The sequence below is a fragment of the Oceanobacillus sp. M60 genome (assembly GCF_053839645.1).
On sequence record NZ_JBSSNH010000006.1, the window covers coordinates 115,343 to 230,685 of the forward strand.

Annotated in this window: 111 protein-coding genes, 1 tRNA gene, 1 pseudogene and 1 riboswitch (2 of these 114 running past the window's edge); of the genes and pseudogenes, 68 read left to right on the forward strand and 45 right to left on the reverse strand. The window is 39.0% G+C overall.

Annotated features, from left to right (window positions below; translation table 11 throughout):
- Together mgtE and ACW0TQ_RS15490 are read left to right on the forward strand one after the other, a co-directional pair.
- A protein-coding gene (gene mgtE, locus ACW0TQ_RS15485; protein ID WP_341173114.1) for a magnesium transporter crosses the window boundary here: on the forward strand, positions 1–797 show its 3' portion. The gene continues 583 nt to the left of window position 1, outside the view; the window shows 797 of its 1,380 coding nt (coding positions 584–1,380); the start codon falls outside the window, past its left edge; it ends in the stop codon at positions 795–797.
- 137 nt (positions 798–934) lie between these two features.
- Positions 935–1,381, forward strand: a complete 447-nt coding sequence (locus ACW0TQ_RS15490; protein WP_042535421.1) for a CotO family spore coat protein — start codon at positions 935–937, stop codon at positions 1,379–1,381.
- A gap of 58 nt (positions 1,382–1,439) precedes the next feature.
- On the opposite strand, the gene ACW0TQ_RS15495 is transcribed toward ACW0TQ_RS15490, so the two are convergent.
- Positions 1,440–1,910 carry a CotY/CotZ family spore coat protein gene (locus tag ACW0TQ_RS15495; protein WP_042535419.1) on the reverse strand — a complete coding sequence of 157 codons (471 nt, stop codon included), beginning with the start codon at positions 1,908–1,910 and terminating at the stop codon, positions 1,440–1,442.
- A gap of 220 nt (positions 1,911–2,130) precedes the next feature.
- Here ACW0TQ_RS15495 and ACW0TQ_RS15500 point away from each other — a divergent pair, with 220 nt between their 5' ends.
- On the forward strand, positions 2,131–2,379 hold the full coding sequence (locus ACW0TQ_RS15500; protein WP_042535417.1) for a hypothetical protein: 249 nt from the start codon (positions 2,131–2,133) through the stop codon (positions 2,377–2,379).
- Positions 2,380–2,437: 58 nt separating this feature from the next.
- On the opposite strand, the gene ACW0TQ_RS15505 is transcribed toward ACW0TQ_RS15500, so the two are convergent.
- From ACW0TQ_RS15505 to ACW0TQ_RS15535, 7 genes are all read right to left on the reverse strand, one after another.
- Complete coding sequence (locus ACW0TQ_RS15505; RefSeq protein ID WP_042535414.1) at positions 2,438–3,151, reverse strand: YetF domain-containing protein; 714 nt, start codon at positions 3,149–3,151, stop codon at positions 2,438–2,440.
- A 111-nt stretch (positions 3,152–3,262) separates the two neighbouring features.
- On the reverse strand, positions 3,263–3,688 hold the full coding sequence (locus tag ACW0TQ_RS15510; protein ID WP_042535412.1) for a GNAT family N-acetyltransferase: 426 nt from the start codon (positions 3,686–3,688) through the stop codon (positions 3,263–3,265).
- Between the two features lie 6 nt (positions 3,689–3,694).
- Positions 3,695–4,207 carry a YjcG family protein gene (locus tag ACW0TQ_RS15515; RefSeq protein ID WP_042535410.1) on the reverse strand — a complete coding sequence of 171 codons (513 nt, stop codon included), beginning with the start codon at positions 4,205–4,207 and terminating at the stop codon, positions 3,695–3,697.
- 89 nt (positions 4,208–4,296) lie between these two features.
- Entirely contained in the window at positions 4,297–5,022 is a 726-nt protein-coding gene (locus ACW0TQ_RS15520) for an alpha/beta hydrolase (RefSeq protein WP_455725809.1), read from the reverse strand.
- A gap of 185 nt (positions 5,023–5,207) precedes the next feature.
- The gene (locus ACW0TQ_RS15525; RefSeq protein WP_455725810.1) at positions 5,208–7,013 is read right to left on the reverse strand and encodes an ABC transporter ATP-binding protein; all 1,806 of its coding nucleotides are present in this window, start codon (positions 7,011–7,013) and stop codon (positions 5,208–5,210) included.
- The gene (locus tag ACW0TQ_RS15530) at positions 7,003–8,730 is read right to left on the reverse strand and encodes an ABC transporter ATP-binding protein (RefSeq protein WP_455725811.1); all 1,728 of its coding nucleotides are present in this window, start codon (positions 8,728–8,730) and stop codon (positions 7,003–7,005) included. Before ACW0TQ_RS15530 ends, ACW0TQ_RS15525 begins: the two co-directional genes overlap by 11 nt.
- Positions 8,731–9,434: 704 nt before the next feature.
- A tRNA-Val gene (locus tag ACW0TQ_RS15535) sits at positions 9,435–9,507 on the reverse strand.
- 299 nt (positions 9,508–9,806) lie between these two features.
- On the opposite strand from ACW0TQ_RS15535, the gene ACW0TQ_RS15540 reads away from it, so the two are divergent.
- Positions 9,807–11,042: a dicarboxylate/amino acid:cation symporter gene (locus ACW0TQ_RS15540; protein WP_193063234.1), complete on the forward strand. Its 1,236-nt coding sequence runs from the start codon at positions 9,807–9,809 to the stop codon at positions 11,040–11,042.
- Between the two features lie 139 nt (positions 11,043–11,181).
- A complete protein-coding gene (locus ACW0TQ_RS15545; protein ID WP_042535399.1) occupies positions 11,182–11,382 on the forward strand; it encodes a CsbD family protein in 201 nt (66 codons plus the stop codon).
- Positions 11,383–11,922: 540 nt separating this feature from the next.
- Here ACW0TQ_RS15545 and ACW0TQ_RS15550 read toward each other — a convergent pair.
- The 3 genes from ACW0TQ_RS15550 to ACW0TQ_RS15560 all read right to left on the reverse strand — a co-directional run bounded on the left by ACW0TQ_RS15550 (position 11,923) and on the right by ACW0TQ_RS15560 (position 13,870).
- A complete protein-coding gene (locus ACW0TQ_RS15550) occupies positions 11,923–12,114 on the reverse strand; it encodes a hypothetical protein (protein WP_042535397.1) in 192 nt (63 codons plus the stop codon).
- Between the two features lie 280 nt (positions 12,115–12,394).
- Positions 12,395–12,997, reverse strand: a complete 603-nt coding sequence (gene rpsD / locus ACW0TQ_RS15555) for a 30S ribosomal protein S4 (RefSeq protein WP_042535395.1) — start codon at positions 12,995–12,997, stop codon at positions 12,395–12,397.
- A gap of 393 nt (positions 12,998–13,390) precedes the next feature.
- The gene (locus ACW0TQ_RS15560) at positions 13,391–13,870 is read right to left on the reverse strand and encodes a GAF domain-containing protein (RefSeq protein ID WP_193063236.1); all 480 of its coding nucleotides are present in this window, start codon (positions 13,868–13,870) and stop codon (positions 13,391–13,393) included.
- Positions 13,871–14,000: 130 nt separating this feature from the next.
- Here ACW0TQ_RS15560 and refZ point away from each other — a divergent pair, with 130 nt between their 5' ends.
- The 5 genes from refZ (at position 14,001) to ACW0TQ_RS15585 (ending at position 20,043) form a co-directional block, all read left to right on the forward strand.
- Entirely contained in the window at positions 14,001–14,624 is a 624-nt protein-coding gene (gene refZ, locus ACW0TQ_RS15565; protein WP_042535390.1) for a forespore capture DNA-binding protein RefZ, read from the forward strand.
- A gap of 173 nt (positions 14,625–14,797) precedes the next feature.
- Positions 14,798–16,492, forward strand: coding sequence for a septation ring formation regulator EzrA (ezrA, locus tag ACW0TQ_RS15570; RefSeq protein ID WP_042535388.1), 1,695 nt, complete (start codon positions 14,798–14,800; stop codon positions 16,490–16,492).
- Positions 16,493–16,649: 157 nt separating this feature from the next.
- Entirely contained in the window at positions 16,650–17,792 is a 1,143-nt protein-coding gene (locus ACW0TQ_RS15575; protein ID WP_042535386.1) for a cysteine desulfurase family protein, read from the forward strand.
- 5 nt (positions 17,793–17,797) lie between these two features.
- Positions 17,798–19,000 carry a tRNA uracil 4-sulfurtransferase ThiI gene (gene thiI / locus ACW0TQ_RS15580; RefSeq protein WP_042535385.1) on the forward strand — a complete coding sequence of 401 codons (1,203 nt, stop codon included), beginning with the start codon at positions 17,798–17,800 and terminating at the stop codon, positions 18,998–19,000.
- Positions 19,001–19,845: 845 nt separating this feature from the next.
- Positions 19,846–20,043 (forward strand): alpha/beta-type small acid-soluble spore protein, encoded by a 198-nt coding sequence (locus ACW0TQ_RS15585; protein ID WP_040979745.1) that lies wholly within the window; start codon positions 19,846–19,848, stop codon positions 20,041–20,043.
- A 161-nt stretch (positions 20,044–20,204) separates the two neighbouring features.
- On the opposite strand, the gene ACW0TQ_RS15590 is transcribed toward ACW0TQ_RS15585, so the two are convergent.
- Positions 20,205–21,002 (reverse strand): NAD kinase, encoded by a 798-nt coding sequence (locus ACW0TQ_RS15590; protein ID WP_042535382.1) that lies wholly within the window; start codon positions 21,000–21,002, stop codon positions 20,205–20,207.
- 271 nt (positions 21,003–21,273) lie between these two features.
- On the opposite strand from ACW0TQ_RS15590, the gene ACW0TQ_RS15595 reads away from it, so the two are divergent.
- The 3 genes from ACW0TQ_RS15595 (at position 21,274) to tpx (ending at position 22,939) form a co-directional block, all read left to right on the forward strand.
- Positions 21,274–21,834, forward strand: a complete 561-nt coding sequence (locus ACW0TQ_RS15595; protein WP_042535380.1) for a DUF2953 domain-containing protein — start codon at positions 21,274–21,276, stop codon at positions 21,832–21,834.
- Complete coding sequence (ytfJ, locus tag ACW0TQ_RS15600) at positions 21,831–22,346, forward strand: GerW family sporulation protein (RefSeq protein ID WP_042535378.1); 516 nt, start codon at positions 21,831–21,833, stop codon at positions 22,344–22,346. Before ACW0TQ_RS15595 ends, ytfJ begins: the two co-directional genes overlap by 4 nt.
- Before the next feature lie 92 nt (positions 22,347–22,438).
- Complete coding sequence (gene tpx / locus ACW0TQ_RS15605; protein ID WP_042535376.1) at positions 22,439–22,939, forward strand: thiol peroxidase; 501 nt, start codon at positions 22,439–22,441, stop codon at positions 22,937–22,939.
- Positions 22,940–22,984: 45 nt separating this feature from the next.
- Here tpx and ade read toward each other — a convergent pair whose 3' ends face one another.
- A complete protein-coding gene (gene ade / locus ACW0TQ_RS15610; protein WP_289584940.1) occupies positions 22,985–24,760 on the reverse strand; it encodes an adenine deaminase in 1,776 nt (591 codons plus the stop codon).
- 21 nt (positions 24,761–24,781) lie between these two features.
- Positions 24,782–26,098, reverse strand: coding sequence for an NCS2 family permease (locus ACW0TQ_RS15615; protein ID WP_193063239.1), 1,317 nt, complete (start codon positions 26,096–26,098; stop codon positions 24,782–24,784).
- Between the two features lie 155 nt (positions 26,099–26,253).
- Positions 26,254–26,357: riboswitch (purine riboswitch) on the reverse strand.
- A 182-nt stretch (positions 26,358–26,539) separates the two neighbouring features.
- Here ACW0TQ_RS15615 and ACW0TQ_RS15620 point away from each other — a divergent pair.
- Both ACW0TQ_RS15620 and ACW0TQ_RS15625 read left to right on the forward strand, forming a co-directional pair.
- Positions 26,540–27,532: a class I SAM-dependent methyltransferase gene (locus ACW0TQ_RS15620; RefSeq protein ID WP_193063241.1), complete on the forward strand. Its 993-nt coding sequence runs from the start codon at positions 26,540–26,542 to the stop codon at positions 27,530–27,532.
- Between the two features lie 21 nt (positions 27,533–27,553).
- Positions 27,554–28,738 carry an acetate kinase gene (locus ACW0TQ_RS15625; protein ID WP_042535370.1) on the forward strand — a complete coding sequence of 395 codons (1,185 nt, stop codon included), beginning with the start codon at positions 27,554–27,556 and terminating at the stop codon, positions 28,736–28,738.
- Positions 28,739–28,839: 101 nt separating this feature from the next.
- Here the strand turns inward: ACW0TQ_RS15625 and ACW0TQ_RS15630 are convergent, their stop codons facing one another.
- Entirely contained in the window at positions 28,840–29,271 is a 432-nt protein-coding gene (locus ACW0TQ_RS15630) for a universal stress protein (RefSeq protein WP_042535369.1), read from the reverse strand.
- A 211-nt stretch (positions 29,272–29,482) separates the two neighbouring features.
- On the reverse strand, positions 29,483–30,580 hold the full coding sequence (locus ACW0TQ_RS15635) for a M24 family metallopeptidase (protein WP_193063243.1): 1,098 nt from the start codon (positions 30,578–30,580) through the stop codon (positions 29,483–29,485).
- A gap of 186 nt (positions 30,581–30,766) precedes the next feature.
- Between ACW0TQ_RS15635 and ACW0TQ_RS15640 the strand changes: the two genes are divergently transcribed.
- The 4 genes from ACW0TQ_RS15640 (at position 30,767) to ACW0TQ_RS15655 (ending at position 33,944) form a co-directional block, all read left to right on the forward strand.
- Entirely contained in the window at positions 30,767–31,435 is a 669-nt protein-coding gene (locus tag ACW0TQ_RS15640; protein WP_042535367.1) for a PspA/IM30 family protein, read from the forward strand.
- Positions 31,436–31,527: 92 nt separating this feature from the next.
- Positions 31,528–32,214: a metal-dependent hydrolase gene (locus tag ACW0TQ_RS15645; protein WP_042535366.1), complete on the forward strand. Its 687-nt coding sequence runs from the start codon at positions 31,528–31,530 to the stop codon at positions 32,212–32,214.
- A 122-nt stretch (positions 32,215–32,336) separates the two neighbouring features.
- Positions 32,337–32,564: a hypothetical protein gene (locus ACW0TQ_RS15650; protein ID WP_042535365.1), complete on the forward strand. Its 228-nt coding sequence runs from the start codon at positions 32,337–32,339 to the stop codon at positions 32,562–32,564.
- A gap of 72 nt (positions 32,565–32,636) precedes the next feature.
- Entirely contained in the window at positions 32,637–33,944 is a 1,308-nt protein-coding gene (locus ACW0TQ_RS15655; RefSeq protein ID WP_042535362.1) for a DRTGG domain-containing protein, read from the forward strand.
- A 132-nt stretch (positions 33,945–34,076) separates the two neighbouring features.
- Here ACW0TQ_RS15655 and ACW0TQ_RS15660 read toward each other — a convergent pair whose 3' ends face one another.
- Positions 34,077–34,370 (reverse strand): YtpI family protein, encoded by a 294-nt coding sequence (locus tag ACW0TQ_RS15660; RefSeq protein ID WP_042535359.1) that lies wholly within the window; start codon positions 34,368–34,370, stop codon positions 34,077–34,079.
- A gap of 116 nt (positions 34,371–34,486) precedes the next feature.
- On the opposite strand from ACW0TQ_RS15660, the gene ACW0TQ_RS15665 reads away from it, so the two are divergent.
- Complete coding sequence (locus ACW0TQ_RS15665; RefSeq protein WP_193063247.1) at positions 34,487–35,431, forward strand: DHH family phosphoesterase; 945 nt, start codon at positions 34,487–34,489, stop codon at positions 35,429–35,431.
- 134 nt (positions 35,432–35,565) lie between these two features.
- Here ACW0TQ_RS15665 and ytrI read toward each other — a convergent pair whose 3' ends face one another.
- Together ytrI and ytrH are read right to left on the reverse strand one after the other, a co-directional pair.
- Entirely contained in the window at positions 35,566–36,069 is a 504-nt protein-coding gene (gene ytrI, locus ACW0TQ_RS15670; protein ID WP_042535356.1) for a sporulation membrane protein YtrI, read from the reverse strand.
- Positions 36,069–36,401, reverse strand: a complete 333-nt coding sequence (ytrH, locus tag ACW0TQ_RS15675; RefSeq protein WP_042535354.1) for a sporulation membrane protein YtrH — start codon at positions 36,399–36,401, stop codon at positions 36,069–36,071. The genes ytrI and ytrH overlap by 1 nt, the downstream gene beginning before the upstream one ends.
- 235 nt (positions 36,402–36,636) lie before the next feature.
- On the opposite strand from ytrH, the gene dnaE reads away from it, so the two are divergent.
- The 7 genes from dnaE (at position 36,637) to ACW0TQ_RS15710 (ending at position 47,548) form a co-directional block, all read left to right on the forward strand.
- Positions 36,637–39,954 carry a DNA polymerase III subunit alpha gene (dnaE, locus tag ACW0TQ_RS15680; RefSeq protein ID WP_455725812.1) on the forward strand — a complete coding sequence of 1,106 codons (3,318 nt, stop codon included), beginning with the start codon at positions 36,637–36,639 and terminating at the stop codon, positions 39,952–39,954.
- A 293-nt stretch (positions 39,955–40,247) separates the two neighbouring features.
- The gene (gene ystJ, locus ACW0TQ_RS15685) at positions 40,248–41,486 is read left to right on the forward strand and encodes an NADP-dependent malic enzyme (RefSeq protein ID WP_368900615.1); all 1,239 of its coding nucleotides are present in this window, start codon (positions 40,248–40,250) and stop codon (positions 41,484–41,486) included.
- A gap of 659 nt (positions 41,487–42,145) precedes the next feature.
- Complete coding sequence (gene accD / locus ACW0TQ_RS15690; protein ID WP_042535348.1) at positions 42,146–43,000, forward strand: acetyl-CoA carboxylase, carboxyltransferase subunit beta; 855 nt, start codon at positions 42,146–42,148, stop codon at positions 42,998–43,000.
- Positions 43,001–43,006: 6 nt separating this feature from the next.
- Positions 43,007–43,960 (forward strand): acetyl-CoA carboxylase carboxyl transferase subunit alpha, encoded by a 954-nt coding sequence (accA, locus tag ACW0TQ_RS15695; RefSeq protein WP_341173110.1) that lies wholly within the window; start codon positions 43,007–43,009, stop codon positions 43,958–43,960.
- A 342-nt stretch (positions 43,961–44,302) separates the two neighbouring features.
- Entirely contained in the window at positions 44,303–45,262 is a 960-nt protein-coding gene (pfkA, locus tag ACW0TQ_RS15700) for a 6-phosphofructokinase (RefSeq protein ID WP_042535344.1), read from the forward strand.
- A gap of 36 nt (positions 45,263–45,298) precedes the next feature.
- Positions 45,299–47,059, forward strand: a complete 1,761-nt coding sequence (gene pyk, locus ACW0TQ_RS15705) for a pyruvate kinase (RefSeq protein WP_193063252.1) — start codon at positions 45,299–45,301, stop codon at positions 47,057–47,059.
- A gap of 93 nt (positions 47,060–47,152) precedes the next feature.
- Complete coding sequence (locus ACW0TQ_RS15710; RefSeq protein WP_042535342.1) at positions 47,153–47,548, forward strand: FxsA family protein; 396 nt, start codon at positions 47,153–47,155, stop codon at positions 47,546–47,548.
- 86 nt (positions 47,549–47,634) lie between these two features.
- On the opposite strand, the gene ytvI is transcribed toward ACW0TQ_RS15710, so the two are convergent.
- On the reverse strand, positions 47,635–48,744 hold the full coding sequence (ytvI, locus tag ACW0TQ_RS15715) for a sporulation integral membrane protein YtvI (protein ID WP_193063254.1): 1,110 nt from the start codon (positions 48,742–48,744) through the stop codon (positions 47,635–47,637).
- 493 nt (positions 48,745–49,237) lie between these two features.
- Here ytvI and citZ point away from each other — a divergent pair, with 493 nt between their 5' ends.
- From citZ to ACW0TQ_RS15755, 8 genes are all read left to right on the forward strand, one after another.
- Positions 49,238–50,359 (forward strand): citrate synthase, encoded by a 1,122-nt coding sequence (gene citZ, locus ACW0TQ_RS15720; protein ID WP_042535340.1) that lies wholly within the window; start codon positions 49,238–49,240, stop codon positions 50,357–50,359.
- Positions 50,360–50,413: 54 nt separating this feature from the next.
- Positions 50,414–51,688 carry an NADP-dependent isocitrate dehydrogenase gene (icd, locus tag ACW0TQ_RS15725; protein WP_042535339.1) on the forward strand — a complete coding sequence of 425 codons (1,275 nt, stop codon included), beginning with the start codon at positions 50,414–50,416 and terminating at the stop codon, positions 51,686–51,688.
- Between the two features lie 152 nt (positions 51,689–51,840).
- The gene (gene mdh / locus ACW0TQ_RS15730) at positions 51,841–52,779 is read left to right on the forward strand and encodes a malate dehydrogenase (protein ID WP_212928482.1); all 939 of its coding nucleotides are present in this window, start codon (positions 51,841–51,843) and stop codon (positions 52,777–52,779) included.
- Positions 52,780–53,245: 466 nt separating this feature from the next.
- On the forward strand, positions 53,246–54,658 hold the full coding sequence (locus tag ACW0TQ_RS15735; RefSeq protein ID WP_042535334.1) for a hypothetical protein: 1,413 nt from the start codon (positions 53,246–53,248) through the stop codon (positions 54,656–54,658).
- Between the two features lie 210 nt (positions 54,659–54,868).
- Complete coding sequence (locus tag ACW0TQ_RS15740) at positions 54,869–56,602, forward strand: carbon starvation CstA family protein (RefSeq protein WP_193063258.1); 1,734 nt, start codon at positions 54,869–54,871, stop codon at positions 56,600–56,602.
- A gap of 80 nt (positions 56,603–56,682) precedes the next feature.
- On the forward strand, positions 56,683–56,943 hold the full coding sequence (locus ACW0TQ_RS15745) for a cory-CC-star protein (protein ID WP_042535332.1): 261 nt from the start codon (positions 56,683–56,685) through the stop codon (positions 56,941–56,943).
- Positions 56,944–56,991: 48 nt separating this feature from the next.
- A complete protein-coding gene (locus ACW0TQ_RS15750; protein WP_042535330.1) occupies positions 56,992–57,948 on the forward strand; it encodes an ArsA family ATPase in 957 nt (318 codons plus the stop codon).
- A complete protein-coding gene (locus tag ACW0TQ_RS15755) occupies positions 57,929–58,909 on the forward strand; it encodes a quinone oxidoreductase family protein (protein ID WP_042535328.1) in 981 nt (326 codons plus the stop codon). Before ACW0TQ_RS15750 ends, ACW0TQ_RS15755 begins: the two co-directional genes overlap by 20 nt.
- Positions 58,910–59,064: 155 nt before the next feature.
- Here the strand turns inward: ACW0TQ_RS15755 and ACW0TQ_RS15760 are convergent, their stop codons facing one another.
- The 8 genes from ACW0TQ_RS15760 to nfsA form a co-directional block, all read right to left on the reverse strand.
- Positions 59,065–59,925, reverse strand: a complete 861-nt coding sequence (locus ACW0TQ_RS15760) for a DUF421 domain-containing protein (RefSeq protein WP_042535326.1) — start codon at positions 59,923–59,925, stop codon at positions 59,065–59,067.
- Positions 59,926–59,937: 12 nt separating this feature from the next.
- Complete coding sequence (locus tag ACW0TQ_RS15765; protein ID WP_042535324.1) at positions 59,938–60,141, reverse strand: DUF1657 domain-containing protein; 204 nt, start codon at positions 60,139–60,141, stop codon at positions 59,938–59,940.
- Positions 60,142–60,152: 11 nt separating this feature from the next.
- Entirely contained in the window at positions 60,153–60,503 is a 351-nt protein-coding gene (gene spoVAE / locus ACW0TQ_RS15770; RefSeq protein WP_042535322.1) for a stage V sporulation protein AE, read from the reverse strand.
- Entirely contained in the window at positions 60,500–61,516 is a 1,017-nt protein-coding gene (gene spoVAD / locus ACW0TQ_RS15775; RefSeq protein ID WP_042535321.1) for a stage V sporulation protein AD, read from the reverse strand. Before spoVAD ends, spoVAE begins: the two co-directional genes overlap by 4 nt.
- A complete protein-coding gene (gene spoVAC, locus ACW0TQ_RS15780) occupies positions 61,516–61,995 on the reverse strand; it encodes a stage V sporulation protein AC (RefSeq protein WP_042535319.1) in 480 nt (159 codons plus the stop codon). Before spoVAC ends, spoVAD begins: the two co-directional genes overlap by 1 nt.
- A 60-nt stretch (positions 61,996–62,055) precedes the next feature.
- The gene (locus tag ACW0TQ_RS15785; RefSeq protein ID WP_455725813.1) at positions 62,056–62,502 is read right to left on the reverse strand and encodes a YhcN/YlaJ family sporulation lipoprotein; all 447 of its coding nucleotides are present in this window, start codon (positions 62,500–62,502) and stop codon (positions 62,056–62,058) included.
- A gap of 86 nt (positions 62,503–62,588) precedes the next feature.
- Complete coding sequence (locus ACW0TQ_RS15790) at positions 62,589–62,792, reverse strand: DUF1657 domain-containing protein (RefSeq protein WP_042535315.1); 204 nt, start codon at positions 62,790–62,792, stop codon at positions 62,589–62,591.
- 267 nt (positions 62,793–63,059) lie between these two features.
- Positions 63,060–63,794 carry an oxygen-insensitive NADPH nitroreductase gene (nfsA, locus tag ACW0TQ_RS15795; RefSeq protein WP_455725814.1) on the reverse strand — a complete coding sequence of 245 codons (735 nt, stop codon included), beginning with the start codon at positions 63,792–63,794 and terminating at the stop codon, positions 63,060–63,062.
- Positions 63,795–64,037: 243 nt separating this feature from the next.
- Here nfsA and ACW0TQ_RS15800 point away from each other — a divergent pair, with 243 nt between their 5' ends.
- Both ACW0TQ_RS15800 and ACW0TQ_RS15805 read left to right on the forward strand, forming a co-directional pair.
- Positions 64,038–64,445: a YwpF-like family protein gene (locus ACW0TQ_RS15800; RefSeq protein ID WP_246528977.1), complete on the forward strand. Its 408-nt coding sequence runs from the start codon at positions 64,038–64,040 to the stop codon at positions 64,443–64,445.
- A gap of 187 nt (positions 64,446–64,632) precedes the next feature.
- A complete protein-coding gene (locus ACW0TQ_RS15805) occupies positions 64,633–65,997 on the forward strand; it encodes a TrkH family potassium uptake protein (RefSeq protein WP_341173106.1) in 1,365 nt (454 codons plus the stop codon).
- Between the two features lie 72 nt (positions 65,998–66,069).
- Here the strand turns inward: ACW0TQ_RS15805 and ACW0TQ_RS15810 are convergent, their stop codons facing one another.
- From ACW0TQ_RS15810 to ACW0TQ_RS15820, 3 genes are all read right to left on the reverse strand, one after another.
- Complete coding sequence (locus ACW0TQ_RS15810) at positions 66,070–66,192, reverse strand: YjcZ family sporulation protein (protein ID WP_193063269.1); 123 nt, start codon at positions 66,190–66,192, stop codon at positions 66,070–66,072.
- A 444-nt stretch (positions 66,193–66,636) separates the two neighbouring features.
- Positions 66,637–67,098, reverse strand: coding sequence for a signal peptidase I (gene lepB, locus ACW0TQ_RS15815; protein WP_084613052.1), 462 nt, complete (start codon positions 67,096–67,098; stop codon positions 66,637–66,639).
- Between the two features lie 181 nt (positions 67,099–67,279).
- A complete protein-coding gene (locus tag ACW0TQ_RS15820; RefSeq protein WP_341173489.1) occupies positions 67,280–68,437 on the reverse strand; it encodes an aminotransferase A in 1,158 nt (385 codons plus the stop codon).
- Positions 68,438–68,553: 116 nt separating this feature from the next.
- On the opposite strand from ACW0TQ_RS15820, the gene ACW0TQ_RS15825 reads away from it, so the two are divergent.
- Together ACW0TQ_RS15825 and ACW0TQ_RS15830 are read left to right on the forward strand one after the other, a co-directional pair.
- A complete protein-coding gene (locus tag ACW0TQ_RS15825) occupies positions 68,554–68,718 on the forward strand; it encodes an FbpB family small basic protein (RefSeq protein ID WP_455725815.1) in 165 nt (54 codons plus the stop codon).
- 181 nt (positions 68,719–68,899) lie between these two features.
- Entirely contained in the window at positions 68,900–69,223 is a 324-nt protein-coding gene (locus tag ACW0TQ_RS15830; RefSeq protein WP_042535301.1) for a hypothetical protein, read from the forward strand.
- Positions 69,224–69,308: 85 nt separating this feature from the next.
- On the opposite strand, the gene ACW0TQ_RS15835 is transcribed toward ACW0TQ_RS15830, so the two are convergent.
- The 3 genes from ACW0TQ_RS15835 to ACW0TQ_RS15845 all read right to left on the reverse strand — a co-directional run bounded on the left by ACW0TQ_RS15835 (position 69,309) and on the right by ACW0TQ_RS15845 (position 71,803).
- A complete protein-coding gene (locus ACW0TQ_RS15835) occupies positions 69,309–69,779 on the reverse strand; it encodes a YkyB family protein (protein ID WP_042535299.1) in 471 nt (156 codons plus the stop codon).
- Between the two features lie 345 nt (positions 69,780–70,124).
- Positions 70,125–70,697, reverse strand: a complete 573-nt coding sequence (locus ACW0TQ_RS15840; protein WP_455725816.1) for an SCO family protein — start codon at positions 70,695–70,697, stop codon at positions 70,125–70,127.
- 257 nt (positions 70,698–70,954) lie between these two features.
- Positions 70,955–71,803 carry a metallophosphoesterase gene (locus ACW0TQ_RS15845; RefSeq protein WP_341173104.1) on the reverse strand — a complete coding sequence of 283 codons (849 nt, stop codon included), beginning with the start codon at positions 71,801–71,803 and terminating at the stop codon, positions 70,955–70,957.
- Between the two features lie 503 nt (positions 71,804–72,306).
- Between ACW0TQ_RS15845 and cbpB the strand changes: the two genes are divergently transcribed.
- From cbpB to ACW0TQ_RS15880, 7 genes are all read left to right on the forward strand, one after another.
- Complete coding sequence (gene cbpB / locus ACW0TQ_RS15850) at positions 72,307–72,756, forward strand: cyclic-di-AMP-binding protein CbpB (RefSeq protein ID WP_042535293.1); 450 nt, start codon at positions 72,307–72,309, stop codon at positions 72,754–72,756.
- Positions 72,757–73,076: 320 nt separating this feature from the next.
- Positions 73,077–73,784, forward strand: coding sequence for a 2,3,4,5-tetrahydropyridine-2,6-dicarboxylate N-acetyltransferase (dapD, locus tag ACW0TQ_RS15855; RefSeq protein WP_175297074.1), 708 nt, complete (start codon positions 73,077–73,079; stop codon positions 73,782–73,784).
- A 16-nt stretch (positions 73,785–73,800) separates the two neighbouring features.
- Positions 73,801–74,925 carry an N-acetyldiaminopimelate deacetylase gene (locus ACW0TQ_RS15860; protein WP_042535291.1) on the forward strand — a complete coding sequence of 375 codons (1,125 nt, stop codon included), beginning with the start codon at positions 73,801–73,803 and terminating at the stop codon, positions 74,923–74,925.
- A gap of 143 nt (positions 74,926–75,068) precedes the next feature.
- On the forward strand, positions 75,069–75,509 hold the full coding sequence (locus ACW0TQ_RS15865) for a TlpA family protein disulfide reductase (protein ID WP_193063271.1): 441 nt from the start codon (positions 75,069–75,071) through the stop codon (positions 75,507–75,509).
- A 221-nt stretch (positions 75,510–75,730) separates the two neighbouring features.
- A complete protein-coding gene (locus ACW0TQ_RS15870; RefSeq protein WP_455725817.1) occupies positions 75,731–77,479 on the forward strand; it encodes an ABC transporter ATP-binding protein in 1,749 nt (582 codons plus the stop codon).
- A gap of 114 nt (positions 77,480–77,593) precedes the next feature.
- Entirely contained in the window at positions 77,594–79,324 is a 1,731-nt protein-coding gene (locus tag ACW0TQ_RS15875; protein WP_374705732.1) for an ABC transporter ATP-binding protein, read from the forward strand.
- Between the two features lie 139 nt (positions 79,325–79,463).
- Positions 79,464–80,126 (forward strand): potassium channel family protein, encoded by a 663-nt coding sequence (locus ACW0TQ_RS15880; RefSeq protein WP_193063275.1) that lies wholly within the window; start codon positions 79,464–79,466, stop codon positions 80,124–80,126.
- 76 nt (positions 80,127–80,202) lie between these two features.
- Here ACW0TQ_RS15880 and ACW0TQ_RS15885 read toward each other — a convergent pair whose 3' ends face one another.
- The 4 genes from ACW0TQ_RS15885 to def all read right to left on the reverse strand — a co-directional run bounded on the left by ACW0TQ_RS15885 (position 80,203) and on the right by def (position 83,805).
- Complete coding sequence (locus ACW0TQ_RS15885; protein WP_193063277.1) at positions 80,203–80,826, reverse strand: methyltransferase; 624 nt, start codon at positions 80,824–80,826, stop codon at positions 80,203–80,205.
- Between the two features lie 96 nt (positions 80,827–80,922).
- Complete coding sequence (rnjA, locus tag ACW0TQ_RS15890) at positions 80,923–82,590, reverse strand: ribonuclease J1 (protein ID WP_193063279.1); 1,668 nt, start codon at positions 82,588–82,590, stop codon at positions 80,923–80,925.
- A gap of 2 nt (positions 82,591–82,592) precedes the next feature.
- Positions 82,593–82,802, reverse strand: coding sequence for a DNA-dependent RNA polymerase subunit epsilon (locus ACW0TQ_RS15895; protein ID WP_042535278.1), 210 nt, complete (start codon positions 82,800–82,802; stop codon positions 82,593–82,595).
- 451 nt (positions 82,803–83,253) lie between these two features.
- Positions 83,254–83,805 (reverse strand): peptide deformylase, encoded by a 552-nt coding sequence (gene def, locus ACW0TQ_RS15900; protein ID WP_455725818.1) that lies wholly within the window; start codon positions 83,803–83,805, stop codon positions 83,254–83,256.
- 379 nt (positions 83,806–84,184) lie between these two features.
- Here def and ACW0TQ_RS15905 point away from each other — a divergent pair, with 379 nt between their 5' ends.
- From ACW0TQ_RS15905 to lpdA, 5 genes are all read left to right on the forward strand, one after another.
- The gene (locus tag ACW0TQ_RS15905; RefSeq protein WP_193063282.1) at positions 84,185–84,868 is read left to right on the forward strand and encodes a YkyA family protein; all 684 of its coding nucleotides are present in this window, start codon (positions 84,185–84,187) and stop codon (positions 84,866–84,868) included.
- Between the two features lie 851 nt (positions 84,869–85,719).
- Entirely contained in the window at positions 85,720–86,802 is a 1,083-nt protein-coding gene (gene pdhA, locus ACW0TQ_RS15910; protein ID WP_193063284.1) for a pyruvate dehydrogenase (acetyl-transferring) E1 component subunit alpha, read from the forward strand.
- Between the two features lie 3 nt (positions 86,803–86,805).
- Complete coding sequence (locus ACW0TQ_RS15915) at positions 86,806–87,783, forward strand: alpha-ketoacid dehydrogenase subunit beta (protein WP_455725819.1); 978 nt, start codon at positions 86,806–86,808, stop codon at positions 87,781–87,783.
- Positions 87,784–87,804: 21 nt separating this feature from the next.
- Positions 87,805–89,076, forward strand: a complete 1,272-nt coding sequence (locus tag ACW0TQ_RS15920) for a dihydrolipoamide acetyltransferase family protein (protein ID WP_455725820.1) — start codon at positions 87,805–87,807, stop codon at positions 89,074–89,076.
- 3 nt (positions 89,077–89,079) lie between these two features.
- The gene (gene lpdA, locus ACW0TQ_RS15925) at positions 89,080–90,486 is read left to right on the forward strand and encodes a dihydrolipoyl dehydrogenase (RefSeq protein WP_042535266.1); all 1,407 of its coding nucleotides are present in this window, start codon (positions 89,080–89,082) and stop codon (positions 90,484–90,486) included.
- A 343-nt stretch (positions 90,487–90,829) separates the two neighbouring features.
- On the opposite strand, the gene ACW0TQ_RS15930 is transcribed toward lpdA, so the two are convergent.
- Together ACW0TQ_RS15930 and ACW0TQ_RS15935 are read right to left on the reverse strand one after the other, a co-directional pair.
- Positions 90,830–91,210: a hypothetical protein gene (locus ACW0TQ_RS15930; protein WP_256704885.1), complete on the reverse strand. Its 381-nt coding sequence runs from the start codon at positions 91,208–91,210 to the stop codon at positions 90,830–90,832.
- Positions 91,211–91,492: 282 nt separating this feature from the next.
- Positions 91,493–93,127 (reverse strand): BCCT family transporter, encoded by a 1,635-nt coding sequence (locus ACW0TQ_RS15935; protein WP_374705733.1) that lies wholly within the window; start codon positions 93,125–93,127, stop codon positions 91,493–91,495.
- A gap of 763 nt (positions 93,128–93,890) precedes the next feature.
- Between ACW0TQ_RS15935 and ACW0TQ_RS15940 the strand changes: the two genes are divergently transcribed.
- The 3 genes from ACW0TQ_RS15940 to ACW0TQ_RS15950 are packed head-to-tail and all read left to right on the forward strand — an operon-like array spanning position 93,891 to position 96,036.
- Positions 93,891–94,781 carry a polysaccharide deacetylase family protein gene (locus tag ACW0TQ_RS15940; RefSeq protein WP_042535260.1) on the forward strand — a complete coding sequence of 297 codons (891 nt, stop codon included), beginning with the start codon at positions 93,891–93,893 and terminating at the stop codon, positions 94,779–94,781.
- A 20-nt stretch (positions 94,782–94,801) separates the two neighbouring features.
- Complete coding sequence (locus ACW0TQ_RS15945; RefSeq protein WP_042535258.1) at positions 94,802–95,764, forward strand: NAD(P)H-dependent flavin oxidoreductase; 963 nt, start codon at positions 94,802–94,804, stop codon at positions 95,762–95,764.
- Between the two features lie 2 nt (positions 95,765–95,766).
- Positions 95,767–96,036 carry a UPF0223 family protein gene (locus ACW0TQ_RS15950; protein ID WP_042535256.1) on the forward strand — a complete coding sequence of 90 codons (270 nt, stop codon included), beginning with the start codon at positions 95,767–95,769 and terminating at the stop codon, positions 96,034–96,036.
- Positions 96,037–96,076: 40 nt separating this feature from the next.
- On the opposite strand, the gene ACW0TQ_RS15955 is transcribed toward ACW0TQ_RS15950, so the two are convergent.
- The gene (locus ACW0TQ_RS15955) at positions 96,077–96,700 is read right to left on the reverse strand and encodes a YktB family protein (protein WP_455725821.1); all 624 of its coding nucleotides are present in this window, start codon (positions 96,698–96,700) and stop codon (positions 96,077–96,079) included.
- Between the two features lie 586 nt (positions 96,701–97,286).
- Between ACW0TQ_RS15955 and ACW0TQ_RS15960 the strand changes: the two genes are divergently transcribed.
- The 3 genes and pseudogenes from ACW0TQ_RS15960 (at position 97,287) to ACW0TQ_RS15970 (ending at position 99,930) form a co-directional block, all read left to right on the forward strand.
- The gene (locus tag ACW0TQ_RS15960) at positions 97,287–97,475 is read left to right on the forward strand and encodes a hypothetical protein (RefSeq protein WP_256704879.1); all 189 of its coding nucleotides are present in this window, start codon (positions 97,287–97,289) and stop codon (positions 97,473–97,475) included.
- A 232-nt stretch (positions 97,476–97,707) separates the two neighbouring features.
- Positions 97,708–98,906: pseudogene (gene tnpB / locus ACW0TQ_RS15965) on the forward strand (IS200/IS605 family element RNA-guided endonuclease TnpB).
- A gap of 217 nt (positions 98,907–99,123) precedes the next feature.
- Positions 99,124–99,930: an inositol monophosphatase family protein gene (locus ACW0TQ_RS15970; protein ID WP_289584879.1), complete on the forward strand. Its 807-nt coding sequence runs from the start codon at positions 99,124–99,126 to the stop codon at positions 99,928–99,930.
- Here ACW0TQ_RS15970 and ACW0TQ_RS15975 read toward each other — a convergent pair whose 3' ends face one another.
- Positions 99,931–100,104: a DUF5325 family protein gene (locus tag ACW0TQ_RS15975; RefSeq protein ID WP_175297073.1), complete on the reverse strand. Its 174-nt coding sequence runs from the start codon at positions 100,102–100,104 to the stop codon at positions 99,931–99,933.
- A 172-nt stretch (positions 100,105–100,276) separates the two neighbouring features.
- On the opposite strand from ACW0TQ_RS15975, the gene ACW0TQ_RS15980 reads away from it, so the two are divergent.
- Positions 100,277–100,585 (forward strand): YlaH-like family protein, encoded by a 309-nt coding sequence (locus tag ACW0TQ_RS15980; protein WP_042535249.1) that lies wholly within the window; start codon positions 100,277–100,279, stop codon positions 100,583–100,585.
- A 130-nt stretch (positions 100,586–100,715) separates the two neighbouring features.
- On the opposite strand, the gene ACW0TQ_RS15985 is transcribed toward ACW0TQ_RS15980, so the two are convergent.
- Complete coding sequence (locus tag ACW0TQ_RS15985; protein ID WP_042535247.1) at positions 100,716–100,919, reverse strand: YlaI family protein; 204 nt, start codon at positions 100,917–100,919, stop codon at positions 100,716–100,718.
- A gap of 400 nt (positions 100,920–101,319) precedes the next feature.
- Here ACW0TQ_RS15985 and ACW0TQ_RS15990 point away from each other — a divergent pair, with 400 nt between their 5' ends.
- A complete protein-coding gene (locus ACW0TQ_RS15990) occupies positions 101,320–101,601 on the forward strand; it encodes a hypothetical protein (RefSeq protein ID WP_256704877.1) in 282 nt (93 codons plus the stop codon).
- Positions 101,602–101,655: 54 nt separating this feature from the next.
- Here the strand turns inward: ACW0TQ_RS15990 and ACW0TQ_RS15995 are convergent, their stop codons facing one another.
- Positions 101,656–102,102, reverse strand: a complete 447-nt coding sequence (locus ACW0TQ_RS15995) for a hypothetical protein (protein WP_455725822.1) — start codon at positions 102,100–102,102, stop codon at positions 101,656–101,658.
- A gap of 290 nt (positions 102,103–102,392) precedes the next feature.
- Here ACW0TQ_RS15995 and ACW0TQ_RS16000 point away from each other — a divergent pair, with 290 nt between their 5' ends.
- The 3 genes from ACW0TQ_RS16000 to pyc all read left to right on the forward strand — a co-directional run bounded on the left by ACW0TQ_RS16000 (position 102,393) and on the right by pyc (position 107,994).
- Entirely contained in the window at positions 102,393–102,674 is a 282-nt protein-coding gene (locus tag ACW0TQ_RS16000; protein WP_042535242.1) for an Fpa/YlaN family protein, read from the forward strand.
- A gap of 698 nt (positions 102,675–103,372) precedes the next feature.
- The gene (gene ftsW / locus ACW0TQ_RS16005) at positions 103,373–104,557 is read left to right on the forward strand and encodes a putative lipid II flippase FtsW (protein ID WP_256704875.1); all 1,185 of its coding nucleotides are present in this window, start codon (positions 103,373–103,375) and stop codon (positions 104,555–104,557) included.
- Positions 104,554–107,994, forward strand: a complete 3,441-nt coding sequence (gene pyc, locus ACW0TQ_RS16010; protein WP_455725823.1) for a pyruvate carboxylase — start codon at positions 104,554–104,556, stop codon at positions 107,992–107,994. The genes ftsW and pyc overlap by 4 nt, the downstream gene beginning before the upstream one ends.
- A gap of 224 nt (positions 107,995–108,218) precedes the next feature.
- Here the strand turns inward: pyc and ACW0TQ_RS16015 are convergent, their stop codons facing one another.
- Positions 108,219–109,133: a COX15/CtaA family protein gene (locus tag ACW0TQ_RS16015; RefSeq protein WP_368900628.1), complete on the reverse strand. Its 915-nt coding sequence runs from the start codon at positions 109,131–109,133 to the stop codon at positions 108,219–108,221.
- A gap of 602 nt (positions 109,134–109,735) precedes the next feature.
- On the opposite strand from ACW0TQ_RS16015, the gene cyoE reads away from it, so the two are divergent.
- From cyoE to ctaG, 6 genes are all read left to right on the forward strand, one after another.
- A complete protein-coding gene (gene cyoE, locus ACW0TQ_RS16020) occupies positions 109,736–110,680 on the forward strand; it encodes a heme o synthase (protein ID WP_455725824.1) in 945 nt (314 codons plus the stop codon).
- Between the two features lie 65 nt (positions 110,681–110,745).
- Positions 110,746–111,828 (forward strand): cytochrome c oxidase subunit II, encoded by a 1,083-nt coding sequence (gene coxB, locus ACW0TQ_RS16025; protein ID WP_042535233.1) that lies wholly within the window; start codon positions 110,746–110,748, stop codon positions 111,826–111,828.
- A 42-nt stretch (positions 111,829–111,870) separates the two neighbouring features.
- Positions 111,871–113,718 carry a cytochrome c oxidase subunit I gene (gene ctaD / locus ACW0TQ_RS16030; protein WP_419880317.1) on the forward strand — a complete coding sequence of 616 codons (1,848 nt, stop codon included), beginning with the start codon at positions 111,871–111,873 and terminating at the stop codon, positions 113,716–113,718.
- A gap of 1 nt (position 113,719) precedes the next feature.
- Entirely contained in the window at positions 113,720–114,343 is a 624-nt protein-coding gene (locus tag ACW0TQ_RS16035; RefSeq protein WP_042535231.1) for a cytochrome (ubi)quinol oxidase subunit III, read from the forward strand.
- Positions 114,344–114,346: 3 nt separating this feature from the next.
- Complete coding sequence (gene ctaF, locus ACW0TQ_RS16040; RefSeq protein ID WP_042535229.1) at positions 114,347–114,667, forward strand: cytochrome c oxidase subunit IVB; 321 nt, start codon at positions 114,347–114,349, stop codon at positions 114,665–114,667.
- Between the two features lie 207 nt (positions 114,668–114,874).
- A protein-coding gene (gene ctaG / locus ACW0TQ_RS16045) for a cytochrome c oxidase assembly factor CtaG (RefSeq protein ID WP_455725825.1) crosses the window boundary here: on the forward strand, positions 114,875–115,343 show its 5' portion. The gene runs 437 nt beyond the window's last position; the window shows 469 of its 906 coding nt (coding positions 1–469); it begins with the start codon at positions 114,875–114,877; the stop codon falls past the right edge of the window.

Consider the following 115,343-nt stretch of genomic DNA (forward strand, 5'->3'; position numbering starts at 1 on the left):
TAAGAGATTTAATTATTGCGGACCATGATACATTGATTAAAGAAGTCATGAGTACCAAAGTTGTCGCTGTATCCGTTGCAAAGGATCAGGAAGATGTTGCACAGATGTTCAGGGATTATGATTTTCTTGCACTTCCGGTAGTTGACTTTCAAGATCATCTTCTAGGTATTATCACAGTCGATGATATTTTAGACGTTATGGAAGAAGAGGCCAGTGAGGACTACTCCAAATTAGCCGCAATGTCCAACACGGATATTAAGGACGATACAGCAATTCGTTCAGCAAGAAAAAGACTTCCTTGGCTGGTTATCCTGTTATTTTTAGGTATGTTAACTGCTACATTGATTGCCAGCTTTGAAGAAACCCTGGAGCAAGTAGCGATTTTAGCTGCTTTTATCCCTTTAATTGGAGGGACAGCAGGTAATTCTGGGACACAGGCTCTTGCTGTATCTGTACGAGGAATGGCAACAGGAGAATTTGAGAATACTGGAAAATGGAAGCTTTTGGGCAGAGAAGCATTAACAGGACTCATCAATGGGGTCTTCTGTGGAATAATCCTTGCAGCAATTATTTTTATATGGCAGGGAAGTATTTATTTAGGCATACTTTTAGGATTATCTATTATGGGTTCCCTTCTTGTAGCAACATTAGCAGGGGCTCTTATCCCGATGCTGATGAATCGCTTGAATATTGACCCAGCAGTAGCATCAGGACCATTTATTACAACGATTAATGACCTTATTTCTACATTGATTTATTTTGGAATGGCCACTGCATTTATGAGTTATTTAATTTGATTATATGACTGAAAAAGGATTGTCTCACAAATTAGAGGCAATCCTTTTTCATATGTAGAGACATGGCGCTTTTGACACAAAACAAAATCTAGGTTCATACACTATACAAGATAAGCCGAGAAGGGGTGTAATGACCAATGACAGAAAAAAATAAAGCGCAAGCTCCTTTACTTTACATCAGCCAGCCTCAACTGAAAGCATCTCAAGCTCCGATGCAGGAAAATTATGTTGGCGACTATAGAAGACAGAAGAAACTCCATTCAAACGAAGTCCCGACTTTGAATAAAACACAGCCAAAAGATAAAAAAAGACCATCAGCCGAGAGCTCCCGGTCAGAAGAACAGCAATCGAGCAAGAAAAAGTTTATGGAAATGACGATTCCGGAAAAAATTAATTATTTAACCAATCGTTCTGAATTTGCTCCGTCGATAAGGTGTGAAATAATGACAGCTTCTAATAAAAAATACCGGGGCATTATTCGTGAAACAGAAAAAGATACTGTTTTTTTACAGTTAAATAACCGAAAAAACAGGGTGGAAATTGCAATTAAGGATATTGAAAGCATTCAGTTATTAGGGTTTTAAAAAACACCGTCCAGGAATATATTACCTGGATGGTGTCTTTTTGGTTCTTGCTGCTATTTTAGTGAAATGCTCTAATTGCTGGTAAGCAAGTAACATGGCAGAAACAATCTAAATCTACTGTGATACAAATACCTGTTGCTTCCAGGTCTTCGGTGTTTTGGTCAGTAGGATCCTTCATATGATCAAAACCGCAGCTTTCTCCATCACTGAGTAATAACTCAAGAATAGCACAATTGTTTTTATCTACTTTTTTCACCCTGAAAATAAAGCTTGATAAAATAGGATTCATCTTGTTGTGATGGTTTTTCGTGGTGCCAAACCCTTTAAAAGGTTTGCAATCCTTGCAGTATAGAATAACAGGTACGGTGTCTAAATCATTCGTTACTTCATTTGTACATAAAAGATCGTTGATTGATTGTTCACAGCTCGTATCACAGCAATTTTCTACAATGTCATTTTGAGCATCAACAATGTCTTTTAAAATATCTGCTACACAACTTCCGGTATCGTAATTTTTTCCACAACCCATGAGAAATTGCTCCTTTCACAATTTGAATTTTCTTTCCTTATAGGATATGTGTCTTCCTTGTGTTGGTGTGGGCGAGTGTGGTTATGATGAATGGCTATTGCAATAAAAATAAAATTCTGACTATACAAAAATTAAGAAACTGTATATAATATAGAAAAAAGCGGTTTCAAATTTTTGAGGAAGGGTATATAAAGGTGACTATACAAAGGAGGTGCGGGGGATGGGATATATTCTTCCGGTGCAGACTTCACAGTATGCTGATTATCATCAAAGAGTACAGCCGACCCAGAAAAAAGCGGACCAAGTAGAAAGTGCTTTTAAGGTTCAATTGGATAGAAAGCATCAGGAACTAAGCGCGACATATGAGCGCTATTACCGCAATCGGCCTGAACCTCAAAAACCAATCGACCTGCCGCTGGATTCTTCCCTCATCACGGGGAGAGGAAGGCATATCAATAAATATGTATAATAAAAGCATTCCTGTTTCCAACAGGAATGCTTCCTTATGATTAAGCAGAAGATCAGCCTCAATCATAATCTGTATATTTTTTATGATTACGATTAAAAAAGGGTACAATGTATAGAGGACTCCCTTTTATATACTCTGCATAAAAAATTTCTGAAACATCTTTATACCCCTGTTCATGGATAGACTCCTCCAGCCAGGATAATGGAAGATTTTTCTCCTCCATATTATCTTGAATGATTTCCCCGTCATTAATGAGCGTGATAGGCAAGGTAACATCCTGGGGAGATAATTTTAGATCCTTGCGTGTAGGCGTTTGATAATCCGTTTTTTTCAGAACAGAAACCGTTCCATTTGCTTCTAATACTGCAAATTCTACCTCACTGATAGAGAACACATCTTTTTCTCTTAAAAGGTGCTGCAGCTGATTAATATCCAGCTTGGTTTTTTTCATCATATCCCGGACAAGTTTGCCGCGATGGATTATAATGGTTGGACTTCCTTCAAGCAGATGTCTGGTCCGCTTATACTTTTGTGATACGATTTCGATAATATACATGAGAATAGCATATAGAGCTACGACGAATGCTATTTCCGGTATGCCGGCGTTTGGGTCAAATAAAGCATTCCCGACTAATTCTCCCAAGAGCAATGCGGAAATAAAATCAAATGGGGTAATCTGAGAAATCTGTGTTTTGCCTAATAATTTTGTGATTAAAAATAATGCGAAAAAACCAAAGATAACTTCTGTAAACATACTCATATAACTAGACATATCATACGCTCCTTTAATGTACACAGTATTTTATAGTGTGTACAAAAGCAGAGAAAAAATGTATTAAAAAAGACCCTTATCTGCCAGAGATAAGAGCCTCTATTTAAACCTTTATAATTTTTTTATCATGGTGACATGAGGAATGCCTGCATCCATAAATTCTCCAGATGTCACTTCATAGCCAAGCTTTTGGTAAAAATTTTGTGCATGTGTCTGTGCGTTTAATTTGGCTTTATGAAAATCCTGTTGTATTATTTCTTGTTCCATTTTTTGCATTATTTTTTTGCCGATAGACTTTCCGCGTTGTGATTTGAGCACGCAGATGCGCTCTAATTTACCATAACCGTCTTCCGTGAATCGAAGGCGGGCGGCAGCAACTGGAGTTTCTTCATCATAGGCGATAAAATGCGTTGCTGTTTTATCGAATTCATCTATCTCTTCTTCAGAAGGCACGTTTTGTTCATCTACAAATACCTCATTTCGAATGTGATACACATCTTGTAATTCTTCTGGTGTCCTTGCAGTTTTTACGAGCATGCGTGTTTATTCCTTTCCTAATAAAAATGTTTCATATACCGTCCAAGAACCGTTATCTAATTCGTATAACAGCTGGAATCGGTCAATATAATCCTTGATTGCAAAACCTTCCATTTTTAATCTTCCTACAATATCTGAGAATTCATCATGCTCCAAATCCTGGGCAATTGTAATATGCGGTACAAAAGAATGTTTTTGGTTATTCTCAAGAATTCCTTGCTGCAGGTGTTCATTGAGCGTTTGTAACTGTTCGATTGGTTCAACTTTTAAATAAATGGTATTTGTTATCGGTTCAAAGGTACTTACCTTATTGATATGAATATAAAAAGGGTCTACGCTGCCCGCAATTTTATGGAGCTCCTGAACCACGTCATCAATCTGCTCCGGATCTGTTTCAAACGGGTACTTTAATGTAATATGCGGAGGGATTAAAGCGTACCTTGGGTCGTAACGCTTTCTTAATGCATTGGCTTGATCCTGTACGTTTTTTGAAGGGAAAATAGCAATTCCATATTTCATTCAAACAACCTCCTAGTATAGAAATTATTATCAGCTATAAATAATCTGTATTTACATAAGTATAGCAAAAGAAATGGAAAATAGAAATTTTAATCAAATAAAGTTGTGAGCAGACGGCGCATATCATTTTGCCAATACTTCCACGTATGAATACCGTCCTCTAATTCATGATAGGTATACGCTGCTTCTGCTTTTGCCAATGCCTGATTTAATTGACGGTTAGGCTCTACAAAATCAGCTGTGTTTCCGTCACTCATTTTCACTGCTGTTTCCTTTGTACCGATGGTGTGATAAATATCCAGTGTGGACAAGGGCTTTGCCTGCTCCACATATGCTAACACCTTATCGTCAACATAAGGAGACTGGAGTCCTGCTTTATCAAATAGATCCGGATATTTCATTGCGGTCATCAATGCGAGCGTTCCTGCCAGAGAATCGCCAATAATCGAACGGGATTTCCCCAGATGATTTGCCGGAATCAGTTCATCTAAATACGGCACAACTTCCTGGATGAGAAAATCTGTGTATGCTTCATTCTGCTCGCCAGACGGGTGATATTTTTCTCTGCGGTCATATTTATCTTTGTAATGGATTCCCACAAAAATCACATTATGCATTTCTTTTTCCTCATGAAGCTTGTCGCTTAACGTAGCGATTCGTCCCATTTGAAAGTAATCCTTTCCATCCTGCATGATGCAGATTTCATATTTATACGCTGTAGAAAAGACTTCAGGATGATAAATCTGTAATGTCATCGTTTCTCCTAAAAAGGAGCTGTTTATTTCTTTTTCAATCATTTTTCCTTTCCTGCGCAAGCTTCCCACCTCCATTTTTTATAATGAATAATATGTTTTATCGTATAGAAATAGTTTATCATTGTGTGATGTTGCTGTCACTTGAACGTCCTTTTGAAGCTTATTTTTATCGAAGTGTAACAGCCTGTTTCAGTCAACTGATATTTAGAAGGAAAGGAAAAAATTCGACTGAATAAAGTCTCCTTTTATTGATAAAGATGATAATATTTCCCTTTCCGTTTCATAAGCTCCTCGTGGCTGCCCTGCTCCATGATATTTCCATCTTCCAGCATAATAATTTTATCTGCCTCCCGAATCGTATTGAGTCTATGGGCGACAACAAAACTTGTGCAATCCTTCATCAGGCGTTTTAATGCTTCTTGAATGTGCAGCTCTGTTACGGTGTCAATATTACTGGTCGCCTCATCAAGGATTAAAATTTTCGGATTTGCTAATAATGCGCGGGCGATGGTCAACAGCTGTTTTTGTCCCTGACTAATGCCGCTTCCGTCCTGATTCAACACGGTGTCGTATCTATCCTGCAAAGACATGATAAAGTCATGAGCATTCGCATTCTTCGCAGCCTGTTCTACTTCTTTATCCGTCGCATCTAAGTTGCCGTAACGGATGTTTTCCCGAATCGTTCCGTGAAATAAGAATGTATCCTGTAAAACAAAAGCCATATGCTTTCGCAGGCTGGTCCGTTTTATTTTTTTAATATCGACACCATCCAATGTAATCTGTCCGCTATCATAATTATAAAAACGGGAAATCAGATTAATAATGGTAGTCTTTCCGGCGCCGGTATGACCTACAAATGCAATCGTTTCTCCAGGCTTTGCTTCCAAGCTGATATCATTTAGAATGTCGGCAGATTCGTAACCGAAGCCAACATGATCAAAAACAAGATGCCCTTTTGTATCTGGAAGCTCTATTGCGTCCTCCTCATCAACTTCCTCTTGCGTTTCATCCATTACCTGAAATACTCTTTCTGCACCTGCGATAGCGGATAGAAGCAGGTTAAATTGGTTTGATAATTCATTTAAAGGTCTGGTGAATTGTCGGGCATATTCAGTAAAGATAACAATCGTTCCGACAGTAACCAGTGCTCCGTCTGACGTGATAACCAGCACACCGCCGACAAAGGCGATTATCGCAAAGCTTAAAAAGTTCAAGGTATTCATGATCTTCGGGATGAACCCAGAGATGGTCAAAGCCCAAAAGCCTGTATTCTGCAAGGATTTATTTCTTTGCTCAAACTGATTCTTTACATAGTCTTCCTGTGAATACGTCTTCACAACATGCTGACCGGAAACAATTTCTTCTACATAGCCATTTACATTTCCCAGATCCCGCTGCTGTAATTTATACAGCGGTCCGGTTCTTCTGGTGATCCAGCGCATCGCAAAAAACATGACTGGAATAATAGACATCGTAACAACTGTCAGGATAGGGCTGAGGTAAAGCATAATACTGACAGTACCGATTAAAGTAAGCACACTGGCGAAAATTTGAATCACAGATTGGTTCAGGGTGTTATTGATATTATCGATATCATTGGTTAGCCGGCTCATCAACTCCCCATGCTGCCGCTGGTCAAAGTAGGAAATAGGGAGGCGGTGAAATTGTTCAAATAAATTTTTTCTCAGGGTATATACGGTTTGTTGTGCAATGTCTACCATCCAATAGTTTTGAAGAAAGAGCGATAAGGAATGAATCATGTAGACGATAACCAATCCTAAAAGCAGCATACCAAGTCCGTTTAGCTGCCCGACTGCAATAAAATGGTCAATGGACATTCCGACTAGAAAGGGACCCAATAGAGCAAATAATGAACTGATAACGACCATGAAAATGACAAGAAATAGTTTCCCTTTTTCCATTTTTAAATAGTTCCAGATCCGTTTTAAGGCAGCTCCCATGTTTTCTGCTTTTTTTGAATCACCTGTATTCACAGTTGATACATCAATTCGTTTATATTGAAAAGCAGCTTTTAAAGAATTATTTCGCATGGAGAACCTCCTTTTCCTGCTGTGATTCTGCGACAGCCCGGTATAATTCAGAGCGGTCGAGCAGCTCATTATGCGTACCGATATCCAGAATTTTTCCTTGGTCTAGCAGAAGTATCCGGTCGGACGTTTTAGCAGTAGTTATTTTTTGTGTAATTAGAAGAACTGTACACGGATAATGATCCAATGCTTGCAGAAAACGTGCTTCAGTAGCTAAATCAAGTGCACTTGTACTGTCATCGAGCATTAACATCTCCGGCTTGCGAATAAGGGCGCGGGCAATAGAGATGCGCTGTTTTTGTCCGCCGGAGAGATTTACTCCTTTCTGACCGACTCTGGTTTCATATTGATGTTCCAGCTGCTGAATCGTATCATGGATTTGTGCATCCTTCGCTGCTTGAATCACTTCATCCATTGTTGCATCTTTTTTTCCAAAAGCGATATTATCAAAAATAGAGCCGGTAAATAAAAGCGGTGTCTGCGGAACGTAACCAATACCATCCCGTAAAGCCTTGAAGGAATAGTCCGTTAAAAGTATATCATCTACGTAAATATTTCCTTTAGAAGGCTCGTAAAGGTGGGGTATCAACTGGAATAAAGAAGTCTTCCCGGACCCTGTTGCTCCGATAATCGCCAGTCGTTCACCAGCATTTACGGAGAATGAAATATCTGATAGTGTTTCCTTAAATGCGTCCGGATAACGGAAAGAGACATTCTCAAATACGAGGCGGCCTTTCGACAAAGAAAAAACCGCCTGTTTTAACTCCTCTTGTTCTCCATCTTCCTCTGTGAGCACCTCGCTGATTCGCTCGGCAGACGCCTTTGTTCTGGAAAGTATCATGATAATAAAAGAAAACATAGAAATGGCCATCGCTACACGAAGCGCATAATTGATCATCGTAACAACTTCACCAATATTTGCCTGCCCGTTAACAGTTTGGATGCTTCCGAACCAGATAATAAAAATTAAACTTAAATTCATAACAAACAATAAAACGGGACCGGATGATTCCACAATTCGAAAGGTTTTTCGGGTCGTCACAGCAAGTGTCCGGTTGGCGTCATCAAATCGGTTTTCTTCTGTGCTGCGGCGGGTAAAGGCTTTGATGAGTCTCATACCGGCAAGGTTTTCCTGCATGACACGATTGACATCGTCTACATTGCTCTGTACCTGTTTAAATAATTTGCTTGAAATTTTTAATATCCATAAAAGAAATAAAATGAGAAGCGGCACAGTGACTAAAAAAATCAATGCCAGCTGCGCATTGACTACAAAAGCCATGATAACACCGCCAAGGACAGTCAATGGTGCTTTTGCCATAATACGAAGCACCATGAAAACGGTATTCTGAATCTGGCGGATATCATTTGTAAACCGCGTAACCAGAGAAGATGTAGGGTATTTATTTAATTTTGCATAGGTGAAGCTCTGAATTTTGGAAAATAGTTCCTCCCGCAAATCATAAGCATAGGAAAAGCTGACATGAGAGGACAGAAAAGAATTTAGAACGCCTGCAAGAAAGGATAAAAGAGCCAGGCCAATCATAATCGAACCCCAAAATGCAATATTTTGGATATCCTGATTTACTACCCCTTGATTAATCATCAGTCCCAAGAAGAGGGGAAGCAACAGCTCTACTGTAAGCTCGATAAGCATTAATGAGAATGCAATTATTGAAGGAAATGTATAAGGTCTTAAATAGGAAAACACCTTTCGCAAATCAACCACCCGCCAACTAAAAGAGTAAAAGTATTCAGAAATTAAAATGGAAATAAATTGTTTACTATATTATAGAATGAATGGTGATAAATAAGCCAGTATTTGGTTCGGTTTACGAAGTGATGATGGGGGGGAGTTATAACCCTGTAAAATCTACAATAATAACTATATAAATTGAAATTAATAGCTACCGCTACAACGGGTTTCATGGGGTGAGTAATCGCAACCCTAGAAAAACACTCCGCTTTCCGTGGGCCCCGAGCTCATCTCCTTTAAAGAAGACTTGCTGATTGGCAAGCCGTCAGGCGCAGACAGAAGCAAAGTCGCACTTATGCCCCGCAGAAAAAAAGAAGTTCGCTTTTTTTCTGCGGGGTCTTCCCTCCGCGCTTTCCCACGACGGACAGGACGTCCTAGTGTCGGTCGTTGGTCACAGGACGTGACCGTTCTTAGCTGACCAGGAGTCTCTGTGTTTTTCTTCTGGGACTGCGGTTACTCGCCCCACCGAAAACCATTGCGATTACTCGCCCCATCAAAAACCGTCGCTAGTTACTGTTTTCAATCATTATTTCGTCGTTTTTATAAGAAAAATAAAGTGTAATTTCTTACTTCAATTTATATAGATAGTATGTAAAAAGGAAAACGAGCATGAGTAAAAATAAAAATAGCAACTCCTAAATAGTTAGAAGTCGCTATTTATTAATGAATGATTCCGATTGGACTCGAACCAACGACTTCCACCCTGTCAAGGTGGCGCTCTCCCAGCTGAGCTACGGAATCGTATGTAAGTACAAATTATATTATACAGCCAAATGAAGCAGAAGACAAGCTAATAAATATTTATTTCGTTCTAATTGAATCGCATCGAAAAATGAGTTTTTGATGACTGCTTTATTTTAATAGACTATTCTCTATGCTTTTGTCCGCCTGTTAAAGTGGAATAAATGAGGGACAATACATCTTAGGAATAGATAAATTTAAAATCATAAGAATATTTAATAACTTTCCTTCAATTCTTCCTTCCTGTAAAATGAAATAGATTACATTATATTTAATTTGAAAGAGAGAGGAAATATAAAATGCTAGAAAAATTAAAAGCCTATCGATTTCCACTTATTCTTTTAGCTTCTATTATTATTGGAGCGATAATTGGATTGATTTTTGGAGATGATGCAACTGTTATCAAACCTTTTGGGGATTTATTTATTAATTTATTATTTATGATTGTTATCCCGCTTGTATTTTTCTCTATTTCGTCAGCGATTGCCGGCATGGATAGCATGAAGCGGCTTGGGAAAATCATGGGGTCGATGATTACCGTATTTGTCGTAACCGGGGTGATTGCTTCTGTAGTGATGCTTATTGCTACTGTTATATTCCAGCCGGGCTCAGGTGTCGATATCCCTTTAAGCACTCCTGAAAATATAGAAGAACAGAGTTTAGGGGATCAATTAGTCAATACATTTACAGTACCTGATTTTGTTGATTTATTTTCAAGAGATAATATGATGGCCCTTATTGTGATGTCCATCCTGGTCGGTGTTGCAACTGGATTGGCAGGAGAGAAGGGGAGACCGTTTGGAAGATTGCTAACGAGTGCTTCCGATGTGTTTATGAAGTTAATTAAACTCATTATGTATTATGCTCCGATTGGGCTCGGCGCGTACTTTGCATCCTTAGTAGGGGAATTTGGTACAGCGTTGATTGGTGATTATGCCAGGGCAGTGATTGTCTATTACCCTGTGGCTGTATTGTATTTTGCGATTGGTTTTACATTATATGCCTTCCTTGCTGGCGGAAAAAAAGGAGTCAGCCGCTTTTGGAAAAATATACTTGGACCGGCTGCAACCTCACTGGGGACTGGAAGCAGTGTTGCAACAATCCCGGTTAACCTGCAGGCGGCAGAACGGATTGGTGTTCCGAAAGATATTCGTGAGACCATTATGCCGCTTGGAGCCACCATTCATATGGATGGTTCCTGTTTATCTGCTATGTTAAAAATCGCCTTTATCTTTGGGGTATTTAATCAGGATTTCACTGGAATCGATACATTTTTAACTGCCATTGGTATTTGTTTATTATCTGGTATCGTGATGAGTGGAATTCCGGGAGGCGGCTTTACAGGGGAGTTAATGATTATCACATTGTATGGCTTTCCGATTGAGGCCCTGCCAATCATCACAGCTATCGGAGTGGTTGTTGACCCGCCGGCTACAATGGTGAATTCTACTGGTGATACGGTGTCGAGTATGGTTGTGGCAAGACATATCGAAGGGAAAGACTGGATGGAGAAAGCAGATGCCGCCAGGACTTAATTTATAAAATGCAAAGGTGCTGTGTCCCGGTAAGTTTGGGGCACAGCACCTTTTTTAAATTATTTAGTTTAGAAATATATTATTCGTGGAACACAAATAATATAAATAAATTGTTAGATTTCGTAGGAGGTATATTAACATGAGTGATGGTTTTAAAGATAAAATTAAAGGTGCAGGAGATAAAATAAAAGGTGAAGCAAAAGAAGCGTACGGCAAAGCAACAGATAACCCGAAAAAGCAAGCGGAAGGAAAAGCTGATAAAGCAAAGGGTGCCGCAAAAGATAAAAAAGGCGAAATAAAAGATGAGCTGAACAGTTCGAATGAAAATGATACAAAATAAAAGGCTGTTTTAACGGCAATAACATTTTGAAAATCGTTAGGTCGGCTTTTGCCTAAATATAAAAACCCCAGATACCTTGATAAGTAAGGAATCTGGGGTTTTTTGAACAGGCTTCACGCTATTAATGAGAGTAGAAATGAATGGAATATAACAGCCTTGATATAGCAAGGTTTGAATGGTCATTTTGTAAAGAGTAAGAAAGTATATAAAAAATGCTGAATATAGCCGCTCCAACGGAAAAAGCAACAGGTAGACCTGAGCAGGAAGCGGTTTTCTTACCGTGCGGCTGAACGTTGCCCGCGGAAAGCGACTTCCCGTAGCGGACATCCGGACATCGCTTCGGCGAGGACACCTGTGATTTAAAGACCAAGCGGTGTTCTTGGTTTTTCTAAAACCCGCCGAAAAAGCAGGCGAAACTGCATTCATGGATACTCCAAACTGATTAACCTGAACCAGATTGTGGTTCTTAAGATTAATAAAATAATTTTCATTTTATAAAAATAGCCCTTCACAGAGCGTGAGAGGCCTTATCAATTAAATTTACTGTTTTTCCATGTTATTAAACTCTGAAGTGTCGCGAATTGACCAACTAATTATTCCTGGTCCAGCCACAGGCTCAGAATAGATGATTTTCTTTCTGGAAATATTTTTAAAATATTCATTAGCTTCTTTTTGAGAATTAGCGACTACTGTATGTTGCGCCCCGTTCGTATAAATATCAAATGCTTCCATTTTAAAATCCCTCCAAGTTATTAAACGTATTATTCTTTCTCATGTTTAAAAACCAGTATTGCCAATCTATCTATATATTAAACAATCAATAAGGATTTTTTAAATAAAAAAGCCCTCATATTGAAAGGTTAAGCTTCCTGCTCACGCATTTTTTCTAACTAAAAAGCCACCGAAAATACAGTTCTTCAACCTATTGCAAAATGTATAAAAAAAAGCCTTGAAACATTGATTTAACAACATTTCCAAGGCTTTTCTTGTATTTAAATTCAGTTCAACCCGATTAACGAGAGTAGAATTCAACAATAAGCTGTTCGTTAATCTCAGCTGGAAGTTCAGAACGCTCAGGGAAACGAGCATACGTACCTTCTTTTTTCTCCGCATCAAAAGTAGTATATTCTGGTACGAAGTTGTTCACTTCAATCGCTTCTGTAACGATATCTAGTTTTTGAGATTTTTCACGAAGAGCAATTGCTTGACCTGGTTTTACAGAGTAAGATGGGATATCTACGCGAACGCCATCTACTGTAACGTGACCATGGTTAACCAATTGGCGAGCTTGTTTACGTGTGCGAGCAAGACCTAAACGGTAAACAAGGTTATCAAGACGAGATTCAAGAAGAATCATGAAGTTTTCACCATGGATACCTTTCATGTTACCAGCTTTATTGAACAGGTTACGGAATTGACGTTCGTTCAATCCGTACATGAAGCGTAGTTTTTGCTTCTCTTGCATTTGCAAGCCGTATTCAGATAGTTTTCTGCGTGAGTTCGGTCCATGTTGACCAGGAGCGTAAGGGCGTTTATCTAATTCCTTACCAGTTCCAGTTAATGAAATGCCAAGACGACGTGATTTCTTCCATACTGATCCAGTATAACGTGACATAGGACATTTCCTCCTTTATGTTTTATTTGCATAAAATAAAACGCGCGTGATCGTTCCGTTGTTCATTATGTTTTCATGTACCATCGCTCCAGCAGCAGAGAGTTACACGATACACCTTTATAAGCTGAAACTTACAAAGGAACAAAATGAGTGCAAGCGTCGACTCACTTAGGCCACTTTATTATTTTACACAAATTATAGTATATAATTTACATATACGCTTGTCAACATAAAATTAACATAGAGTTAAATAAATCAGGCTAAATTAGAGTGAAATTAACAAAATGTTAAGTTAGAATATTTTTTTCTCTAAGAGCAAAAATGATTTATTATGCATTCGAATCCGTTATAATGAATATATCTACAGTTACCATTTATAGTGAAAAAGGACGTTTATAAATGTTTCTCAAGCTGTGCAACAAATTTTTCTAAATTATCTTGATCGATTGCATCGAATCTGTCATAAATCGGACTGTCGATATCCAAAACACCGATAATTTCCTTATTGCGGGAAATAGGAATAACAATTTCGGACTTTGAAGCTCCGTCACAGGCGATATGACCAGGAAATTGATGGACATCTGCTATACGCTGTGTTTTATTTTTAGAAACCGCAGTACCGCAAACTCCTTTTCCAAAAGGGATACGAATGCAGGCAGGAAGTCCTTGAAAGGGGCCGAGCACTAATTCTTCGTTTTCGGTTAAGTAGAATCCAACCCAGTTAACTTCATCTAAAAATTGGTTGAGCAGAGAGGAAGCATTTGCTAATAGCGCGGTTTGATTTGATTCTCCTGTGGATAGTGCGTCCAGTTGTTTAATAAGAAGCTCATAGTCTTTTGTTTTTTCTCCAGAATAATCAAGTTGTTGAAACATGATGTATTACCTCCTAAAAGTTTATAGTAAAAGCGTGACAAATAATGACATATTGAAATTTATTGTCGATAATCGATTAAAGGATTTATCCCTTTCTTTGTCGTATGAATAGAGTAAGGAGTTGAAAAGAATGAAAAATAATATAACGAAGCAAAAAGTAGTTGATGCTGCTTCCTCCCTATTCTTTCAAAAAGGATTCCATGGCACTTCTGTGCGCGATATTGCAGAGCGGGCCTCTGTGAATGTTTCCTTGATCAGCTATTATTTTAAAGGGAAGCAGGGCCTTTTAGAATATGCTGTAACAAACTATTATGAAGCATATTTAGAAAAAATAGAAGAATCACTGGAAAAAACAGAAGCTGATGCTGCAATCTATCGATTAAATGAATTAATTTTTACAATTATACATTATAAGCAAATGCATCATCAATTAACATGTTTTATTCAGCGCGAATTATCTCTTGATTCCGTGTTTGTCAGAGAAATGACCGTCACCTATCTGGCGAAAGAAAACTATTATTTAAAAGCGCTGTTTCAGGAAACAATTGGTAAAAGCGTCGGACAGGAAGAGAAGCACTATTTATTTATGCAGCTGAAGGGGATGCTGATTACCCCTTATATTTTGCATTCAGATTGGAAGGACCAAATTGTAGGGGAATTTGCTCATGAACAATTTGTTAAAAAGTATACGAAAAGTATACAAAAATGGATACAGTTTAATACGGACGTGAGGATAGGAGGGGAGATTCAATAATAAAAAATATGTCTTTTTCTCCGTATTACAATAAAAAGTTGTTGAATCGATAAGAAAAATGTATTTTCTTTAGCCAAAAGGGCGGAATACATGATATTATAAAGGATATATTATTGTGATTTTTATAATTGTTGATATATTTATATAGAGGTTTATTGGTTGGGAGGCAAAGTATGGCTGTCGTAGTAGGGATTATTTTAGCGATTATTGTATGTTTAACCGTTGCTTTAATTGTAAGAAAACGAGTTTACGATCATGTGGACCATATAGAAAAATGGAAATTAGATATCACGGATAGAGATGTAGCAAAACAGATTGGGCAGATTAAAGCATTGAATCTTTCTGGAGAGACCTTAGAGAAATTTGAAGCCTGGAAAGAAGAATGGGAAAAAATCGTAACAAAATCCTTGCCTGACGTAGAAAAATATCTTGTGAATGCAGAGGAAGCAGCTGACCGTTTTCTTGTGCCGAAAGCAAACAAGATTTTAAAAGAGGCGGAAAGTCATCTGGGGAAAACAGAAGAAGAAATAAAAGAAATTATTGCAGAGTTAGAGGAATTACTTCGTGCAGAGGCAAATGGACGTGAAAGTGCGGAGGAATTAAAGCCTAGAATCAAAGGATTAAGAAGCATGCTTTCCCAATCCAGATACCAGTATGGCAAGGCTGAAAAGGAATTTGATAAAGAAATTGATGCATTGGAACTGATGCTGGAGCAGTACGATGAATTTGTGAATGATGGTGATTATTTAAAAGCAGATGAAAGCATTCAAGAGCTAAAGGAAAGTACTCAAACGGTAGAGAATAAATTAGAATTATTCCCTGATTTGCTCAAACAAGTAAAGCAGGATATGCCGTCACAATTAACAAATCTTTCCGCCGGTATGAAAGAGATGAAGGAAAATGGATACCGGATTAAACACTTAGGTTTTGAAAAAGAAATTATTACATATCAGGAACAATTGAGAAATCTGGAATCTCAGCTGGAAACAGCAGATATAACAGAAGTTGAAGAGCAGCTTCAGCAAATGGAGACCCGTATTTCAGAAATGTACGAAGCGCTGGAAGGGGAAGCAATTGCTAAAAATTATATAGAGAAGAAAGCTCCGGAGTATGAAGATTCAGTAAAACAAATAAGTGCTACGTATGAAGCAGCAACACTGGAAATTGAAGAAATCCAAAAAGCTTACCACGTAGAAGACGATGATATGGAACGTTTCCAAACCATGGGTAAAGCGATCAAGGCTTTGAAAAATCATGTAGAAACAATAGAGCAGAGTATAGATGATGACAAACAATCTCATTCTGAATTGAAAAAAGGAATTGAAGAAGGCTTTAAGAAGATTGAAGAGCTGGAAGAGGAACATGAATCGTTTAAAAAGTCTATCGCAAATTTACGGAAAGATGAACTGGAAGCAAGAGACAAGCTGGAAGAAATGCACGGCCAGCTTGCAGAGTTGAATCGAAAGCTGAAAAAGAGTAATATACCAGGAGTGCCAAGTTATATTTGGACGCGTTTTGAAACAGCATTGCAAAAAAACAATAAAGTAATGGAAGCATTAGAAACCTACCCTCTGGATATGAGCAGCGTACAGCACGCATTGACGGAAGCAAAAAGCTCGATTGATCAAGCTTATGAACAGGTGGATATGATGTTGGATCAGGCTTACTTGACGGAGCAGGTGATTCAATATGCAAACCGCTACAGAAGCCAAAATTCAGAGCTGGATCATAAGCTGAAGGAAGCTGAAAGGCTATTCCGTAATTTTGAATATGAGCTTTCTTTAGAGCATGCCGCCAATGCAGTAGAAGAGGTAGAACCCGGTGCTTTAAAGAAAATAGAAACGTATCAAGAGGAAAGAAACAATTAAAATAACTTTTAACAAATGGTAAGTTCCTTAGATTTTTCCGCTACGATAACATAAGAAATATAAGATGAAGGCTGTCGCTAAGAATGAAATACTTATTGCTTAGGTCAGCCTTACATTTTTGTTTATGCAAAAAGATTTAATGTAAGAAGGTGCAAATATGATATATTTTGATAATAGTGCGACGACGAAGCCGCATTCAGAAGTCGTAGATAGTTTTACAAAAGTGTCCGCTAACTACTTTGCCAACCCCTCATCCATACATCCTTTAGGGGGACAAGTTGAAAAGCTGCTGGAGGCAGCCAGACAGCAGGCAGCGGATTTAATTGATGTGCCGAGAGAAACGATCATCTTTACCTCTGGAGGGACAGAAGGAAATAATACTGCCATCAAAGGAGTTGCCCTGGAGCATCAATCACGCGGCAAACATATTATTACCACTGGAGCAGAGCATCCATCGATTCATGATACTTGCGGGAGTCTGGAAAAACTGGGCTTTGAAATTACCTATTTACCTGTGACAGAAAATGGAACTGTTTCTGCAGCAGATGTAGAAAAAGCCATTAGAAAAGATACCATCCTTGTTACTATGATGCAGGTGAATAATGAAATTGGTTCGATTCAACCGGTTGAAGAAATTGGGACTGTTTTGAAAAAATATCCGAAAGTATTATTTCATGTGGATGCCGTACAAGGTTTAGGGAAGGTTCCTTTGAAACTTACGGGTTCTGGCATTGATATATGTACCTTTTCCGGTCATAAAATTCATGGTCTAAAAGGAACCGGACTTCTGTATGTCAATCATACAGCGAAATTATATCCGCTTTTGCATGGCGGAAGTCAAGAATCGGGTATTCGTTCAGGAACAGAGAATGTAGCAGGCGCTGTTTCCTTTGTAAAAGCATTGCGGTTAATCAAAGAAAAGGAAAGCAGTCAAAAGGATAATGTTTTAAAAAGGCTGCATGATAAGCTTATAAATGAACTTCATCAGATGGAGGATGTAGAAATTAACAGTCCGGAAGATGGTGCGAATCATATTGTTCATTTTTCCGTTCCTGGAATCAAGCCGGAGGTTATTATCCACAGTTTAAGCCAGAAAGAAATATATATTTCAACAAAATCTGCTTGTTCCTCCAGGGATTTAACAGAAAGCCATGTGCTCGTTGCCTGCGGAAAACCAAATGAAGTTGCTTCTTCCGGCTTACGGGTAAGCTTTTCTTATGAGAATACGGAAGCAGAAGCGGCAATTTTTGTAGAGGAATTAAAAAAAGCAATTCAACAATTTAAAGAGGTATTGAGGTAGATAATATGCAATATGATCATATATTAATTCGTTATGGAGAGTTAGCATTAAAAGGAAAAAATGCCAAGCAGTTTATATTAAAGCTTCATGATAATATACACCAGAAGGTAAAAGAGTTTGATGGTGTGAAAGTAATGCGGACACAAGGGAGAATGTTTGTCCTGCTAAATGGCAATCCGCCGGAGCCAATCATTGAAAAACTACAAAACGTTTTTGGCATTCATAGCTTAAGTCTGGCAATTCGTGTAGAAAACGATGTAGAAGAGATAAAAGAAGCGGCTCTCTATGCATTAAAGCGGGAGCCGAATGCGAAAACATTTAAAATGAGCGTTCGCCGAACAAAAAAAGATTTCCCAAAGCATTCGGGAGAAATGAATCATATCCTGGGCAGTCATTTATTAACGAATACGGAGGATATTACCGTAGATGTACATGACCCTGATTTGGAAATTAAAGTAGAGATACGTAAGGAAGCAACCTATATTACGAGCGGAACCATCAAGTGCCGGGGCGGATTGCCAGTCGGAACTTCAGGAAAGTCGCTGCTGCTGCTTTCAGGAGGAATTGACAGCCCGGTGGCCGGATTGTTAGCAATGAAAAGAGGCGTACATTTAGAAGCAATTCATTTTCATTCTCCGCCATTCACCAGTGAACGCGCGAAGCAGAAGGTGCTGGATTTAGCGAAGCAGTTGACGACATATGGGAAATCAATCAAAGTGCATATTGTTCCATTTACCAAATTACAGCAGGAAATTTTTAGAGAGATGCCGAATGATTATGCGATGACTATTATGCGCCGTGTGATGTTTCGTGTCAGTGAGGAGCTTTGCAAGCGCGAAGGAATCTTATCCTTGACTACAGGAGAGAATCTTGGGCAGGTGGCAAGTCAAACCATGGACAGCATGCACACCATTAATGAAGTGACCAATTACCCTATTATCCGCCCATTGATTGCGATGGATAAAGATGAGGTTATTCGAATTGCGCAGGATATCGGCACATATGAAACATCGATATTACCGTATGAAGATTGCTGTACAATCTTTGTGCCGAAATCTCCAAAAACAAAGCCGAAGCGGGATAAAGTGAATTTCTATGAATCGAAATACGATTTTACTCCGTCCATTGAAGAAGCGATAGAGGGAATAGAAACCATAAAAGTAACCGAGAAGACCTTGTTTAATGAGGATTTTACAGACCTTTTCTAAGTAATATCTCAACTTTCGCACCTAAGAATAAGCAAATATATCTTGCTATTCCAGGAGGAACATGTTCTCCATTACCATGCTTGCATTTTAGTGAAATATCCGGCCAACCACTCCGCTTTCCGACGTACAAATGTTTTCGATGGGACGAGTAATCGCAGTCCCAGGACGTGCAAGTGCAGGCGTTGTGACAGGAGTCACGGGCTTAGCCTGCAAACCACTTAGGAGTCTGCGTGGTTGGCCTGTGCTCTGATAGGATTCTGCAGTGAATGAAAGAAATAACATCTCAATGAGTTGGATGAAATAGCAGCTTTCGTCTGAACAACCCAATCATAACAGCATGGATATGAAATAAAGAGGATAGCTTCGATGTACAGAAAGGAATCTTGGTCGAACATTTTACCATACAGCATGAAAAATATGTTCTATCTGATTAAACATCTATTTGGTGAGGTGTTTTCCATGTATAGAATATCCTACTAGCGGAGGAAAAACACCGAGACTCCTATGGGAAAGCGCAATGGTCTTCTGCGGGGCGAGTAATCGCAGTCCCAGTGGGAAGACCCCGCAGAAAAAAGCGAACTTCTTTTTTTGAGGAGGCTGAGCGCAAGCCCATGGAAAGCGTAGTGTTTTTCCGCAGCGGTGCTTTACACTTCACCTTCTATTCTTTGTCAAGGAAGTTATCCAAGGAACAATCAACTCCTGTTTCTATAGAGATAAAGTTACTTTTTAATGTGCGAAAGTTGAGTAATATAAAAAGGACATGCACAAGAAAAAATTACCATAAAAACAAATGCATGTTTCTCCCCTGCTTGGTGCAATCTATAGTTACCAAGGAGGTGAACAACATGGCAAACAATAACTCAAATCAATTAGTTGTTCCAGGAGTGCAACAAGCACTTGATCAAATGAAATACGAAATTGCTCAGGAATTTGGTGTTCAACTTGGTCCTGACTCAACTTCTCGTGCTAACGGATCTGTTGGTGGAGAAATTACGAAAAGATTAGTAACAATGGCTGAGCAACAATTTGGTGGAACTAAATAAATAACATGATTGGCTGGCTGCCTCCGCTGATGCGGGGGCAGCCTTTATATTTGGATCTGATAAAAAAACTGCCGCAGCTTATTAGTGCAGTGCGCGGCAGGTTTTGAATTATTTTATTAAGGAGAATTTCCCCTGGAACTGCAGCTGAGTGAAGTTACGTTTTATAAAAAAGTACGTTGTATACGATTCCAGAAAGTGTTGTTTGACATTCTGACGGTTTTTATAACGGTGTTGTCCATTTCGATGTCTACATGACGAATGCGCTGTACAGGCCATGCTTCATTATCGAGACTGATAATTGGATAATCATTGCCGTCTTGAATGACTTCCAGCTGCAGTCTTCTATTCTGATTTAATATAAAAGAGGATCCTAATGTACGATAATTATTATTATTTAAAGAGGCGACTTCAGAAACTTGAAAGCTTGACAGTAACGGGTCGATAACTGCCCCGTGAGCTGATTTGGAGTAGCCTGTACTACCTGTAGGAGTAGATACTACCATGCCGTCACCCCGGAATGTTTCAAAATGTTCATCGTCTATTTTAACATCGATAACAATCGTTTTAATAATACTGGAGCGCAGAGATACTTCATTTAAGCAATAAAAAGCTTTTTCTCCATTCACACTCACTTTAATTGTTGGAAAACGGCGGACTTCTATTTTATTATTTGTGACCGCATCAATCATTTCTTCAAATCTGGTTATACTAAAATCACAGTATAATCCAATTTGATCCCCATCCGCGATACCTGTATAGATGCAATCCTGGCGGAAACCGGTGCGGCGAACTGCCTGCAAAAAGGTGCCATCTCCGCCAATACTGACAATAATAGACGCATCTTTAGATTCGTTCACGACATTCAAACCATTTTGTTCCGCCAGCGATTTCAGGTGATTTGTTTTTTCGCCTTCCTGTCGAGGGTGGTAATAAAAGAAAATGTTATTTCGATTCTGCATATAATAACCTCCAAACAAAATATAGTGGCACTGTACGCTTCTGTCAGTCTGCTCTATCCATGATATAGAGCCGTCATGTTGTCAGACAGGAACGGATGAGCTGCTTTTTATTTCAAAAGGAAGTGCAAGAGCACCATCCTCCTTTAGAAATAAGCATTTTCTATCTTTATCATAACATTTTCTAGCTGGTATTTCTCTTTAGAATATGAACAGATAGTGAATGGTATAGGAAAGGGAACCAATTGAAAATACACATTCAGGAGCGCTGATTATGGATAGTTTATACATTATTTTAATTCTTATCGCAGGAATAGTTTTTTTCATCGCTTTTTTCCTGCAAAGTAAATGGATTATTAAAATTAAATATCAATTTCCGGAAATGCGTGATGCACAGATTTCTGTCTATCTTTATAAATGGTGTGTGATCAGGCAGAAGAATTTACGTATATCAAACCAGGCAGAGATGGAAAAAGGATTTATCCATTTTTATAAGCTGTTGCGGGAGAAAAAGCTTCATGTTTTAAAAGAAATACGATTACAAGCTTTATTAAAGGAATTGCAGGTGCTTGAATTTAAATGGCAGACCAAAGGAGGAACAGGGAATGCCTTTACTACTTCTATCACCAGCGGGACAATGTGGGCTGTAAAAGGGTGGCTGGTCGGTTACCTTTCACAGCACCTTCAGCTTTGCGGGAAACCGCAAATTAATGTTCAGCCGGATTTTCAAAGTGCCCGTCTTGAGACTGCTTTTTCGTGTATGATTTCCTTCCGCTTAGGAAAAACTATTCTAGGAATCATGCGTGTATTGAAAATAAAGGAGGTAAGAAAATGACAGAACATCCAATAGAAGGTTTGATGTCTAGCGCAATGAAAAATATACAAAAGATGGTTGAGGTAAATACAATTGTAGGAGAGCCTTTAAAAGCACCCGATGGGACTGTGATTATTCCTGTTTCCAAGGTTGGTTTTGGTTTTGCGGCGGGCGGAAGCGAATTTATGCCGTCAGAATTAAAGGCAGATGATGTGGAAGAGCACGAAATTCCATTTGGCGGCGGAAGCGGGGGAGGAGTATCGATTACACCGGTTGCTTTTCTCGTATTAAAAGAAGGAAAGATGGATTTGGTTCATATGGATCAGCATACACATCTGTATGAAAAATTAATTGATTTACTGCCAGAGCTGCTGCAGCGATCAAATATGCTGAAAAAAGAAAAAAGTGGCGAAAAGAAAGTAGAGCAGCATCATCATAAAAAAGATGAAAAAGAACGGGTAAAAACTTCAGAGAAGGAGCCTGAAAAGGAAAAGGGAGAATTAGAATCGATTCTTACCCGTTTTGAAATATAGATTGTCTACAATAGCTATAATTGGACAGTTTGTATAACAAGCCCCATAATAGGAATTGAATGATAATAGTAAAGATGGGGAGGAGAAATATCATGCCAAAACAAACTACATTTAAACAAGAACCCGTTACATTATTAGGAGAAGAACAAAAAGCAGGGAACAATGCTCCTGACTTTACGGTACTTGCAAATGATTTATCTGAGAAAACATTAGCTGATTACGAAGGAAAGGTGAAACTAATCAGTGTTGTGCCTTCTTTAGATACTGGTGTATGTTCCGAGCAGACTCGTCGTTTTAATGAGGAAGCAGCCAGCCTGGATAATGTATCGGTACTTACAATCAGCATGGATTTGCCATTTGCTCAAAAACGCTGGTGCGGTGCAAATGGGATTGAAAACGTAGAAACATTATCTGATCATCGCTCCGCAGATTTCGGCGAGAAGTATGGTGTGCTTATTGAAGAGCTTCGTTTATTAGCCCGTTCCATTTTCGTTGTGGACGAAAATAACAAAATTACTTATGTGGAATACGTTTCAGAAGTATCAGACCATCCGGATTATGATGCGGTATTGGAACATTTAAAATCAAAATAATAAAAAAAGCATGGTTTCCGCTTGGGACCATGCTTTTTTTATTGGTTATTCTACGGATTCAAATAATGGAATCATCTTTTGTGTTGCTACATCCAATAATCCTAAATCAGTAATTCGTACTTCAGGGATGACAGTTAAGGTTAAAGAAGATAATGCCATCGAAGGAGAGCGTCTGCCAACCTTTACTCCCATGGAATCTGCTGTTTGATTAAAGGAATCAATTTTTGGTGCAAGCTCTTCCACAGGTTCCGCTGCCATTAATCCGGCAATCGGCAAGTTAACTTGTGCTTTGACTTCTTGATTAGATACAAGGCAAAGTCCGCCGCCGGAAGCTTCTAATTGCTTGGCAGCTAGAAGCATATCCTTTGTATTTTTTCCAACAACGACAAGGTTATGGCTGTCATGCGCAATCGTAGTAGCATAAGCTCCTTCTTTTAATCCAGCATTTTTCAATATACCTACAAATGGTTTTCTACCTTGCCCATGTCTTCCAGTTACTGAAACATATAGGCAATCCTCTGGGAGAGATGAAATAACCCCATTTACAGCTTCCAGTTCCACCGTTCTTTTCTGTGTAGTACCGATTGGAAGCATCTCCATCGTATTGATTCTTACTTTTCCGTTCTGTACGGGTGAAGTAATTTGAAAATCTTCTTCTGTTAATACAGGGATGGAAACTGTATTTTTTGTTAGTGGCGGTACTTCACTGGATAGGGTTTCTGTTAAATGCTTCTCCTCCACCAATTGTTTTCCTTCGACAAATACATCGTTGATATCCATCTCATCAAGGGAGTTGACAAGGGAGAAGCTGGCGATATAGCCGGAGGCAATCGCTCCCTGATCTCTCAATCCGAAACGGACCGCACCATTTAAACTTGCATAGCGAATTGCTAATGGTGCGGGAATTCCTTCTTCAATACAGCGGCGGACGACCCGGCTCATTTGTCCGTTTTTCAGCATATCACTAGGTTCCACATCATCTGTACACATGGCAATATTGGAAGCGTAAGGAAGAACCTTCCATGCTTCTGCAGCAATGTCAGCAAATTGGCTGACACTGGATTCCCGGATATAGATCAGCATGCCAGCCCTTAATTTCTCAATAATTTCATCTGATTTACGGCTTTCATGATCTGTATTTACTCCAGCAGCAAGGTAGGCGTGCAAATCTTTTCCTGATACTCTTGGCAGATGGCCTTCGTTCAGCTTATTTTTTTGCAGACCAGCTTCCACAATGCCTGCCATTCGATCATCTTGGTTAATGACACCGACATAATCCATGACTTCAGCAACACCGACTGCTTCCGGCAAGTCTAATAGTTCATTAATATCTTCCGGACCAAATGCTGCCCCAGCTGTCTCCACACCTGGGACCGCTGGTACGCAAGAAGGAATGGTAAGTAAGAATTGTACGGGCAGATTTCTGCTGGCGGCTGCCATGTATTCCACACCTTCTTTTCCAAGGACATTTCCGATTTCATGCGGGTCGATAACTGCTGTTGTGGTGCCATGACGTAAAACTTCGCGGGCAAACATGTCTGGTGTAACCATTGTGCTTTCGATATGCACATGACAGTCAATCAATCCTGGAATGGCATATTTTCCTTTTGCATCGATTTCTTTTTCACCCTCGATAGGAAAGGAAGGTTTGCCATTTTCATACGCAGCAATTGCACTAAAACGATTTTCTTTTATGCCGATATCGGCAGGATATACTTCTGCAGTAAATACGTTAACCAGCTGTGCATTCCGGATAACTAAATCCATTTTGATATCTCCGCGTGCTGCAGCTACGATTTGGTTGCGACTATATTTCATCATTTTTTTCCTCCTTGTGTTGCTTTATTCTGCTAAGGTTATAAAATAAATAATCAATGGGATAACAAGAACAAACAGTCCCGGATGAACTTCTTTTATCCGGCCAGACAAGCTTTTTACAACAACATACATAATAATACCGGCAGAAATTCCGTTTCCGAAATTAAAAGTGAAAATGGTGATTACGATGGTAATAAATGCCGGCAATGATTCCGTAACTTCTGTGAAATCAATGTTTTTAACAGAAGAAAGCATGGTTAACCCAACTAAAATCAAGGCTGGAGCTGTTGCTTCTGTAGGAATAATCATAATAATCGGCGTAACGAATAAGGTTGCTAAAAATAAAATTCCTGTAGAAACAGCAGTTAATCCAGTACGGCCGCCTGCTTCGACGCCAGCTGCAGATTCCACATAGGTTGTCATGACAGGGACAGAGAAGAAGGAGCCCAAGGTGGTACCGCCTGCATCCACTAAGAAAGGCTTATCAATATTCGGCAGGTTTCCATTCTTGTCCAGCATGTTCCCTTTTCCAGCAACACCCAGCATGGTGCCGAGGCTGGAGAAGAAGTCCGGTACGAAAAAGGCCAGCATAAATGGGAAATATGCCATTTTTAATGCATCCATGATATCTAATTGAAATAATACTGGTCCCGGACTTTCAGGTAATGAAAATATGGATTCAGGAAGCTGAGTTACTCCCATTGGAATACCAATAATGGTTACAAGCGCAATTCCGATTAATAAATGTCCGCGCACATTTCGTGCTAAAAGAACACTCATAATGAGAAATCCAATTAAAGCGAGTATAGCACTGGGGGAGCTGACATCGCCTAATTGCAGAGAATTTGCACCCTCATCAGCAACCACCAGCCCCGCATTTCGAAAACCGATGAGTGCAATAAATAAACCGACACCTGCACCAATAGACAATTTGATTGCCGGCGGAATAAGGCGAACTATCAATTTTCTTAAACCGAAGATGGTAAATAATACGAATAGGATACCTGAGATAAATACCATACCCATCGCGGTTTGCCAAGGAATTCCTTCAGCGAGAACCAAAGTGACTGCTAAAAAAGCAACAGAGCCCAGGCCGGGAGCAAGGGCAAACGGACGGTTACTGTATAACCCCATTAGTATAGTGACTATTCCTGTCATCAGGATGACGGAAACAGTAATAGGCCCTACAGGCATCCCCGCTTCCTCCAGCATTCCAGGAACAATGATAAGAACGTATAGCATGGTCATAAACACAGTTAATCCTGCTGTCAATTCTGTTCGTGTATCTGTTTTGTTTTCCGTTAAATGAAAGAATTGATTAAGTTTGTTAGAAAACTTCATAAGATGACGATCTCCTTCTAAATGAATTGTTGGATGTGTCTCGTAAAATAAACAAAGTTCGGAAAAAACAGGATATCCCTGTATTTCCGAACTTTGTAAGTTAAAGTTATGTGTAACAGAATTGTACCAATTCAAAACCCAAATAAATGCTATAGTTAACATAGACTTTAACTACGTAGTCCGGTTCTTTGACGGGAACCAGGTAGAAACGCTCAGACCATATTACTGAGAATATACGAGTTAAATACACTTAAGTTACTATAGCAGACAGTGGTTGAAATATCAACATAAAAAATGAACGTTTTGAGGAAAAATAGATTTATTGTTCGTGTTTTCTGGGTAAACTGCTAACATATAAGAATATGTAAGAGAAATTCCTTTTACATCTGTCTCAAGTATTGTTAAAATAGAAAGTTGTCAGCTTGGATAGGAGGACATGCCATGGAGCAATCAAATGTTGAGAAATTATTTAAATCTATAGATGAAGTTACTGAAATCATACAAAATGCAAAAAATGAAACCTATCTGGAAAGTTTGATTATCGCTTTAAATATCATCTTAGATGATGGAGCTCAAGATGAGTTAGACGATGTTACAAAGCACAAGGTTGCAAAACCGGTTCAAACAGTTAATGAAGAAGAATTTGATGCAGAAACGTATCGAAAAGCGTTAAGCCTGTCTATTTTAAAAGGGATGAAAGGGGCTTCGCAACAGCAGCATTTAATGACGCCTGATACAGTCGGCTTTTTAATCAGCTACCTGACAAATAAGCTGATTGATAAAAAAGGGCAAATAAGTCTTTTTGACCCGGCTGGCGGGACAGCTAATCTGCTTACCATCGTCTTGAATCAATTGGAAAATCCTTTTAAAGCATATGCTTCTGAAGTCGATCCCGCGTTGATAGAGCTGGCTGTGTTAAATGCCAATTTGCAGAAAAAAGAAATCAGCTTTTATCATCAAGACAGTTTACGGCCTTTCCTGATAGAGCCTGTAGATATGGTTGTCACAGATCTTCCAGTAGGGTATTATCCAGATGATGTGACAGCGGAAGAATATCAATTAAAGGCTGATAAAGGAAATTCTTACGCACATCATTTATTTATAGAGCAGAGTTTGAAATATTTAAAAGAGGGCGGCTTTTTTATCGGTGTTATCCCGGAATTTTTATTTGACAGTGATCAATCGGACAAGCTGCATGCGTTTTTCCAGGAAACTGCACATATTGTCGGAGTCATCCGCTTGCCGGAAACATCTTTCAAGTCAAAAAATCAGGCGAAAAGTGTATTAATCCTGCAGAAAAAAGGGTATGGTACAAAAGAACCGAAGCAGCCGTTACTTGTACAATTGCCTTCATTTAAGAATGCGCAAGCAATGGCAGATATTATCAAACAAATCAATGAATGGTTTACATCCTATCCAAATAGGATTAAATGAAAATATAGGAGTGGAATGAAAATGAGTAATGTATTAGCAATTAATGCGGGGAGTTCATCTTTAAAATTTCAATTGATAAAAATGCCTGAAGAGGAAGTAGCGGCAATCGGCCTAGTAGAAAGAATCGGATTACCAGAATCTGTTTTTAAAATGGAAGCAAATGGAGAAGAAGAAAAAACAGTTACAGATATTCCAGATCATAGTGTAGCAGTAAAAATGTTATTAGATGCTTTAATTTCTCAAGGAATTATTCAATCATTTGATGAGATTGATGCGGTAGGACACCGTGTTGTTCATGGAGGAGAGTATTTCTCTGATTCGGTTTTATTAGATGATGAAGCAATTCAAAAAATTGAGGAAGTATCTGAACTGGCTCCTTTGCATAACCCTGCTAACTTGACTGGAATCAATGCTTTTAAAGAAATTCTTCCAGATGTTCCAATGGTGGCAGTATTTGATACAGCGTTCCATCAGTCTATGCCGGCATCTTCTTATTTATATAGCTTGCCAAGAAACTATTATGAAGACTATGGAATTCGTAAATATGGATTCCACGGAACTTCTCATAAATATGTTTCTGAGCGTGCGGCGGAGCTTTTAGGAAGACCGTTGGAAAGTCTTCGTTTAATTTCTTGCCATATTGGTAATGGCGCCAGTGTTACAGCAATTAAAGATGGGAAATCAATGGATACTTCAATGGGCTTTACACCGCTAGCCGGAGTAACCATGGGGACAAGATCTGGAAATATTGACCCTGCCTTGATTCCTTATATTATGCAGCGTACTGGGAAAACAGTTGACGAGGTATTGCATGTATTAAATAAAGAAAGTGGAATGCTGGCATTATCTGGGTTCTCTAGTGATTTACGTGATATTCAGGATGAAGCAGATACGAATGAACGAGCTGAGCTTGCATTAAATGTGTTTGCTGGGCGTATTCATAAGTATATTGGATCGTATGCTGCTAAAATGAATGGCGTGGATGCAATTATATTCACTGCAGGTGTAGGGGAAAATAGCATTGCTATACGTGAAAAAATTCTTACCGGTTTAGAATTCATGGGCATTTATTGGGACCCAAAACTAAATGATGTTCGCGGGAAAGAACAATTCATCAACTACCCGCATTCTCCAGTAAAAGTAATGGTCATTCCGACAAATGAAGAAGTAATGATTGCCCGGGATACCGTTCGTTTAAGTCAATAACATATACAGCCCCAAAAGCCTTTTTACTCATGAAGCTTATCGAGTAAAAAGGCTTTTTCAATACATTTTTAATAGGAAAATAAAAAGATTCTTAAAAAGTTCTAGCGCGTAACAAGCACGTCGCAGCTGGCATATCTCGTAATGCTTTCAGATACACTTCCAATTAAGAAGCGCTCTACAGCATTCATCCCGGTCGCCCCGCACATGATTAAATCAGCTTCAAAATTAGCCGCTATTTCTTTAGCAATTTTGACTTTAGGAGACCCATATTCAATGCAGCGGACAATATCTGTTAATCCGGCAGCTTCAGCCTGTTTGACGTAATCATCCAATAATTCTTTCGCATACGTCTCTGCTCTTTCGGATAAAGAACGGTCATACGCTTCAGCTGTTGAGAAATTACGAGAGTCCACGACATGAGCAAGAATCAATCGAGCATTATTTCGTTTAGCAACAGCGAGCGACTTAGTAAAAGCCTTTTCAGCTGCTTTCGATCCATCTACTGCGACAACAATATTTTTATATTCCATCATGATTCATCTCCCCTTTCTACTATTATTATATACCTGATTTGTAAGCGTTACAAACGAATAAATGTAAATTACATAACATTTCGAAAAAAAGTCAAAAAAGCAAATGAAATGATTCTAAAATTCGAAAAATGCTTGACAGTCGAGCTTAAAACAATTTTAGAATCAATAAAACCCCGGTCTTCTGCAGACCGGGGTTTTCGTAATTTAAAAACTAAGAAATAATTTGTAATGTTTTTGGATATTTTGTCAGCTCTAAAGGCATATAATTGGTCGTAAACAGCATATCTTCAATTCTTACGCCGCCAATATTTGGAACATAGATTCCAGGTTCAATCGTAAAACACATTCCAGGTTCGATAGGAAGGGTGTTTTCGCTGTGCATGGAAGGATATTCATGTGTTTCAATTCCCAATCCATGCCCAAGCCGGTGTGTGAAATAGTCACCGTATCCTTGCTCTGTAATATAATTTCTTGCGATTTTATCTAATTCGCCGACTGCAGTGCCGGTTCTGCTTGCATCTATCGCTCTTTCTTGTGCTTCCAACACCGTGTCATATATCTGTTTCTGTTCATCTGAGATATTACCAAAGGCAACAGTCCTTGTAATATCAGAGCAATAACCTTGATAAATAACTCCTAAATCGAAGAGAACGAAACTATTTTTCTCTAACTGCGTTTTATCAGGATTTCCGTGAGGGGAGGCTGTTTTTGAACCGAATAAAGCCATGGTCTGAAAGGACATCTCGCGTATACCCTGTTTTTTTAAGGTGTGCTCAATGGTCGCAACTACCTCTAGTTCGGAGACACCTTCTTTTAAGGCTTCCACACCAGTTTTAACACCTAAATCTGCTAATTCAGCGGCTGTCCGTAATAAATCATGCTCTTTTTTGGTTTTAATTAAACGCAGATTTTGGATAACTGGCGTGGCATCTATATAGGCCGCATCCGGGAAGATTTCTTGAAGCTGGTTATAACGGTAAAGCGTCAGATGGTCTTTTTCCACTGCCATGACAGCTGGTTCTTTTTCTTGTTTCTTTAAGAACGCCTGTAAGGAATGCCAAGGATTTTCATGGTCATAATAGCTTACAATCAAATGCTCCCATCCGGCATTTCTTGCATCATCTTCTTCCATTTTAGGTAATAGAAATATCGGGTCGATTCCGTCCATAACAAGGATTCCGATAACTCTTTCATGCGGATCAGTATAGTATCCGCTTAAATAATATACATTTGCTTTGGAGCTGATAAAACAACTGTCCGCTTGCTGTTTTTTTAGCTCGGCAAATAAATGGTTAATTCTGTCTGACATTATTTTTTGCCTCCTAGTTGATTAGTATTACTGCTGTTTGACATGAATAAATAGTATGCTCTAAAAAAATTATAGCAGATAGAAAGAAAAAATCCGATAAAAATGAAACTTTTTGCGAAATCAATCGTATTTCATACTGTACACGGACCGTACATTACTATTACTTATTCCAAGAGGAGGATTTGTATGTTTCAATTTTTTAATCGAATGAAAACAATTGTCAGTTCAGAACTGAATGCAATGATTGATAAGGCGGAAGATCCGGTCAAGATGTTAGATCAGTACTTGCGGGATATGGGCAAGGATATTGAAGAGGTTGAAGCTGCTGTAGCAAAACAAATGGCCAATGAAAAAATGCTGAAGCGCAAAGCGAATGATGCGAAAGCGATGGTGGAAAAGCGCCAGGAACAGGCTGAAAAAGCAGTAGAAGCAGATAATGAAGAATTAGCGAGAAAAGCATTAGAAGATAAAAGACATCAGGAGAAATCGTATGAGTCTCTACAAGCTTCTTGGGAGCGCGCGGATGAGGATGTCCGAATCCTGAAAGAAAAACTATCTGAAATGAAAAAAGAATACCAAGAAATGAAATTGAAAAAAGACTCCTTAAAGGCACGTGCAGAATCTGCGAAAACAAGAACGAAAATGAACCGTACAATGTCTTCTATCGGCAGCGATCAATCTCGTCAAGGATTTGAAAGAATGGAAGAAAAAGTACTGCAATACGAAGCAGAAGCAGAAACCTCAGAAGATTTAAATGAAAGTGCGCGTACGCTGGATGATGAATTCAAAGAGCTTGAAAATAATAATGGGGTGGATGATGAATTAGCTGCTTTGAAAAAGAAATTTAATAAATAATTGCTGAAAAAGATGCATAGAAATACCTGATAGCGGGAAGACACACTACGAAATCAAAATAATAATCCAAATCGTCAAAGGAGAGATTTTCAGTGAAAGTATCTTTTCATGGACATTCTGTAGTAAAAGTAGATACAGGAAAGCATCGCATCATTATTGACCCGTTTATCAATGGAAATGAAGCATGTGATTTAGATCCGAGTACGGAAAAGGCTGACGTTATTTTGCTGACACATGCTCATAATGATCATGTCGGAGATACAGTGGAAATAGCTAAAAATAACGATGCCTTGGTTGTAGCGCCGAAAGAACTTGCCGATTATATAGCATCAAAAGGTGTGGAGGCACATCCAATGCATATCGGCGGTTCCCGTGAATTTGAATTTGGGAAAGTGCAGCTTACGCAAGCTTTTCACGGCTCATCCTATGAAGAAGAGGATGGAACAGTCATTTACGGAGGAATGCCTGCAGGAATACTTCTTACAGTAAATGGAAAGACAATGTATCACTTAGGAGATACGGCATTGTTTACAGATTTAAAAATGTACGGTGAATTAAATGATATTGATATTGCCTTTATTCCAATCGGTGATAATTTTACGATGGGGCCAAGTGATGCACTGCTTGCAGCTGAATGGGTAAATGCCAAGACAGTTGTTCCTGTGCATTATAATACCTTTCCGCCGATTGTTCAGGATCCGGAAGATTGGGCATCTAAAGTGAAGGCTGGTAATGCCCGCGCAATGAAAGTTGGAGAAACAATCGATTTAACTTCTTAACGTGCGTGTTCAAAAAGTATATATTTTGCTAGAAAACCACAGAGATAGATTATATTCTGTGGTTTTCTGCTGCATAGAAATCATCCTCGCTCATACAATTATAAAAAAGGAGGATGCCAGCCTTGAAAACAAATATTATTCTAAGGTTATTATTAGTTTGCTTTTTTATCTATATTGCATGGCCGATGGTTCCGCAGTCTTCCAGCTCTTTAGAATTCCTCTTTTGGGGGTGCTGGTTATTATTTGCCTTTGTATTTATCGGCGCAAATCTTGCAACACTATTAAAAATGTCCCGGCCCCCGGTTATGGAACAGGAGGGGATAAATAAGAAGAAACTGCGCAGCCATTGAGTTTCTCCTGTATCAATTGTATAATAAGACTAATATGTTTTATATAGTACAGTTGAAAGAGGGTGATGGCAGATGGCGACCAAGCATGAACAGATTTTACAGCATATTTTATCATTGCCAGTTGGAAGCAAGATATCTGTCCGTCAAATTGCGAAAGATTTAAATGTGAGTGATGGGACTGCTTACCGGGCGATTAAGGAAGCAGAAAATCAAGGAATCGTAAGTACGATTGAACGTGTAGGAACGATTCGGATCGAGAAGAAAAAGAAAGATAATTTTGAAGAGCTGACGTTTGCTGAGATTGTTAATATCATTGATGGACAAGTACTTGGAGGCAGAGACGGGCTTCATAAAACACTCAGTAAATTTGTGATTGGCGCCATGCAGTTAAATGCCATGATGCGCTATACGCAAGCTGATTCGCTGCTGATTGTCGGAAACCGTTTTGAAGCGCATAAGCTTGCTTTAGAAGCGGGAGCAGCTGTCCTGATTACAGGAGGCTTCGATACGGATGATTCTATAAAACAGCTTGCCAATGAAAAAAAATTGCCTATTATTTCGACAAGCTATGATACGTTTACAGTTGCGGCTATGATTAACCGCGCGATTTATGATCAATTGATTAAAAAGGAAATTATTTTTGTAGGAGATATTTCAACACCGTTTGAGTCCTCTTATTATTTAGCGGCGAAACAGCAGGTGAAGGATTGGTATATTAATAATGAAGTTTCCTCGCACACACGATTTCCGGTTGTGGACGACCGTATGAAAGTAGTAGGAATGGTTTCTTCGAGAGATATCGTCGGGAAAGACCAAACTACATTTATTGATCGTATCATGAGCCGGAAGCCGTTAGTTGTTCAGGAAAAAACATCTTTAGCCTCGGTTGCACATATGATGGTCTGGGAAGGTATCGAGCTCGTTCCTGTGGTGGATAGTTCGCATGTATTAAAAGGCGTTGTTTCCAGACAGGACGTATTAAAAGCCATGCAGCAGATCCAGAGACAGCCGCAGGTCGGAGAAACAATTGAAGATATTGTTGCTAACAATATGTCGCAGAATCCGAGTGAGGAAGGGTTGTTTGAAGCGCATGTTATTCCGCAAATGACAAACCATTTAGGAACATTATCACATGGTGTATTTACAGCTCTCATCACAGAAGCAAGTGAAAAAATGATGAAAATAGAGAAGAAAGCAGAAATTTCGATTGAGAATATTACGGTTTATTTCAGCAAGCCGGTACCAATCGACAGTATTTTACTTCTTAAGCCAACACTTTTAGATGTCGGCCGTTTATATGCAAAGATAGATGTAGAAGTAATGCATGGACAAACTACTGTCGGACGGTCATTGATTATGGCGCAGCTGATCAATCGGTAACAGCGTAATTGATTTTTCTTTTGAAGACGAAAAAAACAACTGGAATACGATAATTCCAGTTGTTTTAAGCTGAAATGAAGCAATTTATTCAAAATGTAACGATCTGATTTGAAAGCTGTGCTTCTATTTTACCTAGTTTGGATGCAATCTTCTCCACTCTTTTTGATAGTGCCGTGCTTCTTTGAATCCACGAATCAATTGCATTAATCCTAATGCAAAGATAACAAGGCCGATAAACAAGCTGAGCTGTGTCAGATAAAGGGAGTATTGATTAATGGAAAAAGCGATTAAAAATGCTCCCAGGCTGGATCTCGCCCGGCCATTAAAGTATTTTTGTGTTAACGTATTTTTCTCTTTGAGGATTGCTACTTTATAATAGATATAAAAGACAGCTGAAATTATAATTATTATTGGAAAGATAACCATTTTAAATGCTCCGCTCCTAATTACATATTGTTTAATGCTACGTTTATTGTACCGTTTTTTTATCAATTAATCTAGGAAAAATCATAACTATATCATCAACAAAAAGGGAGATTGTCATGGAAATCACAAAAATTATTGAAGCGATTGAAGCAAGCGAGAGAATCATTATACATCGGCATGTCCGCCCTGATCCGGATGCAATTGGATCTCAGATGGGGTTAAAAGCATTGATTAGACATTCCTTTCCGGAGAAAGAAGTCTACGCTGCAGGAGAAGATATCCCGTCCCTGACTTTTTTAGCGCAGATGGATGATGTATCAGACGAGCTTTATCAGGGAAGCTTAGTCATTGTCTGTGATACAGCAAACCAGCCGCGGATTGATGATGATCGTTATAATAAAGGAAAACAGCTGATAAAAATCGATCATCATCCGGTCACAGATTCTTATGGAGATATCGAATGGGTGTCTACCGATGCCAGTTCTACTTCTGAGATGATTGTTGGTCTTGCATTGGAAGCGCGTCCCCGGGGCTGGAATTTAAATAATGAAGCAGCCCGTCTCTTATATGCAGGAATCGTTGGGGACACAGGAAGATTTAAATTTCCAAGTACAACTGTGAAAACATTTCAATATGCCGGTGAATTAGTTCGTTATGATTTTGACCGGACAGCTATATATGATGGGTTATACGAGGCGGAGGAAAAAGTATTGCGGTTAAGCGGCCACATTTTACAGCATTTTAAGATGTCTGAGAATGGGCTGTGTGTCATTAAATTAACTGCTGAATTATTGAAAGCATTTGATGTTACTGTGGAGGAATCAAACCAGCTTGTCCAGACGGTAGCAGATGTCAAAGGGATTAAAGCATGGGTATTTTTTATTGAAGAGCCTGACCAAATTCGGGTGCGTATCCGTTCGAAAGGAATTGTAATTAATCAAATTGCTAAGAAATATAATGGCGGAGGACATCCGTTGGCCTCTGGTGCAACCGTATATAACTGGGAGGAAGCAAATCATTTAGCAGCTGATTTAGAAAAAGTGTGCAGGGACGAAGTTTAAAACAGATGTAATTGCTGAAATTGGAGAGATATGAAACAAAGCTAAGGCTGTTATGCGAGAGGCAAGATAAAATAATTTGTCTGCGTTATAACAGCCTTATTGATTTAAAGTGGATAATGAAACGAATCATACTATCATCTTACGGATTCAGGCAGGACCACAACTCTTAATTCTGAACCAAATGCAATTTGTCGGACACGGAATTGGTAGCTCATGCCATCAAGAGTGAAGGCTTTATTTTCGATTGTTGCGATTAATAGCTTATCTGAACGTGATACAAGCTCTACTTCCTCTCCGATGACGTGGTTGATTTCTTCGCGAATCAAAGCCCGCAGCTGATCCTGCATTAATAAATCGATACGCATCGATTCCGGGTCTTCTATCTCAATGTCGATTCTTGAGATGGTGAGCGGCTGTTTGGTCTGCTCGCTTAAATCTTCTTTATCCTTCAGCAGGGTCTGATTTGTTTGCTCCAGCTCGGTTACCTCATTCGACAGCTCCATATTCTCTTTTAACATTTCTTCATACATGGTTCCGTACATATAGGTGAAGACCATATAGGAAATAATGCTGCCGAAAAAGAAACCGACAAAAATGAGCTGCCAGCTTGTTTTTTTATGATAATGCGGGATGTGCATCAGGGAGCATCTCCTTGTGAAAACCATTGAATAATAATCAGGCCAACCTTTACTCCGCCCATTGCAGATAGAATCAACAGGATCTGTTTTACTAAATCCATTGGAGTTCCGTCGAATAACCCTCTTTCAAAGTTGGCGATTGCGTCAAAGGTGCCTCCGATTGCAGCGACAATCCCCCATATTCTTAAGCGTTCTGCGATTCGATTCATAGAGGTCAGGGCAGCATCTCCGGTGGCGAAATCACCTATGCTTCCTATAATCGATCCTCCGATGATGACTCCTAACGCAATAAAAAAACAATGAATAAATGCTGCAAAAAATCTTTCCTCCATACTGTGACACTCCTCGCATGATAGCTTGTCTGCTAATTGGCAATCCTTATAATTGGAGGTTGCTATATTCTAGCTTATGAATGAAACAGACAAGTTATGAAAACTAAAACGATAGGCACATATGTACTATCTTGTTATAATAGATATAGAAATGCGTGTTCAAGAAGCAGGAAGACATTCGATTTCTCATTTTAAGGAGTTTTTTGAACATCCTCTAGAAAGAAGGCAGGGTAGAATGACGTACACACATATATCGGTGAAAAGCGGCTATAGTTTAATGGAGAGCACCATTTCTATACCAAAGCTTGTTCAAAAAGCAAAATATTTACAGTATCAAAGCCTCTGTTTAACAGATGAGGCTGTTCTTTATGGTGCTGTTTCATTCTATAAAGCTTGTATGGATCAGGGGATTAAGCCGATTATTGGCATGCGGATTTCTGTTCAGATGGATGATAATGAACAGGAGATTCCATGTATCGTTCTCGCTAAAAATAAAACAGGCTACCAGCAGCTTCTACAGTTAAGCACCTATCTGCAAACAAATCAGCTTGATAAGCTTCCGGTTGAACAGCTTGGGGAATATACAGACGGTGTCATCGGTGTACTCTCTGGAAAGGCATTCCTGAGGACTGGCAATGATTCCTCCGAAACAGAAAGCCAACTACTCTTTCAACAGCTTAAAAAGGCAGAAGCTTATTTTGAAGAAGGTGACTTTTATGTCGGCATCGATTCAGCTTCACATCAGCTGCAAATATGGAAAAAGGCGGACTTCGCTTATGTGGCGATGCAGAATGTAGTGTATTTAGACGAACAGGATGTATTGGCTTATGATTGCCTGCAATCGATGCGGTTCGGGGAGAAATGGGCTCCAAAACGAAAGGAACAGCTGCCTGAAGGTCATCATTTTACTTCTCCGGAGGAAATGAAGCAATTATTTCATACTTGGCCGGAGCTGCTGGATAAGACTGAAGAAATCGCAGGAAAATGTACTGCCTATTTACATTTTGATGAGCAGCATCTGCCTTCCTTCCCCACGCCGGATCAGGTAACCGCAGATACCTATTTGCGGGAGCGCTGTGAAGAGGGTTTGCAGGAGCGGTACCCGGTCGTTACAGAAGCTCATCGAAAACGGATGGAATATGAGCTGAATACGATTATCAATATGAACTACAGCGATTATTTTTTAATTGTTGCCGATTTTATTCAATTTGCGAAAGATAAACATATCATGGTCGGACCGGGAAGAGGATCATCAGCTGGTTCCATTGTTGCTTATATTTTAGGAATCACAGAAGTTGATCCATTAAAATATAATCTTCTGTTCGAACGTTTTTTAAATCCGGAACGGCTGACCATGCCGGATATTGATGTAGACTTTTCTGATATCCGCCGTGATGAAGTAATTGATTATGTAAGAGATAAATATGGCAGGGAGCATGTTGCACAGATTATTACTTTTGGCACCTTTGCGACACGCTCGATTCTCCGAGAACTGATGAAAACAATGGATGTCCATGATCAGGATGTTGCTTATATTTTGCGGGAAATGAAGCGGGCATCATCCAAAAGTATTCAACGGCTGCTGCAGGATTCAACGGAATTAGCATCCTATGTAAAGGCCTCTGAAAAATTAAAGGTTTTATTTACCATCGCGATTAAATTAGAAGGCTTGCCAAGAAACGTGTCTACTCATGCTGCGGGCGTTGTGATTAGTGAGCAGCCTTTAATGAGAGATGTTCCGTTGACAAGCGGCACAGGGGAAACGTACTTGACACAATATGCAATGAACGAATTGGAAGCCGCAGGTCTGTTGAAAATGGACTTCCTGGGGCTCCGAAATCTTTCGTTAATAGAAAGAGTCATGAAAGGTGTGGCATATACCCAAAACAAAGGAGAAATATTGACCCATATTCCAGAACAGGATGAAAAAACGTTTGCCATGCTGCGACAAGGGGAAACCAGCGGTGTTTTTCAGTTAGAATCAACAGGAATGCAGCGTGTTCTAAAAGAGCTGCAACCATCCTCGTTTGAAGATATTGTAGCGGTTAATGCGCTTTATCGTCCAGGTCCGATGGATTTTATCCCTGTGTATATCCGGCGTAAATTTAAGCAAGAAGCTGTAACCTATCCGCATCCAGATTTAGAACCGATTTTAAAATCAACCTATGGTGTTCTGATTTATCAGGAGCAGATCATGCAGATTGCGCACCGTATTGCCGGTTTCAGTCTTGGTGAGGCGGATATTTTAAGAAGAGCGGTAAGTAAGAAGAAAGACAATATGATGCAGCAGCAGGAGGCAGCCTTTATCAAAGGGTGCTTAAAGAATGGCTACTCTCAGGCTGTGGCTGCGGAAATTTTCAGCTGGATTGTCCGCTTTTCCAACTATGGATTTCCAAGAAGCCATGCTGTCGCCTATAGTAAAATATCCTATCAGCTCAGTTATCTGAAAGCACATTATCCAGAAGTATTTTTTTCATGCCTGCTAACGGATGCTAAAAATCAGCCCGAAAAGCTGTCTATGTACCAGGAGTCGTTAAAAGAGCTTGCAATTAAGATACTCCCGCCACATATTAATAGAAGCTATCAGCAATTTACAGTGGAGAAAAACATGATACGTACCGGGTTAGCTGCTATTAAGTCTATCAGTTATCAAGCGTTGGTTCATATTTTAGAAATCCGAAAAGAGGCTTCTTTCACCAGCTTTTTTGATTTTTGTATGCGAATCGATATAAAAAAAGTAAATCGGGCCGCTATTAAAAACCTGATTTTAGCTGGTGCATTTGATACGTTTCATCCCAATAGGGCAAGCTTGATTGAAACGATTAATCCAGCGCTGGAACAAAAGGAATTGTTTCAGGGGATGTATGAAGATGCCTCCTTATTTCAGGATGCGTTGGAATATACAGAAGCGGAAGACTACTCCAAAATACAAAAGCTCACTTTTGAGAAAGAATTGATGGGTATCTATATCTCAAATCACCCATTTGAAAGTTACCGGAATGTATTAAGAGCGAATGGAATACTTTCTTTTAAACAGGCAGAGGAGTTCATCGGGAAGAGAAAAGAAATCTATACCGTCGGAGTAGTAGAAGAGATAAAGATTATACGCACAAAAAACAGAGAAAGAATGGCATTTTTAACAGTGTCGGACGAAGATAAAAAGATGGATGCTGTTCTTTTTCCGGATTTATTTCGGCAAATTTCGAATCAGCTGGAAGAGGAACAGCTGGTTTGGATGCGTGTTACGGTCGAAGAGAGAAACCAGAAGCGTCAGTTTATTTTAAAGGAAATAGCAGCACTGGATTTGTCTGAAGTGGATATACCAGAAACGAATAAATTATTTATACGAATGACAAACCAAGATAAAAGCAGTGTTTTGAAATATTTGCAGCAAATAGCTGAACAGCATCCGGGGAAGACGCCGGTAATCGTATATGATCCTGTAAACAGAGAAACCTACCAGCTTGCAAACAGCTATTCTCTTCAAGTGACAGAGAAAGAAATGAGACAGCTGAAAAATTATTTTGGAAATGATAATGTGGTTGAGCGCTGATTTTATACGCTATTAGAAAACACCCGAAATATATTTTGAAAATAGAGGAGAAGCCGAATTTTTTACCAGAAACCGGCTTCTTCTTTATTATATATTTTGAAGAGGGGAAGGCAGCAATTTTTCATGTATTTCGAGTGATAATGGCACAATATAAAAAACTGAAATTTTACGACAGCAGCTACTTTACACAAGCATACCATCTGTTATAATAAAGGGGATAAAAATGGCTTAGCCTAATATGTAAGCGCAATAATTATACATATTACTTACTGTATTCAAAGGAGCGGAATTCAATGGCAAACCTACGAGACGAAGCATTACATTTACACGAACAAAAGCAAGGGAAGCTGGAAGTGAAGACAAAGGTGCCGGTGAGGAATAAAGAAGATCTAAGCTTAGCTTATTCTCCTGGTGTAGCAGAGCCTTGTAAAGAAATCTATGAACGAAAAGAAACCGTCTATGATTATACGATGAAAGGAAATATGGTTGCGGTAGTAAGCGACGGTTCTGCCGTTTTAGGACTTGGTAACATTGGTGCAGAAGCTTCTTTACCTGTGATGGAAGGAAAAGCGGTATTATTCAAAGGATTTGCAGGCGTGGATGCTTTTCCAATCTGCTTGGATACACAAGATGTCGATAAAATTGTAGAGACTGTTAAATTGATGGAGCCGACCTTTGGCGGGGTGAATTTGGAAGATATTGCAGCACCTAACTGCTTTATTATAGAAGATCGGTTAAAAAGCGAAACCAATATTCCCATTTTTCATGATGACCAGCATGGCACGGCAATTGTCACAGTGGCAGGCCTGATGAATGCTTTAAAACTGGTAAATAAAGATTTCTCTAATATCAAAGTCGTAGCAAATGGAGCCGGCGCAGCTGGAATCGCAATTATCCGCCTCTTAAAGAGCCTGGGAGTTCATGACATGATTATGTGTGATTCTCGCGGTGCAATTTATGAAGGACGTCCTAAAGGGATGAACAACGTAAAAGAAATGGTCGCAAAATATACCAATGCGCAGAAGATAGAAGGAAGTCTGGAAGATGTATTAGAAGGTGCAGATGTATTTATCGGTGTTTCAGTAGGTGGCGCTTTAACAAAAGAAATGGTTGAAAAAATGAATGATGATGCAATTATTTTTGCAATGGCGAACCCGGATCCAGAAATCCTGCCTGAGGATGCAAAAGCAGCTGGAGCAAAAGTAATCGGCACCGGCCGCTCCGACTTTGCGAACCAAGTCAATAATGTGCTTGCTTTTCCAGGGATATTCCGGGGAGCTTTGGATGTCAGAGCAACGCGTATTAATGAAGAAATGAAGATAGCTGCTGCAGAGGGGATTGCATCTTTAATAGAAGACAGAGAGTTGAATGAAGACTATGTAATTCCTTCTCCTTTTGACGGACGAGTTGCACCGCTTGTAGCTAAGCACGTAGCGGAAGCAGCAATGAAATCCGGAGTTGCCCGCATTCACGTAGATCCGGAAGAAGTGGCAGAGAAGACAAGACGTCTGACAAAGGAAATCAATAAATAATTTGACATTGTAATTATCCCCTGAGACATTTTAATTTTTATTCAAAGTGTTTTAGGGGTATTTTATGTAAAAAAATAAAAACTTAAAATGAGATATTAGTTATCCTGTCTAATTTAAAATATTTTTTAATCTGTTTGTTGAATCATTTGGAAGAAGGCTTGATATAAGGTTATCAGAAAGCTTTTATATCCGTTTATTTGATATATAATGATACATTTATAATGACAATCTGATTGCGCGACTTGCAAACAGGTGGTAATCTATTTGTTGGGTTTCTATTTGATTTCTGTAGAAGAACAAGTAAGTACGTGTTCAAAAGTTGCCAAAGGTTTATAATGGGACGAGTGTTTACAAATGTTTTCAATGAGGTGACCGCACAAAAAAAGCGAACTTTTTCACCTGCGTTTATGGGGTTGCGATTACTTGCCCCGCTATAACTCGTCCGCAGCGGTCGCATTAACCTGAAAAATATACCAGCTTTATTTTTTATCATCCATTTTAAAACGCACTACTATAACTTGGGAAAATAGTTTACAATGGTAAGATAGGAAAAACGTTCTTACCTGAAAGCTCTATTTGAATGCTGGTTAATAGATGCAATTTATTTATTATATATTTTATACACAGTTAACCTGGCAGCAGAAAAAGGGGGGATAAACTTGCCACTTAAAGATTTTTTCGGCAAGCGTAAGAAGTATGCATCAATCCCGAGCGAGAAAGCAAAAGTAGATGTTCCAGAGGGGTTAATGCAGAAGTGTGATAATTGTAAGCAAATCTATTATCGAAAAGAGATAGTTAAGTCTTTATATGTTTGTCCAAACTGCGGATATCACCATCCGATGACAGCATGGACAAGAATTGAGAGTTTATTTGACGAAGGAACATTTACAGAATGGGATGCGGGCCTGACCTCTGCTAACCCGCTTGATTTTCCTGATTATGAGACGAAGATCAAGAAGGATCGTCAAAAAACAGGTCTGAACGAAGGAATTGTTACTGGTACAGGTGCGATTGAAGGAAATCAGGTTGCATTTGCTGTCATGGATTCCAATTTTCGTATGGGAAGTATGGGCTCTGCCATCGGTGAAAAAATAGCGAGAGCGATTGAAAATGCCAGAGAAGAGTCGATTCCTTTCATTATATTTACAGCATCTGGCGGAGCTCGTATGCAAGAAGGGCTTTTAAGCTTAATGCAGATGGCAAAAACATCCTTTGCTGTGAAACGATTTAGAGACAGCGGCAATTTAATGATTTCCGTGATGACTCATCCGACTACTGGCGGTGTATCTGCAAGCTTTGCATCTATTGGAGATTATAATTTTGCAGAACCGGGAGCGCTTATTGGTTTTGCCGGGCGGAGAATTATTGAACAGACAATCCGGGAAAAGCTTCCAAATGATTTTCAAACAGCTGAATTTCAATTAGAGCATGGCCAAGTAGACAAGGTTATTCACCGTCATGATATGAAAACAACGCTTGGAAAGCTTCTTTGTATGCACACGGATGGGAGGTAATCAAAAATGCCAATATTAGAATTTGAAAAGCCGATTGTGAATTTGAAAGAAAAGATCAAAGAACTGAAATCTTTTACAGAGAATAGTGATATTGATTTAAGAGACGAAATCAATAATCTGGAGGAACGTTTAGCAAAGCTGGAAGAGGATATTTATGGCAACCTGAAACCCTGGAATCGTGTGCAGATGGCCAGACATCCTGAACGGCCGACCACGCTGGACTATGTCGATAGATTATTTGAAGATTTTATTGAATTTCATGGAGACCGTTTATTTGGCGAGGATGAAGCAATCGTTTCCGGAATTGCTTATTATAAAAAGCAGCCGGTGACAGTGATTGGACACCAGCGGGGGAAAGATACGAAAGAAAATATTAAACGTAATTTTGGCATGCCGCATCCGGAAGGTTACAGAAAAGCCTTACGCCATATGAAGCAGGCCGAAAAATTTAACCGCCCAATTATTACGTTTATCGATACCAAAGGGGCATACCCTGGGAAAGCTGCAGAAGAAAGAGGGCAAAGTGAAGCTATCGCCAAAAATCTAATGGAGATGGCCGGTTTAACGGTTCCCATTGTATGTATTGTGATAGGAGAAGGCGGCAGCGGGGGCGCCCTGGGAATCGGTGTTGGAAATCATGTTCATATGCTGGAGAATGCTACATATTCTGTTATTTCTCCGGAAGGTGCAGCTTCGATTCTTTGGAAAGATGCAGGAGAAGCACAGCGTGCCGCTGAAACGATGCAGATTACAGCTCCAGATTTAAAAAAATTAGGTGTTATTGATGAAATGATTCCTGAACCAAAAGGCGGCGCACATCGAGATATTGATATACAAGCTGGTCTTATTGATCAAGTGCTAGAAAAATCACTGAACGAGCTGAAAGCATTGTCACCAGAGGATATAGTTGAAGAAAGATGGCAAAAATATAAAAAGATAGGTTCATTTCAAACGATATAATTGTTTATAAAGGCTGAGAATGAATGTCAGCCTTTATTTTAGTTTGGATTATAATGAAAGAATCATGTAAAATAGAGAATGTAGTGGACGAAAGATAAGAAACCAAGCCTTTAATGATTTTGGTTTATCATTGCAGTCTCAGATGATTTTCTTTATCTTTTATTTATGTAGGGATATGTTCAGGTGTTTTAAAAATGTAATAGAGGGAATTGGACAAACTAGTACAACAGAGCGGGGTTGGCTTGTTGTTTGAGAAACGGGCTGTATGTTAGAAGTCAGCACTTGGATATATTTAAAATAAGTTGGACATTGCAATATTTTAACTATAAGGTGGGAAAATAAATGAAAAAAATTGGTGTTTTGACTAGTGGTGGAGATGCCCCCGGCATGAATGCTGCAATCAGAGCAGTTGTAAGAAAAGCAATCTATCATGACATGGAAGTGTTTGGAGTCAAAAATGGTTATCAGGGATTAATGGATGGTAATTTTGAAAAAATGCATCTTGGTTCTGTAGGTGATATTATTCATCGCGGCGGGACGATTTTATTTTCAGCTAGAAGTGAAGAATTTAAAACTGATGAAGGTCAGCAAAAAGCAGTCGAACAACTGAAGGAAGCCGGAATTGAAGGGCTAATCGTAATTGGCGGTGACGGCAGTTTTAAAGGAGCACAAAAACTGACGGCAAAGGGAATTCCTTGTATCGGTGTGCCGGGGACGATTGATAATGATATTGCAGGAACGGATTTCACAATTGGTTTTGATACATCTCTTAATACGATTATAGACGCTGTGGATAAGGTTCGTGATACGGCTACTTCCCATGAGCGTACATACGTCATAGAAGTAATGGGCCGCAATGCAGGAGATTTAGCATTATGGGCTGGCTTATCCGTTGGAGCTGAAAGTATCCTCATCCCCGAACAAAACGATGAATTCTCTCAAATCGTTGACCGGTTAAACCGCGGACATAAACGTGGGAAAAAGCACAGTATTATCCTGCTCGCAGAAGGCGTCGGCAATGGGTTTGACGTAGGGAAACAAATTGAAGAGGCTACTGACTTGGAAACAAGGGTAACTGTATTAGGACATATTCAAAGAGGTGGTTCTCCAACTGGCCAAGACAGGGTATTAGCAAGCCGTCTGGGTGCTGCAGCTGTAGAATTGCTCTTAAATAATAAAGGCGGTCGTATGGTCGGGATTCAAAACAACAAAATTGTCGATAATGATATTGATGACATTTTAAAATTGAAGCATCATATTGATAATGAAATGTTCCAGTTATCTAAAGAATTGTCTATTTAATGAAAGATTGGTATTGAATTGAAGGAGGAAATAATAATGAGAAATACAAAAATTGTTTGTACGATAGGGCCGGCATCAGAATCGGTTGAAAAATTGGAGCAGTTAATCGATGCAGGAATGAATGTAGCCAGATTAAACTTCTCCCATGGAGACTTTGACGAGCATGGTGCGCGAATCAAAAATATTCGTGAAGCAGCTGCCCGAAAAAATAAAACGGTAGCGATTCTTCTGGATACAAAAGGTCCTGAAATTCGCACAGGTAATTTTAAAGAAGGAAGAGCAGATATTGTTCAAGGGAATGAAGTAATTGTTTCCATGAATGATGTAGAAGGTACTGCTGAGCGATTCTCCATTACGTATGGTGGATTGATCAATGATGTTCATCCAGGATCTAAAATCCTTCTGGATGATGGTTTGATTGAATTAGAAGTAAAAGAAATCAAGCAAGAAAGCGGAGAAATTGTAACGGTAGCGTTGAACTCTGGGGAAATCAAAAACAAAAAAGGAGTTAACGTTCCGAACGTATCTGTTAATCTTCCAGGAATTACAGAAAAGGATACCAATGATATCATTTTTGGAGTGGAGCAAGGTGTAGACTTTATTGCAGCATCCTTTGTACGCCGTCCTTCAGATGTATTGGAAATCAAAGAAGTACTGGAGCAGTATCAGGCAGAGCATATTAAAATTATCCCTAAAATTGAAAACCAGGAAGGCGTAGACAATATTAACAGCATTCTGGAAGTAAGTGACGGTTTAATGGTTGCCCGTGGAGACTTAGGTGTCGAAATACCTGCAGAAGATGTACCTCTAGTTCAGAAAAAGCTTATTACGCAATGTAATACAGCTGGAAAACCAGTTATTACAGCGACACAAATGTTAGATTCCATGCAGCGTAATCCTCGTCCGACCCGTGCAGAGGCTTCTGACGTTGCAAATGCTATTTTTGATGGTACAGACGCTATCATGCTTTCTGGTGAAACAGCAGCTGGTAATTATCCGGTGGAATCTGTTCAAACCATGAGTAATATTGCATTAAAAGCAGAATCTGCATTAAATCATAAAGTAATTTTAGAAGAACGTTCTAAAAATGTAGATATGGAAATCAGAGAAGCGATTACGCAATCTGTTTCACATACGGCATATAACTTAGGTATTGGTACAATCATTACACCGACAGAAAGCGGATCGACAGCCCGCATGGTTTCCAAATATCGTCCGAAAGCAACGATTATTGCTGTAACCGTGGATGAAGTCGTAAATCGTCAGCTTTCTCTTGTGTGGGGTGTTCATGCAGTAATGGGAACTCCGACAAAATCTACAGATGAAATGCTGGAAGTGTCTGTCAAACAGGGGCTTGAAGCGGGCGTATGCAAACGAGGAGAAACTGTCCTTGTTGTTGCAGGGGTACCGGCTGGAGAAAAAGGTACAACAAATCTGATGAAAGTTCATGTCATTGGAGATGTAGTTGCAAAAGGACAAGGTATCGGAAGAAGTAAAGCATACGGACATGTTGTCTTTGCTAAAAACAATGAAGAAGCATTGACCCGTATGAATGAGGGAGATATCCTTGTAACACATGCTACGGAAAAAGAAATGATGCCGGCAATTGAAAAAGCTGCTGCCGTTATTACAGAAGAAGGCGGTTTGACTTCGCATGCTGCTGTAGTTGGTGTCAGCCTTGGAATCCCTGTTATTGTAGGTGTAGAGAATGTCTTTGATTTATTGGAAGACGGTCAGGACATTACAGTAGACAGCAGCCGCGGACAAGTTTACGCAGGTCACGCAGGTGTATTATAATAGGTAAGCAAGCAAACAGAACCTCCGAATACAATCGGAGGTTCTGTTTATACATTCCAAAAGTATAGCTGCACGATAGAAAGGATGTTAACAATGAGAAATAAATACCTTCTTCTGGCATTTATTATTATACCGGCAATCGAAATTGGAGTATTTCTATGGCTAAGCCAGCTTATAGGTGTGCTATGGGTAGTCGGATTAATTATTACAACAGCTATATTAGGGATTTTTCTGGCCAGATATCAGGGAATGGAAGTATTCAGACGTGCGCAGCTGCAATTACAAAGAGGGGCCCCTCCGACAGAAGAACTTCTTGATGGTCTGGCAACCATGCTTGGAGCATTCCTTTTGATTATTCCGGGCTTTGTTTTAGATATTGCAGGATTATTATTATTAATACCCTGGACAAGAAATCAATTTAAAAATCAGCTTAAGAAAATCGCTATGCAGTTAATGGGGAGAAATACAATTATTTATCGTCGCTGGTAGAGAGAGTTCAAAAGGGGTCCAAACGATAAGCGCTTTTCTCTGTTTGCTTCTAATTCAGCCCCTTTTTGAACACAGCTTAGCAGGAATCACCCTTTAATATAAAGGAATAATTGCTGAAACACCCCAGATTTTTTGATGGCGAGCATCACAACTAAACTGACCGGGGCAAAGATTAATCCCAGAACACCAAACCATTGGACGCCTAAAAACATCCCGATCAGCATCATTAAAGGCGAGATGCCAATGGAAGTTGCCACGATTTTAGGCTCTATAAACTGTCTGATAATAATAATCAGGCCGTACAGCACAGATAAACCAATCGTTAAGGAATAATTAAAGGTTAAAAAGCTAAACAGAATCCAAGGTATTATAATAATGCCGATTCCTAAATAAGGAATAAAGTCTGCGATTGCAGCAAACAATACAATGGTAAATGCATGCTCCACCCGAAGGATGAGCAGACCAGTCCACAAAATAACCGCAGAAATACAAACCAGTATTACCTGTGCTTTAAAGTAACCAATCACAGCTTCTTTTAAATGAGAGACTATTTTTTGATAAAGCGTGTACCAATTAGAAGGCATCATGTCATGGATGCGGATTTGAATATTTTGGAAGTCGTAGCTGATCATAAAAGTAGCCAGTACAATAAAAATAAGAACAGTAAAAGAATTTGGCAGTATAATTAAAAAATTTGCTGTCTGCTGCATCAGTATTTGAAAGAAATGAGTAAAAGCAGACGTCATCGAATCTGTAAAGGAATGAATATATTCATAGACTTCCAAACGATAATCGACATGCAGTGTCGTCAGCAGAGAAAGCAATTTATCGTATAATGGCAGGATGTGCATATCTAATAACTGCTGAAACTGTTCCATTATATGACGGAAATAAGCAGGAAGCCTGTCCGATAAATAGCTGATACCTTGATAAACTTCGCTTATTAAAAAGTATAGAGCAATCGTAAATAAACTGAGAAAAAGACTGAATGTGCTGATTAGAGCAAGCAGCCTCGGCATTTTAAGTGTGTTTACAAACCATCTGATCAGCGGCTGGAAGAGTAAAGAAAGCAGGAATGCTATCAGAATAGGATAGATATAAGGAAATAATATATAGAATAGGAAAAGACTGCTGCATAAAGTGCTGATAACAATAAAAGAACGGATAAGTTGTCCAAGGATTTTTGATTGCATCATATTTCCTCCAGAAAAAAAGACCTAATTTAATCTATGATTGGAAGCGGCAAAGTAGAAGTAATAAGGTCTTTGCATCATGGGTAAGTAGTAAAACGCCAGCAGGAAATGGAGGAATCTAACAGTTATTTAACATAATTTAAACGGTTTCAATTCACATTCTGCTTTTTATCATTTATAATGAAAGATGGGCAGATAATAAATATTGCTATAATCAAACTGAAGGGTACAAATGGAAAGGTAAAGTATTTCTATGTTTGTTTAAAAGTAGAATAATAAATTCATTGATACGTAATGGTCAAAAGACTCTGGTTCCACGTTTACATTGTCCGCGAAGCGCACGTTCCATCACCTGAATGATACGAAGTGAATGTATAGTAATTGCTCAATTTTATTCCTACATAGATTTAAACAATCAAAAAAGTTTGTCACCCTTGTATTATTTTATTTGAAATGAATATCTAATACTTTGATTAACTGGAAAGGGAGAGGTAATATGTCAACATCAAAAAAAGGATTAGAAAATATTGTCGCAACACAATCAGCAATTAGTTCGATCATAGATGATCAATTATCCTATGTGGGTTATAAAATTGATGATTTAGCTGAAAATTCCAGCTTCGAAGAAATTATTTATTTACTTTGGAATCAAAAGCTGCCGACTCAATCAGAATTAAATGCGTTAAAGGCTGATTTAGCAAAGAATATGAATATTTCAGATGCTATTGTCAATCATTTGCGTTCCTATGATTTGAACAGTGTGCATCCAATGGCAGCTCTTCGGACAGCGGTTTCATTATTGGGGATTTACGATGAAGAGGCTGATGTCATGGACGAAGAAGCAAATAAAAGAAAAGCTGTTCGTATCCAGGCAAAAATTGCTGCTGTTGTAGCTGCATTTGCAAGGATTCGTGACGGAAAAGACCCTGTTCAGCCAAAAGAAAACTTAAGTTATTCTGCCAATTTCTTATATATGCTGAACGGAAAAGAGCCGGAAGATATTGAAGTAGAAGCAATCAATAAAGCACTCGTGCTCCATGCTGATCATGAATTAAATGCATCTACGTTTACAGCACGGGTTTGTGTAGCAACCCTTTCAGATATTTACTCTGGACTTGTAGCAGCGATTGGAGCGCTAAAAGGACCATTGCATGGCGGTGCAAATGAAAATGTAATGAAGATGCTTCTGGAAATCGGCGAAGAAGAAAATGCTATCCCTTATATTAAAGAGAAGCTGGAAAACAAAGAAAAAATTATGGGCATGGGCCACCGTGTGTATCGTGATGGAGACCCGAGAGCTAAATTCTTGAGAGACATGTCCAAACAGCTTACCAAACTGACAGGACAGGAAAAATGGTATAATATGTCCATTGCTATTGAAGATTATGTGAAAGAGCATAAAGGACTTCCTGCAAATGTCGATTTTTACAGTGCATCGGTTTATCACAGCCTGGGAATTGAAGAGGATTTATTCACACCAATTTTCGCAGTAAGCAGAACTTCCGGCTGGATAGCGCATATTTTAGAACAATATGCAGACAATCGGTTAATTCGTCCGCGTGCCGAATATAATGGACCGGATTTACAAGAATATGTATCTATTGAACAAAGAGGATAATATCGTTAAAATGTAGTAGAATAGATTAGGAATCATTAATAGGAGGTTTTATCTATGACACAAGGTGAAAAAATTGTAGTAGAAAATGGCGAAATGAACGTACCAAACAAACCAATTATTCCATTTATTGAAGGGGACGGAACTGGTCCAGACATTTGGGCTGCTGCTCGCCGAGTAATCGAAGCGTCTGTTGAAAAAGCTTATAATGGAGAAAAAGGAATTGATTGGTTAGAAGTATATGCCGGCCAAAAAGCATTTGATAAAACAGGTGAATGGCTGCCGCAGGATACGTTAGATAAAATCAATGAATATAAAATTGCAATCAAAGGACCTTTAACTACACCAATCGGCGGCGGGATTCGCTCCCTTAACGTTGCTTTGCGTCAGGAATTAGATTTATTTACCTGCCTGCGTCCAGTACGTTATTTTGAAGGCGTTCCATCTCCAGTAAAACGTCCGGAAGATGTAGACATGGTTATTTTCCGTGAAAATACAGAAGATATTTATGCTGGTATTGAGTGGCAGGAAGGCACTGACGATGTGAAGAAAGTGCTTGACTTCCTGAAAAATGAAATGGACGTAAAAAATGTACGTTTCCCTGAAACTTCAGGTATCGGTGTGAAACCAGTATCGGAAGAAGGAACAAAACGTATTGTCCGTGCGGCAATTAACTATGCATTAACCGAAGGACGCAAAAATGTTACTTTAGTACATAAAGGTAACATTATGAAATTTACTGAAGGAGCTTTCAAAAACTGGGGTTATGAAGTTGCTGAACAGGAATTCGGTGATAAAGTGTTCACTTGGGCTGAATATGACCGCATTGTAGAAGCAGAAGGCAAAGAAGCAGCAAATAAAGCAGAAGAAGATGCATTAGCTGCCGGTAAACTTCTAGTAAAAGATTCGATTGCAGATATCTTCTTACAACAAATCCTTACTCGTCCAAAAGAGTTTGATGTTGTTGCAACAATGAACTTAAACGGTGACTACATTTCTGATGCACTTGCTGCACAGGTAGGCGGTATCGGGATTGCACCAGGAGCAAACATCAACTATGATACTGGACATGCTATTTTTGAAGCAACGCATGGTACTGCACCAAAATACGCAGGACTAGATAAAGTAAATCCATCTTCTGTTATTTTATCTGCTGTATTAATGCTTGAGCATTTAGAGTGGAGAGAAGCAGCTGATTTGATTACAAAATCAATGGATAAAACAATTGGTTCTAAAGTTGTAACTTATGACTTTGCACGTTTAATGGATGGCGCAACTGAAGTGAAATGCTCTGAGTTTGCTGATGAACTGATCAAGAACATGGAAGCATAAGCACCAAAATAAAAAAGTGTAAATATAGGAAGGTCAGTATAACTGACCTGACCTAAACAAAAGAAAATGTTTGTGGTGACGAGAGGTATCGGTGCTGCAAGCATTTTCTTTAAATGTATGTTATTTAAAAACGACTAGGGGAGGTATGTAAAATGAGTTCTGCACGAAAAAAAATTTCCGTTATCGGTTCTGGCTTTACAGGAGCGACCACGGCATTAATGGTTGCACAAAAGGAATTAGGGGATGTTGTTCTTGTTGATATTCCTGATATGGAGAATCCGACAAAGGGAAAAGCGCTGGATATGGCAGAAGCAGCACCGGTTCAAGGTTTTGATGCGAAAGTGACGGGCACGTCTGATTATGCGGAAACAAAGGATTCTGACTTAGTTATCATCACTGCAGGAATTGCACGGAAACCGGGAATGTCCAGAGATGATCTGGTCAATACAAATGCCAAAATAATGAATACGATTACAAAGGAAATTGTTAGGTATTCAGCCGATGCAACGATTATTGTGCTGACCAATCCGGTAGATGCGATGACTTACAGTGTGTATAAAGCTTCCGGGCTTCCAAAAGAACGTGTTATCGGACAATCCGGGGTGTTGGACACAGCCCGTTTTAGAGCCTTTGTAGCGGAAGAATTGAATATTTCCGTGAAAGATATTACCGGTTTTGTTTTAGGCGGACACGGTGATGACATGGTCCCGCTTATCCGTTATTCTTACGCAGGCGGCATCCCGCTTGAAAAGCTGATTTCGAAAGAACGGTTACAAGAGATTGTACAAAGAACCCGGACTGGCGGCGGTGAAATTGTAAATCTGTTAGGAAATGGAAGTGCTTACTATGCGCCGGCTGCTTCTTTAACCGTAATGGCAGAAGCAATACTAAAGGATCAGCGCCGGATATTACCATCCATTGCTTATTTAGAAGGGGAATACGGCTATGATGGTATTTACTTAGGTGTACCGACTGTTCTTGGCGGCAAAGGGATTGAAGAAGTGATTGAGCTGGATTTAACAGAGGAAGAGAAGCAGCAATTAGATAAATCTGCAGAATCTGTAAAGAAAGTAATTGACATTCTGGAATGAATTTTAATAAAAGCGCAATGGTTTAAAAATAGACCATTGCGCTTTTATTAATGACTCAACTTTTGCACATTAAAAAGTAGCTTCATTTCCATAGAAATAGGAGTTGATCGTTCCTTCGAAAATACCCTTGACAAAGAATAGAAGGTGAAGTGTAAAGCACCATCACCAATTCCAAAAAGGCCGGATATGTAACCAGCAAGCATGCTAATGGAGAACATGTTCATCTTGGAATAGCAAGATAAATTTGCTTATTCTTAGGTGAGAAAGTTGAGTTAATGAATAAGAATGTTTTAAAAAATAGCTGAAAACAGCCGCTCTAGCAAGAACACCAAGTTTTAGAGACAAAGTGATCATCTTGGTTTTTATTATGAGTAAAAATACATTTTCGATTGGTTATTATTTTGTACCCGCTGCCTTCATTATTGCATAGGCTACTATACATAATGAAGGAGAGGATCTGAATGAAATGAGTTTAACTATCCCGCATTTATTGTATGGATTTTTTACTTTGCTTATTTTAATAACAATGATTTTCCGGAGAGGCATTGTTCTTCCAAGCCTACTAGGAACATTTGTTATTGCCTGCTTTTATAAAGGAAGTATAGTCAGCGGATTTATGGCTATTTTTAACGCTAATTTAGTCGCAGCACGTGAGCTTTTTAGTATCTTTTTGATTATTACTTTTATGCTTGCGCTATTAAATGCCTTAAAAGATTTGAAAGCGGATGTACTGATGATTCAGCCAATTCAGAAGGTCATGGTCAATGGACATTTATCTTATTTTGTTTTAATCGCTGTGACGTATGTGGTTTCTTTATTTTTCTGGCCGACACCAGCTGTCCCGCTTATTTGTGCTTTACTTGTCCCTGCAGCGATACGTTCTGGGCTGCCGGCGATTACAGCGGCAGTTGCGATTACAATAGCAGGCCAGGGGATGGCTTTATCCTCTGACTATATTGTTCAGGTTGCACCAGCTCTTTCTGCAGCTGCAGCGGGTGTAGAAACTTCAGCAGTTGCTGATCGGGCACTGGTTTTATCTATTATTACCGGTGTGATTGCTTCTGTATTAGCTTATTTATTTTACAGAAATTCGATTCGTTCAAAAGTAGACCCTAGAAATCAGACAGAAGCAGAACAAATTCAAGATTATGATTCCTCCGGCCATAAGGCAGCTTCGAAGCATTTGAACAAGTGGAGTCGCGCGTTTGCCTGGCTGGTGCCAATTGTTTTATTATCCGTCGTCGGATATATGCTGTACAGTAAATTTTTTGGATCCAGTGATTTGGTCGGTGGAGAAGGAGCTGCCTTCGTTGGCGGAGTGGCAGTGATTCTATTATTATTGGCTACGGCTGTATTTGGAAAGCAAAATGCGTTAGATTATGTGGGGAATCATATCACCAATGGATTTGTATTTGCCTTTAAGGCAATGGGACCAGTTATCCCGATTGCAGGATTTTTCTTCTTAGGAAATGCGGAATTTTCACGGGAAATATTACTTGTAGAAGAAGCGCCATCCTTTTTATTCGATATCATTTCATCCATCCAGGCCTTTCTTCCGGAAAGCACGGTGTTTGTTGCTTTTAGCTTATTAATTGTAGGGATTATCACAGGACTGGACGGATCTGGCTTTTCCGGCTTGCCATTAACGGGAGCATTAGCTGCATCCTTAGAATCTGCTTCCATCGATGCAAGTACATTAGCAGCAATAGGCCAGCTTGGAGCAATTTGGACTGGCGGAGGAGCATTAATTGCATGGTCCTCCCTAATTGCTGTTGCAGGATTTTGTGGTGTTTCAGCAATGGAACTAGTCAGGAAAAACTTTTTTCCGGTCATACTGGGACTATTTATAGCGACGCTTGCTGCGTTAATCATATTTTAATGGAAGAGAAAATATAATTGTATGGGTTAGGGTTGTTCATTCTGGCTCATACAATTTTTTAGCTGTTTTCCAATGGTATTATTTGAAATTTTTTAAATATAATGTGAATATATGTTTGAATATGTTAAACTGTTAAAAAATCCATAAAGGAGGTTTTTAATAAAAAATAATTTAAGCGCTTACAAAAAATAAAAGGAGGGGAAGTTTTACATGAATGCAATTTTAATAGCTTTCATAGGGATTGTTGTATTTATTTTAGGCTATCGGTATTATTCCAAGTTTGTTGCAGAGAAAATATTTCGATTAGACCCGAATTATGTTACTCCGGCACACCGTTTCAAGGATGGTGTGGACTATGTCCCAACCAATAAATTTGTTTTGTGGGGGCATCATTTTACATCTGTAGCAGGTGCTGCTCCTATCTTGGGACCGGCAATTGCTATTTATTGGGGCTGGCTTCCGGCTTTTTTGTGGGTTGTTTTAGGAACCATTTTTGCAGCTGGTGTCCATGATTTTGGCACATTGGCATTATCTGTCCGAAATAAAGGGTATTCTATTGGAACAATTGCAGATCGCTTGGTCGGGAGAAGGGCAAAGCTATTATTTTTATTCATTATTCTTATTCTCGTATTGATGGTAAATGCGGTGTTTGCATGGGTTATTTCCAATTTATTTATTAGTTATCCTGCAAGTGTATTTCCTGTTTTTATACAAATTCCGTTAGCTATTTGGATTGGTTATGCAGCATATAAACGGAATATAAAAATGCTTCTTCCCTCTGTTATTGCATTAGTTATCATGTATGCAGCGGCTATTATGGCAAGCAGGGTCGGCTTCCTTCAAATTGATTTAGTCAGGTATATGGGAGGAGAGAATGGCACTGGTTTGTTCGGACTGGGTACTGTTTCAACGGCGTTCCTGATATGGATTGTTATTTTGATGGTATATGTATATATTGCGTCTACACTCCCGGTATGGAAATTGCTGCAACCGAGAGATTTTATTAATTCGCATCAATTAGTTGTCGGACTGGCTATTCTTTACTTGGGATTGCTTTTCACGTCTCCAAGTATGACAGCTCCTGTAGTAAATGAAAGTCCGGATAGAAGCTTTCTGCCGCTGCTATTTATCACAATTGCCTGCGGTGCGATTTCCGGCTTTCATGGACTAGTATCCTCAGGGACATCTTCTAAACAGCTGGATAAAGAAACCGATGCGCGTTTTGTAGGTTACTTTGGAGCAGTAGGAGAAGGCATTCTGGCCCTGGTTTCCATCATTGCGGTAGGGACATTCTTTGCAAATACCGATGCGTTTTCACAAGCCTATACTTCTTTTAATGAAGCGAATGCCATTGGTCTTGGAACGTTTATCGAAGGAGCGGCAACATTAGCGCAGGGGCTGGGAATTCCAACAGATATAGCAACGACAATCGTATCGATTATCGTTGTCAGCTTTGCTGCGACGACATTAGATACCTCGGTACGCTTGATGCGGTACATTATTGCAGAATTAGGGATTGAATATAAAATCCAGCCATTAACGAAAACACATGTAGCGACAACGGTTGCTGTGCTTTCCAGTGCGGCACTTGTGTTAATTCCTGAAGGTCCAAATGGTTTCGGGTCAGGCGGCTACCTCATCTGGCCACTATTTGGCACTGCCAATCAATTACTGGCTGCCATTAGTTTATTCTTAATTGCTATTTGGCTAAAACGAAAAGGAAGTAATTATATGGTTGCGCTCATCCCGATGATATTCCTGATCTTTATGACTTTGTTTGCGATGTTCCAGCAGGTGGCCTTTGAATGGTCGTGGATGGGAACAGGTTCCAATATGCTATTGTTTGTTCTGGGCTCTATTATCTTTGTATTTGCGATTTGGATAGCTCTGACCTCCTTTTCAGAACTGATGAAAAAAGTAGAAGATCCGTTAAATAAAGATTGATTTTGCTTCCATACATATCTTCTTCAAAAGATATGTATGGAGGTTCGATATAAATAAATTATAGCCGGGAGGGCGGGAAAATGTTCACAGACAGGTTAAAACAGTTGATCCACTATTATGAGGAAGTAATAAGCTTGCCGCATAAAACAGAAGTAGCCAGAGAATTAAGAAACGAAGATGATTTTTTCTTGCTGCTTCTATATTCTGAAATGGTAGGAATACCGAACCCGGTTTATTATTATACGTTGGAATTATACCCGTATATCATTGAATCCTTCCATGATTGGCATTTACGAATGGGGATGGATAAATCACCACTTAACGGGATTCGCTGCTGTTAAAAAATTGGATGGGCATGCTGGCCATACATTGGAAGGAGGAGAGAAAGGATGCTTGGAGATAATAACCGGATTATTTTTGTAGGAGGCAAAGGCGGCGTCGGGAAATCCAGCTCGGCTGCTGCTTTGGCAACGGGATATGCAGAAAAAGGCTATCGTACCTTACTCATTTCAACGGATCCAGCTCACAATATAAGCGATATTTTTCAGCGGCAGATCGGTGGAAATATCACCTATATTGAAAAAAATCTATATGCGCTGGAAATTGATTCTGAAAAAGAAACAGACGCGTATATTCAAAAGGTTAAAGAAAACATACAGGGGGTTGTTCATGTTCAGATGATGGAAGAGGTACACCGTCAATTAGACACAGCAAAAGCCTCGCCGGGAGCAGATGAAGCTGCCTTATTTGATAAACTCATATCAATTATTTTGGAAGAAGGGGCCAGGTTTGATAAACTAGTATTTGATACGGCTCCAACAGGTCATACGATTCGGTTGTTATCTCTTCCGGAATTAATGGGAATTTGGATTGAAGGTCTATTAAATAAAAGGAAAAAAACGAATACACAATATTCGCAATTGCTAAACGATGGACAAGCCGTAGATGATCCTATTTACGATACATTACAAGAAAGAAAACAGCGGTTTACCAAGGCAAGAGAAATTCTATTGGATAAGCAGGCAACAACCTTTCTATTTGTTTTGAATCCGGAGAAATTACCAATATCGGAAACCAAAAAAGCAATTCATCTCCTGGAGAAATTTCAGATAGATGTTCCTTACATTATTGTCAATAAAGTGTTGCCAGAGGAGACCGGCGCCGGTTTTTTTGAAAAACGGAAACAAAATGAAAAAATCTATTTAGAACGTATCGCCGTGGACTTTTCTGCTCAAACGATTTTGTATATTCCCTTTTTTTCTGAAGACATCACAAACCGTAAACAATTGAAGCAAATGGGAGCTTATTTGAAGGAGGTATTAGCGGATGAGAGCACTAGTACATGAAAATGGAAGCTTGCATATGAAAGAGATGGAGCTCCAAAGTCCGGGAGGATCAGAAGTTGTTGTAAAATTGAAAGCAGCAGGGCTTAACCGGAGAGATTTAGCTATTCCGAACCGTCGTAAAGAAACGGAAGAAGCATTGATTCTTGGCTCAGATGGAGCGGGAATCATTGAAGAGGTAGGAAAAAATGTCAACGATGTAAAAGTTGGCGATGAAGTGATTATCAATCCGGCTTTACGCTGGGTACGAAATAGTGAGGCGCCGCCGAAAGAGTTTGATATTTTAGGCATGCCAGACCATGGTACGTTTGCTGAAAAAATTGTGATTTCTGAAGATCAGGTAGAACCAAAACCGGCATATATGAGCTGGGAGGAAGCGGCAGCCTTTCCGTTAGCTGCATTAACAGCGTATCGGGCAATGTTTACTAAAGGGGAACTCGAAAAAAAAGAAACGGTATTTATTCCCGGAGCAGGCGGCGGTGTTGCGACTTATTTGATTGCATTTGCAAAAAATATCGGTGCCCGGGTAATTACAACTTCAAGAAGTGAACAGAAAAGAGAAAAAGCACGAGAGCTCGGTGCGGATGTCGTGATAGATACGGCAGATGATTGGGAAGAGAAATTAAGCAATGAAACCATTGATATGGTAATTGATAGTAACGGCAAAGCAACCTTTCAACGTTCTTTAGCCATTTTGAAAAAAGGCGGTAAATTTGTTACATTCGGTGCGACAACAGAGGATGTTATTGATTTTGATTTACGTGCTTTCTTCTATGGACAATACAAATTGATTGGTTCTACAATGGGGTGCCGGGAAGAACTTATGGCTGCGTTAGCACATGCAGAGAAATACCAATTGCATCCTGTTGTTGACCGTGTTTTTTCCTTGGATCAAAGTGTAGAAGCACTTAGTTATTTGGATGAAGGAAAACAGTTTGGAAAGGTAATTATTCGTATTTCTTAAAGCGGATATTTAAAAAAGAATTCCTATAGGAAGAAGCGGCAGATTGATGAAGAATAAAAGCAGAGAGACTGACGAGCGCTGATGTGCTATAAAAGTCTCTCTGCTTTATATTGTATTGGCACTGATCAAAGGAAAAGCAAGCATTAGAACGATATTTATGATTTTAAATAGGGCTCCATCCGGTTGACCGCTTCTTGCATCCGTTTTTGGTTCCGGTCATATACTTCCTTGGATGCAGGGTTATCAGTAGCTAAAGCAAACAGCTCTAAATCTGCTTGGCATTTTTTCATGCTGGCTAATAACAGAGCAGATTGTGCCGGCTCAGGAACGGTGATATGGTCGTCATAGAGATCAAGAAATAATTGTCCTTGATGGTCTACTTGACCGAGAAACACATTATCTATGGTAACATTTTGTTTTTCTAACTCTGCTTCCAGCCACGTCGGGTTTAAGGAAGCATTAGCCAGAGGCTCCAGCAGTATATTGCCGTCAGCAATAACCGTTTGCGGTTCTTTAGCTGGTGCTGGAGTGATATTTAAGTCTTTTAAAGTGATGGGCTGGTTTTCCTTTTTAGGCAAAACATTTAATTCCCCAGTTGGCTCTAATACGGCAAATTCAACATCGGAAACGAGGAATTGATTATTGTTTCGAAGCTTTTCTAATAAATCATCAGTAGAATAGCCTTCTTTTTTTAAGTTTTCCTCCATAATTTTTCCATTTTGTATAAAAACAGTACTTTTCCCATCCGTGAAATCTCGCATCCGTTTGCTTTTTAACGATAACTTTTCAATGGTGAAGGCAGCAATAAACCAGACAAACATCGCTAATAATGCATAATAAAAGCTATTATACGGATCCACTGTATGGAAGGCGGCAATTCCTCCGAGTACGATTCCCGAAATGGTTTCAAATATATTGAGCTGTGATAATTGCTTTGCGCCCAGCCACTTTACAAAGAAAAATAAGACGGTGATTAAAATAATGGAGCGAATAATAATGGATATCCATTCAGGCATGATTTTCCCTCCTTATGACTTATATTGCGGTTCTTGTTTGTCGATATGAATAACCTGCTGATGTATATCATGGCGTGTTTCTTTGATTAGCTGCGAAGCTTCTTCAATTGCGGCTTTTAAATCCTGTTCCATGGAGGCGGCGTATAATAAATCTAATCCTGCTTCAATGGATTTTAATGTAGCGTAGCACGTCTTTACCTGTGATCCTACTGTCATAAAACATCTTCCTATCCTTTTGGTTTGAATATCATGGCGCCGATGACACCGAATATAATGGCGGCTGAAATACCAGCACTTGTAACCTCAAACATTCCAGTTACGACACCGATTAATCCGTGTTTATCCGCTTCCTGCATAGCTCCATGAACTAAAGAGTTCCCAAAGCTTGTGATAGGAACGGTAGCGCCTGCTCCTGCAAAATCAATAAGCGGTTCATACCAGCCGAGTCCATCCAAAATCGCTCCAGCAATAACCAGAATAGATAATGTATGTGCAGGAGATAGCTTAAATACATCAAACATAATTTGTCCGATAACGCAGATAAGTCCTCCTATTACAAATGCCCAGAAAAAAATCATAGATGTTCACCTCTTGCTTCGATTGACACTGCATGTGCAATACATGGGATAGGAGCTTTCTGCTGAATGCTCAAGGTTGAATGCAAAGACCCGGTTGCCACCACAAGAATTCGCTGTAAATTCCCTTTGATGACTTCTTGAAGATAATGGCCATATGTCACGATAGCAGAGCATGCTGCACCACTGCCTCCAGCAAGAACTGGCTGGTCTTCGCGGTAAATTGTAATCCCGCAATCCACATATTTTTCTGATTCAATCGGAATATTTCTGTCACGCAATAAATCAAAAGAAACCTCTCTGCCGACATGCCCCAGGTCGCCAGTGATGATTAGATCATAATAAGACGGATCTATCTGCAGGTCCCGCAGATGTGCTTCAATCGTATCAGCAGCAGCGATAGCCATCGCGCCCCCCATATTAAATGGATCTGTCATCCCCATATCAGCTACTTTTCCAATCGTCGCCGAAGTAACAGCCGGTCCTGTTCCGTTCTGAGCAACAAGCGCACAGCCGGCTCCGGTAACTGTCCACTGGGAGGTTGGGGGTTTTTGTCCGCCGTATTCTGTCGGATAGCGAAATTGTTTTTCCGTCGCTGCATTATGACTGGAAGCAGCACAAAGAATATAATTTGCTCCCTTTGCATTTATAATAGAAGCTGCAAGTGCCAGGCTTTCCATTGAGGTAGCACAAGCGCTGAAAGCTCCCAAAAAAGGAATGCTGCTTGTACTTGCTGCAAAGCTGGTCGGTGTCATTTGATTGATTAAGTCGCCGGCAATCAAAAATTCAATATTTTCTTTTTCGATGCGGGCTTTTTTTAATGTAGTCTGTATCGCTTCCTCCAGCATTTTTTGCTGGGCTTTTTCCCAGGAATCCTGATTGAGCCACATATCCTCATGAAGCGTATCGAATGCCTCGGGGATGTTCCCCTTTGCTTCAAATGGTCCACCGATTGTTCCTGTAGAAAGAATAGCCGGCCGATTTTCAAAAATCCAGGATTGATGTCCTTTTAGCATTAGAATCCCCCCCATTGCGTAAGTATGGTTTTAATAATGGCTACGACAAATGCAGAAAAAACACCATAAACAATTACCGGGCCGGCGAGTTTAAGCATATTGCTGCCCACGCCGAGAATAAAGCCTTCAGAACGATATTCGATTGCTGAAGAAATAACGGCATTACCAAACCCTGTCACCGGCACTGCAGATCCCGCTCCGGCAACCTGTGCAATACGGTCATAGACCCCAAATCCGGTTAACAGCATTGTAATAAAAATTAATGTAGCAATTGTCGGATTTCCAGCTGTTTTCTCTGTGAAATTAAATTGATAAATATAGAAAGTAGAGATGAGCTGTCCGATGAAACAGATAAATCCGCCTATAAGAAAAGCTTTGATGCAGTTTTTAAAGACAGGCCGTTTGGTCTCCCGCTTTTGTTGAAAAGCCTGGTAGCGCTGTTGATTTGGCTGTAGCTTTTGTTTCTTTTTATCTCCCATGGAAAGCACTCCTTTTCAGGTTAATACACGAAAGAAATGAAGATAGCTCGTCATCAAATATCAAGTCTGTTCCTTGGACAGATGGATGATTTCCTTCATTTTTTTCTTGATTTCTTCTTTTGTTAATGTTTGATTATCCATTTTTTCTTCCAGCTTTGCTGTTTCCAGGATGATCTTTTTATCCGTCGATAATTCTATTGTAAAATCAGGAAAGGCCTGTTCGAGTTCTGTTTGATAGGCTTCCGTTTTATCTTGCAGCGAAAAACGCTCATGATGTGGAACTTCGATGGTAACGAGCAATGTATCATCTGTATTTACTGCATGAACAGCGGTAATATCATCTTTATTAATCAGCAATTCCTTTGCCTGTGTTGCGGGATCCTGAGAGGAATTGGTGGATAAATGCTTTATATTTGGATTTTCTGAATAAGAAGATTCGTTCTGATGATTACAGCCGACTAAAAAAAGAATAAAGAGGAGCAGCAGGGCCATTTTTTTATTTCGCATATATTCACATCCTGTTCTGTAACGAAATATGTAGGGCGGAGGACCAGACAGTCCCCCTGTTTTCCTGTATTTGCTGACATATCTTATTACTGTTTGTATTGAGGCTCTTCCTGCGTAATTTGTTGCATCCTCGGTTCTAATTGGTCTAAAATACCCTGTGTTTGTTGTGCTGCATTTTTATATAGCTGTTTTGCTTGTTTATTATCTGTTTGAAGAGCAAATTGCTCCAGACTCGCCTGAGCACTTTTTAAACCTGCTACAGTTTGTTGAACTTGTGTGCCTACTGTCATCTTCCTCACTCCTTTTCATATCTTGCACTTATTATTTTGATGAAATAATTATATTTTATGCTTGTAAACAATTTCCAAAACCTATATGGACAGGAAAGCAGAAAGCAATGAAGACGTGTAAAAGCAGGTGACGGGAGGGAAAGTAAATAACAGGAATCGTGTTGACGTTGGAAGGATAATGAACGTAAACATAAAAAAACGACAGGTACCTGTCGTTTTTAACATATATCGCAACAGATGGAAGCTTATCCAAATGTTAAATTTTATTTATTGTTTGTTTAAGTTTTTTGATTTTACAAAAGGTCCTACATCCATGCGTGTTGGTTTTTTATATTTTTGGCTCATTTGTTCTGTCCATGTTTCCTGTTTGTTATTCGAATTTCGCGATTCATAATAATCTTTCATAGTCTGATCGTATTCCTGAATAAAGTGTTTTTGTTTGTCAAAAGGAATATACTGATTTTCGTGATAAATTGCCGGAAACGGCAAACGTGGTTTGATATCTGGTATTTCTGTCGGGTAGCCAATCGCCAGGCCGAACAATGGAACCACATAATCCGGTAATTCCAGAACATCGTTGAAGGTCTGGATATCATTACGAAGGCTTCCTAAGAAACAGATTCCCAGTCCCAATGATTCAGCAGCAACAACAGCATTTTGAGCAGCTAAAGCGGCGTCGATCGTTCCTACTATAAATTGTTCGGTGCTTTCCAAATTTTCGGTATGTTCGATTCCATCCAGTTGTTCAAGACGATGCAGATCCGCGCAAAATATAAGCAGATGACCATTTTTCTTTACATGCTTATGCCCCGAAATGGCATAGAGTTTTTCCTTGAGGTCCTGGTCCGATACACCGATGATACTGTAGGCCATCACATTACTGGAGGTGGAGGCGCGTTGTGCACTTTCTACAATTGTTCTTATTTGAACGTTGTTTAAGGGTTTATCTGAAAATTTTCGAATAGAGCGATGATTCATTAATGTTTCAATGACTTGATTCATACGGGTTCCTCCTCTTCATCGATACTGTTCCATAAGTTATTATAATGATTTATTTTGAAGACAATACTCGATAGCAAGTGTATCATGGGATTTACATCGGTTCCAAGAAACTTGCTCTTTTACAATGAATGGTGTAAAGAAATTATGTTATTATAAAGGCAATATAAATCTTTATAATAACATGAGCAGCAGCTGATGGGCTGAGAACAGTAAAATCCAAAAGTTACATATGCTGGAGGGGCGATGTGTGTGAAAACATTTAAACTGCGTAAATTGGTTGTTTTAGATTATGATAAAGGATTAGAAGGAACAGAAGTGGAGCTGATTGACGGTCTCATTATTAATCGGGAAGATGATTATGATACATGGTTGATTGAAGGATTTATTAATCGTAATTACTGGAATTATTTTGAGGATAAAAAACATGAGGAACTGATGGTGCAAGCAACCATTACAAAAGAGAGCAATGAACCTGCTTCATTTATAACAAAGATGACTGAGATGCATGAAATCGGACAACAAATGAATGTAATGCTGATGGGGAAAATTATTGATAAACAAAAGAAAGATGTGGAGCAGCTATTAACTGCGCTGGTGGAAGATGGATATGAGGGAGAAGAGTTAATTCAAAAATTCAAAGAAATCTATTAGAGGATGTTCACAAAATCCAATAAAAAATGATATGTCAGGAAAAGGAGCTTCTCCCAAGAAGATCCGCGACGTGCGGGCAGCGCAGAAATCATCGCAACACGATGTGCTCTGATCCGACTGGTCCTTTTAAGCGTACTGTTTAAACATGTGCAAACAGTATTCACATGATAAGAAGAAGGGAAAAACAATGAATAAAGAACGAAAAAAATTTGAGACGCCCATCCGGCGTTCTCCATTTCAAATGCTATTGATTTATTATATGGCTGCGATAGCGCTATCGACTATATTGCTATCTTTACCTGTTTCGCATAAGCCCGGTATTGATATTCCTTTTATTGATATTGTTTTTACGGCTGTCAGTGCGATTAGTGTAACAGGATTAAGTACTATTTCCATTGCAGATTCATTAAGTACCACGGGAATTATTTTTTTAGCTCTGATGATGCAGATTGGAGCAGTAGGGATTATGGCAATTGGTACGATACTCTGGGTGGTGTTAGGTAAACGGATAGGTTTTAAAGAAAGAAGCATGATTATGACCGACCAGAATCAAACGCATTTTAACGGCATGGTACAGCTAATCAAGAATATTATATTCTTGCTGCTGGCGGTTGAAGCAGCTTTTTTCATTATATTAGGCGTCTATTTTATGAGGTATTATGATTCCATAGGAGAAGCATTCCTGCAAGGTTTTTTCATGGTTATCAGTTCGGTGACAAATGGTGGTTTTGATATTACGGGGCAATCCATGATTCCTTTTCAATCTGATTATTTTGTTCAAATAATCAGTATGGTGCTTATTATCATTGGCGCTATCGGGTATCCGGTCATCATAGAGATAAAGGAATATCTTTTGCATAAAAGAAAATTAAAAAAACAATTTCATTTTAGTTTGTTTACGAAGCTGACAACTGTAACTTTTTTTAGCTTGGTTTTGGTTGGTGCGTTCGGCATTTATCTGTTTGATATAAATGGATTTTTTAAAGGTGTTGTCTGGCATGAATCCTTTTTTTATGCGTTGTTTCAGTCTGTTACCACAAGAAGCGGGGGATTGGCGACAATGGACTTAACTTTATTATCAGATACCAACCATTTATTCATGTCTGCATGGATGTTTATCGGGGCATCTCCAAGCAGTGCCGGGGGAGGAATCCGGACAACGACCTTTGCGCTGGTTTTGATTTTTCTATTTACGTTTATCCGCGGCGGAAGAAGTGTTAAAATTTTTCACAGAGAGGTCTACGAGGTAGATTTAAATAAAGCGGTGACTGTAACCTTTTTTGCAATAATGGTTGTATTTTCTTCTGTTATTATCCTTAGTTATTTAGAGCCGTATTCATTAGATGCGCTTATTTTTGAAGTTACTTCTGCTTTCGGAACAGTGGGGTTATCCCTGGGGGTTACAGGTGACTTAACCACATTCAGTAAAATAATATTGATGATATTAATGTTTATTGGACGAGTCGGTATTCTCACATTCCTTTTAGTATTCCGTCGTAAAAAGGATCCAGCGAAATTTAATTACCCGAAGGAAAGAATGATTATTGGGTAAAGGGCGTTAAGAAAGGAATAGTTAGTATGTAAAATAAAATGGCCTGTGCCTTTAGCACAAGCCATTTTGTGTTTAGCAGTAAAATGCAGCTCCTACGATGATTAGTAAAATGAAAAGAACAACAATCAACGCAAAGCCGTTTCCGTAGCCGCCACAATAGCCGCCACCGTAGCCGCCACCATATCCATAGCCCATGCTTTTCACCTCCTGAACTTACAGTATTACTGTATGCAGATAGATAAAATGTGTATAGACGTTTGCCTAGTTTTTTAACAGCAGCGTTCTGATACTTCCTCTGTTATTGTTTCAGCAGGCTTTATAAAAGACAGGAGATTTATACAGCAAGTAATAAAGAATACAGGAATTACTTAGCAAACAGCATGCAATTACATTTTCTACTTTATTTTATGTAGAGATATTGATAAAATGGAATTATATAAGTGAAATGAGTAATCATATTTTGTACATAGGCGAAGGGAGTGCTTCATGATGGAAATGCTTTTCGGTGTGGTTTGTTTTGCGATTCTTGTTTTGAATATTGGTTATTGCGTTATGGATAGAGAGTAGTCTTTCCGCCATTATAAAAGCAGAATGCTGTTTCTATTTTCTTGAAGAAAATAAGAATCCAGTGTTCTGCTTTTAGTCTATCCAGCCAAATTCGTTGAAAGGATAAATAATTAATTCAGATTTGCCGATAATATCATCTCGTGGAATAAACCCAAGTCCATTGCGGCTGTCTTTACTAATCAGTCGATTGTCTCCCATGACAAAATAATTATTTTCAGGAATTTCTAACGGACCAAAATTATTAGTTTGTGCAATGACTTCATCGCTTAAAAAATGCTGCTGATAGGCCTGACCATCGATATATAATTGACTGTTTTCAATTTCTATCGTTTCTCCGGGCATCCCGATAATACGTTTTACATAGTTTTTTGGCGGCTGATGGATGATGACCACATCGCCCCTGCCAGGGTCATCTATCGTGTAAACAATTTTATTAAAAATGACACGCTCTCCATCCTGAAGAGTGGGATACATGCTTTCTCCTTCTACAATGGAAGTGGCAAAAATAAATGTCCTGAGAAAGAAAGCAAGCATTATCGTAATAATAATTGCCTTCAGCCAGCCTACCCATTCTTTTTTTTGATCGGTATTTTCCACTAACTCATCTCCAAAACGTGCATAGTCTCCTTTTATCGTAGCATGTTTACGCGATTTTGCGCAAACATGCCAGTGGAAACAATTGAAAAATATATTGCGGAAGAGAAATAATATCCATTTACTTTTTATTTAACAGGTATGCTTCTAATCGATCCAATCCTTCTTTTAAAATGTCCTCGTGATAGGCATAGCTTAGACGCATATAGCCTTCGCCGTCTTTAGAGAAGCTGCTGCCTGGAACAAGAGCGACTCTGGCATTCCGGACCAGGGAGAGCCCTAAATCAAATGAACTCATATCATTTAATGTCAGCTTTGGAAAAATATAAAATGCGCCCTGCGGCTGCTCAACCTCCAATCCCATGCCTGTCAAACGTTCATACACATAATCCCTTCGTTTTTTAAACACTTCTTTTATATATGCCGTGTGTTCCTGATAAGTAGTCATTGCTTCTAAAGCAGCGTATTGGCTGATGGAAGCAGCACAAGATACATTGTATTGGTGAACCTTTAACATTTGCTCTGATATCCATTCAGGAGCAAGGGTGTATCCGATACGAAAGCCTGTCATGGAGTGTGATTTAGATACACCGTTGATAACGATGGTTTGATTTTTTAAATCGGAAATCGAAGCAATCGATGTGTGGGCAAAATCAAAAACAATCTCACTGTAGATTTCATCGGATAAAATAAATATTTCTTTCCCTTTAATCACTCCGGCAAGAGCTTCTAATTCTTCTCTGGAATAGGCTGCACCAGTCGGGTTAGAAGGGGAAGGAAGAACAATACATTTGGTATTTTCATTGATAACATCTGCCAATGCTTCCGGAGTAAACTTAAACCCGGTATTAGTTGTATCTACATGAACCGGTTTGGCGCCAGCGAGCGTAATCAGCGGTTCATAGCCGGGATAAATAGGACTTGGCAAAATCACTTCATCCCCAGGTGTAAGGATGGTCCGGAAAGTAATATCAATTGCCTCAGATGCTCCAGAGGTAACAATAATTTCCGAATCCGGCTGATAAGCCAGTCCATAATTTGTCTTGTAATAGGTATGTATGGCTTTTCGTAACTCCCAGATTCCTTGATTCGGCGTGTACGTTGTAAAGTTATTCTCAATCGCCTGAATTCCTGCATTTTTTACATTATCCGGAGTATGGAAATCCGGCTGTCCGATTGTTAAAGAAACGACGTCCTTTTCATCAGAAACCAGATTAAAGAATTTACGGATTCCTGATATTTCAATATTTTTTACATTGTTATTTATTAAATGCTTCAACATAATCACCTACGCTTAAAAAGTAAAATTTTCATTAAATGTTCAAATAATTTGGATTAATACGAATGAAATTGGGTATAATAAAAATATAGAATAAAATATAAGGAGAATACAATATGAGACCAAGAACTCTTAATTTCGAACAACTTGTTGACATGAATAGACAAGAATTATTAAACGATGAGAAAAGTATATCACAAATTGAAGAGAAGTTAGACAAGAAACAAGAAGCTTTTTTATTGAATCATAAAAAGAATAAAAATGAATTAACCGCTGAGTAGGAGAAATCCTTGCTAAAGCGGTTTTTTATTGGAGAGAGGGAAGAGGAATAAAAAAACGATTTTGAAGCAGCCCTGTTCTTATTGTATCATCTTTATAAAATAAGGGATTTTACCGCCGTATAAAATCGTTTCAACATGACGAAACTGAATAGCAGCGAAATCAGAAAGAAAAGGTGAGAACATGTTGCTGTCAGGGATAGTATCTATCGGAAATGTTGGAATTAATATTACTTATATTTATGTCATTATGATGCTGTTATGCAGTACAGCTGTGTACTATCTGACGAAAAAAATATATCAATGGGCGGTTAGAAAGCAAATGATGCGGTTTCTGGCATATATCGGTGCAAGCATTATTGTGATTAGCTTAACGATTATAACAGCTGTCATCCAGGAAAGGGATGCTTGGCACTTTCTAAGGGCTGCTATGCAAAGCCTCGCTTTTTTAGGCATCTGCTTAGCTATTTTTCCATTATTGCATCAATTTTTATTGAAAAGAAAATAATCTTCGGCAAATGTTATTTTCTTTTTAATACGGCAATAAAATGTTTATATGCGATGGGCCAAAGATTAATGTCTGGCCAGCTTCCTTATTTCTTTTTAGAGCGTGCAGGAGGCCAATCCATTTTTCCTAACGAAGAAGGTACGTAATAGCTGGAGCGATGTTTTTTGGCAGGGGTCGATTTTGGTTTTTCCTGCTTCCAGTTAATATACTGACAAATTAGCCGTTTAGCTTGAGATAAAGACATTTTTACAGGCGGGTTGCGATAGCTTTGGTCTAATGCACCCAGATGCTTCAGATGTTTTAAATCCTCTTTGGCAGGAGGGATATGGAAGCAATATTCTCCAACCTTAATAAGCACTGTAGAATGTTGATTGCTAAGCTTGGGATGGTCAGAAAAATGCAACCCTTTTTTAGAAGCTTTTTTCTCTTTTAATAATTTTTCGATGGCTTGTTTTTTTAATTGATACAGCTGCTTCGGGTCAGGAGCCGTTTTTGCATGCTTATTAATAACAAATAAAGCCTGCGCCAGCTTTTCAACCTCAACGTCATGTTTCATTTTTAGTCTCTCCCTTTAAAAAAGGATTCAATCAATCTATATTTAATTAATACTCTAACTTAAAATTTATGGAATTTCAATACTATATCGAAAAAATACGAACAAATGCACTTGTTTTGTGCCGGGTGAAAAATAAAAGCTTGAATAATGCTTGCGCCAGCAAGGATTACGCGCATAAGCACGTGCTGAGAAAAATATACTGTAGATTATTAGGAAGGCATGATAGTAATTTCCGAATTCAGGGAAGAAAAAAGACCCTCGCATGGCGGCTAAGGTCTTTTCAGATGAGCAAGAAGAAATATCATTTTAGTGCTGTGGGAATGCTTTGTTGAAATATCGTGCTGTCTAATTTACTTTTTTTAAGTCATCAAGAATTGCATCCATGTTATCAAATTCCACTCCATCATAATTTTTGACAACTTCGCCTTCCGGGCTGACTAGAAAGAAAGATGTCCCGTGGAGAACCTGATCATCTCCCTCTGCGGGGGCTTGAACAAGGTTTTTAAAATGCTTAATGGAAAATTCGCGGATCGATTCAAAATCATAACCAGTGACGAAAGACCAATTATCGAAATTTACATCATAGTTAGAGGCATAATCCTTTAATACCTCAGGGGTATCGAAATCTGGATCTACGCTAAAAGAAACAATTTGTGCATCGATGCCTTCCTCTTCCATCATGGATTGCAGGTGAGCCATATTATATGTCATCGGCATACAGACGGTGGTACAGTTTGTAAAGATAAAATCAGCAATCCACCATTCTCCTTTTAAATCTTCAAGGGAGAGCTGTTCTTCATCCTGTGTCGTATACTCAAATTCTGGGACTTGTTCTGACATGGTTGTTTCAATTGCGTAACCCTGTCCGCAGCCTGCTAATACGAAAAATAAACCAATAAGTAATAAATAATGTCTCATATCATTAAACCCTTTCCTACTGTATCTTATGTTCATTATAGCATTGGGGAAAATGTTGAAAAAGTCTCTCATATGAAGGAATTATGACATTTTAAACCGGGCTGCCCGGATATCTTTCTTTCGATAAAATTTTACTGCAATCCAATTCTTTCAAGCTGAAGGATAATCGAGCCCTTTAATAGTGATTCTCCAATCGCTGCTGCAGGCGAAAATCGAGGTTATCCTATGAAGAAACAAAAAATTCTGCAGGTAAAGCATTAATTTGGATGTAATGTAAATACATGCAGCTCCGGTTTGCAGAAGAATCGATAAGGTAAACGGGTGGTTCCAATCCCGCTGTTCACGTATAATGTCAATCTATCTGAAACAGTGTATTTCCCTTGTACATATTTTTCTGCGTACGCCGGCGTATATAAATCGCCAATAAAAGGTAACCGGACCTGCCCTCCATGGCTATGACCTGATAATTGAATATCCACAGGATAATCCTTCACCATATCGGCAAGGTCAGGCTCGTGCGCAAGAAGAATGGTGAAATCAGAAGCTGTCCGATCTCTTAACGATTGACTGACATCCGGATTCCCAAGCATTGCATCATCCAGTCCAGCCAGCAGAAAGGAAGCATTCTCACGATGGATACGGGAGGCATTGTTTTGGAGCAAGGTAAAATCAGCTGCTTCAAAGGTTTCGTATAAAATATCCGTTCCATAGCCCCCATGATCATGATTTCCATAAATCCAAAACTTTCCTTCAGGCGCCTCCAGCTGCTGTAATATACAGATGAGACTGTCGTCCCAGTGATAATTATTAGGTTCGTCTACTAAGTCCCCTGTAAATAAAATCAAGTCGGGTTCCAGATTATTAATTTTTGTAACAAGAGTTTCGAGCTGCTCTAAGCTATAATGGAAACCTAAATGGGTATCGGAAAATTGCACAATTTTAAACTGATTAAAAGCGTTGGGAATTTGTGGAGATGTAATTGATTCTTCTGTGATTTTCAGGAGAGAAGGTTCTATCTCACGAGCATAAAAATACGTTCCGCCGCTCAAACCAAATAATGTTAATAAGCTTCCTAAAGACCTTTTTAAAAATGTTCTGCGATTCATTGTATAATTTCCTTTCTGCATATAAACCAATACGAAAATTATAGCACGGATAGAAGCTTTTTTTCATTTGGCAAATAGGTAAAGTTTTATACTTTTTTATTTAAGATACAGTAAAATCATTCTTACTGCTTTTAAAGACCTGATTTATCGCGTTTTACTCGGACATAATTCTTCTGTAGAAATATGTGAAGGCACTTTTTTAGGAGCAATATTCTTCCAAATGAGGAATCTGCTGATACAATCACTGGGAGAGAACCGCAGAAGTATGTTAAACTAAAAGTGTGTGTATAACGAAAAATCAAGTAATATACTTTAAGGTGACCGTTTATGGGTAATTATCCTCGCAGATAACACCCGTGAACTTTTATGATGAAGATAGAGCAGGTCTCGCAGAAACGTTTTGGAAGAAGATGTATCTACCGGGTTACTTTCACAGCATTTCTAATAAGTTAAAAGCATCTTTGAATTTCAATCGTCTTTATATGAAGAAGGGGGTAAATAAGGTGAGTACAACGCAAGATAAACAATTGTCAGATATGAAAATCAGTGAAGTCCTTATACCTGCTGAAAAGGTAGCGCATGTCCAGCTCAATAATCCTTTAGAACATGCATTGCTGGTATTAATGAAATCCGGCTATGCAGCAGTGCCAGTACTTGATGCAACCTATAAATTTGCCGGGATTATCGGAAAAACCGTTATCCTGAATGAAGTACTCGGGATTGAAAGCTTTGAAATGGAACGCTTATCAGAAATTCGGGTAATGGACGCCATGGCTGCAAATGTACCGACCTTAACCAGAGAAAATAGTTTACTAGACGGGCTGAATGCTTCCATTGACCATCCATTTGTATGTATAGTAGATAAAGATGGTTATTTTGATGGTATTTTAACAAGAAGAGCAATATTGAAGCAAGTAAAAAAAGATATTTATATGAATGCATATAAAAAATAATAACAATGTCTCCATGACGTGGAAGAGCGATAGTTTATTCTGCTTCATGGGGATTTTTTTGCATGTTAGGAAATATATATGCTGAATTTAGCGCTTCAACATGTTCCATGGGGGAATAATCTTAGGCACCAGAAATACACTCCGCTTTCGTAGGCCCCGAGCTCATCTCCTTTGAAGAAGACTTAGCGATTGGCAAGAACATCGATATTTTAAATAACAAGTGGTTTTCTTGGTTTTTCTTACAGTAATATTAGTTGCCGATGAAGATGGCGTCTGCTAAAGTAAGAAGGAGATTATAGAAAATGGAGGAGTAGTTGATTATGGATGCAAATGAAATTATACAATTTATTTCTAATAGTAAGAAAAGCACACCTGTAAAAGTATACGTGAAGGGAGACTTGGACAAGCTTCCTGAACAGAACGAAATAAAGGCATTTGTTGATGCGAAAAGCGGTACATTATTTGGAGAATGGAAAGCAGTAGAGCAATTCTTAAAAGATAATGAAGCTGTTATCGAAGATTATGTTATTGAAAATGATCGCCGTAACTCTGCTATCCCAATGCTGGATTTAAAAAATATCAATGCGCGTATCGAGCCGGGTGCGATTATTCGTGACCAGGTAGAAATTGGCGATGGTGTTGTAATCATGATGGGTGCATCAATTAATATTGGTGCTGTTATCGGTGAAGGAACGATGATTGATATGAATGCAGTTCTTGGCGGGAGAGCTACTGTAGGAAAGAACTGTCATATTGGTGCAGGTACTGTCCTTGCCGGCGTAATTGAGCCGCCATCTGCTAAACCAGTTATCGTAGAAGATGATGTGGTAATTGGCGCAAATGTTGTTGTCCTTGAAGGAATCACGATTGGAAAAGGCTCTATTGTTGCAGCAGGATCTATTGTTACCAAGGACGTAGAACCAAACACATTAGTCGGTGGTACACCTGCCCGAGTTTTAAAAGAAATCGATGAGCAGACAAAATCGAAAACAGAAATCAAACAAGAGCTTCGTAAATTAGATAATTAAGGCAGATGAAAACTTTATGACAGCAATTGATTTGCAAACGATCCGCAGGGAACTGCATCAGATTCCTGAATTAGGTTTCAGGGAGGAAAAGACGCAAAAGTACCTGCTCGCAAAAATTCAAGAAATGGCGACAGATCGTGTTGAAGTGAGAACATGGCGGACCGGTATTTTAGTACATGTATCTGGAACCAATCCAACAAAGCGGATTGGTTTTCGGTCTGATATCGACGGACTCCCCATTTTGGAAGACACAGGCTTCGACTTTGCTTCAACGCATAGGGGACAAATGCATGCGTGCGGACACGATTTCCATATGACCATTGCTTTGGCAGCACTCAACAGGCTGATTGAACAGCCTGTAAAGGATGATGTGCTATTTATTTTTCAGCCAGCTGAAGAAGGCCCGGGCGGCGCAAAGCCGATGATTGCGTCAGAAGAATTTCTTGCATGGAAACCAGATACGATTTTTGCACTGCATATTGCTCCAGAGCTGCCAGTTGGTCAGGTATCCTCTAAATCTGGACTTTTATTTGCTAATACGAGTGAGCTGTTCCTGGATTTTAAAGGACTTGGCGGCCATGCTGCCTATCCGCATTTAGCGAAGGACATGACCGTAGCAGCGAGTAATTTTGTTGTGCAGGCTCAGCAAATTGTCTCCAGAAGGTTAAATCCGTTAGACGGTTCCGTCGTTACGATTGGAAAAATGGAGAGCGGATTTGTTCAGAATGCCATAGCGGAGACAGCTCGTTTGGAAGGAACCATTCGAACGACAGAAGCTTCCTCCATCATATTGGTGAAGGAAGAGCTGGAGAGGCTGATCAAAGGATTTGAAATAGCCTATGATTGCCAAATAAATGTCGATTATGGAGCGAATTATTACCAGGTAGTAAATGAAGAAAAATATGTGGAGCTCTTTAAAACGTCTCTGGAAAACACGGGCATTACTTATGTTCAGGCTTCTGCAGCAATGACTGGAGAGGATTTTGGAGATATGCTAAAAGAGATTCCAGGATTTATGTTCTGGCTTGGGGTAAATTCTCCATATGGACTGCATCATGCGAAGCTAACCCCGGATGAAGCTGCGCTTTCTGTAGGGGCGGAAGCTGTAGAAACCTATATCCGCTCCATTGGTAGTGTTTGACAGGTATATTAGGGTTTAATAAAAAAGATTTTCTCTTGTAATGGGGGAAATCTTTTTTATATGCTCTATTCTTCTAAAATCAAATGCATACATCTTCCTCCCTCATCATATATCAGTTAAAGAGAATAGGAAGGAGTGACCTCATGCAGATTTATGATGCCCTCCCTGATTTATCTAAATTCAAACCATTGCCCGGAAGTAATCAATCCCTGTTATTTTCTAGCGGAAAGCCGATTCTTGTTATATTTTGGTCTGTTAGCTGTTCATCCTGTGGTTATTTCTTGCAAAAGCTGGCTGCTATTCCTCCAATCAAATACCAAAAAGTGATTACTATATTGATTCACACATATTTAGATGGTGAACAAATCAGCCTGCCTGAAATAAAAAATAAACTAAATCAGCTGCATGTTGATGCTGTATATTTAGATGATGTAACTGGACAATTGGATGATATATTTCAGTTCCGTTATGTACCTGCGTTATACTTATTTGATAAACAGGAAAAGCTGCGGTTCAAACAAATTGGAAAACCTTCTACAAGTTTGGTAGAACAGCGTTTGAGACGATTAATCAATACAAAATAAATAAAATATATAGACTCTATTCTTTCCGGGATGGAGTTTTTTTGTGCAAAAGGAGCAGATTATGGATGGTTTCAAAATATTTCACGGATAGAAATCACGCAACAAAAGCTGTCTTAAAAAATTTATCAAAAATTTTCAAAAAAATTTCACAAAACAGTAGAAATTTATTTCGGAAACCGTTATATTAGTTATTACGGATTAGTGGAAAGGGGGAATTAATTTTGAATACCTTTAAAAAACTGAAGCATTTCTATTGGCCTTATAAAAAGTATTTTATTTGGTCGATTATCTGTATGCTTATCGTTACCAGCATTATGGTTGTTTATCCGATTATCCTGCAAATTACAATCGATGAAGTAGTTGCTGAACAGAGATATGGACTGATTCCTTATATTTGTGGCGTATTCTTAGGGTTGATGATGATAAAGGGTGTATCTACTTTTTTCTTTCAGTACCTGGGTGATTTATTTGGAATGACCTCTGTATATAAGCTGCGTGAATCATTATACGATAAGCTGCAAGCGCTGGCATTTAAATATTATGATAATGCCAAAACAGGGGATATTATGTCCCGGCTGACTGCAGATGTCGAAGGATTTCGTTTCTTTCTTTCGGTAGGTTTTGCAGAATTGATTCGCGTTGTGTCGTTGATGCTGATAAGTATTTCGGTTATGTTTTATTATTCTATTCCTCTAGCACTTATAACAATGGCGGCGATGCCGTTTCTGGCATTTGTTGTTTATAAATTTGATAAGCAGGTTCATCCGGCCTTTCGAAATATCAGGCGCTCCTTTGGAAAGTTAAATACAAGAGTACAGGAAAATATAAGCGGGATGAATACGGTTAAATCATTATCAAGAGAAGACTTTGAGATTGGCAGGTTTTCTGAAAGTAATGATAATTACCGCCAAAAATATTTGTTTACATCAGGTTTGTGGGCAAAGTATTTTCCGGTGATGGAATTTATCGGAAATGTCAGCGCCGTTGTTTTATTAGCGTTTGGCGGTTTTTTTGTCATAAATGGATCCATGACGACCGGACAATTAATGGCCTTTTTCAGTTTAGTCTGGTTTATCATGGGACCGCTTATGAACTTAGGATTTATCATTAATCAATTTTCACAGGCAAAAGCATCTGGAGAGCGGCTGCTGGAGATCATCGAAGCGCCTGAAGATATCGAAGAAAAGACTGGTGCGATGGATGCTGATATTCAAGGTCATGTCACCTTTAAGGATGTCACATTAACATATATCGAGGAAGATGATGAAGCATTAAAACATGTCAGCTTCGATGCCCCGCCGGGCAAAACAATCGGGTTAATCGGCGCAACAGGCGCAGGAAAAACAAGTATTACCCAGCTGCTTACACGGTTTTATGAACCGGAAGAGGGGGAAGTTTTAATCGATGGGCGCCCTGTTTCGGACTATAAGCTGAAGAGTCTCCGCAGCCAAATTGGTTTTGTTCTGCAGGAGCCGTTCCTTTTTTCCACAACCATTAAAGAAAATATTTCTTATGGTACACCAGGAATTCAGGAAGAAGAAATTGTTGCAGCGGCAAAAATGGCGCAAGCGCATGATTTTATCATGGAGCTTCCAAAAGGATATGATACGCTTCTGGGAGAAGGAGGAATGGGGCTATCCGGGGGACAGAAACAGCGGATAGCTATAGCCAGAGCCATTTGTATCGATCCGAGTATTCTTGTATTAGATGATGCAACGTCTGCTGTTGATATGCAGACGGAGCATAAGATTCAAAAGGCATTGCGCGAAGCGATGAAGAACAGAACATCCTTTATTATTGCGCACCGTATTTCCTCTTTAAAGCATGCAGATGAAATTTTAGTGCTGGAAGACGGGGAAATCGTTGAACGGGGCACTCATGACTTCTTGTTGAAAAATAAAGGTCCTTATGAACGTATTTATAATATCCAATATCAAGACCGCGAAGAGATTATGAGTGTGGTCAATTAAGGGAGGCGGCGTATATTGGCAAAAGCAAAAGAAGCTAAAAAGCAAAGTAATCATCTGGAGCGATTTCACTATACAATAGACCAGACAATTGAAAAGCCGTTTAACTGGGAACAGATGTGGAGATTGCTTCAGTTCTTAAAGCCTTATTCCAAAACATACTTGCCAGGTGCGATTATTGCAATGATGATTGCTACAGCTGTCCGATTATCTATACCGATTCTGATTGGAAAGGTAGCTGTGGATATTGCGATTGCCCAGAATGATGGAAATCTGTTAGTTTATCTAGTTGCAGGGATTGCTATTCTTTATATTATCAGTTTTATCGCCAATCGATTCCGGATCAAATGGGTAAATATTTTGGGGCAGAATGTAATCTATGATTTAAGGCAAAAGCTATTTTCCCATGTACAGAGGCTGTCACATCGGTTTTTCGATAACCGCTCGGCAGGATCTATCCTAGTCCGGATTTTAAATGATATTAATTCCCTGCAGGAACTATTTACCAACGGAATTATTAATCTGTTGATGGATATTTTAATGTTGAGCGGCATTATTATTATCCTGTTTATAATGAGCCCGCCTCTGGCGTTGGCGGTGGTAATCGTCATTCCGCTGATGTTTATTATATCAACTGCATTAAGAAGAAAAATTAGAAGAGCATGGCAGCTTGTCCGCCTGCAGCAATCGAGAATGAATTCACATTTAAATGAAGGACTGCAGGGAATGCGTATTACTCAATCCTTCTCTCAAGAAAAAGAGAATGCGGAATTCTTTGATGGTGTAAATTCAGGCTTCTTTAACAGCTCCCGTGATGCAGCGAAGAAAAGTGCTTTTTTCCGTCCGCTTGTAGATATTTGTGACGCAGCCGGGACCATTATATTAATCGCTTTTGGCTCTTACTTAATTTTGAACGGAACGATTGAATTAGGGACGTTTATTTCCTTTGCATTCTTTTTAGGGATGTTTTGGGAGCCGATTTCCAGGCTGGGTCAGATGTATAATCAGCTGCTAATGGCAATGGCCTCCTCCGAGCGTATCTTTGAATTTTTGGATGAACAGCCTAATGTGGAAGAAAAAGAAGACGCGTATCAATTTGAAAAGATGGATGGCCAGATTGAATTTGATGAAGTCGAATTCGCTTATAATGCAGATCGGATGGCATTAAAAAAGATTTCCTTGAAGATGGAGGCAGGCCAGACAATAGCCTTGGTTGGTCATACGGGAAGCGGAAAGTCTACCATTGCCAACCTGATCAGCCGTTTCTATGATCCTACATCTGGAGCAGTAAAAGTTGACGGACATGATCTGCGGGACGTGACGTTAGACAGTCTAAGACAGCGGATTAGTGTTGTTCTTCAGGATACGTTTATCTTTTCTGGAACGATTATGGAAAACATTCGTTTCGGCAGACCGGACGCAAAGGATGAAGAAGTAAAGGAAGCGGCAAGGGTCGTTGGAGCAGACAGTTTTATCAGCCGATTAGCGAATGGTTACGAGACAGAAGTAGAGGAGCGGGGGAATATTCTTTCTGCCGGTGAAAGGCAATTACTGTCCTTCGCAAGGGCGCTTTTGGCAAATCCAAGCATCATTATACTGGATGAAGCTACAGCAAGTATTGATACTGAATCAGAAGTAAAGATTCAAAAGGCGTTAAAGCGTTTATTAAAAGGAAGAACATCGATTATTATTGCCCATCGTCTGTCTACGATTCGAGAAGCAGACTGCATCTATGTTCTGGAGCAGGGAGAGGTTTTAGAATATGGAAATCATCAGGAATTAATGGAGCAGCATGGAAAATATTATGAACTTGTTAAATCACAATTCACGATGCTGGATGCTATATAAATAAAAGGAAGGGAGCAGCTGCAATTGTGGCTGTTCTTTTCTTTCTTTTATCGCAATGCAAGATAAAGTAAAATTCCCCGCTGAATAATGTTTTACATTATGTTAATATATAGAAATGAAAGACTGGAGGTTCCTTGTTATGAAAAAAGATTTTGCAGTAATTGGTCTCGGAAGATTTGGCGGAAGCATTTGTAAAGAACTAAGCGATAAAGGAATGCATGTTCTCGCCATTGATTCGGATGAGACGAAGGTCAATGAATATAAAAATATTGCTTATCATGCCGTCGGACTTGATGCGACAGATGAAGATGCCCTGAAAGAGATAGGGATTACCAATTTTGATCATGTTATCGTAGCTATCGGAGAAAATATCCAGGCAAGTATTCTCGCCGCAGTTATCTTGACTGATTTAGAAATAAGAAGGATTACGGTGAAGGCCCAGAATGACTATCATGAAAAAATCCTGAATCGGATTGGCGTTCATCATGTCGTTCATCCGGAAAGAGATATGGGCAAGCGGCTGGCACATAACTTTATATCGAATAATATTTTAGAGTATCTGGAGCTATCCAACGAGCACAGCATCGTAGAGGTTATCGCAGGCAAGAAAATGATTGGTAAAAATTTAATTACACTGGATGTCCGGGCAAAGTTTGGGTGTAATATTGTTGCGATAAAAAGAGGATCAGAAATTGATGTATCCCCTGAAGCAGATGAGCCTCTCCATGAAGGAGATATACTTATTGTGATTGGGGCAGATCAGGATATTAACCGGTTTGAAAAAGCATTTATTTTTGATTAACTATATAAGTGCGCCCTCTTTAAAAGGCCCTTTCACATTGAATATCTTTGTGAAAGGGCCTTTTCCAATTTATCAGCTAAAGCTGTTCATTGTCAAAGCGGTAGATAAGAAGGCGCTCGTCTGGATTCAGCCAGTATGCTTTTAGTTTTATTTCCTGCAATAATTCAAAAGGGCTATCATATTCAAGGAATTGAATATATGTATCATGAGGGTAATATAGAATAATATCTACCATCCTCGGGGCCTCTTCAACTGATTTTAAAATATTAGAGGTAATGCGCTTAAAAATTTGTACAGAAAAAGGATTGAAAAAATAAAAATGATTATCCTTTGCACGAATTTTATATTCCTCTGCCAAGCAGCAAATAAATTGAATATCGGTCCGCTTATCCTCAGCGTTTATTGATTGTGTATATGTTTGTAAATTATGCTGGGCATCGTTAAAAAAATGCGTGTTCATTTCAATGCCAGTTACCGATATCTGCTGAAAAAAATCAAGATAAAAGGCTAAACGTCCTTTTCCACATCCAAAATCGATGACAGTGCCTTGTTTATCAAGCGTATAATTTTTCGTTAATTTTTCCAAAGCGCTGTATGGAGTCGGCTCATAAGGATTGTAATGATGTGATTCAGGATAGATTGTTTTCTTATCCTCGATGGTATGAATTTGCAACAGCTTATCATAATATTTATCCTTCATAAACAAGTACCTCTTTCTGGACAGCAGTGCCGCCCATTTTAAAGAAAAGCTCCATTCTCCAAAAATAATTTTTCAGGAGAATGGAGCTTTTGTTCTTTATATTTCCATAATGATTGGTAAGACCATTGGACGACGTTTCGTTTTTTCATATAAGAATGGAGCAATCGTATCTGTAATTTCATTTTTAATTTCAGACCATTGTGTTGTACGGCGTTCCATTACTTTTTCTAAATGCTTAGAGACAAGTTTTTGCGCATCGTTGATAAGGTCTTCTGATTCACGCATATAGACAAAACCGCGAGAAATGATATCTGGACCTGATTCAATTTTAAATTCTTTCATGTTGATACTTACAACAACAATTACTAAGCCTTCTTCAGATAGAATTCTGCGGTCTCTAAGAACAATATTCCCGATATCGCCAATTCCGCTTCCATCAACATAGATAGATCCGGACGGGATTTTACCTGCAATCGCAGCTTGGTCTTTTCCAAGGGCCAGTACATCTCCATTGTCCATAATAAAGGAATGATTTTCTTTGACCCCGCATGATTCAGCTAATTTCATATGCTCGATTAACATACGATATTCCCCATGAATCGGCATGAAGAATTTCGGTTTGATTAAACGAAGCATCAGTTTTTGCTCTTCTTGACTTCCATGACCAGAAGTATGAATATTATTCAGTTTTCCGTGAATAACATCCGCTCCTGCACGGTATAATTTATTGATAGTTCTGCTTACGCTGACAGTGTTCCCCGGGATTGGCGAGGATGAAAATACAACGGTATCTCCAGGAATAAGCTGAATTTGCCGATGTGTTCCATTAGCAATTCGAGAGAGTGCTGCCATCGTCTCGCCTTGTGAACCAGTACAGAGGATCGTCACTTCATTTGCCGGAAGACGATTAATTTGGTTTCCGTCAATAAACGTATCTTTAGGTGCCTGGATGTAACCCAGCTCCTGGCCAATGTTTATCGCGGATTCCATACTTCTTCCGAAGACAGCAACTTTACGGTTATGCTTCACGGACGCTTCAACTACTTGCTGGAGGCGATAAATATTAGACGCAAACGTAGCAAAAATCAGTCTGCCGTCAACACGGCTGAATATATCCTGAATGCTTTCACCAACGACGCTTTCTGACATTGTAAATCCAGGTACTTCACTATTCGTACTATCGGATAGGAGGCATAATACTCCTTCTTCGCCAATTTGAGCCATTTTAGCAAGGTTTGCTGGTTCACCGACTGGTGTGAAATCAAATTTGAAATCGCCGGTATGAACGACATTTCCAGGTGGTGTTTTTACAACAATACCAAATGAATCTGGAATACTGTGTGTAACACGGAAAAAGCTAACGGAAGTTTTACGGAATTTTATCACATCGTCTTCTTGAATGGAAATTAGCTTGGTACTGCGTAATAAACCGTGTTCTTCTAATTTATTACGAATTAAACCGAGAGCTAATTTTCCGGCATAAATTGGCACATTAATTTGTTTTAATAAGAATGGGATTCCACCAATATGATCTTCGTGACCATGTGTAACAAAAAGACCCTTGATTTTATCTTGATTTTGCACAAGATAGGTGTAATCCGGGATTACATAATCAATACCAAGAAGGTCATCCTCAGGGAATTTGATTCCTGAATCAATAAGGATAATCTCATCCTGGAATTGAACTGCATACGTATTTTTGCCGATTTCCCCAAGTCCACCCAGGGCAAATACAGCCGTCTGATCATTTTTTACAAACTTCATTATTATACGTTCTCCACTTCAAAATTGCCGGTACTTTTTTCGTATTCGAGATGTGCCTCATCTAATACTTGAATGTACTCAATGTTAATATCGCGGTCACTAATTTTTGATCTTGCTTCTCTGACGGATTCAGCTTCTACATAGAGGCTCTCCGTACGTTCTCTTACAGGCACTTCTTTACGTGATGCCTGATATAATACTTTAAAAATCATTTCATCTCTCCTTTAAAATTTAAAAACTATATTTAGTCAGGGTTATTCATACGATGTGTTGTATTCCGTTATAAAAGGCAAGTTTCCGTCAGCTCACCTGAAAAATGGCTTTTCTAATTAAGAATGATATTCTTATTTGGCTGTTCATTATTTATTAGTAGTTGGTACGCGTCCCTCTTTGCCTAGTAAATCCTTCAAACGTTTTTTAAGTTTCTCTTTAAGACGTTTCAGCATAAGGACTCACTTCTCCTTCCGATAATATAGAAAAGCAAATTTAACCCTCTACCGTCCAATCCTCTTATCTATAGTATAGTACGAAATTGGAAAGAATTAAATAAAAAACGATAAATAATAAAAAATATTCCTTTGTTCGTGTTTGCTAAACTATTTCTATCATCGTCTAAATCAGCAATTTTATACAGTTTGAAAAGAATTTTCCGGGAGCGCTGAATTAATTGATTTCAATGGAATTATCCGGAATGGCAAAAGGATTCCCTTCGTTGATCCGGTCAAAAAACATAATACCGTTTGTATGATCGATTTCATGTTGAAAAACAATAGCCGGATAATCTTTTAAACGCAATTTAACTGGATTATCATTTATATCTGTTGCAGTTATAGTAATACGAGCGTGTCTTGGGACATATCCTTCTATAACACGGTCAACAGATAAGCAGCCCTCTCCATTTTGCAAGTATGCCTGCTCTACAGAGTGACTGATGATTTTAGGGTTGGCCAGTCCCATACTGTATTTTTTTCCTTTGCTGTCTCCAAAATGCAGTGCAATCAATTGTTTTTCAATGCCAAGCTGAGGGGCAGCCAGACCTACTCCGGCTCTTAAATTATATTTTTCAGCTATTTCATCATCTTGACTATTTTTTAAGAATTGAAGCATATCTTCTAATAATTGTTTGTTTTCCGCAGACAGCGGCACATCTACCTTAGCGGCTTTTTTTGTTAAAGAAGGATGTCCTTCTCTGACAATATCTTTCATTGTTATCATGTGTACGACTCCTTTATATCTGTTTATTTACGTTATAGAGGATGTTCAAAAGGTTCCTGAAGAATAAGCGGCAAATTCTTTTATTGGCTTGGTTTTTCCAGGGCGAAGCGATTGCTCGCTACATTGAAAATCGTTCGTTCCTTTTGAACACGTTAGCTTAAATTATAAAATAATGCGAGACAGGTCTGTTGCTTATCATAACACATAAATTTAAACATGGATGATATTTCATATTATAAAATAGGAGGGGAGGATGTAAAAGGTTTTGCTCTAGTCTTTCCTGAACTTCGCATCATATGTTACAATTTTAGTCGTATATAGTTTAAAAAACGGATACATAGGAAAAACAAAAAGAAACGTACATATTGGAGGTTTTTTTGTGTCAAAAAAAGGTTATTTATACGCAATTATTATTTCTTCTTTATTATTCATTGCTGCATGCAGCAGTAAATCTGCTGAAGAACAAATACATGATCATCTTGAAGAAGCAATTCAAATAGAAGAAGGATATGAAACGCAGCAGCAGGAAATTGAAGAACTGGAGCAGCAGGAACAGGAAATATTCAGTCAGATTGTGGAGCTGGATATGGAGCAATTTGATCAGATTCAAGAATTATCACAGGAAGCCATTTCTATCGTTGAACAAAAGCAGGAAAAGCTTGGTGAAGAAAGAGAAAGCATTGAAGCTTCTCAAGAAGAATTTGAACAAGTGGAGTCCCTTATCTCTGATTTAGAGGATGAAAATGTTCAGCAGGAAGCAGAAAGCATGTATGACATCATGATAGAGCGATATACAACATACTATGATTTAAATGATACATATCAAACTTCCGTCGACCAGGAAAAAGAGTTGTATGAAATGCTGCAGCAGGAAGAGCTTGAACAGGATGAAGTAACCGGTCATTTAGAAGCTTTAAATGAAAATTATGAAAGAATTATTGCATTGAATGAAGAATTTAATCAATTGACAGCTGACTATAATGAAGCAAAACGTACATTTTATGAAGCATCGGATTTAAATGTAAGTTATGAAGACGAATCAGATGCCGATACAGAAGAATAATGACCGTTAAGCACCTCCTGCTCACCTGCGCAGGAGGTTTTTTTGAAGAATAGGAAAGCATATAAAAAAATACTGAATATAGCCGCTCCAACAGGTTTCATGGGCTGAGTAATCTCAGGCCCCAGAAATACACTGCGCTTTCCGTGAGCACGAGCTCAGTCTCCTTTAAAGAAGACTTGCTGATTGGCAAGCCAATAGGTGTAGACAGAGCTAAAGTTGGGACTTCGATTACTAAAACCACTACGCATCCCCACAGAAGTCTCTGTGTATTTCTTCTGGGACTTCGATTACTCGTCCCATCAAAAAGCGTCGCTAGAATTAGCGTTATTTTCTTGTGAAAAAGCAAATAAAACATAATCCTTCTTAGATGGGAGCGACTTCCCGCAGCGGACATCTCTTCGGCGAGAACACTGATGTTTTAAAGACCAAGCGGTATTCTTGGTTTTTCTTAAGCGGGTAGGACCGGATGTTCTTATAGAGCGTATGTATGCTACAAAGAAAAAATTACAGCACGATGTTTTATGCAGGGAATGATACAAAATTGATACAGTTTTTTTACATAGTAATACAGTTTTTACTTGATGGAGCAGGGAGCAGCAAACCCTTGGATAATATATCAATGTACAAGAAACAAACTGATTGACCATCCATAAAAAATGAGCTAAGATAATAGGAGATAAAAATTGTATTACTTTCTATTGCTCGTCCTTTTAGAACAGTAGTGATAAAATAATACAGATTAAAAATTTCTGCATTAGGGTAAAGGTATTAGTATGTAATTTTTATTGTTTAAGGGTAGAATAGTAAAAGAATACTTAATTTTGATATAAGAAAGGAAGAGGTGAATCATTTTGAAACAGGTACTTGAAAATATTGAAAACCAATTCGAAATGTTCCAAGTTCTAGATGAAAATGGAAAAGTTGTAAACAAAGATGATCTCCCTGATTTATCAGATGATGAATTGAAGGAGTTAATGAGACGCATGGTATATACACGTATACTTGATCAGCGTTCCATTGCACTTAACCGTCAAGGACGCTTAGGTTTCTATGCGCCGACTGCCGGTCAGGAGGCTTCTCAGTTAGGAAGTCAATTTGCATTAGAGCAAGATGATTTTATTTTACCGGGATATCGTGATGTTCCACAGTTGATTTGGCAGGGGCTTCCATTATACCAGGCTTTCTTATTCTCTAAAGGACATTTTCACGGAAACCAATATCCGGATGAATTAAGAGCATTAAGTCCGCAGATCATAATCGGCGCACAGTATGTTCAAACAGCTGGTGTAGCACTTGGTTTGAAAAAACGCGGCAAGAAGAATGTAGCAATCACTTATACAGGTGACGGCGGTACTTCTCAAGGTGATTTCTACGAAGGAATAAACAATGCTGGCGCATTTAAAGCTCCTGCTATTTTTGTTGTGCAAAATAACCGTTTTGCTATTTCTGTTCCTGTAGAAAAACAAACCAATGCAAAAACATTAGCTCAAAAAGCTGTTGCTGCCGGAATTGAAGGAATTCAAGTAGACGGCATGGACGTTTTAGCAGTTTATGCAGCAACTAAAATGGCTCGTGACCGTGCAGTAGCAGGTGAAGGTCCTACCTTAATCGAAACATTAACTTACCGTTTTGGACCGCATACCATGTCTGGTGATGATCCAACTCGCTACCGTACAGAAGATATGGACAAAGAGTGGGAGCAAAAAGATCCGCTTGTTCGTTTCCGTAAATACCTCGAAGGTAAAAAGCTTTGGACAGAAGAAGATGAGAACAAAGTAATTGACGAAGCGAAAGAAGATATTAAAAAAGCAATTAAACAAGCTGAACAACAGCCTAAACAAAAAGTTACCGATTTAATTGATAATATGTATGAAGAGCTTCCAACTCATTTACAGGAGCAAAAAGAAATCTATCAAGCAAAGGAGTCGAAATAAATCATGGCACAAATGACAATGATTCAAGCAATCACTGATGCAATGCGCGTTGAGCTGAAAAATGACGAAAACGTGCTTGTATTTGGTGAAGATGTTGGACAAAATGGCGGAGTTTTCCGTGCTACGGAAGGTCTTCAAGATGAATTCGGCGAAGACCGTGTATTTGATACGCCGCTTGCTGAATCAGGAATTGGCGGCTTAGCCATTGGTTTAGCAATGGAAGGGTTCCGTCCGGTTCCAGAAATCCAGTTTTTCGGCTTCGTTTATGAAGTAATGGATTCGATTAACGGCCAAATGGCTCGTTTGCGTTATCGCTCCGGCGGCCATTACAATGCGCCAATTACTGTTCGTGCACCATTTGGCGGCGGGGTTCACACGCCTGAACTGCATGCGGACTCTTTAGAAGGTCTTATTGCACAACAGCCGGGTATGAAAGTAGTTATTCCTTCTACACCATATGAAGCAAAAGGACTGCTTATTTCTGCAATTCGCGATAATGATCCGGTTGTATTTTTAGAGCATATGAAGTTATACCGTTCTTTCCGCGGGGAAGTTCCGGAAGAAGATTATACCGTAGAGCTTGGAAAAGCTGACGTAAAACGCGAAGGTACTGACGTTACGTTACTTGCTTATGGCGCAATGGTGCATTCTTCATTAAAAGCAGCTGAAGAATTAGAGAAAGATGGTATTTCAGCAGAAGTAATCGACTTGCGTACGGTTTCTCCAGTAGATTATGACACCATTTTAGAGTCTGTTAAGAAAACAAATCATGTCGTATTTGTCCAAGAAGCACAGCGTCAAGCTGGTATCGCTGGACAAGTTATTTCTGAAGTGCAAGAGAGAGCAATTTTACATTTAGAAGCTCCTATTCTTCGTGTTACTGCACCGGACACAGTTTATGCATTCTCTGATGCAGAGGAAGTATGGCTGCCAGACCATAAAGACATTGTTGAAAGAGTAAACGAAGTAATCAATTTCTAAATTATTTAGGAGGTCAAATCCATGGCATTTAATTTTAAATTACCAGATATCGGTGAAGGAATTCACGAAGGCGAGCTCGTTAAATGGTTCGTTAAAGAAGGCGACGAAGTAAAAGAAGACGATGTGCTTTGTGAAATTCAAAATGATAAATCTGTCGTTGAGATTCCATCTCAGGTAGACGGAACAGTTACAAAAATCCATGTGGCAGAAGGTGAAGTTGCAGTTGTAGGTGATACGTTAATTTCATTTGATGCAGAAGGATACGATGATGAAGAAGAGGAAGATACTAAATCAGACGATGCTTCTTCGGAATCAAAAGAAGAAAAAGCGGAAGAAAATACGGATCAAGCGTCTGACGACAATGCATCTGAATCAGATGACAAGCGTGTTATCGCAATGCCATCTGTTCGTAAATTCGCACGTGAAAATGATGTGAATATTAAAGATGTACAAGGATCCGGCAAAAACGGACGTATTACAAAAGAAGACGTAGAAAGCTTCTTAAGCGGAGATCAGCCTGAGGCTTCTTCTGAATCTGCAGAACCGGCAACTTCTGAAGATACACAAGCAGCTGCTGCTCCACAAGGACAGTATCCGGAAACACGCGAGAAAATGACAGCAATGCGTAAAGCAATTGCTAAATCAATGGTTAACTCTAAATCAAAAGCTCCACACGTTACGTTAATGGACGAAGTGGATGTTACAGAATTAGTAGCTCACCGTAAGAAATTCAAAGCAGTTGCAGCAGAACAGGAAATCAAGTTAACGTACATGCCATATGTCGTTAAAGCATTGGTATCTGCGTCTAAGAAATTCCCAATCCTTAACTCTTACATTGATGATGCAACGGATGAAATTGTAGAAAAACATTACTACAATGTCGGAATTGCTGCAGACACAGATCGCGGACTTTTAGTGCCGGTTGTGAAAGATGCAGATAAAAAATCTATCTTCCAGATTTCTGATGAAATCAATGAATTGGCAGTTAAAGCGAGAGATGGTAAACTGAAACCAGACGAAATGAAAGGTGCTTCCAATACGATTTCCAATATTGGTTCAGCTGGCGGTCAGTGGTTCACTCCAGTATTAAACTATCCAGAGGCAGCTATTCTCGGAATTGGTCGTATTGCTGAAAAACCTGTCGTTCGTGATGGTGAAATCGTAGTGGCTCCAGTTCTTGCTGTATCCCTAAGCTTTGATCATCGTATCGTTGATGGTGCAACTGCTCAAAATGCATTGAACCAAATCAAACGTTTATTGAATGACCCACAATTAATTATGATGGAGGCGTAAGTCATGGTAGTAGGAGATTTCCCGGTAGAAGTAGACACACTTGTCGTTGGTGCTGGTCCAGGAGGCTATGTTGCAGCAATTCGTGCAGCACAGCTGGGACAAAAGGTTACAATTGTTGACAAAGGTGAATTAGGCGGCGTTTGTTTAAACGTTGGATGTATTCCTTCTAAAGCACTTATTGAAGCAGGACACAAATATCAGAATGCAAAAGGCTCTGATGATTTAGGTATTACAACAGAAAACGTAAGTCTTGACTTCTCTAAAGTACAAGATTGGAAAGCATCTGTTGTAAACAAACTTACTTCTGGTGTTCAAGGACTGTTAAAAGGAAATAAAGTGGATATTGTAAAAGGGGAAGCTTACTTCGTAGATGAGCATACGGTAAAAGTTGCCGGCGAAAAAGACTCTCAAACTTACAAATTTAACAACTGTATTCTTGGTACTGGTTCTTCACCAATTGAAATCCCTTCTTTCAAATTCTCTGAAAGAGTATTGGATTCTACAGGAGCATTGGCTCTAACTGAAGTTCCTGAAAAATTAGTTGTTATCGGTTCTGGTTATGTTGGAACTGAGCTTGGTACAGCTTATGCAAACTTCGGCACAGAAGTAACGTTCTTAGAAGGTGCTAAAGATATTCTTGGCGGCTTTGAAAAACAAATGACCCAAGTTGTTAAAAAAACGCTTGATAAAAAAGGTGCTAAAATTGTTACAGAAGCAATGGCTAAAGGCGCAGAAGAAACTAAAGACGGTGTAAAAGTTACTTATGAAGCAAATGGCAAAGAAGAAGTCATTGAAGCTGATTACGTACTTGTTACAGTAGGGCGCCGTCCAAACACAGAAGAACTCGGCTTAGAACAAATTGGTGTTGAAAAAGATGACAGAGGCTTGATTAAAGTGGATAATCAAGGAAGAACTTCTGTAAGCAACATCTTTGCAATCGGCGATATCGTTCCTGGTCCGGCTCTTGCTCATAAAGCATCTTATGAAGCTAAAATTGCCGCAGAAGCAATTAGCGGTGAAAAAGCAGCTATTGACTACAACGCTATTCCGGCAGTAGCATTTACGGAGCCTGAATTAGCAACAGTAGGTCTGTCTGAACAAGCTGCGAAAGATGCAGGCTATGACGTAAAAGCTGCGAAATTTCCATTTGCAGCAAATGGACGTGCATTATCGTTAAACACTTCAGAAGGCTTTGTGAAGCTGGTTACCCGCAAAGAAGATGGTCTTATCATCGGCGGCCAAATCGCTGGTCCAAATGCGAGTGACATGATTTCTGAAATCGGACTGGCTATTGAAGCTGGAATGACAGCAGAAGATATTGCATTAACTATCCATGCTCATCCAACACTAGGTGAGATTACGATGGAAGCTGCAGAAGTAGGCTTGGGTACACCAATCCACACAATGTAATATTTGTTGAAAAAAAAGGCATGCTCCGGGTATATATCCGGGCATGCCTTTTTTAAGGAATAAGAAAGCAATAAATACACTCCCTGCGGAAAGCGACTTCCTGAGACTGGGATTGCGATTACTCGCCCCATCGAAAAGAGTTTGCGATTACCCGCCTCATCAAAAAACGCCGAAGCGTACATCTCCTGGGCAAGAACACTGGTTTTTGAAGATCAGGCGGTGTCCTTGCTTTTCTTAAATATAAAAAGGGAGTCAGGCACCTGCTTTAATAATCCAAGGTGCCTGACTCCCTTTTATCATGCAATAAATCTATTCTGAAGGGTTTTACTCCTTCATGCAGAAGCTAGTAAATAATTTGATCACTTGCGCTGACAATGGATTCTAATGTCTCCATAAGATCCCCGCGCGACATGTGATTTTCAATGGAGTAAATAACATCTTCATCTTTAAGTAAGTAAACACTATTATTATTTAAAGTATAATCTGACGGCAGCTCCTGATTATCCATGGTACGTTTTTCCGGACTGGAAATTTCATCTGGATATTTTGCCTTCAAATCAACAAATGTATTCATATAACTATCATTATCTTCAGCTGGAGGAACATATATAACATGATAGTCTGTAAATTCAAATTCAATAACTTGCATGTTCTCTTCATGTTGACAGCTATTTAATATGGGAATCATAGTAAATAAAAGTAGAATGATACCAAATTTCTTCATTCTATGTCACCTCTTCCCGAAAATAAAAGCAATCACTGTCACTTTTGTTTTCGCTGGATATAAATAGTTTAACAAATAAAATCCACTATTTAAGAGATGTTATAAAATAGTAACGAAAATGATATTAGAGTAACATTCTTTTGTAGCAAAGTGTAATACTTTAAAAGAAAAGTAATGATAAACGTGTTTTGGTGTCGAAAACTGGGTATAAAAAAGCTCTCCTTAATTTTAAGGAGAGCTTTTCTTTAACATTATTTCATTCTTCAGCACAGTTTTTATTAGTTAAGATTCAGGTCTATTTTCTTCCTGATCAATCTCGGGAAGAGTTTTTTTGAATCCTTCTTTCATTTCTTTTATTTCTTTTTTCTGTTTTTCCCGGAACTCCGGATCATATCTGCGCTGTCTGGCTTCCAATGTTAAAATTTTATGTTCACTTTTCAATGCTTTCAAGAGAGAGTAGCACATAAAAATCATTAAAATAGCGAATGGAAATGCTGCGATTAACATAGCCATTTCAAGTGCGCTTAATCCGCCAGACCATAACAGAACGGAGGCGATAGCAGCTAAAATCAGTCCCCAAATTACTTTTATACCCATGTTAGGGTTTAACTTTCCGCCGGTTGTAAGCATACTAAGCACAAAAGTACCAGAATCGGCTGACGTAATAAAGAAACATGAAATCAAGAGAACAGCAATACCGATGACAACTGAAGCCATTGGCATGGACTCAAGGAAAGCAAATAAAGCTACTTCATTCCCTAGTTCATTCATTAATTGATGAATCATGCCACCTTGGGATGCATCCATTTCTAAACCTGCGACACCAAAAACAGAGAACCAGATGGCGCTAAATATGACAGGCACAGCAGTTACACCAATAACGAATTCACGAATTGTTCTTCCTCTAGAAACACGGGCGATAAAGGTTCCAACAAATGGTGACCAGCCAATCCACCAAGCCCAATAAAATAGTGTCCAGGAATTTAAGAATTCTCTTTCTCCAATATATGCATTTGTGCTTAATGTCATACTGGGGAGATTTTGTATATAATTTCCTAATGTAGTTGTAAAGGATTCAATCATCTGGGTAGAAGAACCAAGGATGAACACAAAGACCATTAATCCAATTGCAAGTACAACATTGGTCCAGCTCAAGTATCGAATACCCTTGTTAATGCCTGTTGTAGCAGATAACATAAATAGTGCTGTGATAATGATTATAACGATTAAATTTGTTGTAAAGTTATTTGGAATTCCTTCAAATGTAAAATTTAACCCGGCTGTAATCTGTGTTGCACCTAGACCTAGTGATGTTGCAATACCAAATACAGTTGCGAAAACAGCAAGTGTATCGATGGAAATCCCTAAAATACCTTTTGTGCGATCACCAATCAATGGTGCAAAAACAGAACTGATTAAAGCAGGAGAACGATGTCGGAATTTAAAATAAGCCAGTGCCAATGCAAGTACTGCGTATACAGACCATGGGTGGAAACCCCAATGGAATAAAGTGTACTGCATCGATTGTTCTGCTGCAGCCAATGTTTCTGGTTCAGCTGAAGGAGGTGAATAATAATGTGTTACGGGCTCTGTCACACCGTAGAATACGAGGCCTACCCCCATACCGGCAGTAAATAAAAATGCAAACCAGGTGAAATAACTATATTCTGGTTTTTCATCAGGTTTTCCTAATTTTATTCTTCCATAAGGTCCAAAAATGAGAAATAGGGCAACTAGTATAAAACCAGTAGTAACGAGCATATAAAACCAGCCAAATGTGTCTGAAATAAAACCGTCAATGATGCCTAAAACATTTTCTACATTTGCAGGGAAAAAGGTTCCCCAAATAAGAAATACAAGTATCAACGATATGGATACCCAAAAAACAGGTGTAATTGTTTTTGATTTAATAAGTATGACCTCCTTATATTATAACATTTAAGTAATGTAAGCTAAGCAGCATCACTATTTTCTTATACATTTCAATGTTCATTCATTCTGGTTACTGTCATGTTTAAAAGTTCAACTAATTGGCGTTTATTATATTTCCCTTTATAAAGAGAGATTATCCAGACATTGATAATGAAATTAAAACAATACAAAAGATTGTTGTACAAATCCAAATCACATCAATTTTTCTGTAATTATGAATTTTAACTTTTGTAACGTTAGTTAGTAATTTAGCGTGAAATGGATTATGTTAGCGTCAGAACAACTAAACTGCTGCTTTTTTCCGTTTTTAGACTGGTTTTATACCGATTTATTCCCTCTTCTTTTGTTAAATACCTATAACAGACTAACAATCCTTTAACCTTATTGTCAACCTTTTGATTTAACACCTGTACAAGCAAACGGAAGAAGTATGTATCCTGTCAAAGCTATTTATCATCTAAATTAATTTCGTCAGCAGATAATCAAGAAGGCTTTTCCCAATGGAAGTTTGTATTCATTGTTTGCTGGTATGAAATTCAAATCATTTATTCCAGTTTCATGTCGAAAGAATGTAGATAGTGACACTTTATGTATTTTGTAATTTTAGCTTATTATTTAACTACCCAATATTAAAAAAATCAAACATATTTCATTCCCTTTCTTAATAAATACTTTGGTTGCTCATTGTAAAAAATTAACTTATAATAAAATCAGAATTTTATAATGGATTATGGGGGTTCTTGATAATATGTTACGAAAAAGCGGATTTATTGTCGTATTCATTCTGTTAGTCGGTGCGATGGCGGCCTGCAGTTCGAATGATAATGAGGAGAGCAGTGCAGAACAATCTGAGGAGGAGACAGAAGCGCCAGAAGAAAATACCGAGAACCAAGAGAATAAGGATTCGGTTGAAAATGAAACAAATGAACAAGAAACGGAAGAAGAAGGCAATGAGGAGGAAAACACAGAGGACCAGGAGCCGGCTTACTACATAGACGAAGAAACAGCAGCAATTCACCCTATTGATGATGCAGACGAGAACGTAGTCCTTCTAACCATTGATGATGCACCTGATGAGTATGCTCTGGAAATGGCTGAAACATTGCAGGAAAAGGATGCGAAAGCGATATTTTTTGTGAATGGACACTTTATTGAAGATGAAGAAGGACAAGAGGCGTTGAAAACCATCCATGAAATGGGATTCCCAATCGGTAACCATACGTATTCTCATCCGGTGATCCCGGAAATTCCTGAGGATGAGCAGACAGAGGAAATCGTCAGTCTAAACGATAAAATTGAAGAAATTATTGGTGAACGTCCGCAATTCTTTCGGGCACCGCATGGCGCGAATTCAGATCATTCACGCGAAGTTGTAAAGGAAGAAGGAATGGTTTTAATGAATTGGACGTACGGTTTTGACTATTTTGAGGAATATCAGGATGCAGATAAATTAAAAGAAGCTCTTATTTCTGGCGAAGCGCCTGAAATAGATATTAATTATTCCTTGCTCCAACCGGGCGCGAACTTGCTGATGCATGATCGTGAATGGACAAATGAAGCATTAGGAGATGTTATTGACGGTCTGCGGGATCAGGGTTATGAGATAGCTGATCCAAATTTAATTGAAACATTAGAATAAGATAATGTGGAGGGGAAACCGTGTATCAAACAAGGGTTACGAAGCTGTTAAATATTAAATATCCGATTATTCAAGGGGGATTGGCATACTTGGCTTATGCTGATCTTGCTGCAGCAGTAAGTAATGCTGGCGGGCTGGGACAGGTTACTGCAATGAGCTTGTCCTCTCCAGAAAAATTGCGGGAAGAAATTCAAAAAGTAAAACAGTTAACAGACCGGCCTTTTGGGGTTAACTTTGCTATTGGGCAGCACGGCAGAAAATTTGATCACATGGTAAAGGCGGCTGTAGAGGAGCAGGTGCCAGTAGTTTCAGTAACTGGAGGAAATCCTGCCGGTGTCTTTGACCTGTTAAAAGGTCACCCTATCAAAAAATTAGTCTTGGTTGCATCTGTAAGACAGGCTGTCAAAGCGCAGGAATTAGGAGCGGATGCCGTAATGGTTGTAGGGCAAGAAGGCGGAGGTCACTTGGGCAGAAGTGATACGGGTACCATTGTTCTTACGCCGCAGGTTGCGGATGAACTTAAAATTCCCGTCATTGCATCAGGCGGTATTGTCGACGGAAGAGGCTTGATGGCAGCACTAGCTCTTGGAGCAGAAGGCATTGAAATGGGGACAAGATTTATTGCAACAAAGGAAGTTCAGGCGCATATAAATTATAAAAAAGCAATTGTATCTGCCGGTGAAGGAGATACCGTAGTTATTAAACGTTCATTAGGCACGCCGGCAAGAGCATTACGTACGCCTTTTACAGAAAATATTCTCTCGCTGGAAGAAAAGTACGGGAATAATTACGAGCAGTTAAAGGATTATATTAGTGGAGAGGTAAATCAAAAGTATATCCATTCTGGCAAGGCGTCAGATGGATTTGGATGGGCGGGCCAAGGCGTGAGCCGTATCCGGCAGATTTTAAGTGTAGAAGATGTCATGGACTCCATTATAAGGGAAGCAGACGAGATTAAAGAAAAATGGAGTAAAGAGGTGTAAAAATGAATTATACGTACCCCATGGACGAAACGTGGTCGACAAATGAAATTATTGATGTAGTCAATTTTTTCTCATTAATTGAGCAGGCATACGAGAAAAAAGTCAGACGGTCTGATCTTCTTTCTTTATATCGGCGCTTTAAAGAGATTGTTCCGTCAAAAAGTGAAGAAAAGCAATTATTTGAAGAATTTAAGCGTTCTTCTGGATACTCCAGCTACCATGTCGTGAAAAAAGCAAGAGAGTCGGAAGAAGCTTTTATTTCGATAAAATGAAAGAAATCCCCTAAACTTTATGTCGTTTAGGGGATTTCTTTTATGCATCACGGCTGTCGATTGCCAATTTGTAAAGCGGGAGCAGCTGTTCATAGGTTTCTGTTATCGTTGTAAATAGTTCTTTATCATTTTGTAAAATCGGATCATCATAGGATAGATGTCTGCCGATCAAGAACTCGGCTTTTTTTACATCGCGGAAACGTTCTATCTCTTTTTCCGTTAGCGCTTCTAAGGAAATGGCATCCTTTTTAGTGTGATCTAATGAAACAACAAATGACGCAGGAAGAGTTTTTATTTCTTCAAAATGATCTAAATAGCTCGCTGCAATTTTTGATTTGTTCGGTAATTCATAAATAAGAGCCAGCCAGATAAATAAATGATCATCAAATAATCCAACTTGGAAGTGAGGGTGTTTTTTATAGCCTCTTTTGTTATCTGCGATTGCCAGCCAGGTATCATTGGGCGGATTTACACTTCTGCGTGCGTGTCTGGCAATATGTAAATAAAGCTCTTGATCTGTTTTCTCAGACAAATAAGAGACGAGTTCTTCCCCGATTGCTTGAAATTTTGGCTGTATTCTGTTCTGGATAGCTTCCATACGATCGTCTAACCCATCAATTGCAAATGTTTGAAAATCTTCTTTTGTAAAATGATATAATTCCACAAAATACCATCCTTTCCGTCATTAATATATACTTTTTTCAATATAAATTATTATTCTTTATCTGAAATAAGAAGTCAAGCGAGAGCAGGAAACCTTAAAAAGGAATATTTAAAAGCAATATTTTAAAGATTAGGAAAGTATAAATAGCTGAAGCTAGCCGTTCCAACGGGTGTCACGGGGGAGTAATCTTAGATCTTAGAACTATACTCCGCTTTCCGTGGATCCCGAGCCCATCTCCTTTAAAGAAGACTTAGCGATTGGCAAGCCGACAGGCGTAGACCCCGCAGAAAGCGGTTTTCTTCTGAGGAGGCTGAATGTTGCCCGCGGAAAGCGACTTCCCGTAGCGGATATCTCTTTGGCGAGGACACCGGTGATTTAAAGATCAAGTGGTATTCTTGTTTTTTACAATCCCGGGAAATGTTTAGTACTTCAAAAAGAGGGTATAGAGAGGTAAGAAATAAATTGATTTTTTAGTTTTTAGTGAACAAATTACCTTGTGAATCATAATATATAGCACATACATGAAACGAAAAGAAATGGTTGGCCCTTAAGTGAACTGTGAATTTCCTTATAAAGGAGTGATAGGATGAAATATGTTATGGAAGCTCTCCGTCGAAAAGAAGCAGAAGAACGTCTCCCTGTCATCAAATTAGAAATTGATTATGAATTGGCTACGTTATATGATGCGATGCAGGAGAAAGACACTGTACAAATTATCAAATCTAAAGAGAGGCTGAAGCAGCTCAGTGAGCAGTGGATAAGCCTTATCGATTAAATAATATTAGAATACCCTAATATATAGCCGCTTTCTTTATCAAAAAAAGGAGAGAAAACTCCCTCTTCAAGCGCGTAGAGATAAGGGGGAGATGAATCTCCTAAGCACAAAAAATTGATTTGGAGTGTCACAACTGTTCAACATCGAATCGAACAAACATTCCGAGTTCGTCCTTCTTCTACTATAATAGACAGGAGGAGGTTAGAAGCTATGAAAATAACAAAAGCATTTCATCTATCCGAACAAAAAACAAATCACCTTCATCCATAAGACAATCGGCTGCTCCCGTTTTGTCTACAACTATTTTACAGGAAAACAAAAAGAAAAAGACCACTATTGGCATACGGTGAATGAAATGGTACAAACGGACAGCTTCTTCAAAATAATTGGAAGGGCGAATTTTTCAATAAAAATAAGGCAATCAAAGCGGTCCCAGAATTGAAGAAAACTTATCCCTTCCTCAAAGAAGTTGATAGCATTGCCCTTCAAAAAGCCGTTGAAAACGTGAACGATTCCTATACACGTTATTACAAGAAACAGAACAAGGCTCTCATTTTAAATCGAAGAAGAACCCTATTCAATCGTATACAACCAAATATGTCAATGGAAACATTGCTGTATTGGATAAACATATCAAACTGCCTAAGCTCGGATTGGTTCGTTTTGCCAAAAGTCGGGAGGTGGAAGGGCGTATTATGAGTGCAACGATCCGGCGCAATTCTTCAGGCAAGTACTTTGTGTCGATTGTAGTTGAAACGGAAATTGGACACGATGAAAAAACAGGTTCCTCTATAGGCATCGATGTCGGATTAACCGATTTTGCTACCCTTTCCGATGGGACGGAGTATGAAAATCCAAGGTTTTTCCAGACATTAGAAAAGAAGCTGGCAAAAGCGCAGGTGATTCTTTCAAGGCGAGAGGTGGGCTCGGCGAATTGGCAGAAACAAAAACGAAAAGTAGCCCGGCTTCACGAAAAAATTGCTAATAAAAGAAAAGACATGGTGGATAAGATCTCCACCGATAAGGAGACAAGCTAAAACCGCCGCGTCCTGCGGCAACGCTTGCATGACCAACAACCTGTTGGCCTAAACCACAATATCATCGGGATAGAAGATTTGTTTATGAAAAACATGTTAAAGAATCAAAATCTTGCGAAAGCGATTAGCAAATGTATCCTGGTCAACGTTCCGAACGATGCTGGAATATAAAGCGGCCTGTTATGGAATGCAGGTTGTTGTAGTTGCGAAAAACTATCCATCCAGTCAGTTATGTTCTCATTGTGGACACCAAAACAAAGGAGTTAAAAACCTTGCTTTGCGTGCATGGACGTGTGATATCTGTCAATACCATCATCAAAGAGATAGGAACGCAAGCAGGAATCTTCGTAAGGAAGCATTGCGATTAACCGCAGGGACTGCGGGGCTAGTCTAATCCATAACTGACCGATAGGTTGGTGTTCTTAGGAATCTCTCACTTCAAGCACCTTGAAGGTTGGTAAGTGGGGGTAGTTCAAAAGAAAGAGCATATTAGGGTTGTTTATTGAATATTTCCATCCTCAATTATTCCTTTGTAGTAAGTTTAGGATTGGTTTAATAAAGAGGAGTCTGATAAAATAAGCTTACATGTAGTTTTTGGAGGCGATATATAAATGAATCAGCAACAAAGACAGAAAATTTATGAAACAGCAAAACGTTGGATATATGAGGCAGGGGCCGAAATTCGAGAGCATATGAATGATCCACTGGATATTGAAACAAAATCTAATCCGAATGATTTAGTAACGGCACTGGATAAACAAACGGAAAAATTCTTTGTAGACCGGATTCATCAAGCTTATCCAGAGCATCACATTATTGGCGAGGAAGGCTTCGGGGACACATTGTCTAGTGTCGACGGGACTATATGGATTATTGATCCGATTGACGGAACAATGAACTTTGTCCACCAAAAACGCTCATTTGCAATATCTATTGGTATTCTACATAATGGCATAGGTGAGATTGGTTTTGTTTATGATGTGATGGGTGATCAGCTTTACCATGCTAAGCGCGGTGAAGGTGCCTTTAAAAATGAAACCCGATTAGAACCATTGGATAAAAAGAAAAAATTGGAAGAATCTATTATCGGCATGAACCATTTTTGGTTATGTGAGAATCGTGTGGTAGCTTATCCAGTTATGCAAAAATTTGTGCGTACGGTAAGAGGTACACGGACAATTGGATCGGCAGCATTAGAATTAGCGAGTGTAGCTGAAGGGGTTCAAGATGCTTATCTTGCTTTAAGTCTGGCACCATGGGACGTTGCCGGCGGAATTATATTGAATCAGGAAGTTGGCGGTGTTGCCGGAGATGTAGACGGAAACCCTTGGAACCCGCTGGAAAGAGCACCGGCTGTCGTGGCTAATCCTGCAATCCATGATTCCATTATAGGATTTTTAAAGGAAGGAAGGAAATAATCATCCCTTCCTTTTTTTCTTTCTGGACATTGCAAATCCGAATACAGAAAATGCTAGGATAATACATAAAATGATGGCCCATACATTTCGGAAAGCAATAGCCAAGCCCACTAAAATAAATAACAGAACAACTAGAAATGCTAATAATAGCATGGAAATATCAATTTTCTTCATTTTTAACCGCCTTTACTATTTGTCCACAAACCAGTATAAAGGATAATAACGAGAACTTCAAAAAACAGACATATAATTTTTCATTTTTCTCTAGTCATATGAAAGCACTTTTAGTATGATTAAGGAAGCGTGTAAATGTGTATCTTCTATTAGATAAGGTGGCATGTAAGTTATGGTATTTGATTATGTCTTTGAATTGAATGGAACCGACAATATTTTCTGGATTTTTTATGTAATGAATCTAATTCTTTCAGCAATAGCTTATCAGCTGGGCTTTGCAAAAAAGCTCCCGATTGCAAAAAATATCATTGTATACATACTATTAATGGTTGGAACATTTGTTATAACTATCTTCTCCACGGTAATGAGAATGCCTACAATAGAATGCTTGATAATTATCATATTAGTGTTGGGTATATACCGTTTTCGTCTGCATCGAGAGAGAAAAAATCGCAGCGATGTACAAGAGGATAATGCATAAGCAAAAAAAGTATGAGAAGCCGTCCGTTTTTAAATCGGAGAAAGTTATTAGGAAAAAGTGGATATCACTAAAAAAAGCAGAGAGTCGATAATCGGCTTCTCTGCTTTTTAATGGAATAAAAAAATACAGGTTATAGGAAATCATCTACTTTCTTTTCTTCTTGATAAAAGCGAAATTTTCCTGTTGCCAGTCTTTTTTTTGTATTTTCTTCAATGCGGTCATAGCAAGTAGTACATAAATGAATATTTTTTCTGCGATTGCGCAATCTTTTCGCATGTGGTGAATTATTTTCTATTTCTTCCACTTTATCGCATATGGTGCATTTAACCTGCATGTTTCCACCTCAATTCGGTAATAAGAGTAAAACAAATTCTTTAGAAAGTGCCTGTTCAAAAAGTATGATGAAAAAGACCGGCCAGCTATGAATGCGATGTTCCAGATTTGGGATTACGTACTTCATCGAAGCGTTCTGGCGCAATTCCGGCACTAGACTACCGCTGCGCATTGCCGTGTCATTTTTATTGGACTTTTTGAGCATTCTCTTATATAACACACTATAAGTATAGCATATTTTATAGAGCTAATTAAATAATCAAAGTTTGAAAAGGTGAGAAGTGGGAATGATAACAATAAAGAAGTACCTGATTTTTCAGCAATCCTATTTTGCCTGAGGAAGCAGGGGAAAGGGATTTCTTAAGTAAAATGAAGTTTCAATTTATGGAAAGGATGATAACATGAAAAAAAGATATGTGGTATCAGCATTAGGAGCAGTCGGAGCGGGTGTTGCCGGTGTATTATTGACAGATAGAAAGAAACGAAAAAAAATAAAATCATCGCTGGGAACTTTAAGGGTATTTGAAAACGCCGGAAAACCTGATGAATTTGCGGAAGAAGAATTGGACCAATTGGAAAATGCTAAAATGGTTTCCGAGGGGTCGCAATTTGGAGTACAGTACTATAATGAAAAAAAGGCTGAAATGAATCAGCTGTCAAAAGAAGAAAATGAAAAAAGATAATAGAAAGTCCGCCCGCTGCTTATTTTATAGACAGCGGGCGGACTTTGTTAATGATTAATGAATATGAATTTCTTTAATATACTTAATTGGATTATCCTGATTAGAGCCATCTTTATAATAAAAGTGAACGGGACCATCTTCACGAAGCGGCTTTCCTTCTAAGGAAAAAAGCAAAAAACCATTCTTGGCGTCTTCTAAAGCTATTTTTTCGTTTTCTCCATTGCTTTTAATAAATTCAACTTTCGCAGCGTCTGCTTTTGGTTCTGCATTATTCAGAAAATCATGCAATGGGATAACATAGCTGTTTTTTAAATACGCTTCCCCTTCCATCTTCGAGATACTCCGGTTTACAGGCGGTTTTTGAAAGTTTGAAGTAAATGTTTCTTGTTCTTCTGGTTCCGTAAAAGCATTTTCTAATTCCACTTTTCTATCATCAAAAATCCATACAGTTGGATCAAGTGTGATAGGATAGCCGACATTTCCTTTAATCATTACGATCATATTATTTTATCCCCCTACGTATATACATACATGCAGTGCAAATCAAGATAGGGAAGCGTTTGCTTCACAAATGCAGTTTGCACGTACTTCCAACTATTAGAATAGCAAAGATTAGGAGTACTTTCATCTATTTTAATTCAGAAAGCTGCAACATCTGCCTGCCCTTGTTTTTAACAAAAAAAGGAATAAAAAGCGTATTTTTAACATTATACTTAAGTTATGTTTGCATTTTTGTGCTTGTAGCGATAATATTATATAAAGAATGTTAAAATGCGGAGGGGATTATATTGATGCCTGATGTAACGATTAATCACCGTGAAAAAGCCCACGCTCTTTTGAAAGCTGATGCTGATAAGATACTTCGTTTAATCGAGGTTCAGATAGAAAATTTGACGATGCCACAATGTCCTGTATATGAAGATGTACTGGATACGCAGATGTTTGGCTTATCTAGAGAAATTGATTTTGCAGTTCGTCTGGAATTGATTACAGAAGAAGAAGGACGAAATTTATTGGGAAACCTGGAGAAAAAGCTTAATATATTACATGAGGCTTCACAACGTACATTGTGAGTATATTTGCCGCTGCTGGGACAGTACCATAATAAAACTTTGCCAATTTAACAAACGGCAAGGTTTTTTTATAAGTTGGAGGATAACAATTGTCAGTGTGCATTGATTCTTATTCAGGAGTAGTCACGGCTGAATTTGAGCTTTGAATCCAAAAAAGTTCGGCAACAGCTTTCACTTTTTAGGCAGGATACATCGAAAGATGGCGGCTTTTAATGTGTATGCCCATGTTACCCTTACTATAATTGATAGAAAAATACATGAAGGCTGGCTGAATCTTAAATTAGGAAAGAAAAGATGAAGACGTTTCAAAAATGAAATAATTACATATGTAACAAAAGGAAGCTGAAGAATGGTTGGAATACTAAAAAATGCGTAACCATGCAGGTTAGAATAAATTTTTAGAGCTTCCTGTTGTTTCCTATATGTTAAAAAATGTATACTGACAAATGAGAGATAATTATAACAGCTCTATTAAAAATATGATATACTGTTAAAAATCTCTTAAAAAAGGATGTTCAAAAAGTCCGCCAAAAATGACACATCGAATTTCTTCGTTAGCTTGCTTTTCCGCTGAGACCTGCGATTACTCGCCCCATTAAAATCGTTGCTCAAAGCTGCGCTGCCTCGAACTTCTCGGTCTTTTTTAACGGACTTTTTGAACACACACTTAAACTTACATAGTGACTAGGAGAAAAATAATGTTAAAAAATTGGAAGCACTTCGATTTCACATTGATGATTACGCCAATTCTATTAGCTGGTTTTGGAGTAGTAATGGTATATAGTGCAAGTATGGTATTAGCTGTTGTGGAAGGTTCAGACAGTAATTTTTATCTTAACAGGCAATTAGTCTTCTTTATTGTTGCACTTATTGGATTCGCGATTACATCCTTCTTGCCGTACCAAATCTATCAAAGACTGATGAAGATAATCATTATATCTTGTATTATCTTACTTGTAGCTGTTCTTTTCTTTGGAGATACAGTCAATAATGCAAGGTCGTGGTTTCGGTTTGGTCCATTCAGCTTGCAGCCTGCAGAGGTCGCTAAGCTTGGTCTGATTATGTATTTAGCTGCAATATATTCTAAAAAGCAGGCTTACTTAGACCAGTTTAGCAAAGGAGTGCTGCCTCCGCTTATCATCACTGCCGTCGTTCTTGGATTAATTGTGGCGCAGCCGGATGTTGGAACAGCTGCTATTATATTTTTGATGGCATGCTCTGTTATCTTTGCTTCTGGTATCAAATGGAGACATTTATCTATTCTTGTTTTTGCCGGCTTGCTGTTGCTTGCATTTGCCATTCCAAACATGGTAACGGAAGAAAGACTCTCCCGTTTTACTGGTGCTTACCAGCCGTTTAATTCGCCGGATTTAAACGGGTATCAATTAATCCAGTCGTATGTTGCGATTGGTGTGGGCGGCTGGACAGGAGAAGGGCTAGGACAAAGTATCCAAAAACTGGGCTTTCTGGTAGAAGGTCATACGGATTTTATTATGGCCATTATTGCGGAAGAACTCGGATTTGTAGGGGTAGCGATCGTTTTAGGTTTACTTGCTGCCATTGTCTTTAGAGGACTCTATATTTCCAGACGATGCCAGGATAGTTTTGGTTCATTGCTTGCACTTGGGATTGCATCGATGATAGGCATTCAAACTTTTATTAATTTAGGCGCAATTAGCGGGGTTCTGCCAATTACAGGTGTTCCCTTGCCATTTATCAGTTATGGAGGATCCTCTTTGCTGTTTATGATGATATCCATGGGGATTCTTAATAATATAGCTATGCAAGTTAATAAGAAAGAAAGTGAAAGGGAAGAACTGGCTCCTAAGCCTAGTTTATTCCACAGAAAATCTATCAATTCGTACAGAGGTGGTAAAGCATGACAGACTTAAAGCAAATTAACAAAGTATTAGTTGCAAACAGAGGAGAAATCGCGATACGTGTATTCCGGGCTTGTACCGAGTTAAATATTCGCACTGTAGCTGTTTACTCCAGCGAAGATTCGTCTTCCTTTCACCGGTTTAAAGCGGATGAAGCTTATTTAATCGGGGAAGGGAAAAAGCCGATTGACGCATACTTAGATATCGAAGGAATCATTGCTTTAGCAAAAGAAGTAGATGTGGATGCAATCCATCCGGGCTATGGCTTCCTTTCTGAAAACATCGAATTTGCAAAGCGCTGTGAAGAAGAGGGCATTATTTTTATCGGCCCTACCAGCCAGCATTTAAATATGTTTGGAGATAAAGTAAAAGCAAGAGAACAAGCATTGGCTGCCGATTTACCAATTATTCCGGGTAGTGACGGCCCGGTTAACTCTTTAGAAGAAGTCAAAGCTTTCGGTGATAAGCATGGCTATCCGATTATTATTAAAGCTTCGCTTGGCGGCGGCGGAAGAGGCATGCGTGTGGTGCAGGATGCCAATGAAGTGGACAATGCTTATGACCGCGCAAAATCAGAAGCAAAGGCTGCCTTTGGGAATGATGAAATCTATGTAGAGAAATTAATTGAAAATCCGAAACATATTGAAGTACAGATTATTGGTGACAACCAAGGGAATATTATTCATTTATATGAAAGAGACTGTTCTGTACAGCGCCGTCATCAGAAATTGATTGAGGTAGCTCCAAGCTTATCTCTAAACGAAGAGCTGAGAGAAGCAATCTGTCAGGCAGCTGTCGATTTGATGAAAAATGTCGACTATCTCAATGCGGGTACGGTGGAATTCCTGGTAACCGAAAACGATTTTTACTTTATCGAAGTAAACCCGCGTGTGCAAGTAGAGCATACGATTACCGAGATGATTACCGGTGTGGACATCGTTCAGACGCAAATCAAGATTGCGGATGGATTTGGACTTCATGATAAGGAAGTAGGTATTCCAACACAGGATAAAATTACAACACAAGGTTATGCGATTCAATCCCGTGTGACTTCGGAAGACCCGCTGAATGATTTTATGCCGGATACCGGAAAAATCAATGCTTACCGCAGCGGCGGCGGATTTGGTGTCCGTCTCGATGCAGGAAATGCGTACCAGGGAGCAGTTATTTCACCTCACTATGATTCATTATTAGTAAAAGTTTCTACCTGGGCGCTTGATTTTGAACAGGCTACCATTAAAATGGTGCGAAACTTAAAAGAATTCCGAATTAGAGGAATCAAGACAAATATTCCATTCCTGGAAAATGTGATGCTGCATGAACAGTTCTTATCCGGAGAATATGATACGACGTTTATTGATAAAACACCAGAATTGTTTATTTTCCCAGTACGCCGTGACCGCGGAACCAAAATGCTGACGTATATTGCAAACACCACTTTAAATGGCGTAGATGGTGCGGAAAAGCAGGATAAACCAGATTTTGATAAATTGATTATTCCGAACACAGAAAATATTGAAACACAGCCGGGATCGAAACAAATTTTAGATGAACGCGGTCCAGAAGGACTTGCTAAATGGCTGAAGGATCAAAAACAGGTGATGCTGACCGATACCACATTTCGTGATGCCCATCAATCTTTACTGGCTACACGCGTTCGTACCAATGACTTATTGCACATTGCAGAGCCGACAGCAAAATTACTGCCAAATCTATTTTCTGTAGAGATGTGGGGCGGTGCAACCTATGATGTTGCTTACCGTTTCTTGAAAGAGGATCCTTGGCAAAGACTGCTGCATTTGAGAAAGCGCATGCCGAATGTGTTATTCCAGATGCTGCTGCGTGCAAGCAATGCGGTTGGATACAAAAACTATCCGGATAATGTAATCGAATTATTTGTGAAGAAAAGTGCCGAAGCCGGTATTGATGTATTCCGTATTTTTGACAGCTTGAACTGGGTGGAGGGCATGCAGGTAGCCATCGATAACGTCCGCAAAACGGATAAAATTGCAGAAGCTGCAATCTGTTATACGGGTGATATTCTAGACACAGGCAGACAAAAATATGATCTTGACTACTATAAGAATATGGCTAAAGAACTGGAAACAGCTGGCGCTCATATTCTGGGAATCAAGGATATGGCAGGCTTGCTGAAGCCGGAAGCAGCCTATCAGCTGATCAGCACATTAAAAGAAACCGTCGATATTCCGATTCACCTGCATACGCATGATACCAGCGGCAATGGAGTGTACGCTTATTCGAGAGCGATTGAAGCAGGAGTCGATGCGGTTGATGTCGCGGTTGGTTCGATGGCAGGGATGACTTCTCAGCCAAGTGCACAGTCACTGTACTATGCTTTAGAAGGAAAAGCATATCAACCAGCGCTGGATATTGAAAAATTTGAAGAAATTGGCCAGTATTGGGAAGGTGTCCGCCAGTTCTATAAAGATTTCGAAAGCGGCATGAATGCGCCGCATACAGAAATCTATCAGCATGAAATGCCAGGCGGTCAATACAGCAACCTGCAGCAGCAGGCAAAAGCGGTAGGGCTTGGCGATCGCTGGAATGAAGTGAAAGCAATGTTCCGTACGGTGAATGATATGTTTGGTGATATTGTCAAGGTTACTCCATCCTCCAAAGTGGTCGGAGATATGGCGCTCTTCATGGTGCAAAACGATTTAACAGAGGAAACAATCTATGAAAAAGGCGAATCCATTGATTTCCCTGATTCGGTGATTGAATTCGCACAAGGATATATCGGACAGCCTTACCAAGGCTTCCCGGAAAAACTGCAAAAGCTGATTTTAAAAGATAAAAAACCAATCACTGTAAGACCTGGGGAGCTATTGGAAGACGTTGATTTTAAAGAGATGCGTGATACACTTTATAATGAACTGAATCGTCCGGTCAACAGCCATGATTTGATTTCCTATGCATTATATCCAAAGGTATTCAAAGATTACGAGGATTTCTTGAATACGTATGGCGATATGTCTGTATTAGACACACCGACATTCTTCTACGGCATGAAGCTTGGTGAAGTGATTGAAGTAGAAATTGAAAAAGGGAAAACCCTGATTGTGAAGCTGGTTTCTATTTCGGAGCCGAAAGAAGACGGCACCCGTGTTGTTTATTTCGAATTAAATGGGCAGAGCAGAGAAATCGTCGTCCGTGATAATAGTATTGAGTCTGCGATTGCAGCTAATCCGAAAGCAGATAAATCCAATCCAAAGCACGTAGGTGCAACGATGCCTGGAACCGTCCTTGAAGTACATTGTGCGAAAGGCGATACGGTTAAAAAGGGACAGCATCTGATGACCAACGAAGCAATGAAAATGGAAACGTCCGTACAGGCTCCGCTTGATGGAGTGGTTAAAGAAATCCATGCACAAGCAGGCAGCTCGATTGCGGTAAATGATCTATTGATTGAATTTGAATAAACAAAATTAAAACAGCCCTTTGGTGAATCAGCCAAGGGGCTTGTTGCGTAATGGATGATTATTGGGGTGAGGGGATACACCAACTCGTATAAATAGAGAAGGATAAACTCTCAATCGGAGCCGCTTCAGATTAAAGCTATGAATAAAAAAGAAGGAACCCTTGTTTAAGTGCAAGCAAGGTTCCTTCTTTTTTTTGCTGGAATATTGAAATATAATAGATTCGATTATTTTTCTTTTCTGCTGCTTCGGAAAGACAGATGGATAAAGTAAGTCAGCATTCCAAAGTAACATGTAATAAATAGTGCATGGGCTAGTGCAATAAATAAATTAAGCTGTGTAAAAATGATGAGCGAGCCGGAGATAACCTGCAATGTAATCAGTGACAGCGTAATTATCCAGCCCCATCTCATAACCTCGCTGCGGCTATATTTCTTTAGCATACGGACTGTTAAAAGGATTGTCCACAAAAATAAGATTCCAGCTGCAAAACGATGCCCCATCTGGATCCATTGATGAAAGGAATAGCTTGCAAAGGCAAATGGCTCTGAATTGGAACAAAATGGCCAATCGGTACAATCCAGGATGGAATTCGTATGACGTACCAGTGCCCCGCTGTATACCACACACATTGTATAAACCGTTATCGCATAGATTTCAATTCGGTGAGATTTATTAATATGGATATCTTCTGTATGTAATTTCTTATCAATTTCAAAGAATAATAGCATAAGTAAAAAAACAGCAGAAAAACAAATTAAAGATATCCCGAAATGGGTAGCCAATATAAAGTCAGACTGTCCCCAGACCACTGCTGCTGCACCGACCAGTGCTTGTACAATAATAAAAAATAATGCAGAAAAACTTAAAAAAATAACTTCCTTATGATGTCTGTATGCTTTCCAGGAAAGAATAGCAAGTAAAAGCACCAATATACCAACTGCGCCGCTGACCATTCGATGACTTAATTCAACAATCATTTCAAAATGAAGGTTAGCAGGGAGAAGTTCGCCTTCACACAGCGGCCAGCTGTCTCCGCATCCATCCGCTGAACCTGTTTTTGTAACAAGTGCTCCTCCTAAAAGAAGGGGAAGCATTCCAATGGCCGTTGTCACAGATAGTATTTTTAGTATTTTTAACATATCTATGCAACCTCACTTCTTATGTAAATTATCCAATATCTCCAGTGTACCAAAAATCATGCGGGAAACGCTTTCCAATTTTGAACAAAATCTAACATCCGCTTGTAATGCCTGAATAGAAGCACAGCTTTGCCTATTTGAAAAATTGTATCAGGGACGAATAAGATAAAGTTTTTGCATTGATTTTTGATATCATCAGTTTAACAAATAAAGACAGACAAAATGACTTTATTCCAAAAATAAAAACCAAAACCCGAATACCAATCTTAATAGTATCATGTTTTTTTGAAGTTTTCATCAGCAAATAAAAAAAGCTTGCATAATTCAGTTATGTTTGCTAGAAATATAGTATGGATTAGTATGCAGAAGAACAGTTGCCGTTTTATAAAAAATAGAAAATATACATAATTCATTTTCTTTATCTATTTTCCGAGACAACTTTTTAGCTGGATGTTCAAATAGTTGTAATATATTATATAAAAGTTCATTAGATTGTCATAGAAATCCATGCTATAATTAAAGTTGGAAACGGAATACATAGAAACAAATGCGTGTATTCTGTTTATTATTATGTCTTCCTACTGGTGCGAAGGGGGGAAATTATGGATAAAGTAGATATGACTTACTCGGAGCTGATCGGTAACACAACCATTTCAACCAAAGAAAAAATAACTGTTTTTCTGTCAGAAGTGAAGGCGCTTATAAAAATCGGAATTGTCAATTCTAATTTGATTACGGCAATTACAGGTTTTTTAGTAGCTATAGCTTTAACGAACGCCTCCTTTAGCAATCATTGGGGAACATTTCTTTTGATGATAATTGGAAGTGCTTTAGTAATTGCCGGCGGCTGCATTATGAACAACTGGTATGATGTAGATATTGATCCCAAAATGTCCCGAACGAAGAAAAGACCAACTGTGACCGGATTCTTTTCATTGCGGGCAGTACTGATAATGGGAATAGTTGTCAGCAGTCTTGGACTCGCAGTATTGATGTTTACCACTTGGTACGCGGCATTATTTGCTTTTATTGGCTGGTTTGGCTATGTCGTATTGTACACCATGTGGTCAAAGAGAAGATACACATTAAACACGGCTATTGGAAGCTTGTCTGGTGCAATGCCTCCTGTGATTGGCTGGGCAGCAGTCGATCCTTCTTTTCATGTGGTTCCGCTTATCATGTTTTTAATTATGTTTATATGGCAGACACCGCATTTTCTTGCCTTGGCAATGAAGAAAAAAGAAGAATATAAGGCGGCTGGAGTACCGATGCTGCCAGTGGTTAAAGGCATGAGCATAACGAAAAGACAAATTAATGTTTATATCGCTTGTCTTTTACCGTTGCCGTTATTCTTGCTTCCTACACTGGGCTTAACATTTACGATTGTAGCAACAATATTGAATATCGCATGGCTGGTGATTGGTTTTATAGGGCTGTTTACGGAGAAGGATATGAAATGGGCTAATTTAGTATTTATATTTTCCTTGAATTATTTAACAATTCTTTTTCCGTTAATGATTATTGTCACACTGCCGATATTTAATTAATGATTGTTATTCCTTAAAATTTAAATATAAAAGGAAAGAACAAGAAGAAAGAGAGGTATTCTTACATGAGAGGTTGGATGGGAAAAACCAAAGTATTTTTCGTATTCACATTACTTGCATTATTTCTTGCGGGCTGCGGAATCGAAAATCTGACTGCACTAAAGCCTAAAGGTTACGGCGCAGAACAAGCCATGGATCTTATTATTTTGACCACATTGATCATGACAGGTGTGTTTATTGTGGTTATGGTGATTTATGTGATTACACTTGTTCGCTTTCGCAGGAAAAAAGGACAGGAAGACCATATTCCTGAGCAGGTGGAAGGGAACCACAAGCTGGAAGTAATATGGACAGTAATCCCAATTATTTTGGTGTTGATTATTGCTGTGCCTACTGTTCTGGCGACTTTTGATTTGGCAGATGACTCCAGTGCAGATGAACTCATCAATGTTAATGTAAAAGGAAATCAATATTGGTGGCATTTTGAGTATCCTGGAGAAGAAGTTCAAACAAGTCAAGACCTGTATATTCCTACAGGCGAGCGCGTTTATTTACATATGCTCTCTTCTGATGTTATTCATTCATTCTGGGTTCCATCAATTTCCGGGAAAATGGATGTCAATGCAGAGAATGTAAATACAATGTATATCGAAGCTTACGAGGAAGGTGTGTACTGGGGCAAATGTGCTGAGCTATGCGGACCTTCACATTCATTAATGGACTTTAAAGTCATTGCTGTTTCACCTGAAGAGTATGAACAGTGGGTTGATGATATGCAGAACATAGATGCAGAAGCAGAACCTGAAACTGCGGATGCTCAGGAAGGTCAAGAGTTATTTGAAGCAAATAACTGTATGAATTGTCATGCGACAGATGCAGCTGCTTCCGGCATTGAAGCTGGTCCAGAGAATAACGGACCTTTTGGACCGAATTTATCAAACTTTGGAGACCGATCCAATGTTGCCGGTGTGTTAGAGCATAACGAGGAGAACCTTGTAGACTGGTTAATGGATCCTGAATCTATTAAGCCGGGCAACCAAATGACGGGTCAATATCCAGAGCTGAATCAAGATGAAGCAGAAAGTATTGCAGCATATCTATTGCAATTACAGCCTTCAGAAATTACACCTGAAAACGCAGGAGATTAAAAAGTGAATGACTGTTACAAAAGGGAGGTTTAAAATTTGGGTATGACTAGTGCTCAAAAAAGCGGTTTCGGGGCTACCTTATGGGATTGGCTGACAACTGTCGATCATAAAAAGATCGGTATTCTATACCTTGCAGGCGGAGGATTCTTTTTCCTGTTAGGCGGTCTTGAAGCTGTAATTATTCGTATTCAACTTATTTCACCAGAGAATAATTTTATTAGTGCAGGGCTTTATAACGAAATGATTACCATGCACGGTACAACGATGATTTTTCTTGCAGCAATGCCAATATTATTAGGATTGATGAACTTTATTATGCCGCTGCAAATCGGAGCGCGTGACGTTGCGTTTCCGTTTCTAAACTCTTTAGGTTTCTGGTTGTTTTTATTTGGAGGATTGCTATTAAACCTTAGCTGGTTTACTGGTGCACCCGATGCCGGCTGGACCAACTATGCTCCTTTATCAATACAATCACCGGGTCATGGGATTGACTTCTACATTATGGGGCTGCAATTATCCGGAGCGGGAACATTAATGGGCGGAATCAACTTTATTGTTACGATTGTTTTAATGCGTGCACCGGGTATGACTTATATGAGGATGCCATTATTTACATGGACGACTTTTGTGGCTAGTATCTTAATACTATTTGCTTTCCCTGCATTGACGGTTGGATTATTCTTAATGATGTTTGACCGCATGTTTGGTTCTGCATTTTTCGATGCTGCATTAGGCGGGAATGCTATCATTTGGCAGCATTTATTCTGGATATTCGGACATCCGGAAGTATACATTTTGATTTTACCGGTTTTTGGTGTATTTAGTGAGGTTTTCCCGACATTTGCTAAGAAACGTTTGTTTGGATACACAGCAATGGTATTTGCGACATTTTTAATTGCATTTTTAGGATTTATGGTGTGGGCTCACCATATGTTTACAGTTGGCCTGGGGCCAGTTGCAAACTCTATCTTTGCAGTAGCAACGATGGCAATTGCTGTTCCGACGGGAATAAAAATATTTAACTGGCTGTTTACCCTTTGGGGTGGCAGTATCAAAATCAATACAGCAATGTTATGGTCATTAGCTTTCATTCCGTCATTTACTATCGGAGGAATGACTGGTGTTATGCTTGCTTCAGCTGTTGCTGACTATCAATATCATGACACTTATTTTGTTATTGGACACTTTCATTATGTTATTGTCGGTGGAACAGTGTTTGGTATATTAGCTGGACTTCATTATTGGTGGCCAAAAATGTTTGGCAGGTATTTACACGAAGGGTTAGGACAGCTATCGTTTTGGACATTCTTTGTTGGGTTCCATTTAACATTCTTTATTCAGCATTTCTTAGGTTTAATGGGGATGCCACGCCGTTACTGGGTATTTTTGGAAAATCAAGGGCTGGATACTGGTAACTTAATCAGTACCATTGGTGCTTTCTTTATGTCATTTGGTGTTATTGTATTTTTGGTTAATATAATCTACACAACCATCAAAGGGAAAAAAGCCCCTGGCGATGCTTGGGGAAGCGGGCGCACACTTGAATGGACAATTTCATCCCCGCCTGTCCATTATAACTTTAAACAATTGCCATTAGTTCGCGGGTTAGATCCATTATGGATTGAAAAAACGGAAGGTAATAAAAAAGTGACTCCGGCAGAACCATTAGATGAAATTCATATGCCTAACGGGTCTATTCTCCCTTTCATTATGACTATTGGGTTTACGATTGCTTCCTATGGTTTTATTTATCAAACAGAAAGTAAATATTGGCTAATTGCTGTATATACAGGAATGGCAATTGCATTAATCAGTATGTTAATCCGTTCATTAAAAGATGACCACGGACATCATATTTCTAAAGAAGAACTAGAAAGGGTGGGTGATTAATATGAGTCATGATCATTCCATTGATCCAAAGAATATGCCAAAAGATCCTTCAAAAGCAACAACGGAAGGTAAACATAAATTTATGGGCTTGTGGATATTCCTTGGTGGCGAGACAGTTCTTTTTGCCTGTTTGTTTGGTACGTACCTTGCCTTAAAAGATTCTGCTGCAGGCGGTCCGACAACGCAGGAATTATATGGTCTGGGTCTGGTATTCTTAATGACAGTTTTGCTTTTAACAAGTTCTTTAACAAGTGTGTATGCAATTTATCACATGAAAAATAATGACTTTAAAAAGATGCAGCTATGGATGGGAATTACAGCATTACTGGGTCTTGCTTTCCTTGCGTGTGAGATTTATGAATTTGCACATTATATTCATGATTATGGGTTTACATTTCGTTCTTCTGCATTTGGATCAGCCTTCTATACATTAGTTGGTTTCCACGGCGGGCACGTTGTATTCGGATTATCTTGGATTATTACATTGATGGTTCGCAATGCGAAGCGGGGACTGGATTTGTATAATGCACCAAAATTTAATACATTTGCGCTATATTGGCACTTCATCGATGTAGTGTGGGTATTCATCTTTACAGTTGTTTATCTGATGGGGATGGTGAGTTAATTTATGACAGATGAAATGAGTACAAGAAAAATTAATTCGTTCCAAAAGCAAAAGAATAAAGAAGAAATGCAAAAAATGGTAGTCAGCTTTGCTTTAATGATTTTCTTTACCTTAGTTGCATTTGCTCTTGTTATGTTAGAGGTACCATCTACGTACGTTATTCCAATATTACTGCTTCTTGCCTTTGTACAGGTAGGATTTCAGTTTTTCTACTTTATGCACCTAAAGGATAAAGGACATGAGGTGCCTGCCCAGATTATCTATGGGGGAATTTTTATTACAGTGATGGTAGCATTGACTTTTACTATCATTACTTGGTGGTAAGTAAGACAAATTGAAATCAATCCTTTTGAAATGACAAACGCTATGATGATTTATTTATTAAATTATCATAGCGTTTTGTTTATCATATGGAAAATATAGGGCATGAAATAGAAGGATATGTTTTAAAATCGTCACAATCCCATTAGAGAATTCTTGTTTATTTTAAGGTATAATAGATAAAGTAGACTAAACTGGAGATGATTAGGTATGTGGTTAGATATACAAATATTCGGGTTTCGGGCATTATGGAGCCCTTACTTTATGATATTTACAGCTCTTATTGCACTAGCTTATTTTCTAATTACAGGACCGTACCGGCATAAGTTTGGCAATCATGATAAAGTTACTGAGAAGCAGCAGATTTCTTTTTATACGGCAATAGTATGTTTATACTTAGTAAAAGGCGCTCCAATTGATTTACTCTCACATATAACGCTGACTGCTCACATGATTCAAATGGCTGTTTACTTGCTGATTATCCCGATACTGGTTATCAAAGGGATACCTTCCTGGCTATGGCGAAAAGCAATTGACCGGCCTGTTATTAGACCGATTGTGGAAATAGGTACAAAACCGTTAATATCCTTATTGCTGTTTAATGGTTTATTTTCTCTTTATCATATACCTTCTTTCTTTGAGTTTGCAAAGTCTTCGCCAGTCATTCATACGGTGATTC

Bases quoted from the DNA above. Each gene is read 5' to 3' on its own strand.
- ACW0TQ_RS15745 (WP_042535332.1), top strand. From the start codon at position 56,683: ATGTTCACAGACAGGTTAAAACAGTTGATCCACTATTATGAGGAAGTA.
- ACW0TQ_RS15635 (WP_193063243.1), bottom strand. From the start codon at position 30,580: ATGTCAGACAGAATTAACCATTTATTTGCCGAGCTAAAAAAACAGCAA.
- spoVAD (WP_042535321.1), bottom strand. From the start codon at position 61,516: ATGCTAAAAGGACATCAATCCTGGATTTTTGAAAATCGGCCGGCTATT.
- refZ (WP_042535390.1), top strand. From the start codon at position 14,001: ATGAAAAATAATATAACGAAGCAAAAAGTAGTTGATGCTGCTTCCTCC.
- ACW0TQ_RS15615 (WP_193063239.1), bottom strand. From the start codon at position 26,098: ATGAAGTTTTCTAACAAACTTAATCAATTCTTTCATTTAACGGAAAAC.
- thiI (WP_042535385.1), top strand. From the start codon at position 17,798: ATGCAATATGATCATATATTAATTCGTTATGGAGAGTTAGCATTAAAA.
- ACW0TQ_RS15880 (WP_193063275.1), top strand. From the start codon at position 79,464: ATGAAAAAAGATTTTGCAGTAATTGGTCTCGGAAGATTTGGCGGAAGC.
- ACW0TQ_RS16000 (WP_042535242.1), top strand. From the start codon at position 102,393: ATGCCTGATGTAACGATTAATCACCGTGAAAAAGCCCACGCTCTTTTG.
- ACW0TQ_RS15765 (WP_042535324.1), bottom strand. From the start codon at position 60,141: ATGACAGTAGGATCACAGGTAAAGACGTGCTACGCTACATTAAAATCC.
- icd (WP_042535339.1), top strand. From the start codon at position 50,414: ATGACACAAGGTGAAAAAATTGTAGTAGAAAATGGCGAAATGAACGTA.
- accA (WP_341173110.1), top strand. From the start codon at position 43,007: ATGCCAATATTAGAATTTGAAAAGCCGATTGTGAATTTGAAAGAAAAG.
- ACW0TQ_RS15895 (WP_042535278.1), bottom strand. From the start codon at position 82,802: ATGATTTTTAAAGTATTATATCAGGCATCACGTAAAGAAGTGCCTGTA.
- ystJ (WP_368900615.1), top strand. From the start codon at position 40,248: ATGGCAAACCTACGAGACGAAGCATTACATTTACACGAACAAAAGCAA.
- ACW0TQ_RS15540 (WP_193063234.1), top strand. From the start codon at position 9,807: ATGCTAGAAAAATTAAAAGCCTATCGATTTCCACTTATTCTTTTAGCT.
- ACW0TQ_RS15560 (WP_193063236.1), bottom strand. From the start codon at position 13,870: ATGTTTCAACAACTTGATTATTCTGGAGAAAAAACAAAAGACTATGAG.
- ACW0TQ_RS15805 (WP_341173106.1), top strand. From the start codon at position 64,633: ATGAATAAAGAACGAAAAAAATTTGAGACGCCCATCCGGCGTTCTCCA.
- ACW0TQ_RS15885 (WP_193063277.1), bottom strand. From the start codon at position 80,826: ATGAAGGATAAATATTATGATAAGCTGTTGCAAATTCATACCATCGAG.
- rnjA (WP_193063279.1), bottom strand. From the start codon at position 82,590: ATGAAGTTTGTAAAAAATGATCAGACGGCTGTATTTGCCCTGGGTGGA.
- spoVAE (WP_042535322.1), bottom strand. From the start codon at position 60,503: ATGATTTTTTTCTGGGCATTTGTAATAGGAGGACTTATCTGCGTTATC.
- ACW0TQ_RS15930 (WP_256704885.1), bottom strand. From the start codon at position 91,210: ATGAAGAAATTTGGTATCATTCTACTTTTATTTACTATGATTCCCATA.
- dnaE (WP_455725812.1), top strand. From the start codon at position 36,637: ATGACGTACACACATATATCGGTGAAAAGCGGCTATAGTTTAATGGAG.
- ytfJ (WP_042535378.1), top strand. From the start codon at position 21,831: ATGACAGAACATCCAATAGAAGGTTTGATGTCTAGCGCAATGAAAAAT.
- ACW0TQ_RS15500 (WP_042535417.1), top strand. From the start codon at position 2,131: ATGGGATATATTCTTCCGGTGCAGACTTCACAGTATGCTGATTATCAT.
- ACW0TQ_RS15620 (WP_193063241.1), top strand. From the start codon at position 26,540: ATGGAGCAATCAAATGTTGAGAAATTATTTAAATCTATAGATGAAGTT.
- ACW0TQ_RS15825 (WP_455725815.1), top strand. From the start codon at position 68,554: ATGAGACCAAGAACTCTTAATTTCGAACAACTTGTTGACATGAATAGA.
- ytrI (WP_042535356.1), bottom strand. From the start codon at position 36,069: ATGCACATCCCGCATTATCATAAAAAAACAAGCTGGCAGCTCATTTTT.
- ACW0TQ_RS15995 (WP_455725822.1), bottom strand. From the start codon at position 102,102: ATGATCGTAATGATTAAAGGAAATGTCGGCTATCCTATCACACTTGAT.
- ACW0TQ_RS16035 (WP_042535231.1), top strand. From the start codon at position 113,720: ATGAGTCATGATCATTCCATTGATCCAAAGAATATGCCAAAAGATCCT.
- ACW0TQ_RS15545 (WP_042535399.1), top strand. From the start codon at position 11,182: ATGAGTGATGGTTTTAAAGATAAAATTAAAGGTGCAGGAGATAAAATA.
- ACW0TQ_RS15595 (WP_042535380.1), top strand. From the start codon at position 21,274: ATGGATAGTTTATACATTATTTTAATTCTTATCGCAGGAATAGTTTTT.
- ACW0TQ_RS15750 (WP_042535330.1), top strand. From the start codon at position 56,992: ATGCTTGGAGATAATAACCGGATTATTTTTGTAGGAGGCAAAGGCGGC.
- ACW0TQ_RS15525 (WP_455725810.1), bottom strand. From the start codon at position 7,013: ATGCGAAATAATTCTTTAAAAGCTGCTTTTCAATATAAACGAATTGAT.
- ACW0TQ_RS15490 (WP_042535421.1), top strand. From the start codon at position 935: ATGACAGAAAAAAATAAAGCGCAAGCTCCTTTACTTTACATCAGCCAG.
- ACW0TQ_RS15845 (WP_341173104.1), bottom strand. From the start codon at position 71,803: ATGAATCGCAGAACATTTTTAAAAAGGTCTTTAGGAAGCTTATTAACA.
- pfkA (WP_042535344.1), top strand. From the start codon at position 44,303: ATGAAAAAAATTGGTGTTTTGACTAGTGGTGGAGATGCCCCCGGCATG.
- ACW0TQ_RS15970 (WP_289584879.1), top strand. From the start codon at position 99,124: ATGAATCAGCAACAAAGACAGAAAATTTATGAAACAGCAAAACGTTGG.
- ACW0TQ_RS15630 (WP_042535369.1), bottom strand. From the start codon at position 29,271: ATGATGGAATATAAAAATATTGTTGTCGCAGTAGATGGATCGAAAGCA.
- ACW0TQ_RS15835 (WP_042535299.1), bottom strand. From the start codon at position 69,779: ATGAAACATGACGTTGAGGTTGAAAAGCTGGCGCAGGCTTTATTTGTT.
- coxB (WP_042535233.1), top strand. From the start codon at position 110,746: ATGAGAGGTTGGATGGGAAAAACCAAAGTATTTTTCGTATTCACATTA.
- ACW0TQ_RS15980 (WP_042535249.1), top strand. From the start codon at position 100,277: ATGGTATTTGATTATGTCTTTGAATTGAATGGAACCGACAATATTTTC.
- ACW0TQ_RS15550 (WP_042535397.1), bottom strand. From the start codon at position 12,114: ATGGAAGCATTTGATATTTATACGAACGGGGCGCAACATACAGTAGTC.
- mdh (WP_212928482.1), top strand. From the start codon at position 51,841: ATGAGTTCTGCACGAAAAAAAATTTCCGTTATCGGTTCTGGCTTTACA.
- ACW0TQ_RS15495 (WP_042535419.1), bottom strand. From the start codon at position 1,910: ATGGGTTGTGGAAAAAATTACGATACCGGAAGTTGTGTAGCAGATATT.
- ACW0TQ_RS15665 (WP_193063247.1), top strand. From the start codon at position 34,487: ATGGAAATCACAAAAATTATTGAAGCGATTGAAGCAAGCGAGAGAATC.
- def (WP_455725818.1), bottom strand. From the start codon at position 83,805: ATGATAACAATGAAAGATATTGTCAGAGAAGGACATCCTTCTTTAACA.
- ACW0TQ_RS15625 (WP_042535370.1), top strand. From the start codon at position 27,554: ATGAGTAATGTATTAGCAATTAATGCGGGGAGTTCATCTTTAAAATTT.
- ACW0TQ_RS15735 (WP_042535334.1), top strand. From the start codon at position 53,246: ATGAGTTTAACTATCCCGCATTTATTGTATGGATTTTTTACTTTGCTT.
- spoVAC (WP_042535319.1), bottom strand. From the start codon at position 61,995: ATGGGAGATAAAAAGAAACAAAAGCTACAGCCAAATCAACAGCGCTAC.
- dapD (WP_175297074.1), top strand. From the start codon at position 73,077: ATGGATGCAAATGAAATTATACAATTTATTTCTAATAGTAAGAAAAGC.
- ctaD (WP_419880317.1), top strand. From the start codon at position 111,871: ATGACTAGTGCTCAAAAAAGCGGTTTCGGGGCTACCTTATGGGATTGG.
- ACW0TQ_RS15810 (WP_193063269.1), bottom strand. From the start codon at position 66,192: ATGGGCTATGGATATGGTGGCGGCTACGGTGGCGGCTATTGTGGCGGC.
- ctaF (WP_042535229.1), top strand. From the start codon at position 114,347: ATGACAGATGAAATGAGTACAAGAAAAATTAATTCGTTCCAAAAGCAA.
- ACW0TQ_RS15975 (WP_175297073.1), bottom strand. From the start codon at position 100,104: ATGAAGAAAATTGATATTTCCATGCTATTATTAGCATTTCTAGTTGTT.
- ACW0TQ_RS15585 (WP_040979745.1), top strand. From the start codon at position 19,846: ATGGCAAACAATAACTCAAATCAATTAGTTGTTCCAGGAGTGCAACAA.
- ACW0TQ_RS15940 (WP_042535260.1), top strand. From the start codon at position 93,891: ATGTTACGAAAAAGCGGATTTATTGTCGTATTCATTCTGTTAGTCGGT.
- pyk (WP_193063252.1), top strand. From the start codon at position 45,299: ATGAGAAATACAAAAATTGTTTGTACGATAGGGCCGGCATCAGAATCG.
- ezrA (WP_042535388.1), top strand. From the start codon at position 14,798: ATGGCTGTCGTAGTAGGGATTATTTTAGCGATTATTGTATGTTTAACC.
- pyc (WP_455725823.1), top strand. From the start codon at position 104,554: ATGACAGACTTAAAGCAAATTAACAAAGTATTAGTTGCAAACAGAGGA.
- ACW0TQ_RS15755 (WP_042535328.1), top strand. From the start codon at position 57,929: ATGAGAGCACTAGTACATGAAAATGGAAGCTTGCATATGAAAGAGATG.
- lpdA (WP_042535266.1), top strand. From the start codon at position 89,080: ATGGTAGTAGGAGATTTCCCGGTAGAAGTAGACACACTTGTCGTTGGT.
- ACW0TQ_RS15740 (WP_193063258.1), top strand. From the start codon at position 54,869: ATGAATGCAATTTTAATAGCTTTCATAGGGATTGTTGTATTTATTTTA.
- ACW0TQ_RS15760 (WP_042535326.1), bottom strand. From the start codon at position 59,925: ATGCCTGAATGGATATCCATTATTATTCGCTCCATTATTTTAATCACC.
- ACW0TQ_RS15575 (WP_042535386.1), top strand. From the start codon at position 16,650: ATGATATATTTTGATAATAGTGCGACGACGAAGCCGCATTCAGAAGTC.
- ytvI (WP_193063254.1), bottom strand. From the start codon at position 48,744: ATGATGCAATCAAAAATCCTTGGACAACTTATCCGTTCTTTTATTGTT.
- ACW0TQ_RS15840 (WP_455725816.1), bottom strand. From the start codon at position 70,697: ATGAGACATTATTTATTACTTATTGGTTTATTTTTCGTATTAGCAGGC.
- ACW0TQ_RS15865 (WP_193063271.1), top strand. From the start codon at position 75,069: ATGCAGATTTATGATGCCCTCCCTGATTTATCTAAATTCAAACCATTG.
- ACW0TQ_RS15785 (WP_455725813.1), bottom strand. From the start codon at position 62,502: ATGCGAAATAAAAAAATGGCCCTGCTGCTCCTCTTTATTCTTTTTTTA.
- cyoE (WP_455725824.1), top strand. From the start codon at position 109,736: ATGGATAAAGTAGATATGACTTACTCGGAGCTGATCGGTAACACAACC.
- ACW0TQ_RS15510 (WP_042535412.1), bottom strand. From the start codon at position 3,688: ATGCTCGTAAAAACTGCAAGGACACCAGAAGAATTACAAGATGTGTAT.
- tpx (WP_042535376.1), top strand. From the start codon at position 22,439: ATGCCAAAACAAACTACATTTAAACAAGAACCCGTTACATTATTAGGA.
- ACW0TQ_RS15950 (WP_042535256.1), top strand. From the start codon at position 95,767: ATGAATTATACGTACCCCATGGACGAAACGTGGTCGACAAATGAAATT.
- ACW0TQ_RS16015 (WP_368900628.1), bottom strand. From the start codon at position 109,133: ATGTTAAAAATACTAAAAATACTATCTGTGACAACGGCCATTGGAATG.
- ACW0TQ_RS15830 (WP_042535301.1), top strand. From the start codon at position 68,900: ATGTTGCTGTCAGGGATAGTATCTATCGGAAATGTTGGAATTAATATT.
- ACW0TQ_RS15640 (WP_042535367.1), top strand. From the start codon at position 30,767: ATGTTTCAATTTTTTAATCGAATGAAAACAATTGTCAGTTCAGAACTG.
- ACW0TQ_RS15875 (WP_374705732.1), top strand. From the start codon at position 77,594: ATGTGGAGATTGCTTCAGTTCTTAAAGCCTTATTCCAAAACATACTTG.
- ACW0TQ_RS15960 (WP_256704879.1), top strand. From the start codon at position 97,287: ATGAAATATGTTATGGAAGCTCTCCGTCGAAAAGAAGCAGAAGAACGT.
- ACW0TQ_RS15505 (WP_042535414.1), bottom strand. From the start codon at position 3,151: ATGTCTAGTTATATGAGTATGTTTACAGAAGTTATCTTTGGTTTTTTC.
- ACW0TQ_RS15915 (WP_455725819.1), top strand. From the start codon at position 86,806: ATGGCACAAATGACAATGATTCAAGCAATCACTGATGCAATGCGCGTT.
- ACW0TQ_RS15920 (WP_455725820.1), top strand. From the start codon at position 87,805: ATGGCATTTAATTTTAAATTACCAGATATCGGTGAAGGAATTCACGAA.
- ACW0TQ_RS15590 (WP_042535382.1), bottom strand. From the start codon at position 21,002: ATGCAGAATCGAAATAACATTTTCTTTTATTACCACCCTCGACAGGAA.
- ytrH (WP_042535354.1), bottom strand. From the start codon at position 36,401: ATGGAGGAAAGATTTTTTGCAGCATTTATTCATTGTTTTTTTATTGCG.
- lepB (WP_084613052.1), bottom strand. From the start codon at position 67,098: ATGCTTGCTTTCTTTCTCAGGACATTTATTTTTGCCACTTCCATTGTA.
- ACW0TQ_RS15710 (WP_042535342.1), top strand. From the start codon at position 47,153: ATGAGAAATAAATACCTTCTTCTGGCATTTATTATTATACCGGCAATC.
- ACW0TQ_RS15515 (WP_042535410.1), bottom strand. From the start codon at position 4,207: ATGAAATATGGAATTGCTATTTTCCCTTCAAAAAACGTACAGGATCAA.
- rpsD (WP_042535395.1), bottom strand. From the start codon at position 12,997: ATGTCACGTTATACTGGATCAGTATGGAAGAAATCACGTCGTCTTGGC.
- citZ (WP_042535340.1), top strand. From the start codon at position 49,238: ATGTCAACATCAAAAAAAGGATTAGAAAATATTGTCGCAACACAATCA.
- ade (WP_289584940.1), bottom strand. From the start codon at position 24,760: ATGATGAAATATAGTCGCAACCAAATCGTAGCTGCAGCACGCGGAGAT.
- ACW0TQ_RS15990 (WP_256704877.1), top strand. From the start codon at position 101,320: ATGAAAAAAAGATATGTGGTATCAGCATTAGGAGCAGTCGGAGCGGGT.
- nfsA (WP_455725814.1), bottom strand. From the start codon at position 63,794: ATGAATCAAGTCATTGAAACATTAATGAATCATCGCTCTATTCGAAAA.
- ftsW (WP_256704875.1), top strand. From the start codon at position 103,373: ATGTTAAAAAATTGGAAGCACTTCGATTTCACATTGATGATTACGCCA.
- ACW0TQ_RS15860 (WP_042535291.1), top strand. From the start codon at position 73,801: ATGACAGCAATTGATTTGCAAACGATCCGCAGGGAACTGCATCAGATT.
- ACW0TQ_RS15985 (WP_042535247.1), bottom strand. From the start codon at position 100,919: ATGCAGGTTAAATGCACCATATGCGATAAAGTGGAAGAAATAGAAAAT.
- ACW0TQ_RS15790 (WP_042535315.1), bottom strand. From the start codon at position 62,792: ATGACAGTAGGCACACAAGTTCAACAAACTGTAGCAGGTTTAAAAAGT.
- ACW0TQ_RS15660 (WP_042535359.1), bottom strand. From the start codon at position 34,370: ATGGTTATCTTTCCAATAATAATTATAATTTCAGCTGTCTTTTATATC.
- ACW0TQ_RS15655 (WP_042535362.1), top strand. From the start codon at position 32,637: ATGGCGACCAAGCATGAACAGATTTTACAGCATATTTTATCATTGCCA.
- ACW0TQ_RS15800 (WP_246528977.1), top strand. From the start codon at position 64,038: ATGTGTGTGAAAACATTTAAACTGCGTAAATTGGTTGTTTTAGATTAT.